Source organism: Shinella sp. AETb1-6 (assembly GCF_009826875.1).
Classification (GTDB): Bacteria; Pseudomonadota; Alphaproteobacteria; order Rhizobiales; family Rhizobiaceae; genus Shinella; species Shinella sumterensis.
The window spans coordinates 114,419-228,201 of record NZ_WUMM01000007.1 but is presented as its reverse complement, the minus strand read 5'-3'; the positions used below and the strand labels follow the sequence as shown (position 1 = coordinate 228,201).

Genomic DNA, 113,783 nt, shown 5'->3' with positions numbered 1-113,783 from the left:
GGCGCCGACGACTACATGACCAAGCCGTTCCACAAGGACGAACTGGTCGCCCGCATTCACGCCATCGTGCGCCGCTCCAAGGGCCATGCCCAGTCGGTCATCTCCACGGGCGAGCTCATCGTCAACCTCGACGCCAAGACCGTCGAAGTCGGCGGCCAGCGCGTGCACCTGACGGGCAAGGAATACCAGATGCTCGAGCTGCTCTCGCTGCGCAAGGGCACGACGCTCACCAAGGAAATGTTCCTGAACCACCTCTACGGCGGCATGGACGAGCCGGAACTGAAGATCATCGACGTCTTCATCTGCAAGCTGCGCAAGAAGCTCGCAAACGCTGCCGGCGGCGCCAATTACATCGAGACGGTCTGGGGCCGCGGCTATGTGCTGCGCGAACCGGACGGCGACTACGCCGAGAGCGCCTGATCCCCCTCCCCGCTCACGTATTTCGAAACCCGCCGCTTGCCGGCGGGTTTTCTTTTGGCCGCGGTTCCCGCCTGCCTTCTGTGTCGCGAAAAGCAGAACGCGGCCGGCTCCGGGGAGCGGCCGCGTCGCGACATTTCTGAACGGGACGTCTGGTCAGGCAGCGATCGAGAGGCTGCCGAAGACCTGCGTCAGGATCTTGCGATCGAAGGGCTTGAGCAGGAAGTCGTCGGCGCCGGCGCGCTTGCCCATCATCATCTTCTTCAGGTCGGCCTCGACCACGCAATAGAAGATGCGGACGGACTTGCCCTGCGGCAGGTTGCGGACATTGCCGATCAGCTCGAGCGCGCCGTCCATGGTGGCATCGACGATGAGGATATTGGGCAATTCCGCCTCACAGCGCACCAGCGCTTCAAGGGCACTGGACGCTTCGAGAACGAGGAAATCCAAACCGGAAAGAATACGCTTGCCGACCTTCCGGACGACATCGGAACCGTCGGCGATCATCAACCGCTGCATTATCTGCTCCTAGGTCTCCCGCCATCCGGCAGGAACGATACAGATGCAGCTTACCGTCGGCTGGCAAACAAAGCGTTAGCGGCCATGGTTAACGCCACAGCCGCCGACGCGGATCATTCAGAAGCAACAATCGAGCGGGCCGAGAACACGATCTCGTCGTCGCCCGGCTCCACGGCGAGCTCCATGCCGGCTTCATCGGCCAGCAGCACGGTATAATAGGGCTGGATCGAATGGGCATCGACCGCCTCTTCCGGCGTGCCGGAAAGCAGTTCCGTGAACTTCGGCGGAACGCGCAGCATGCGGCCCTTGGCGGCGAGCTTGAAGACCGTGTCGGTCTCGGGATTCTCGAGGCTGATATCGATCGAACCGCCGCGCGGTATCGCGCTGTAGGCCACGAGGAACAGGTTGAGCAACAGCTTGACCTTGTTCTTCGGGATGATGGCGCGCGGGCCCGTCCAGGTGACTTCCGTCTTCTTTTCGGCAGCCGCGAAATCGCGCGCGGCCTTCTCCGCCTCGCCCGTATCGATCGACGCGCCGACAGAGCCGGAGGCGCCGAAGGCCAGGCGGGCGAACTTCAGCCGGACGGATGCATTGAGCGCACTGGCGCGGATGAGATCCATCGCCTCGGCATCCGCGCCGCCCTCGTCGAGCAGTTCGAGCCCGTTGTTGATCGCACCGACGGGCGAGATGACATCATGGCAGACGCGGCTGCAAAGAAGCGCTGCCAGATCGGGACCTGTCAGCGTAAGGTTCGGATTTTTCGCCATAAAATTCTCCCAGATCCACGCATTCATTCATCGCGGGACGCCTCGTCAAAGGCGCACGCGGATACATTCCGCGCGACGCATAGCACGCCTGAATTGCGCGAGGCGTGTTCCATTTAAAGACAGCCATAATGACACCACATTTGGTAAACCGATTGTTAATACCCTCGGATCAAATTGCTGCAAGGAACGGAGCCTAGAACAAAAGGAAGGCGAACGGGATATGATTGGTTCAAATCTCCTCACCGCGGCGTTCAGGATCGTGACGGCGGCGGCCATGGCAATCGTCCTCGCAGGACCGGCCGCCGCGCAGCAATCGAATCAGTACAGCATGCAGGAAATCATCGATGCCGGGCACGGCTTCTTCGGTGAGGCTTCCGGCGGGCTGGCCAAGGTGGTGGAACGCGCCTTCGAATCCTACGGCCTGCCCAATGGTTATATCCTCGGGCAGGAAGGGTCGGGTGCCTTCGTTGCCGGCCTGACCTATGGCGAAGGCACGTTGAACACCAAGAATGCCGGCCAGCATCCGGTTTTCTGGCAGGGCCCGTCCCTCGGCCTCGACTGGGGCGGTCAGGGCAGCCGCACGATGATGCTCGTCTACAATCTGCCTGACGTGAATGCGCTTTACGATCGTTTCGGCGGCGTTTCCGGCTCGGCCTATGTCATTGCCGGCGTCGGCATGCAGGTGAACGTCAACCGCGATATCGTTCTGGTGCCGATCCGCACCGGCGTCGGCGCGCGGCTCGGCATCAATGCCGGCTATCTCAAACTGACACGCCAGCCGACCTGGAACCCCTTCTGATCGAAGGAAAACCTGTCCCGGCCCGCCTGGTTAACCGAAAGTTGATTTCGCCAGGACACCCCCTCCCGCAAATCCGGGCGAGCCGCTATAATGCAGCCGCCCGGTCCCGCGCCGGGCTTCCGTCTTGGCGCTGTTAGGTAGATCCGTGATCGAGTATGCCCTTCTCTTCGCGCTCGGCTTCCTCGCCGCCACGCTGACCGGTCTCCTTGTCGCGCCGGCCATCCAGAAGCGCGTCGTCAAGTTCACCGAAGACCGCATGCGCGCCACCATGCCGCTCAGCCCGCAGGAAGTGCGTGCGCAGAAGGACATGGCCCGCGCCGCCTTTGCCGCCGAAAATGCGCGGCTGGCGCAGAGCGTGCGCCGCGAACGCGAGAAGCGCACACAGGAGATGGTCCGCAGCGAAAAGCTTCTTGCGGATGCCGCCGCCGTCGGCACGGAAAATGCCGAACTGCATGCCCAGATCGCCGATATGAACATCGAGGCTGGCGACATGCGTTCGGCGCTGCGCCGCGAGGAGATGAAGAGCGAGCAGTTGCGCGCCGCCCTCGCCAATGCCGACCGCGAGATCCGTGCACGACTGGACGAGATCGAACGCCTCAACGCCACGATCGCGCATTTCGAGGCCGACATCGACAATATGAAGATCGATATCGCCACGCGCGACACCACGATCGAAGCCCTGAAGAGCCGCATCACCAACCTGAAGGATGAGCGCGACAAGGCGCGCGAAGACCTGAAGACGGCGGGCGAGAAGGCAAAATCGCTGGAGCTTCGCGTGTCGCGCGAGGAAGGCCGCGCGCGCCAGCTGGAAACCCGGCTGACACGCGAGCTTGCCGGCAGCGCCGACAAGGACAACGCCATCGAGCGGCGTATTGCCGAAATCGATCGCCTTCGGGACAAGGTGAAGACACTGACCGCGGAAAACAAGGAAGCGGCCAAGGCCGCGCGCACCACCGGGCTTGCCCATACGATCGCCGCCAACCGGATCACGCCCCGCCGCCCGGTCAAGGCCAATTCGGTGCCGCCGATCGATATCGCCACGCTGGAAGAGGACGTCCGGAACCAGGGCACCGCGCTGACGGAACGGCTGATGGCAGCGGGCAATGGCGGCAACGACGCGGCGCTTCGCGAGGAAATGGCGGATCTCGCCAGCAAGATGATCGTGCTGACCGCGGCGCGCGAAGGCGCCAACTCGCCTGTCCATGATCTGATCGCAACGATCGACCCGTCACTCGAAGGCGACGACAGAAGCCTGGCAGGCCGGGTCCGCGAACGGCTCGGCAGCGACGAGAGCTGATCGGCTCCTCAGCCGACCCGGCCCATCGCAAGCGCGATCTGGTAAAGCGCGATTCCGCTGGCCGTCGCGACATTCAGGCTGTCGAGCCCCGGCCGTTGCGGAATGCGGGCCGTGCGGAAGGAGGACAGGATGTTCTCCGGCAACCCCTCCCCTTCGGTGCCCAGCACCAGCGCAATACGCCTCGTCGCCGGAATGGCCGACACGGAAACCGCGCCGCGCGGCGAAAGCCCCCAGATCTCGAAGCCTTCCGCCGCAAGTCGCTCCAGCATGACCTGGGCCGCAAGGCCGCGCGAGAACGGCACGCTCAGGACCGAGCCGACGGAGACGCGGATGGCCTTGCGATAGAGCGGGTCGCAGGACGTCTCGTCGAGAAACACGGCATCGGCCCCGAAGGCCGCGGCGTTGCGGAAGATCGACCCGACATTGTCGTGGTTGGAAAGGCCGCAGCCGGCGAGCACAAGGCTCGCCTCCGGCAGGCGATCCATGAGGGAGGCCGTCCGGTCCAGGGGCGGTTTGCGGCCGAGGGCAAGCACGCCGCGATGCATGTTGAAACCGGCCACGGCATCGAACACCGCCTGCGACGCGACATAAACCGGGACGGTGTTCGAAAACGACGCCAGGATATCCGCAACGCCCGAAAGGCGATTTTCCAGGAGCAGGATCGACTCGGCGGCAAAACCGTTGGCCAAAGCTGCAGGCTGGCCGAGCATGCGCAACACCACGGTGCCCTCGGCGATGAACAGGCCGTCCCGGCCGGTCAGGTCACGCTCGCGGATGGAAACGAAGCCGGCGATGCGCGGATCGGCCGGATCATCGATGCGGACCGGTGTCGCGGCCATCCGGTTCAGTTGCCCGCGACGTCGATCTCGGCGACGATGCGGCCGGCGGCGATATCGAACACAAGCGCCTTGCGCGCGCCGCCGGGCATGACACCGTAGAAGAGTATCTGCCCGCCCGACTGCGATACGGCCGACACGGCAAAGCCGTCGGGCAGCACCGCCGTCGCCTTGACCGGCGCATCGCTCGGCACGGACAGGCCGCTGGAGGTTGCCACCGCTTCCGGCTTGCCATCCCGCGTGTTGATCTTATAGACAATGGCGGCAAGCACCGCCAGGAACATCAGGAACATGATGCCGCCGGAGATCAGTTGCAGGCGCATCATCTTGCGACGGACGTTTTCCATGACCGGGTCGAGCGGCTTGTCTTCCTGATCGTCGTTTTCGATGTTGGACATGGCGGCGCCCTTCCGGCAATGAGTATGATTGAACGATGACCGACCCCTTTAAAGAAGCCGACGCCACAAGAAAAGTCCTGACCGTGCCCGAAGATGCCGAGGGACGCATGGATGCGTGGCTGGCCGCGACCCTTGCGGGCGACTTTTCGCGCAGCCGCATCAAGGCGCTGATCGAGGAAGGCGCGGCCGTCGTCAACGGCAAGGTCACGACGGAGCCGAAGCGCAAGATCCAGCCGGGCGACGTGGTGGAACTGGCGCTCCCCGCTCCCCGAGACCCCGAACCCCAGGGCGAGGATATCCCGCTTGACGTGCTCTACGAGGACGACGACCTGATCGTGCTCGTCAAGCCCGCGGGGCTCGTCGTGCATCCCGGCGCCGGCAACTGGACGGGCACGCTCGTCAACGCGCTGATCGCCCATTGTGGTACGAGCCTTTCCGGCATCGGCGGCGTGCGCCGCCCGGGCATCGTGCACCGGCTCGACAAGGAAACGAGCGGCGTCATGGTCGCCGCGAAGAACGATGCCGCCCACCGCCACCTCTCGGACCAGTTCGCAGATCACGGCCGCTCCGGCCCGCTGGAACGTGCCTACCAGGCCGTCGTCTGGGGCCGCCCCCGCCAGCTGAAGGGCACCATCGATGCGCCGCTGGGACGAGGCAATGACCGGACCAAGCGGGCCGTCAAGCGCGAAGACGCCGATGACGCCCGCGAGGCCATCACGCACTATACGGTGGTCGAGCGCTACATGGAGACGGAGGCGGCGACCAGCCTCGCCTCGCTCGTCGAATGCCGCCTGGAGACGGGCCGCACACACCAGATCCGCGTGCATATGGCCCATATCGGCCATCCGCTGATCGGCGATCCCGAATATGGCGCGGCCTTCCGCACCAAGGCCAATCTCCTGCCCGAAAAGGCCCGCGCCGTCGTCAACGGTTTCCATCGGCAGGCGCTGCACGCCTTCATGCTGCAGTTCGAGCATCCGACATCCGGTGAAACCATGCATTTCGAAGCGCCGCCGCCGGCCGACATGGAGCAGCTGATCAACGCGCTGCGCGGCATGGACGACGCCGATACCCCTTGATTTTCCGGCTTTGCGCTCCATCTCAGCACAGTGCGCAAAGCCGTCCGTCATCGCCGCCTTCACGCAGCCGTGAAGCGCGCGGCGTCTTGAACCATTGTTTCGCCATACCTATCTTTAGGATCGTGGGGACGCCATGTCCCACAGGGAGCGTGGTTGCTGACGGGGAGCCTGTTTCAGGATCAAGCTCCATACCAAGGCTTGCCTCGATGGAAGCCGTCTCAGAAAGGGGTGCTGAATGGCCCGCAATACACTGCCGTCTATTACGTCTGGAGAAGGTGGTCTCAACCGCTATCTCGACGAAATCCGTAAATTTCCGATGCTTGAGCCGCAGCAGGAATACATGCTCGCCAAGCGCTACCAGGAACACGACGACCGCAACGCCGCCCATCAACTCGTGACGAGCCACCTTCGTCTCGTGGCGAAGATCGCCATGGGCTATCGCGGCTACGGCCTGCCGATCGGCGAAGTCGTCTCCGAGGGCAATGTCGGCCTGATGCAGGCCGTCAAGAAGTTCGATCCGGAGCGTGGCTTCCGCCTGGCGACCTATGCCATGTGGTGGATCAAGGCGTCGATCCAGGAATATATCCTGCGTTCGTGGTCGCTCGTGAAGATGGGCACGACCGCCAACCAGAAGCGCCTGTTCTTCAACCTGCGCCGGATGAAGAGCAAGATCCAGGCGATCGACGATGGCGATCTGCGGCCCGATCAGGTCAAGGAAATCGCGACCAAGCTGAAGGTCTCCGAGGAAGAAGTCGTCTCGATGAACCGCCGCCTGTCCGGCGACGCATCGCTGAACGCGCCCATCAAGGCATCCGAAGGCGATTCCGGCCAGTGGCAGGATTGGCTCGTCGACGATCACGACAGCCAGGAGCAGACGCTCATCGAGCAGGACGAGCTGGAAACGCGCCGTGCGATGCTCGACCGTGCCATGCGCGTGCTGAACGATCGCGAGCGCCGCATCTTCGAGGCCCGCCGCCTTGCGGAAGATCCGGTCACGCTGGAAGAACTCTCCTCCGAGTTCGATATCAGCCGCGAGCGCGTCCGCCAGATCGAGGTCCGCGCCTTCGAGAAGGTGCAGGAGGCCGTCCAGAAATACGCGGCTGAACAGGCCAACGCCGTCCGCGTGATCGAAGACGCCTGAAACACGAGCGACATCAGGAACGAAAAGGCCCGGCAGAAATGCCGGGCCTTTTTCGTTCCAATCGGACTGCGGGCTGTTACTGGCTGGTGCCGGCCGCTGCCCAGGCGCGCATGACCTTGTCGAACGCCTCGGAGCCGGCCGTGCCCTTGTCGAGGGTCAGCAGGGCGCGACGGCCGTTGCGGTAGGTGATCGGGATATCGATCCACGGCCGCGTGCGCAGGAGTTCCGTATTCTTGGCAATTGCCTCGGGGAAGTCGTTCAGCGCGATCATGTGGAAATCGTCGGTGATCTTCGCCGGCACGGCGATGAGGGCGTCGCCGCGATCCTGCTCCGTGCGCTTCATCGCCACGCGCTGCACGCTTTCGATGCCGCCGCCCTCGAAGTTCTCCGGCAGGGAGAAGACGAGTTCGATGATATGGCTTGCCGGCAGGGAATTGTCGGCATTGCGGCGGAAGGTAACGAGCGCCGTCAGGCCCTTCGAGGGAACGTTGATCTGCGCGCGCACCACCGGTTCCGGCTTGGCGTCTCCACCCGGCGATTCCTCACCGGACGACCATGCGACCGTGCCTTCGATCGCCGTCGGCGATGTCTGGCCGAGCCGCTCCTCATAGAGGAACATCTTCTGCGTCACGCCGATGGCAGCAGCCTGCTCGCCCCCGGCTGCCGTCGTCTGCGTGTCGGTTCCGGCAGCAGCAGTCGTACCGCCTGCCGGCGTCTGCGCGGCACCCTCGGTCGCGGCCGTTGCCGTCTCGCCGCCAGCGGCGGGCGTGCCGGTTCCGGCAGCCGCGGACGCCGATTCCGTCGTCTGTGCGGCAACGGATTTGCCTTCTTCCGCCGTGCCATCGAGCGCCTGCGCGGGGCCGTTGTCCACTTCCGTGCCGTCCGCCAGGAGACGCTGCGTAAACTTGCCGCCGCTCGACGGCGTGACGGCGGCGACTTCCGTGCCGCCTGCCGTATTCTCCTGCGGCGTCTGCGCAGTCTCGGCCGGCGGCGTCTCGGCCGACAAGTCGCGCGTGCCCTCGGCCGTTTCTACAGGCTGGTCATCGCTCGCAGAGCCGGAGACCGAGGCCACGAGATCGTTGACCCAGACGTTCACCGCATCGCGGTTGAACCAGTATGCGGCGCCGGCACCGCCGACGATCGCCAGCAGCGCGACGGTTGCCGCAAGCGCGCCGAGATTGAGCCGGGACTTGCGCGGCTCGGCGCGGAACGAGCGTTGCGGTGCGCGGGCAGTATCCGCCGTCGAAATGGAGGACGTCGCAGCCGGCGAAGATGCATCCCCGGCGATATTGGCCTGCGAGGCGGCGGCTGCCGTCGCGGCGGCGGCCGGCGTGCTGCCGAGCAACATGTCGAGATCGCCCCAGCTGTCGGCTCGGGCAGGCTTGTCGGCCTGCCTCTCGGCATCGGCGCCCTTGTCCTGCGGCCATTCCCAGGCAAGCAGGTCGGGTTCCTGAGCGGCCGGCACCGACTTTTCCGCCGGCGTTTCGATGGAAGGCTGTTCGTGCCATTCCCACTGGGCATCGACATCGGGCAGGTGCGCATCGGCCACCGGCTCGGCCTCGGGCACATGCGCGTCATGCACCTCGTAGTCCTGATGCGGGACCGGATCGAAAGCCTCGGCGGTCTCGACCGCGTCCGGTGTCACCACCGAATGCGGCTCGCTCTCGGACTCCTGCCAGGACGGCACGTAATCGTCCGCGGGCGTGGCTTCCACCTGCCAGGACGGCTCGGACCGGGCCTCGACGATCTGCGGTTCCGTTTCCGGTTCGGGCTCGACATACGCGACCGGTTCGTCCACCGGTGCGGCCTCGACGAAAGCATCCTCACGATGCGCCTCTACCGACGCGTGAACCGGCTCTTCGGCCACCGGCTCATGGTGATAAGCCTCGGGCTCGTAGACATCCGCCTCGGCCTCGACGGGCTCCTCCGGCTCCGAGACGTCGGTGATCGCAGGCGGGGCGTCATAACGCTCCTCTTCGATCGTTGCCGGCTCTTCGACGGTTTCGGTGGCAGGCGCCGGATCCTCGACGACGGGTTCCGGCTCGACTACCGCAACCGGGACAATCTCCTCGACGGGCTCCGGCACGGTCTCCTCGACCGGCAGCGCCTCGGCGTGGTCGATTTCCACGCTTTCGATCGCCGCTTCCAGCTTGTCCAGCTGGCGCTTCATGAGGTCATCGGAAGGGCGCGGGTTCATGGATTCAAGCTGACGGCGAACCGCGCCGCGCGCCTTGTCATAAACCTTCTGCCGCATCTCGGCATTGTTGTCCGAGAGGCCATCAACGGCCCTTCGAATGACTGCTACAAAATCCGCCATCAGAACTTTCCATCGTGCCCGCGCTCTATCCCATTGGAATAGGCCGCGGAACTTGTTTTGATTTTGAGATTAATCCTCAAACGGGTCCGTCACAAGTATGGTGTCGTCACGTTCCGGGCTGGTCGAAAGCAGGGCGACCGGCGCGCCGATCAGCTCCTCGACCTGACGGACATACTTGATCGCCTGTGCCGGCAGGTCTGCCCAGCGGCGTGCGCCGACGGTCGATTCCTTCCAGCCTTCCAGCGTGATGTAGATGGGCTCGACGCGGGCCTGCTGCCCCTGGCTGGCCGGCAGGTAGTCGATCTCCTTGCCGTCGAGCTTGTAGCCGACGCAGATCTTCAGCTCGTCCAGACCATCGAGAACGTCGAGCTTGGTGAGCGCGATGCCGGTGATGCCGTTCGTCTTGACCGTCTGGCGCACCAGAACCGCATCGAACCAGCCGCAACGGCGCGGGCGACCGGTGTTGACGCCGACCTCGCGGCCGACCGTCGCCAGGTGCTTGCCGATCTCGTCTTCCAGCTCGCACGGGAACGGGCCTTCGCCGACGCGGGTCGTGTAGGCCTTGGTAATGCCCAAGACATAGTTGATCGCCGTAGGACCGAGGCCCGAACCGGCCGAAGCCTGCCCGGCGACCGTGTTGGACGACGTCACGAACGGGTAGGTGCCGTGGTCGTTGTCGAGCAGCGCGCCCTGGGCGCCTTCGAACAGGATGCGTGCGCCGGCCTTGCGCTGCTTGTCGAGAAGGTCCCAGACCCGGTCGACATAGGGCAGGATGTGCGCGGCGACGGCGGACAGCTCCTCTTCGATCGACTCGACGGAGATTTCCGGAAGGTCCATGCCGCGACGCAGCGCGTTGTGGTGCGTCAGCAGGCGCTCGATCTTCGGGCGCAGCGTCTCGGGCTCCACGAGATCGATGACACGGATGGCACGACGGCCGACCTTGTCTTCATAAGCCGGGCCGATGCCGCGGCGGGTCGTGCCGATCTTGGTGCCGCTGGCTGACGCCGCATCCTCGCGCAGCGCGTCGAGATCGCGGTGGAGCGACAGGATGAGCGGCGCGTTGTCGGCGATGCGCAGCACGTCCGGCGTCACGGCGACGCCCTGTGCGCGCAGTTTCTCGACTTCGGCGACGAAGTGGTGCGGATCGACAACGACGCCATTGCCGATGACGCTGAGCTTGCCGCGTACCAGACCGGAGGGCAGCAGAGCCAGCTTGTAGCTGATGCCGTTGATGACAAGGGTATGGCCGGCATTGTGACCGCCCTGGTAGCGAACGATTACCTCGGCCCGTTCCGAAAGCCAGTCGACAATCTTGCCCTTGCCTTCGTCACCCCATTGCGAACCGACAACCACCACACTTGCCATTTCATCTTTCCCGTTTTCGCGCGAAAACGCATGAACACATGCGCGGGCGCCAGACTTCAAACCCGCGCATCTATACTGTGTTGTCTTTGGGAATGCGACCCTGTTATGACGGCCGGCATCCGCTTTTTGAGTGACTTCCCGCGCTTTTTCGCCTTATCTGTGGCACCCGCCGGCGCCCGTTCGCGCGCCCTTCCTCCATCGAGACAATACAGCCGTGAACAGCAGAGCCTATTTCTACCTGTCCGTCACCGCGCTTTTCTGGGGCGCGAACTCCGTGGCGGGCAAAATAGCCGTGGGACATGTGAGCCCGATGGTTCTGACGACATACCGCTGGATCATCGCGCTCCTCATCATCCTGGCGTTCCTGCTGCCGCAGGTGAAGCGCGACTGGCCGGTCATCCGCAGGCACTGGCTCCAGCTTCTGCTTTACGGCGCCTTCGGTTTTACCGCGTTCAACGCCCTGCTCTACACGGCGCTCGGCTATACCAGCGCCATCAATGCCGTCATCGAACAGGCCGGCATTCCCATGTTGATCTTCGTCTTCAACTTCGTGCTGTTTCGCATACAGGCGTCTCTCGCACAGGTTTTGGGCTTTAGCGTGACGCTGATCGGGGTGCTCATCACCGCGTCACACGGCGATTTTTCAGCGCTTGCGGAACTGGAGTTCAACTTCGGCGACGCGCTCATGCTGGTCGCGGGCATCGTCTACGCCGCCTATACCGTTGCTCTGCGCTGGAAACCGGACCTGCAGTGGCAGGGGCTCATCGCAGCTTCCGCATTCGGCGCCCTGCTCAGCGCCATCCCCCTCTTCTTCTGGGAACTGTCGAGGGGCGCTGCGATCTTTCCGGACACCATCGGCTGGGCGGTGGTGCTCTATGCCGGCATCTTCCCATCCCTGCTCTCGCAGGTGCTGTACGTGCGCGGCGTCGAGATGATCGGCGCCAACCGCGCGGGCCTGTTCATCAACGCAATTCCCATTTTCGGCACGATCCTCTCGGTGATCCTCATCGGCGAGACGCTGCACCTGTTCCATGTGATCGCCCTGCTCTTCGTGCTGGGCGGCATCGCGATAGCCGAATGGGGCCGCCCCAAGGAAAAGGCGGCCTAAGTCACGCAAAAAGCCCGCAGAACGGATCTGCGGGCCCTGGTTTTCGTCTTGGGAGGACGATGATCAGTCGACGTTGAAGACCAGCGGCTTGATCTGGCGGATCGCCGGGTTGGCGCGCAGCTTGTTCAGCACGTCCTCGGAGACGGCAGCATCGACATAGAGCAGAGCGATCGCATCGCCGCCCTGCTTGTCACGGCCAAGCTGGAAGTTCGCGATGTTCACGCCGGCTTCGCCGAGCGTCGTGCCGATGAAGCCGATCATGCCGGGAACGTCGGTGTTGGTGATGTAGACCATGTGGTTGCCCACGTCGGCATCGAGGTTGATGCCCTTGATCTGGATGAAGCGCGGCTTGCCATCGGAGAAGACCGTGCCGGCGATCGAACGCGTCTGGTTCTCCGTCTTGACGGTCAGGCGGATATAGCCGTCGAACACGCCCGACTTGTCGCGCTTGACCTCGGACAGGATGACGCCCTTTTCCTTGATCATGACAGGGGCCGAAACCATGTTGACGTCGGCCACCTGCGGGCGGATGAGGCCGGCAAGCACCGCGCTGGTCAGCGCCTTGGTGTTCATCGACGCGGTCGCACCGTCATAGAGGATCTCGATTTCCTTGATCGCGCTTTCCGTGACCTGGCCGACGAAGGCGCCGAGCACGTCCGCAAGGCGGATGAAGGGCTTCAGGATCGGCGCTTCCTCGGCCGTGATCGACGGCATGTTGATGGCGTTGGAAACCGCACCCTTGACGAGGTAATCCGACATCTGCTCGGCAACCTGCAGGGCAACGTTTTCCTGTGCTTCCGTGGTCGACGCGCCGAGATGCGGCGTGCAGACGACGTTCGGCAGACCGAAGAGCGGGCTTTCGGTTGCGGGCTCGACCTCGAACACGTCGAAGCCGGCGCCGGCGACATGGCCGGACTTGATGGCTTCGGCGAGTGCTGCTTCATCGACGAGACCGCCGCGGGCGCAGTTGATGATGCGCACGCCCTTCTTGGTCTTGGCCAGCGCTTCCTTGCCCAGGATGCCGCGCGTCTTGTCGGTCATCGGGACGTGCAGCGTGATGAAGTCGGCGCGGGCGAGCAGGTCGTCCAGCTCGACCTTCTCGACACCCATTTCCTGGGCGCGTTCGGCCGAGAGGAAGGGATCGTAGGCAATGACATGCATGCCAAGGCCGATGGCCTTTTTGCAAACGATACCGCCGATATTGCCGGCGCCGATGACACCCAGCACCTTGCCGGTGATCTCGACGCCCATGAACTTGGACTTTTCCCACTTGCCGGCCTGCGTGGAGGTATCGGCGGCGGGCAGCTGGCGGGCGACGGCGAACATCAGCGCGATGGCGTGCTCCGCGGTCGTGATCGAGTTGCCGAAGGGCGTGTTCATCACGATGATACCGCGGCGCGAGGCGGCCGGGATATCGACATTGTCGACGCCGATGCCGGCGCGGCCGATGACCTTGAGATTGGTCGCAGCGGCGATCAGCTTTTCCGTGGCCTTGGTGGCCGAACGGATGGCAAGACCGTCATAATTGCCGATGATCTCGGCAAGCTTTTCCTTGTCCTTGCCAAGCTTCGGCTGGAAATCGACGTCTACGCCGCGATCGCGGAAAATCTGGACGGCGGTTTCCGACAGTTCGTCGGATACGAGTACGCGAGGTGCCATGAGAGGCCTCCTTCAATGAAACAGAAAAGATGAGATCAAAGGTGGCTTCGCCCAGGGGACGAAGCCGGTCGCGAGATCAGGCCGCAGCCTTGGAAAGCGTCGCCTTCTGGGTCTCGAAGGCCCAGGTCAGCCAGGGCATCAACGCCTCGAGATCGGCGGTGTCGATAGTGGCACCGGCCCAGATGCGCAGGCCCGAAGGGGCATCGCGATAGGCGCCGATGTCGTAGGCGACACCCTGCTTGTCGAGGAGGGACACGAGGCCCTTGGCGAAGGCCGCCTGTGCATCGGCGTCCAGCGCCAGCACGTCCCTGTCGGCAATCGTCAGGCACACCGAGGTGTTCGAGCGGGTCGCCGGGTCCTTGGCAAGGTTGGCGATCCAGTCGTTCTGTTCGACGAAATCGAAGATGACCTTGGCATTGGCATCCGCCCGGGCCATCAGGCCCTTGAGACCGCCGACCTGCTTGGCCCACAGCAGCGCGTCGATGTAGTCCTCGACGCACAGCATGGAGGGCGTATTGATCGTCTCGCCCTGGAAGATGCCCTCGATGAGCTTGCCGCCCTTGGTCATGCGGAAGATCTTCGGCATCGGCCAAGCCGGCGTATAGCTCTCCAGACGCTCGACGGCGCGCGGCGACAGGATGATGACGCCATGGGCGCCCTCGCCGCCGAGAACCTTCTGCCAGGAGAAGGTGACGACATCGAGCTTGGCGAAATCGAGGTTCTGCGCGAAGGCGGCCGAGGTCGCATCGCAGATCGTCAGACCCTTGCGATCGGCAGGGATGAAGTCGGCGTTCGGGACGCGCACGCCGGAGGTCGTGCCGTTCCAGGTGAAGACCACGTCACGGTCGAAATCGATCGTGGAAAGGTCGGGGAGAAGGCCATAGTCGGCCGTGATCTTGCGCGTGTCCGGAAGCTTCAGTTCCTTGACGACATCCGACACCCAGCCCGAACCGAAGCTTTCCCAGGCGACCATATCGACGCCGCGCGGGCCGAGCAGCGACCACAGCGCCATTTCGACGGCGCCGGTGTCGGAAGCGGGCACGATGCCGATGCGGTAATCCGCAGGCACTTCCAGGACGTCGCGGGTGAGATCGATGGCCTGCTTGAGCTTGGTCTTGCCGATCTTGGCGCGGTGCGAACGACCGAGCGGAGCATCGGAAAGCGCTTCGAGCGACCAGTTGGGGCGCTTCGAGCAAGGGCCAGAAGAGAAATGAGTATTGTTCGGACGTACGTCCGGCGCGGTGACGGTCTTCGTCATGATCGCTATCCTTCCAGATAGATAGCCCTTCGTTGGGGAAGGGTGTCCCGCCGCTGTGAATATGGAAAGCCTCTATTTTCGTCAAGCGGATTCTGTCGCTATCGAAAAATAATCCGGCGCAAACGAAGACGGCGCGCCGGGTACCCGACGCGCCGCAAAACAGAATGAATCGTCCGGATTTACCAGGTGGTCACGCGGATACCGGCGCGGATCTCATGTTTCTGGAAACCGTCGTCACGACCGTTGACGGCGTCGATGGAGGTTCCCAGGCCACGCCCGCTGAAGGCCTTTCCGCCGGCCGTGTCGGAGAATCGATAGCCGAAGTCGAGCTTCACGCGCTCGGTCAGATCGACGGATGCGCCGGCCATCAGGGCGTAGGTGAAGCGCCAGCTATCCTCGCCCTGGAGGCCGATCGCACCATTGCTCGCGCCCGCGCAGTTCCCGGCGCCATCGAGGCAGACCGGCAGAACGCTGGTGTCGCTCCACTTCACGTAGGTCGCGCCGGCACCGATGCCGACATAGGGCGTGATGCCCGCGACGGTGCCGAGATCGACATAACCGTTGGCCATGACGTTCACGGCCGAATAGTCGCCCTTGTAATCGAAGCGGCAGTTCGTACCGCCTGGCGCGCCCGCCCCGCAGCCGCCGCCGAGGGCCGAGGTGCCGGACATGTCGCCGCTGAAGAAGTCCGTCGTCAGGTCCGCACGGCTGAAATCGCTGAACTGGTAGCCCACACCGACGCCATAGGAGACCGGCTTGGAGAAGCGCGCACTGTCGAACGGCTGCGAGAAGGTTCCGCCGCCTGCCCGCTCCGCCGTGTAATCCGGCCTGTCGGTGCTGCCCCAGCCGGAATAGCCGAGGTCGCCGCGAATGTACCAGCCCCGCGCCAGCGTCGCCTGGGAGACGTCGATCTCCGGCGCATTGATGATATCGAGGTCGCTGGCAAGGGCGCCCGTGGCAAACAGGCCGGCGAAGGCCGCGATGACGGGCAATGCAATGCGACGGACCATGATCTCTATCCTTGCAGCCGAAAGCCGGCGGTTGAGCCATCGGCGCAGGCCGAATCCGACACGCTACACCGTTGATTAACCATATTCGTTAACCGGTGAAAAAACGGTTAAACGCAAGAAGGCCGCCCTTTCGGGCGGCCTTCGGATTTCAGATGGCTGATTCGCTTACTTGTAGACGGGCTGCTCGATCGGGATCTCGGCCGGCGGAATGTAGGTCGCCGTTTCGCAGCCGTTGAAGGAGTAGCGAAGACCCGCACGCGCTTCGTGGCTGTAGAAGCCCTTGTCGTAACCCGGGCCGCCATTGTCGACGTAACCGAACATGTCGCCCTTGGTGACATGGCGGAACCGATAGCCCACGTCGGCCTTCAGGTTGCAGGTCAGGTCGATCGCCGTACCGGCCATCAGCGCGTAGGTAAAGCGCCAGCTCTTCTTGCCGCCATGTTCGGTGGTGCTGCAACCCGGATTGCCCGGATCGTCGCAGATGGTGTTCCGCAGCTTGTTCCACTTGACGTAGGAGCCGCCGATACCGCCACCGACATACGGCGTGAAGACGCCGTACTTGCCGATATCGACATAGGCGTTGGCAAGGAGGGTCAGGGCCGTCAGCGAGGACTCGTCGCTCGACGTGCAGGGGAAGCCGCCGCACACGCCGCTGGTGCTGCCGCGGAACTTGGACTTGAACATATAGTCGAGCGTCACGTCCGTACGGAAGTGATCGGTGATCTGATAACCGACACCACCGCCGATGATGAAGCCGCTCTTCAGCTTGGTCGTGTCGAAATCACGATCCAGGCTGTTGGAGCCCTGGAAGTAGTGCGCACCGCGCAGCTTGTTGTAGGACCAGCCTGCGTCACCACGCAGATACCAGCCGCCCGTCTCGACGATAGCGGCCTCCTGGACCGGCGCCTCGATAACCTGCGGCTGATAGACATCGGCCGCATAGGCCGACGTGCCTGTCAGCAGGACGGCCGCGACGCCACTCAAAACTTTCCTCATCGCCTGACTCCAATAGGCTTGCGCTTGGCACGCCCGGCACCCCGGTCCCCAAGCCCTTCGATCCGGCATGGATAATGAAGAAGAAAGGTTAAGCGGCGATTAACTACAAAGATTTACCCTGTTCATTAACAGTCGTTCACCCATTCGGTAAACTTTTAAATAAAACGCCTGGATCCACTTCCTCGGAAAAGAAAAGGCCGAAGCATCCGCTCCGGCCTTCGAGAACATTCGATAGGAGACGACTCAGGCGGCGTTGCGCACCGCGCCGATCACGCTGATCAGTTCATCCACGATGCGCTCGACCTGGGCGCGGTCATCGCCTTCGGCCATGACGCGGATGAGCGGCTCGGTGCCCGACGGACGGATCAGCAGGCGGCCGTTCTTTGCAAGTTCGCTTTCGGCATCGGCAATGGCCTGCAGGACGGAGGCGTCTTCGAGCGGTGCACCCGCCTTCACCCGGACGTTCTTCAGAACCTGCGGCACCGGCTCGAAACGGTTGCACACGTCGCTGACCGTTTTGCCGCTGCGCTTGACGCAGGCGAGGATTTGCAGGGCGGCGACGAGGCCGTCGCCCGTCGTGCCGAAATCGGAAAGCACGATATGGCCCGATTGCTCGCCGCCGACATTGTAATCGTTCTGGCGCATATGCTCCACGACGTAGCGGTCACCGACCTTGGTGCGCTCGAGGCCGAGCCCCCTGCCCTTGAGGAAGCGTTCGAGGCCGAGATTGGACATGACGGTCGCGACGATGCCGTTGCCGCGCAGCATGCCGTCCGCCGCCCAGCTTTCGGCGATCACGGCCATCAGCTGGTCGCCGTCGATGATCTTGCCGTTCTCGTCGATGATCTGCACGCGGTCGGCGTCGCCATCGAGCGCGATGCCGATGTCGGCGCGCACTTCGTGCACCTTGCGCTGGAGCGTTTCGGGATGAGTCGAGCCACATTCGAGATTGATGTTGCGTCCATCCGGCTCCGCGCCGATCGTCACCACGTCGGCACCGAGTTCCCACAGCGCGAGCGGTGCGACCTTGTAGGCCGCACCATTGGCACAGTCGACGGCGATCCGCAGCCCCTGCAACGTGACATCGCGCGGCAGCGTTCGCTTGGCCTGTTCGATGTAGCGATAGATGTCGCCCTCGACGCGCTTGGCCCGGCCGATATCGGCTGGCTTTGCCAGCTGCGTGGAAAGGTCGCTGTCGAGCAGTTCCTCGATCTGCATTTCGATGGCGTCGGAGAGCTTGTAGCCATCCGGACCGAACAGCTTGATGCCGTTGTCCTGATAGGGATTGTGCGACGCCGAGATCATCACGCCGATATCCGCGCGCAGCGAACGGGTCAGCATGGCGACCGCAGGCGTGGGGATCGGGCCGAGCAGGAAGACATCGAGGCCGGCGGCGGTGAAGCCCGCCACCATGGCGTTTTCCAGCATATAGCCGGAAAGGCGCGTGTCCTTGCCGATGACCACACGGTGGCGGTGGTCGCCGTTGCGGAAAATCGTACCCACGGCAATGCCGACCCGCATGGCGAGATCCGGCGTCATCGGGAAGATGTTGGACTGTCCCCGGATACCATCCGTGCCGAAATAACGACGTTTCATGTTCGCTCCTGAAAATAGCGCAGGCCGGTGCGGCGCTCTCCACCCGCAAAAGGCTCCACCTGCAGTTGTCGCTATGCCATATATCAAGGCAGGCGCGACGGAAACCGTTCAGGCGCGCAACATCATATTATCCTTAAATGCGCGCGGCCATCGCGCTTCTTTGCCACAAATGCGGGCAAAGCACATCCACCTGTGCATCAGAATTCATTACAGCCCGTTACCAAAAGAAAACGGCCGGGAACTGCTCCCCGGCCGTGTGGCATGCGGTATCGAGACGAGCCGTCCTATTGCGGCTGGGGCTCCAGGCCGCCTTCCGGCTCGCCGCCCTTCTTGTGGCCGGCCTTCGGAACGGCGGAGCCGCGGCTTGGCGGCGTATCGTCGCCAAGGTCGCGGGCGGGCTTTTCGCCGCGGATCAGCGCCTTGATCTCGTCACCCGTCAGCGTCTCGTATTCGAGCAGGCCTTCGGCAAGCGCCACGAACTCATGGTGCTGCTCGGTGATGATGCGCTTGGCCTCGGTATAGGCCTCGTCGATCAGGCGGCGCACTTCATTGTCGATCTTCTGCGCGGTGGCTTCGGATACGTTCTTCTGCTGCGACACCGAATGCCCGAGGAAGACTTCCTGCTGGTTTTCGCCGTAAGCGACGAGGCCAAGCTGGTCGGAGAAGCCCCACTGGGTCACCATCGCACGCGCAAGCTTGGTCGCCTGCTCGATATCGGAGGAGGCGCCGGAGGTGATGTTGTCCTTGCCGAAGGTCACTTCCTCGGCAACGCGGCCGCCCATCATGATGGCAAGACGCGAGACCATCCACTTGTAGCTCATCGAATAGCGGTCGCCCTCGGGCAGCTGCATGACCATGCCGAGCGCACGGCCGCGCGGAATGATCGTCGCCTTGTGCAGCGGATCGGCGAGCGGAACGTTGAGCGCAACGATGGCGTGGCCGGCTTCGTGATAGGCGGTGAGCTTCTTTTCCGCCTCGGTCATGGCCGTGGAGCGGCGCTCCGCGCCCATCATGATCTTGTCCTTCGCGTCCTCGAACTCCTGCATGGTGACGAGGCGCTTGTTGCGGCGCGCAGCCATGAGGGCGGCTTCGTTGACGAGGTTCATGAGGTCAGCACCGGAAAAGCCGGGCGTGCCGCGGGCGAGAACCTTGAGATCGACATTCGGCGCCAGAGGCACGTTGCGGACGTGGACCTTGAGGATACGTTCGCGGCCGACGATGTCCGGGTTCGGCACCACGACCTGGCGGTCGAAGCGGCCCGGACGCAGAAGTGCGGGGTCGAGAACGTCAGGACGGTTGGTCGCGGCGATCAAGATGATGCCTTCGTTGGCCTCGAAGCCGTCCATCTCGACGAGGAGCTGGTTCAGCGTCTGCTCGCGCTCGTCGTTGCCGCCGCCGAGGCCGGCGCCGCGGTGGCGACCCACGGCATCGATTTCGTCGATGAAGATGATGCAGGGCGCGTTCTTCTTGGCCTGCTCGAACATGTCGCGCACACGGCTGGCACCGACACCGACGAACATTTCGACGAAGTCCGAACCGGAAATGGTGAAGAAGGGCACATTGGCTTCACCGGCGACGGAGCGCGCAAGCAGCGTCTTACCCGTACCGGGCGGGCCGACGAGCAGCACGCCGCGCGGGATACGGCCGCCAAGGCGCTGGAACTTCTGCGGATCGCGCAGGAATTCGACGATTTCCTCCAAGTCCTGCTTGGCTTCATCCACACCCGCGACGTCCGCGAAGGTCACGCGGCCATGCGCTTCGGTCAGAAGCTTGGCCTTGGACTTGCCGAAACCCATCGCGCCACGCGAACCACCCTGCATCTGGCGCATGAAGAAGAGCCAGACGCCGAGGATGAGCAGCATGGGCAACAAGGTGCCGATATAGCTGAGGAAGCCCGACGAGCCATCCGTTTCAGGCCGCGCGCTCACCACGACGTTCTTCGCTTCCAGGCGCTGGACGAGCGAGTTGTCGCCGTTCGGCGCATAGGTCTGGAAGGTGGCGCCCGTCTCGACATAGCTGCCGACGATCTTCTCGCCGGTGATGACGACTTCCTTCACCCGGCTCGCATCGACTTCCTTGAGGAACTGCGAATAGGGGATGTCCCGCGACCCCGTCTGTGTCGGGCTCGTCTGGAACATGCTGAACAGCGCGATCAGCAGGAGGGCGATGATCGCCCAGAGGGCGAAGTTTCGGAAATTGGGATTCATCGAATGGTCCGGGTACTTTCCCGGCCGGGCTGTCCCGGCCGCTTCTCTGGTCTCTAACATAGGGTCGCGACGCCGCCTTGCCAAGGCAAAGAGCACGGCAAGCGGGCATTTCTCGAACTATCGTCAACAAGCGCGCGATAGCGGCTGTCTTGCCTTGCGCCCGCATCGCTGCATTCCGGTACGACGCGTGACGCAGGGCCTTCATTCGTTGGGCGGCGCGGGAAACGGCAGCCGGCCGCACAACGCCGCCAGCGTCTGCGCCAGCGGCAAGTCGAACCGCGGCAGGAAATGCGTGTAGGGCGCTATCACCCGCTCCAGACGTACGGCGCCGTCAGGCACGCGAGCGCCATCCTCGAAAATGAGGCTTGGCGCGGCACTTGCCGCCCGCAAGGCCGGACCGTGCAGCCCCTGCTCGGCCCCCTCCCCGGAGGCCGTGACGACAATCGCGCGGTCCTTGCGGTTGGCAAGCCGATACCGGCCATCCCAGAGCGCGACGCTTGCCGCCGGAACGGCCAACACGGGAACGTCACGGCATTCGCGATAGAGATGAAGACCGTCACGGCGACGATCGAACACCACGCGGCCCGCCGTCAGCCGCGACAGCGTGTCGCTGGCAAGAAAAGCACGCAGCCGGCCGGCCGCACGCGCCTCGATGATATGGGGACGCCCGCCCGCCGTCGCGGCCAGCAGCAGAAGCGCCCGCCACGCAGCCGGATCGCCCAGCGCCGCGCGAACGCCGTTCGGCGAGAGCGTGAAGGTCTCATGCGTGGCTTGCACATGGTCGCGCAGGAAATCCGCCCCGCGCACGGCAAGGGAAAACCGCCGGCCTGGCTCGGTGGCGGAAAGCCGCGGGTCGTCGCCAGAGCGTACCCGCACGCGCTCGAATTTCGGATTGCTGTTGCTGGGATCGTCGATCCAGCCCTGTTCGCGCGCGCCAAGAAACGAGCGGATTTCAGCGCGGCCGATGCCGAGGAACGGCCGAAGCAGCCAGACGGCCCCCTCCAGCAGCACAGCGTCCGCCATGCCGGAAAGCCCGATCCCTTCCTTTGACCGCGAGGCGCGCATGGCGACGGTCTCGCGCTGGTCATCCAGGGTATGGGCGGACAGGATGGCATCGGCGCCCGTCTCGCCCGCGGCATCGACGAGCAGCGCGTAGCGGCTGGCGCGGGCGGCGGCCTGCAGGCCCGCCTGAGGCTTCGGACCGCTCCAGCGGCGGGTGACATGCGCCACGCCAAGACGCGCACAGATTTGGGCGACCCCTTGCGCCTCTTCGGCAGAGCCGGCGCGCAGATCATGGTCGACGGTGCAGGCGCGAAGGCGGATGCCCGGATAATCCCCGGTTGCGCAAAGCTCCGCGAGCGAGAGGAGGAGCCCCAGCGAATCGCTGCCGCCGGAAACGGCGACCAGCAGTGTCGCGGGGCGCTTGAAACTTTTGAGAAGGCGGTCGGCTGCCTCGATGACGCTATCGTCCGCGCGGGCCACGACCTTTACACGCCCCGCAATCAGCAGGACAGCCGGCTCTGTTCGGAAGAGACCTTGCTTTTCACGGCCTTGGACGCGTCCGGATAGCGCTTGTTCACCTCGCGCAGCGTGGCGCAAGCGGTTTCACGATTATCGAGGGCAGCGAGCGACATGCCGAGCTTCAACAGCATTTCCGGCGCCTTCTTCGACTTGCCGAACGTCTGGTGCGCGTTGAGGAAGGTCTTGGCCGCGTCGTTGAAATTGCCCTGCGAATACTGGGCTTCGCCAAGCCAGAAATTGGCGTCCGCGGCCTTTTCCGTATTGGGGTAGATGTCGAGATAATCGCGGAATTCCCGCTCGGCGAGCTGGTAATCGCCCGAAAGCACATGCCCGTAGGCGACCTTGTAGAGATCGTCGGGGTTGTCGAGCGAAGCGGTCGAGGACTGCGTCGCCTGCGACTGGCCGCTATCGACGCCCGGCAGCGCATTGTCGTTGCCGATCGAAGCGCTCTGGTTATTGAGATCGGGATTGGTCTCAGCACCGATCGGATTGCCGTTCTCGTCGAACTTGATGGAGCCGAGCTCCTGCGGCAGCGCGCCGCCGCCGGTATTGGTACGGGTGTTCGCACCGGCGGTATCATCCGCCGGCACGTTGTTCGTTGCGATCTGGTTGTCGGCCGTTCCGCCATTGACCGGCCTGTCGAGCGAGCCGCTCTTTCCGCTGGCGCCGGATTTTCCGCCTTCCAGTTCCTGGAAGCGGTATTCGTTGTCTTCCTGCGCCTTGCGGATCTGTTCCTGCATCTGGAGAAGCTGGTAGCTCATCTCCTCGATGCGGCCGTTGAGGGTGCGGATCTGCTCTTCAAGCTGGCCGACCCGGGGGTCCATGGCCTGTGCGAGAATGACATTGCCGGTCCCTGCCCGCTCGCCCTTGGCCGGAAAGAGGCCGCTTGCCAGCGTGGAAAGCGGCGATGCGCCGGTCGGGCCGACAATGCCCACAACCGCTGCCAGACTGAGAACGCCTGCCGCGACAAGTTTCTTCATCTATCGTCGTCCTGTTGATCGAAAAATGCGCCGAAGCACAGGCGCAAGAGTTTTCCAAATGCTCTTAAAAAGCAACGGAGTTCGGCCAAAGTGTGTTGAAAAAAGAAAGGCGGCCTCGCGGCCGCCTCTCCGTTTCGTCCCCTTGGCGGGAGATTACATGCCTGCGCCACCCAGAACGGTGACGGCGCGGCGGTTCTGCGACCAGCAGGAAATGTCGTCGCAAACCGCGACCGGCTTTTCCTTGCCGTAGGAGATCGTCTTGATGCGGTTGGCCGGGATGCCGCGCGAGGCCAGGTACTGGCGGGTCGCAGCCGCACGGCGTGCACCGAGCGCGAGGTTGTATTCACGCGTACCGCGTTCGTCGGCATGGCCTTCGACCGTGATGGCGTAGTTCGGATAGCGCTGCAGCCACTGGGCCTGACGATCGAGCGTCGCGGCGGCATCTGCACGAACCGACGAGGAGTCGGTGTCGAAGAAGATGCGGTCGCCGACATTGACCGTGAAGTCCTGCTGCGAGCCCGGCGTGGCCGAGCCGCCGGCGCCGCCGTTCAGGCCGAGATCGCCAGCGCTGTTGGGCAGGTTCTTCTTGGAAGCGCAGCCGGCGAGAGCCAGCGTCATGAACAGGGCGATAACGGCCGGGTTACGGGCGATGGTCTGCATACGGCCAGCGGCCGGGGTATCAATGCGGCTCATGAGCCGGTCTCCTTGCATCAGGTCTAGCGTCAAGTTCGTTGAAGCGTCGGTTTCAATCAGAGTTGCCAGACTGTAACCGCGAGCGGTTAATCCGCATTCAACAATTATGGTTAATGATTGCTTGCAAGACCGTCCCCGGCCCCTCGCATTCCAGTGGATACGGGCCTGCCGCATCTCGCCTCGTCACTGCCTTGCAGGACTTTGCGGCAAGAACGCGGCAGGCCCGTCTCATAAACGTCACTATTCCAGAAGTGGTGACCAGGCCGGGTCGGACGCAAAGCCCTTCGTCTGGACCAACTGTTCATTATAGCCCGAAAGGTCGATCGAATAGATCTGCGGACCGCCGGCGCCGGCCGCCTGGCGGAAGAACATCAGCACACGGCCGTTCGGCGCCCAGGTCGGACCTTCGTTATGGAAGCCCGTCGTCAGGATGCGCTCGCCCGAACCATCCGGCTTCATCACGCCGATCGAGAACTTGCCGCCCGACTGCTTGGTGAAGGCGATGAGGTCGCCGCGCGGCGACCAGACCGGCGTGGAGTAGGAACCGTCACCGAAGGAGATGCGGCGCTGGTTGGAACCGTCGGCACCCATGACGTAGAGCTGCGGGCGACCGCCGCGGTCGCTTTCGAACACGACCTGCGCCCCGTCAGGCGCATAGGACGGCGAGGTATCGATCGCCGCCGTCGAGGTCAGGCGCGTCGTCGTCCGCGACCGCAGGTCCATCGTGTAGATGTTGGAGTTGCCTTCCTGTTGCAGGCTCATGATGACCTTCTGTCCATCCGGCGAAAAGCGCGGCGAGAAGGTCATGCCCGGGAAGTTGCCCACCACTTCGCGCTGCCCGGTCTCCAGCTGGAGCAGGTAGACGCGCGGCTGGTTGCCCTCGAAGGACATGTAGGTGATTTCCTGACGGTTCGGCGAAAAGCGCGGCGTCAGCACGATATCGTTGCCATTGGTCAGCGCGCGGGCGTTGAAACCGTCCTGGTCCATGATGGCAAGCTGGCGCTTGCGGGCGGTCTTCGGACCGCTTTCGGCGACATAGACGATGCGCGTATCGAAATAGCCCTTCTCGCCGGTCAGGTTCTCATAGATCGCATCGGCGATGATATGGGCGACACGGCGCCAGTTTTCCGGCTGCGTGAAGAACTGCTGGCCCGTGAGCTGCTGTCCGCCGAACGTATCCCACAGGCGGAACTCGGCGCGCAGACGGCCGTCACCCTCCTGCGTCACGCGGCCCGTCACAAGCGCCTGCGCATTGATGACCTTCCAGTCTTCGAAGCGCGGCGGCTGGTCGGGATTGGAGATCTTCTCGATGAAAGCCTGCTTGTTGACAGGCGCGAAAAGGCCGGAACGCTTCAGGTCGGCCGCGATCACATCGGTAATGCGCTGGCCGAGATCACCACTGGCGATGAAGTCGGTCACGGCGATCGGCAGAGGCTCGACATTGCCCTTGTTGATGTTGATTTCAACTCTTGCCGACGCGATCGGCATGGACGCCGCAAGACCGGTCAGCACGATCAGAAATCGAATGAGGTTACGTCTCAGCATGTATCTAGGCCTTCCCTAGTTCTTACATCATCTGGCTGGGGTCGAAGTTCACGACGACTTCGCTCCAGGCATCATATTTTTCCGGCGGCAGTCCCTTGAACGGCCGCGATTTCATGATGGCGCGGCGCGCGCCGCCGGCAAGGGCGCGGCGCGCGGAGTCCGTGCCGCCGGTCGCCACGACTTCGGGTTCGCCGATAATGTCGCCGTTCTGGTCGAGCTGCATCGTCACCTTGATGCGCACATCCTCGGCGCCCGACATGCCGGGCGTGATCGACCAGTTGTTCTGGATCTGGCCGCGCAGGGCGTCCATCTCGCTCATGGACAGCTTGGTGCCGCTGGTCGTCTTCTTGCCACCCAGCGCCGCCTGCTCCTGAGAACGCTTGGCGCCGCCACCGGCTGCCTTTTCCTTGTTGAGAAGCGCCGCGATCTCATCGGAGTTGAAGTCGCTGTCGTTCTGCGACGTCGCCTTCTCCTGCTTCTTCTTCTCGTCCTTCTTGCGATCGGGCGTCTTGGCGGTCTCGGCCTTGGCCGTCTCCGTCTTCTTCTCGGCAGGCTTTTCGGCCGTCTCGGCCTTCTTCGTCTCGACCTTCGGCTTCATTTCCGGCAGCGGAATCTTGTCCGGCAACGCTTCTGCTTCGGGGTCTGCGGCGGGCTTGTCCTCGGAAGGCGTGGCCTCCGGCTTCGGGTCGGGCTTGACCTCCTGCTTGGGCTCGGCAATGGCCGCGACCTCGGTCGAAGGCTCGCTGGCCTTCTGCTCGTCCTGCACCTGTTCGACGGGCTTGGAATCGGGCGTCTGAACGACCTTCTCCGCCTTTTCCGGTGCCGCCGCGGTCTCGATATCACGCGGCTTTTCACCCGGCGTCGGCAGGTTCTTCAGGTCGACCTCGTTGTCGCCGACATTTTCCGCGTTTTCGACCGGCGTTTCCTTCTTCGTCGGAACCGGCGCGGCCTTTTCCTTCATTTCGGCTTTCTTGTCGCCCTGCTGGATCTGCGTCAGCTCCTCGATCGACACGATGTCGACCGGCATCGCCTCGACGTTGGCCACGTCGAAGCTTTCGGGAGAGCCGAGCGAGACCAGCGCCCAGGTCAGAACCAGGGAATGGAGCACGGCGGATGTGGCAAGGCTGCCCTTCATGGCGTGCTGTTACCTGTCCGGTTTCTGCTCGGTGACGAGGCCGATATTGGTGAAGCCACCGGCCTGGATGCGCGACATGACGTCGGCGACCACGCCATAGGGCGCATTGCCATCGCCGCGCACGAAGACGCGCTCGGTATAGCCCGTCGTCGCGACGGCTTGCAGCTTGGCGGCGATCTCGTCGATCGGGATTGCCGTTTCCTGCAGGTAGACCTGCCCGTCCGACTTGACCGAAACGGTGATCGGCTGCGTATCGGCATTGAGGGCCGCGGCCTGCGTCTTCGGCAGGTCGATCGGCACGCCGACCGTCATGAGGGGTGCTGCGACCATGAAGATGATGAGCAGCACGAGCATGACGTCCACGAAGGGCGTCACGTTGATTTCACTCATCGGGGCTCGTCTGCCACCGCCGCGACGGCGGCGGCCGCCACCCGAATTCTTTGCACCGACTGACATGCCCATGGCGTCGTCTCCGTTTCAATCTGCCGTCACTGCGCTGCGGCGCGCGGCTGGAGCTTTTCGTCGATCTGGCGCGAAAGGATGGCCGAAAACTCGTCGGCGAAACCTTCCATGCGCGAGGTCAGCTTGCCTGCATCTGCGGAGAACTTGTTGTAGGCGATAACCGCCGGAATTGCGGCGAGGAGGCCGATCGCCGTCGCCAGAAGCGCTTCCGCAATACCCGGCGCCACGACGGCAAGGCTCGTCTGCTTGGAACCGGCGATGGCCTGGAACGACGTCATGATACCGACGACCGTACCGAAAAGGCCGACGAACGGGGCTGCCGAACCGATGGTGGCGAGCGACCCGAGGCGCGCTTCCAGCGTTTCGGATTCACGCGACAGCGTCACGTCCATTGCCCGGTCGATACGCATCTGAAGGCCGATGGGCGAACGCGCACCGCGCTCGAAACTCTTCTTCCACTCGCGCATCGCCGCCACGAAGATGGCGCTCATGCCCGACGTCTGACGGTCGGACAGCGTGCGATAAAGCTCCTCGAGCGATTGGCCGGACCAGAAGACCTGCTCGAAATTGTCGAGCTGACGACGGGCGCGCCCATATGTCACCGTCTTGTCGACGACGATCGCCCACGTCCAGACGGACGCGGCGATCAGGCCGAGCATGACGAGCTTTACGACGAAACCGGCCTGCATGAAGAGACCCCAGAGGGTCACACTGTGCGCGGCATCCAAACCCACTTGTTCCATAGACCTATGTCCCCGAATCCAAATACCCGGCACGGGCACATCGCAGCCCGACCGGGTAACATTCCGCCGTCGCGACCGCCTGGGAGGTGGGACCGCTAGGGCATTCACAAACGCACGTCGCAGCCAGGATCTCGATCCGCACCCGCTTCGCAGCCCGTCAAGAATGTCCGGTTGATGCTGCCGGCCGCCATGCCGGTCAAACGCTTACAACCTGCCTTCTTCACGGCAAATTTGGTTAAAGGATGACGTGCAGTGCACAAAATCCTCACCAACCGAGTAAGACATCATTATGGTTAAGGGAGCGTTACCGCTAAACGACACCAGTCAATTCTTGCGCTCTGGCAAGAAAACGGGTGGCGAGCGCCTCCGGCAGGCGACGCGGCCGGCCCTGCGCATTGATGACGGCGATGATGACGCGCGCGGCAATCAGAAGCTGTTCGCCGCGACGAATCTCCTGCGTCAGGATCATCTTGGCGCCGCCGGCCTTTTCGGTGGAGGTGAGGATCGTCAGGATATCGTCCATGCGCGCCGGCGCCTTGAAGTCGATCTCCATGCGATGCACGACGAAGACGAGACCCTCGCGGTCCTCCTCCAGCACGAGACTGCCCTGCTCGACGCCGAGCAGGCGAAGATAGTCCGTGCGTCCGCGCTCCAGGAAATGCAGATAGCGCGCGTGATAGACCACGCCGGAGAAATCCGTGTCCTCGTAATAGACACGTTGCACGAGCCGATGGCCCGTTTCGGTCAATTCACCCGAAAGGTGGTGATACATGTCCGTCAAGCTGCGGTCTCCTTTGCGGCCTGCCGCGACAATCCTTCCCGAAGAATGACATGTTCGACCGCGGCCGGCAGCCGGTCCAGGCGATCGGCAATGAATTGCGGTTTCAGCACATGATCGCCCCGTGCCGCGTGGTTGGCGCGCAACCAGCGGAACTCGACCTCGAGACCATCGACGATGCGGTGCACAATGTCGGTCTCGTGGAAGGGAAAGTCGTCGTCCATGGATAGCAGATAATAGAAACCGAGTTCGTGCGCGGCGTAACCTTCATAGGTGAAGAAGCTCTCGACCGTCCACAGAAGGCGCTCGATGCGCACATCCTTATGAAGTTCTTCGCGCATTTCCCGCAGGATCGTCTCCTGCGAGCTTTCGCCAATCTCGGCGCGCCCACCGGGCAACGCCCAGTAATCGTCCTTCACCGCGCGCTGCGCGAGAATGTAACCGTCGCGAAAAATCAGGCCCGCCACACGAAAACTGAAGAGCTGCGGCTTGCGGTCGATGCGGATCATGTGGCGATCCCGCTCACTCATCCTCCAGCCCCAGCCGGAACTGCGTGGCTTCCAGATCCTTCGGCGGCGTGAGGCCCATATGCTTCCAGGCATTCGCCGTCAGAACCCGCCCGCGCGGCGTGCGCTGAATGAAGCCCTGCTGGATCATATAGGGCTCGATGATGTCCTCGATGGCGTCGCGCGGCTCGGAAAGCCCTGCCGCGATCGTCTCGATGCCGACAGGTCCGCCGCCGAAATTATGCGCGATCATCGACAGATAACGCCGGTCGAGCTGGTCGAGGCCCATATTGTCGACCAGAAGTCGCGTCAGCGCCTCGTCGGCAATCGTCTGCGTGACGGCTTCCGCCCGTGCGACCTCGGCGAAATCGCGCACGCGCCGCAGAAGCCGGCCTGCGATACGCGGGGTCCCGCGGGCACGGCGCGCGATTTCGCGCGCGCCTTCATCCGTCATGCCGAGCCCCATCAGCCGGGCGCCGCGGCGCACGATCGATTCCAGTTCCTCGACCGTATAGAAATTCAGCCGCACCGGAATGCCGAAACGGTCACGCAGCGGCGTCGTCAGGAGGCCGAGGCGCGTGGTCGCAGCCACGAGGGTGAACTTCGACAGGTCGATCTTCACCGAGCGCGCCGCCGGGCCCTCGCCGATGATGAGGTCGAGCTGGAAATCCTCCATGGCCGGATAGAGGATTTCCTCGACGGCCGGATTGAGGCGGTGGATTTCATCGATGAAGAGCACGTCGCGCTCTTCGAGATTGGTGAGCAGCGCCGCAAGGTCGCCGGCCTTGGCGATGACAGGGCCGGAGGTCGAGCGGAAATTGACGCCGAGTTCCTTCGCCATGATCTGGGCAAGCGTGGTCTTGCCGAGCCCGGGCGGGCCGACGAACAGCACATGGTCGAGTGCTTCGCCGCGGTTCTTCGCCGCCTCGATGAAAATCTTGAGGTTGGCGCGCGCCTCCGCCTGGCCGGTGAAGTCGTCCAGCGTTTGCGGCCTCAGGGCCGTGTCGATGTCCTCGCCGCGCTTGTCCGGCGAAAGCAGTCTGTTTTCGTCGCTCATCGCGCCCTAATCCCATTGTCCACGGCGGAAGGCAACCGCATCACCGCGACAATTCCTTCAGGCCGAGACGGATGAGCTTGGCGCTGTCGGCGCCCTCCCCGCCGTTCTTCAGCGCGGCCGCGATGGCATTGGCGGCCTGGTCGCGCGAGTAGCCGAGATTGGTGAGCGCCGAGACGGCATCGGAGACGGGCGCCGAGGCGACGCCCTCGCCGAGCTCCTGCTTGAGCCCGATTGCAGCGCCGGCCTCGCCGGAAAAGGCCGGCGCCTTGTTGCGCAGTTCCGTCATGATGCGCACGGCCACCTTCGGCCCGACACCCGGCGCGCGCGACACCGCCGTCTTGTCCTGCAGCGCGATGGCATTGGCCAGTTCGCCCGGCGTGAGCGTCGAGAGCACGGCGAGCGCGACCTTGGAGCCGACGCCCTGCACGCTCTGCAACAGGCGGAACCATTCCCGCTCCAGCGCCGTCAGGAAGCCGAAAAGCCGGAACTGATCCTCGCGCACATAGGTCTCGATGAACAGGACAGCCGCCTCGCCGGCCGAACCGAGCTTGCCGAGCGTGCGCGCCGAGCAATGGGCGACATAGCCCACCCCGTGCACGTCGAGAACCACGTGATCCTCTCCGATCTCGTCGATGGTGCCTTTGAGTTTGCCGATCATGGAAGGATCCGTCAGGGATGGATTTCGGGAGAGATGATGTCGAGGGCCGGGAAATAGCTGCGGTAACGGGCGGCATCGCGGGTGAGAAGCCGATGGGCCCGCACCGCGGCGTGCGCACCGATCAGAAAGTCCGGTAGCGTGCGCTCGCGCAGTCCGCCGGCCCGCTTATAGCGTTGATGCGCCAGCCCCGCCTGGTAGGCGGCGGAAAACGGCAAGGCCTCGCGCACCGGGTTGAGCCGTGAAAGCGTCTGCGCAAGGGCGTCCTCGCTCGCCATCATCCCGGCAAGCTCCGCCCAGACGATGGGGGAGAGGACGAACTGGACATCCGGCTTGAGCGCGAGAATGGTGCGCGACGACCAGTCCTTGAACGGCGTTTCCAGCCCGAAGACATCGATGATGATGTTCGTATCAATCAGAACCGAGGTCATCGCGGGGTCCACGGAGCCATTCCATATATTCGTCGGTCGTCATGCCGCCGGTGTCGAAGATACCGCTTCGGCTCTTCAGCCAGGCCTCGAAATCGTCCGGCTCCGCACTCTTGCCACCCGCGACGACGATCAGCCGCGCGCCCTTGTCGTCCGCCACGAAATCCACTTCCGATCCCGGACCGATATTCAATCGATCGCGGATCTCCTTGGGGATGGTCACCTGACCTTTTTCCGTCACACGCATGGTAATACCTCTGCGGTATTACTTACCCGCCAAACAGGAACAAGTCAAGAACAAATCAACCGACGAGCTTGGCGAGGCGGCCGGAAAGGCCCTGGCGATTGTGCGCGTGGCAGATGGCGATGGCCAACGCGTCGGCGGCATCATTGCCCACGAAGGTTGCCTTGGGCATCAGGACCTTCAGCATCATGTGGATCTGCTGTTTCTCGCCATGACCGACTCCGATCACCGCCTTCTTGACCGCATTGGGGGCGTATTCGGCGACGCGCAGGCCGGCACGGGCCGGCACCAGCATGGCGATGCCGCGGGCCTGGCCGAGTTTCAGCGTTGCCACCGCATCCTTGTTGACGAAGGTCTGCTCGACGGCGGCTTCGTGCGGCTGGTGACTGTGTATGATGTCGGAAAGCCCGTCATGCAGCTGGCACAGGCGCGAGGCAAGATCCATGTCGCCATCGGAAGTCACGGTTCCGGACGCAACGAAGCGCAGCGAATTGCCGAGTGTCTCGATGACGCCCCACCCGGTGCGGCGAAGCCCCGGATCGATGCCGATGATGCGAATCGTTTCCTGCATGGGTGAACCCTAATCCTCTCGGAGGAACCCTGCCAGCCAAATGTGAACAAAACAAAAACATTGACGCCATTCCCATAAACTCGGAAAGCGTCGCTTGGATTTCAGGAAACTGAACCTACATGGGAGGACGATCAAATTCCCTTACATGAGGCTGCATCATGGTGCCCTTCTCCATCCTCGACCTTTCACCGGTCATCGAAGGCGGCACCGTCGCCCAATCGCTGGCCAGTTCCCGACGCCTCGCCCAGGAAGCCGAAGCGCAGGGTTACAAGCGCTTCTGGCTTGCCGAACATCACGGCATGCGCGGCATTGCCAGCGCGGCCACCGCGCTCGTCATCCAGCATGTCGCCACCGGCACGCAGAAAATCCGCGTCGGCTCCGGCGGCATCATGCTGCCGAACCATTCGCCGCTGGTCATCGCCGAACAGTTCGGCACGCTTGCAGCCCTCTTCCCCGACCGTATCGACCTCGGCCTCGGCCGCGCGCCGGGAACCGACATGCGCACCGCGCAGGCGCTGCGGCGCAATCTCGAAACCAGTTCCAACAATTTTCCGCAGGACGTCGTGGAGCTGATGCAGCTCATGGGGCCGATCAGCCCGGAGCAGAAAGTCATCGCCATTCCCGGTGCGGGCAGCAACGTGCCCGTCTGGCTGCTCGGCTCCAGCCATTATTCGGCGCATCTCGCCGGCATGCTCGGTCTGCCCTTCGCCTTCGCCTCGCATTTCGCACCCGACATGCTGCTCTCGGCGCTGGAAATCTACCGCGAGCGTTTCGAGCCGTCGCAGTATCTCGACAAGCCTCACGCCATGGTGGGCGTGATGGGGGCCGCTGCCGATACGGATGCGGAAGCCGACTACCTCTTCACGTCCATGCAGCAATCCTTCGTGCGCCTGCGCCGCGGCACGCCCGGCGCCTTCCCGGCACCGGTGGACAGCATGGACGGCTTCTGGAGCGAGCAGGAGCACATCAATGTCGAGCACACGCTGCAATATGCCGTCGTCGGCGGCCCGGAAAAAATCCGCCGGCGCATCGCCGATTTCCTGGATCTGACCAAGGCGGACGAACTGATCATCTCCATGCCGATCTACGACATGGACGCGCGGCTGAAATCGGTGCGGCTGTTTGCGCAGGCGCAGCGGGAATTGGCCGAGGCGGCATAACAAAAGGCCGGGGGACAACGTCACCCGGCCTTTTTGCTGTGTGCTCCCTGCGTCATCCTCAGGCCCGGCCCGGGGCGACGGAAGAGATCGAAAATCCGATCAGGCCGAAAGCTTGGCCATGACTTCGTCGGAGACTTCGAAGTTCGAATAGACGTTCTGCACGTCGTCATCGTCTTCCAGCGTGTCGATGAGCTTCATCAGCGACTGCGCCTTTTCCTCGTCGACCGGCACCGTGTTCTGCGGCTTCCAGATCGCCTTGACGGTCTCGGCTTCGCCGAGCTTGTCTTCCAGCGCCTTGGAGACGTCGCCGATATCCTCGAAACCGCAGATGATCGTGTGGCCGTCCTCGTCCGTCGTCACGTCCTCGGCGCCGGCCTCGATGGCGGCTTCCATGACGGCGTCGGCATCACCGACGGAAAGCTTGTAGGTGATTTCGCCGACGCGGTCGAAGGAGAAGGAAACCGAACCGGTTTCACCCAGCGCGCCGCCAGCCTTGGAGAAGGTCGAGCGAACGGAGGAAGCCGTGCGGTTGCGGTTGTCCGTCAGCGCCTCGACGATGACGGCGACGCCGCCCGGGCCATAACCTTCGTAGCGGACTTCTTCGTAGTTCTCGCTGTCGGCGCCCGAGGCCTTCTTGATGGCGCGCTCGATATTGTCCTTCGGCATGGACTGCGCCTTGGCGTTCTGGATCGCCAGACGCAGGCGGGCGTTCATCGCCGGGTCGGGCAGGCCCGTCTTGGCCGCAACCGTGATTTCGCGGGCAAGCTTGGAAAACATTTTCGACCGCACGGCGTCCTGCCGACCCTTGCGGTGCATGATATTCTTGAACTGTGAATGGCCAGCCATGGCACCCCTGTCTCGTTTGGCGCCCGTCGTTTCGGTCGCCGGTCTGTACGCTGGAGCACAAGGGCGCTGTATCGCGCCGGCCTGCCGCCCCGATTTTCGGAATGCCGCCTTATAATTTCATTGCCGCCGCACGTCCAGCAGGGCCACGGAACAAAGCGAGGGCGGTTCAGTCGGCGCGCACATGGGCCCGGCTGAGCAGGAAGGAATGCCCATCGTTGCGCTCGCAGGTCAGCCCCGTGCGCTCCGAATAGCAGGTGAACGGGCCGCCACGCCAAACTTCGCCATAGGCGATGGTGCGGTCCGCGCTGCAGCAGCCCTGGTCGCCGACATCGGACGAGACGATCGCCTTGCCGCTGCGCCCGAGGGTCGCACGCAGATATTTCGGCTCGATACGATCGCAGGAGAGTTCCGGCCCGCCGTCGGGCGGCTGATAGACATCGGTCCCGCCCTCGGGAATGTAGGTGCAACCGATATTGCCCGAGGGCATGACGAAATGTTCCGCCACGCCCAAGGCGCGCGTCGGCAGCCTTTCCACCGGTTTCGTTTCCGTCTGGCGCGGCTTGCCGGCATCACCCGCGGGGCCGACGGGTGTCGGCGCACCGCTTGCGAAGGCGAGGGCCGACGAAAGCAGCAGTGCAGGCAGGGCAAGAACAAGACGCATGCGGGTCGACTCCGGCATCAGACGCCGGAGAGAATATGAATCGTCGGCCGCTTCGGCAAGCTGCGGATGGAGACCGTGACGGTGGCGTCATCGTCGGTCACGGCATCGAAGCCGCTGCCGAACATCGAGAGGAACTGGCTGATCGGCGGCCCGCGGCGGTGCATGGGCAAAATGAGCGCGGAGCGAAGACGCTGCACGACGCGGCTCATGCTTTCCGCGCCCATGGTCAAGCCGCCATCGACCGGCACCATGAGGACGTCGAGCCGGCCGATCTCGGCATACTGCTTTTCCGTCAGTTCATGATGCAGGTGGCCGAGATGGCCGATGCACAGGCCCGCGACCTCGAAGATGAAGATGGAATTGCCGTTCGGCTCCATCGCGCCGCCCCAGCCCCGGATATCGGTGGGCACATTGCGGATATAGGCATCGCCGACGACGACATCGTGGTCGGCACCATTCTCCGACGTCTCGTCCCAGCCGTGCAGGACGTGGTCGATCCCGGGATCAGGGTTCAGCGTGTAGTGGCTGGAATGCGCCTTGTTCATCGTCACCACATCCGGCAACGCCGGCGGCGCATACCAGCCGTTATAATCGGTGGCGATCCGCACGCCCGCGGGCGTCTCGATGAAGAAGGTCGAATGGCCGACATAGGTAATGCGCACCTCCTCATCCGCCTTGGCCTGCACCTTCAGCACCGGATCGGCGGAGAAGCTGGCGAAGGTGACGGACGGCAAGGCGCGCGCGATCATCTGGCACTGGCTGACCGGTGGCGTCTCTGTCTGGGCGAGGGATGGGCGCGGCGCCAGCAGATACACGGCGGCCACGATCAACGGAATGAGCAGGAGATGCGGCATGAGCGGCTCCGTTCATTGGTCGGCGCGACTATGCGCCCGACGCTTCCGCAGGTCGAGGCCGCGATGGCGGGAGCGCGATCACAATCCGTTGAGCGGAACCTTCGAAGGGGACCTCACGTTTTCTGCGGGAACAGACCAACGATTGCGAGGAACACCATGTCCAACATCACCCGTGCGCGCGAAAATCCGAAAGAACAGCTCTTCGACGAGATCGACAAGATCCATGCAGGCATGCTCGGCATCGAAGGCGCGCACATGCACATGCAGCCGATGTCGCCGCAGCTCGATCGCCAGACGGCGACGATCTGGTTCTTCACCCGGACGGACGCCGAGATCGTCAAGGCGCTGACACCCGGCGCCCATGCGCATTTCTGCGTCGTCGGCAAGGATCACGATTATCATGCCTGCATCGCCGGCCGCCTGAGCGTGCGCAAGGACCCGGTGAAGATCGACGAATACTGGAGCTCCATCGTCGAGGCATGGTTCGACCACGGCAAGAGCGACCCGAAGCTGACCATGCTCGCGCTGGAAATGGACGATGCCGAGATCTGGGCTTCGACCGGCAGCAAGCTGAAATTCGGCTGGGAGATCGCCAAGGCGAACTTCAATCCGGAGGAAGAGCCGGATGTCGGCGTGAAGGCGCATCTGCGCTTCAACGAAGGTTCAGCCGATCAGCTGCGCCGCATGATCTGACGTTACCAGAAGCTCGGCACCGTTTCGCTGAGGCGCGGCCCCAGGCGAAGCGGTGCGATCTTCTCGGCAAGGCCGGTGCGATCAGAGATTTCGACGGCGAGGCCACAGATCGTGGCAGGGCCGGACGCGGCCTCGAACCGTCCCTTCGGCATCTTCGAAATGAACCGGTTCAACGGTTCTTCCTTTTCCATGCCGAGCGACGAATCGTAATCGCCGCACATGCCGGCATCCGACAGGTAACCCGTGCCGCCGTTCAGGATCTGGCAGTCGGCGGTCGGCACATGCGTATGCGTACCGACGACGACGCTGGCGCGGCCATCGACGAAATGGCCGAAGCACTGCTTCTCGCTTGTCGCTTCCGCATGGAAATCGAAAATGATGGCATCCGCCTGCTCGCCGAGCGGGCAGGATGCGAGGATGGCCTCACCCGCCGTGAAGGGATCGTCCAGCTCGGGATGCATGAAGACGCGTCCCATGATGTTGGCGACGAGCACCCGCGCCCCGTTGCGGGCGATGAAGAGGTTCGCGCCGCGGCCGGGCGTGCCGGCGGGATAATTGGCGGGGCGCAGGAACTGGTCGTGCCGGCCCGCAAAGCCCACCGCCTCCTTCTGGTCCCAGACGTGGTTGCCGGTCGTCACCACATCGGCACCGGCATCGATGGTGCTGAGGAAGATATCCTCGGTGATGCCGAAGCCGCCGGCCGCGTTCTCCCCGTTGACGACGACGAAATCCAGCTTGAAATCGCTGATCAATCCCGGCAGGCGCTCCCAGACGGCCGTCCGCCCGGTCTTGCCCACCATGTCGCCCAGAAAGAGAAAACGCATCGAACTGCCTTAAGAAACCTGTTGGACCGTGCGGAGACCGCTTTCCGTGAGAATGGCGTCGAGAGGGACGTCGTGCGGTTCCGCTGGTACTGATGCCACTTCCTGGCAGTCGAACGCAATGCCGATCAGTTTCGGCGTCCGTCCTTTCGCCTTCAGCCGGTCGATGGCGCGGTCATAGTGACCGGCGCCGTAGCCGATGCGGTTGCCCGCCCTGTCGAACGCCGAAAGCGGCACGAGGAGAATATCGGGTTCGAGCACAGCGGCTTCCGGCCCCGGCCCGGTCGTGCCGAAGCCCGTCTTGACCACGGGGGCATCCGGTTCCCACGCGCGAAACACGATTGTCTCCCGGTCGAGCACGACCGGCAGGCAAAGCCTGGCGCCCCGCGCGCGCAACTGCGCCATGAGCGGCCGGATATCCGCTTCCGAGCGAATCGGCCAGAAACCCGAAATGACGGCGCCCGGCGCAAAGAGGATACGTTCGCCGGCATGGTCGGTCATTGCCTGTCCCGCTTCGAGACGCGCCTGCGGCGTCATCGCGTCGCGCAAGGCCAGCCGTTCGTTGCGGATCGCCGCCTTCAGTTCCTTCGCCGTCATGGAAGATGTCACGGGTATCTCCAGCATTTTGCCGTGCCTTATCAGGTGGAAGTGCGCAAAGGCAAATCCCTCATCCAGCCAAACGTGGCAGCGACGTCGAGTCCCGGAATGGCACAAACGTGCACGGGATCGAGGAGAGGCGTTAAGCATTGCGACAGTTTGAACTTTCCGCAGGCAGGCCAAGTCTCTAACCGGGCCTCATGCCTGCGCAGAACGACCGCCCCCCTTTCCCCGAACTGACGGAAATCGAGAAGAGATGTCTCGAGCTCGCCGCCCTCGGCAGGAGCCCGAGTGATATCGTGCTGGAAACCGACCTGTCGTCGCAGCGCGTGGCGGAAGCGATGCGCAGCGCCACCGACAAGCTCGGCGCCCGCAACATAACGGGCGCTATCACCCGCGCGCTGCGTCTCAACCTGATTTGATATCGGCGGCCGCCGCGTCTTCGGCCAGTTGCAGCATGGCGAGCGCCGCACCCTCGTCGGTAATGAGCGTATTGCAGCCGACGCGCCGGATCGTCGCCCGGATGGCCGGAGCCCTGTGCGCGCCGCCCGAGACGAGCACGATATGGCGCGCCTTCTTCACCGTATCGAGATCGATCGACATGACCCGGTCGCGGATCGGATGATCGATCGTGCGCCCCTCCGCATCGAGGAAATTGCACATCGTGTCGCAGACGCACCCTGCCGCGACCAGTTCCTCCAGCTCATGCCGGGCGATGAAGTCGCGCGACAGCGAGCTGGAGCGCGGGCCGATATCGCCGCAGCTGACGACGGCGATGTCCATGTTCTCCGCCAGGTCGAAGAGGGTCTTCAGGCCGCATTTCTCGATGAGGCTGCGTTTGGTCTCGCGTGAATCCACGAGCAGCGGCGCGAGGAACAGGTAGCATTCCGCTCCGAGCTGGCTCGCAAGCTGCCAGGTGTATTCGATCGGGTTGATGTGGTGCGCCTCCACCACGCCGCCGAGCAGCGAGACGACCTTGACGCGCTCGCGTCGCGCCGGGCGGAAACTGGCGAGCGACGCCGTCAGCGTCCGTCCCCAGCCGACGCCGACCGTACAGTCGTCGGGGATCGCCTCGGTCAGGAATTGCCCGAGCGCCAGCCCCACGCTCTTGGCCGTCGCCTCCGCGCTATCGGCCGCCGGCACCACCACGGCCTCGTCGAGCCCGTAGGCCTTTTCGAGCCGCACGGCCAGTTCCACGCAGTCGGCGATGCCCTCGTTGATCCAGATCTGAACTTCCGAGCGCTTCAGCGCCTCGTCCAGCATGCGGATGACCGTCGAGCGGCTGACGCCGATCTTTTCGGCAACATCCTTCTGGGTAAGGCCTTGATTGTAATAAAGCCACGCGGCGCGCAGCCGAAGGGCCGCCGATTCCGAATAGGCCGTATGTGTGTCGCGCCGAAGCCTTGCCACGTCGCCTCCCGTTTCCGCCATTACATATGCTGCCTGGCAACTTGCGGGCACCATAACACGTCCCGTACAAAATGCGACATATGTTCAAAACAATCAGCAAAAGTACTTGCTTTTTTGCCCGCAACGGATGATAGTCCGCTCATATCGGCTGGCGGCACTCCGTCGGCGGATTGGTTGTGCGGGCACGCGCGGCGACGGAAAAGGAAGCACTGTCGCCGCACGCGTTTGCCGACGAGGAACATGGAGGAGGGTTTGGCGTTCCGCTGGAACGCCACCCAGCAACAACCATTTCGGGATTTCGGATATGACGTCCAAGCTTGAACAACTCCGCGCGATGACGACCGTCGTGGCAGACACCGGCGACATCGAAGCCGTGCGCCGCCTGAAGCCGGTCGATTGCACCACCAATCCCACGATCGTCCTCAAGGCGCTCGGCACGCCGATGTTTGCCGACACGGTCGCAGAAGCGATCCGCTGGGGCCAGTCCCAGGGCGGAAATCGTGAAGGCGTCGTGGCGGCAGTTGCCGACCGCCTCGCCATTTCCGTCGGCGCGGCACTGGCCGAGCTCGTCCCGGGCCGTGTTTCGACCGAGGTCGATGCAGACCTTTCCTTCGACACCGAAGCCTCGATTGCCAAGGGTCGCGACATCATCAAGGCCTATGAAGCGCGCGGCATCACCCGCGACCGCATCCTCATCAAGCTCGCCTCCACCTGGGAAGGCATCCGCGCCGCGGAAGTTCTCCAGAAGGACGGCATCGACTGCAACCTGACGCTGCTCTTCAACAAGGCCCAGGCGATCGCCTGCGCCGATGCCGGCGCCTTCCTCATCTCGCCCTTCGTCGGCCGCATCCTCGACTGGCACGTCAAGGCATCGGGCAAGACCTTCACGGCCGAAGAAGATCCGGGCGTGCTGTCGGTCCGCTCGATCTACGACTATTACAAGTCCAACGGCATCAACACGATCGTCATGGGCGCCTCCTTCCGCAACACCGGCGAAATCGAGGCGCTGGCCGGCTGCGATCGCCTGACGATCAGCCCGGCCCTGCTCGAGGAGCTGGACGCCGCCGAAGGCACGCTGGAGCGCAAGCTTTCGCCGGAAAAGGCCGCCAAGGTCTCGCCGATCAAGATCGACGAGAAGACCTTCCGCTGGATGCTGAACGAAGACGCCATGGCGACCGACAAGCTCTCCGAAGGCATCCGCGCCTTTGCAAAGGACCTCGGCGGACTGCGCGCCATGATCGACAAGGAACTGAAGGCAGCCGCGTAAGCGAGAACCTTCAAGCCGATGCTACCAAAAGGCCGCCGAACGGGCGGCCTTTTTCATGTGCGGGGCCAGGCTGTCTCGGCTTTGACTTTGGCGGCCCGTGCCATAGGTGGGGACTGACCAGCCATGGCATGAAGGGGTTTTCATGAAACCGACGACACCGTCTCCTTGCGTACTCGCCCTTGCTCTTACCCTTTGCGGGCCATCGGCAGCCCATGCCGACACGGTATTCAAGCCCGGGCTTTTTGTGCGGCAGACCCAGCACTGGGACTCCAAGACGAACGGCTTCCTGCCCGGCGCGGAAGAGGGCGAAGGAGACGGATGCTGGCAGGTGGAAAGCGTCAGCGCGAGTGAGGTTAAAATGAAGCTGATCAGCGGCGTCTTCAAGCCGTGGTGGGCGGACAGCGCCATCGAGATCGGCACATCCGACACCTGGTTCGACAACGAGGTTTACCGGGAAACCAATCCCGGCGCCGCGCCGCTTTCCCAGCTGCGCAAGATCTTCACGCCGGTTGCTTCCTGCGGCTGAACGAGCGCCGGCCGCGCATTGCATGCCGACAAAACAGAGAGGTGCGATCCGCGGCGACCGATGGAGATTTACGATCCTGGGTGCCTACAAACGTAGGTGGGCGCCATATGTCCAGGCCCACGAGCCTGGTCAGGGACAGCTCCCGTTGGATCGAGTATGGCCCCAGGGATTGTGGTTCCTGTCGGGAAGCGCAGATCGCTCATGACATATAGGCCGAAAGCAGCGTCTTCGCCAGTGGCAATCGACCAGGCGTTGGCCGGCTGAAACGAAAAACTGCGTCCGGATCAGTTGACCTGCGGCTTGCCGTTGAGCTTTGCCGCCATGCCCTGGATCTGGTTGGTGAGTTCGCCGAGCGCCTGGGCGATCGCCTCTTCGCTGCGCGAGACCTCGACCAGCACGCCTTCGCGGCCGCTGCGCAGTTGCTCGGTTTCTTTCTCGATCGTTTCAAGCCGGCGGGTCACGTCGTTCAGTTCATCCATGACCATGATGCCGGCCATGACGGTGATGCGCAGATCGCCGATCTCGCCGAACTGCGCCTTGAGGTGCCCGACATAGCGATCGAACCCGGCGGCGAGGTCTTCCAGGTGGGACTCCTGCCCCTCCTCGCATGCCATGCGATAGGCCTTGCCATCGATCTGAACGGTTACCTGAGCCATGCGGATTCTTTCTGTTGCGCCTAACGGTCGAGCACGGCGCGGATGGTCTCCATCGCCGTGACGAGACGGCGGGAGACCTCGCGGTTGACCTCTTCCAGCCGGTTGGCGCGGAATTCGGACTGGTCCAGCTCCTGGGCAAGCCGCGAACGGTCGGCATTGACACGCCGCACCTCGCCCTCCACCTCGCCGTGTTCCCGTTCACGGTCAAAGCGCATGTCGAGCGCATTCTCGAGACTGCCAAGCGCCTTGCGAAGCTCCTCGATTGCAGCCCTGACTGTTTCCCCGTGTGTCATAAAGCCTTCACCGGCACTCTCAAAAAACACGAATCGCCGCCGCCGGCGCCGGTTCCCACGCATTGACAGTATTCAACTGCGGGGCAGAGCGTCAACAGCGCGGGCGCACCCGCCGGAAAGCCGCTGTGGATCAGCTTCGCGACCTATGGTGCATGGTGGCGTTCCACCTCGCCCGAAAACGCCAAAAAACCCGGCGGATTCGGCGCTCAAAGGCCGCAGGAACCGCCGAATTCGTTGACTTAGACGGTGCACCTGCTATGTGTCAGCCGCTTCCAACCGGCGCCCCTCAGGGACACCGGCCCTGACACCCCGAAGAATACGGAACAGTCATGATCTCTCGCGAAAAACACGACCGGATGGCGAACGCAATTCGCTTCCTTTCCATGGATGCCGTGGAAAAGGCGAACTCCGGCCACCCCGGCCTTCCCATGGGCGCAGCAGACATCGCAACGGTTCTTTTCACCCGCTTTCTCTCCTTCGATCCGAAGACCCCGCACTGGCCGAACCGCGACCGTTTCGTCCTGTCGGCCGGCCACGGCTCGATGCTCCTCTATTCGCTGCTCTATCTGACGGGCTACGAGGACATCACGATCGACGAGATCAAGAACTTCCGCCAGCTCGGCGCCAAGACCGCCGGCCACCCGGAATACGGCCACGCCGCCGGCATCGAAACGACGACCGGCCCACTCGGCCAGGGCATCGCCAATGCCGTCGGCATGGCGATCGCCGAGCGCAAGCTGCGCGACGAGTTCGGCTCGGACCTGATGGAGCACTACACCTACGCGCTCGTCGGTGACGGCTGCCTCATGGAAGGTATCAGCCAGGAAGCAATCTCCCTCGCAGGCCACCTGAAGCTCAACAAGCTGATCGTGTTCTGGGATGACAACAACATCTCGATCGACGGCCCGATCTCCATGGCCGATTCGACCGACCAGCACGCCCGCTTCCGTGCGAGCCAATGGCACACGATCGCGGTCGACGGCCATGATCCGGACGCGATTGCCGCCGCCATCGAGGAAGCCCACAAGTCCGACAAGCCCACGATGATCGCCTGCAAGACGACCATCGGCTTCGGCGCGCCCAACAAGGCCGGCACGCACAAGGTGCACGGTTCGCCGCTCGGCGCGGAAGAAATCGCCGCCACCCGCAAGGCGCTGAACTGGGAAGCGGAAGCCTTCGTGGTTCCCTCCGACGTGCTCGATGCCTGGCGTCTCGCCGGCCTCCGCTCCGCCAAGGCGCACAAGGAGTGGGAAGCCCGTCTGGAAAAGACGGATACCGAAAAGAAGGCCCAGTTCGTCCGCCGCTTTGCCGGCGAGCTTGAAGGCAGCCTCGATTCCGCAATCGCCGCCTACAAGAAGAAGCTTGCCGAAACGAAGCCGAACCCGGCGACCCGCAAGGCTTCGGAAGATGCGCTCGAAGTCATCAACGGCGTTCTCCCGGAAACGATCGGCGGCTCGGCCGACCTGACCGGCTCGAACAACACCAAGACGAGCCAGACCAAGTCGATCACCCCGACCGATTTCTCGGGCCGTTACATCCACTACGGCATCCGCGAGCACGGCATGGCCGCGGCGATGAACGGTATCGCGCTGCATGGCGGCCTGATCCCTTATTCCGGCGGCTTCCTGATCTTCTCGGACTATTGCCGTCCGTCGATCCGCCTCGCCGCGCTGATGGGCATCCGCGTCATCCACGTCCTGACCCACGATTCCATCGGCCTGGGCGAAGACGGCCCGACCCACCAGCCGGTCGAGCAGATGGCTGCACTGCGCGCCATTCCGAACCTGCTGATGTTCCGTCCGGCCGATGCCACGGAAACGGCGGAGTGCTGGCAGCTGGCGCTTGAAAGCCACAACCGCCCGTCGGGTCTGGCGCTGACCCGCCAGAACCTGATGCCGGTCCGTCTGGAATACGAAGAGGAAAACCTCTGCGCGCGCGGCGCCTATGACCTCGTGTCGGCCAGCGACGCCCAGGTGACGATCTTCGCATCCGGCTCGGAAGTTGAGATCGCGGTGAAGGCCGAGCAGGCGCTCACGGCCAAGGGCATCTCGACCCGCGTCGTCTCCGTCCCCTGCTTCGAGCTCTTCGCCGAGCAGCCGGAGGCCTACCAGAAGGCCGTTATCGGCAACTCGCCGGTCAAGATCGCCGTCGAAGCCGGCATCCGCCAGGGCTGGGATTACTTCATCGGTTCGGATGGCACCTTCATCGGCATGTCCTCCTTCGGCGCATCGGGCCCCTACAAGGAGCTCTACAAGCATTTCGGCATCACGCCGGAAGCTGTCGTCGCCGCCGCGGAAGCCAAGCTCGGTTGAGTGCACGAGGGCGCGGCCCCGCCGCGCCTCTCACCGCCAAAACGTTTATCCATAGGGAGAGACCCCAAATGACTGTGAAAGTTGCCATCAACGGCTTCGGCCGCATCGGCCGCAACATCCTGCGCGCCATCGTCGAATCCGGCCGCACCGACATCGAGGTCGTGGCGATCAACGATCTGGGCCCGGTCGAGACCAACGCGCACCTCCTGCGCTACGATTCCATCCACGGCCGTTTCCCGGCTGAAGTGAAGGTCGACGGCGACACGATCACCGTCGGCGGCGGCAAGCCGATCAAGGTGACCGCCATCAAGGATCCGGCGACGCTGCCGCACGGCGCCATGGGCGTCGACATCGCCATGGAATGCACGGGCATCTTCACCGCCCGCGACAAGGCCGCCGCTCACCTGACGGCCGGCGCCAAGCGCGTCATCGTCTCGGCTCCGGCCGACGGCGCCGACCTGACCGTCGTCTACGGCGTCAACGATGACCAGCTGACGAAGGATCACCTCGTCATCTCCAACGCCTCGTGCACGACGAACTGCCTCGTGCCCGTCGTGAAGGTCATCGACGACCTCGTCGGCATCGACCACGGCTTCATGACGACTATCCACTCCTACACCAACGACCAGCCGTCGCTCGACCAGATGCACAAGGATCTGTACCGCGCCCGCGCTGCCGCCCTTTCGATGATCCCGACTTCGACGGGCGCTGCAAAGGCTGTCGGCCTCGTCCTGCCGCACCTCAAAGGCAAGCTCGACGGCACCTCGATCCGCGTTCCCACGCCGAACGTCTCCGTCGTCGACTTCAAGTTCGTCGCCAAGCGCGACACGACGGCCGCCGAGATCAACGAAGCCATCAAGGCTGCCTCCAACGGCAAGCTGAAGGGCATTCTCGGCTACACCGACGAGCCGCTCGTCTCGAAGGACTTCAACCACGACAGCCACTCGTCGATCTTCGCGACGGACCAGACGAAGGTCCTCGAAGGCAAGTTCGTTCGTATCCTGGCGTGGTACGACAACGAATGGGGCTTCTCGAACCGCATGTCCGACACGGCTGTCGCCTTCGCGAAGCTGATCTAAGGACGCTCATCATGTTTCCGCCCCTCACCTTGAAGACGGTCCGCTGGCGTCCGTTGGAGGGCGAGGGGCTGGAACATCTGACCGTGCGTGCCGTCGAAGGCGGCATCCGCGCCGAAAGTGCCGTTATCGGCGACCGCGGCGACGGGCGTCTTTATGGCGTGCACTATCGTATCGATCTCGACGCTGGCTGGCGCGTGCGTTCCTTTCGCGTGGAGGAGACGGACGGCAGCGGCGTTGCGATGACTTCTGACGGCGAAGGCCGGTGGCGAAGCGAAAGCGGCGAACCGCTTGCGGCCTTCGACGGCTGCATCGATATCGATCTGGCGGGAACGCCCTTCACCAACACCCTGCCGATCCGCCGGCTGGGGCTTGCCCCCGAAGCCGGAACAGTGCGGCTGAAAATGGTCTATGTGCCGTTCGACACGTTTTCTCCGTTTCCGGACGGGCAGAACTATACGTGCCTCGACCCGGCACGACGTTACCTCTACCAGGCCGATGACCGGACCTTCCAAGCGGAATTGCCCGTCGATGCAGACGGCTTCGTGACCGACTATCCCACCCTATTCGCAAGACTCTGACGGGAGCCCTCCCATGACCTTCAAGACCCTCGACAACCTCACCGACATCGCCGGCAAGCGCGTGCTCGTCCGCGTCGATCTCAACGTGCCGGTCAAGGACGGCAAGGTCACCGATGCCACCCGCATCGAGCGCGTCGCGCCCACCATCCTCGAACTGTCGAAGAAGGGCGCGAAGGTTATCCTGCTGGCGCATTTCGGCCGCCCGAAGGGCGAGGTGGTCGCCGACATGTCGCTGAAGCAGATCCTGCCGGCGGTGAACGAGGTTCTCGGCACGACCGTCGCCTTCGCATCCGACTGCATCGGCGATGCCGCTGCATCCGCCATCGCAGCGCTCGACAACGGCGACATCCTGCTTCTGGAAAACACCCGCTTCCACAAGGGCGAGGAGAAGAACAACCCGGACTTCACCGCCGCCCTCGCCGCCAATGGCGACATCTACGTCAACGACGCCTTCTCCGCCGCGCATCGCGCCCATTCCTCGACCGAGGGCCTCGCCCATCTTCTGCCCGCCTATGCCGGCCGCACGATGCAGGCCGAACTGGAAGCGCTCGAAAAGGGTCTCGGCAATCCGAACCGGCCCGTCGTCGCCATCGTCGGCGGCGCGAAGGTCTCCACCAAGATCGACCTGCTCATGAACCTCGTGAAGAAGGTCGACGCGCTGGTCATCGGCGGCGGCATGGCGAACACCTTCCTCGCCGCCCGCGGCACGGATGTCGGCAAGTCGCTCTGCGAACATGACCTCGCTGACACCGCCAAGCAGATCATGATCGAGGCTGCGGGCGCCGGCTGCGCCATCGTGCTGCCCGAAGACGGCGTCGTCGCCCGCGAATTCAAGGCCAATGCCGAAAACGAGGTCGTCGATGTCAGCGCGATCCCGGCGGACGCGATGATGCTCGACGTCGGTCCAAAGACCATCGAAGCCGTCAATGCCTGGATTTCGCGCGCCTCGACGCTGGTCTGGAACGGTCCGCTCGGCGCCTTCGAGATCGCCCCCTTCGACACCGCCACGGTGGCTGCCGCCAAACATGCCGCCGCCCGTACCCGGGAAGGCAAGCTCGTTTCCGTCGCCGGTGGCGGCGATACCGTGGCTGCCCTCAACCATGCCGGCGTCGCCGACGACTTCACCTATGTCTCGACGGCCGGCGGGGCGTTCCTGGAATGGATGGAAGGCAAGCCGCTTCCTGGCGTCGACGTGCTCAATCAGCAGAAATAACCAGAAGGGCTTGTGTAGCGCGCCGGATCACCTACATTGCTGTTATCGTCAACGAACAGAAAGGAAGGTGATCCAATGTCTAATGAGATTTCGGTCTTGGCTTCGGGCATGGGAATTGTGGTGAACGAAACGAGGCAGCCCTCGTTCTGATCCCGCCTTCCTTCGAGCCGCAAGGCTCGGGTCCGCACCGGACCAAACCTCATGGGGGCCACCTTCGGGTGGCCCTTTTGCGTTTCAGGGGCGGATGAGAACTGTCAGCATCATCAGGGCGATGGCGCCCACCGCGATCTTCCAGAAATCCGCACGCCGACGCAGCCCCGGCAGGCCGAGCGGCCGGATGACATGAAGCAGCATGACGGCGAGAAGAAGTGCTGGCAGGATTTTCGACATGGCGGCCTTTCTTGTCTCTTCCTGTCACACCTCAGACACTTTTCCAAGCGATCAGCCGGTAGGGTCAAATTCGCCCCGCCGCCGTCTTTGCATCTGGCAATCAGCAACAGGTGCGCTATTGCTTTGCTATCGATGAATTTGTGAAGAGCTCATGCGAAAAAACCTCATATCCGTCTTCTCGCTTCTGATGGGCACCCTGTTCCTCTTCCTCGGCAACGGCCTGCACGGCCTGCTCCTGCCGATGCGTGGTGCTTTCGAGGGATATGAGACGACCATGCTCGGCCTTCTGGGTACGTCTTGGGCAACGGGCTTCGTGCTGGGCTGCCTGCTGGCGCCGACGGTGGTGAAACGCATCGGCCATGTCCGTGCTTTTTCGGGCTTCGCCTCGCTCATCGCCATCATCGCGCTGCTGACCGGCATGCTCGTCGACCCCGTCTGGTGGATCGCGCTGCGCGCCGTCACCGGCTTTTCGATTGCCGGCACGTCGATGATCATCGAGAGCTGGCTGAACGAGCGCGCCACGAACGAGAGCCGCGGCCTCATCTTCTCCCTCTACATCGCCATCACCCTGGTCGGCACCGTCGGCGGCCAGATGACCGTCGCGCTCGGCGACGTGACGACGCCGATGCTCTTCATGTTCGCCGGCATCCTCTACTGCCTGGCCATGCTGCCGACGACGCTCTCCACCGCGGCATCGCCGCAGCCGCTGAAGCAGGTCAGGCTCGATATCCCCGCCCTGTACCGCACATCGCCCATCGCCTGCGTCGGTATCGTGCTGATCGGCATCGCCAACGGGGCCTTCGGCACGCTCGGCGCGGTCTTCGGCGCCAATGCGGGCCTGACGTCCGGCACCATCGCCATCATGATGAGCGTCGCCATCTTCGCCGGCGCGATCATGCAGCTGCCGGCCGGCCGCATTTCCGATCGCGTCGACCGCCGCATCGTGCTCGCCGTGCTCTCGGCGATCGCCGCCGGCGCCGGGTTTGCCATCTTCGTCTTCCAGCCGGCCTCCGTCACGCTCCTGCTCGTGCTGACGGCACTTTACGGCGCCATGGCGAACGCGCTCTATCCCATCGCGGTCTCGCACGCCAACGACTTTGCCAGCGCCGAGGATTTCGTGAAGGTCTCCGGCGGTCTGCTCCTGCTCTATGGCGTCGGCACGATCATCGGCCCGACCATCGGCGGCCCGATCATGTCGGCCGTCGGCCCCTATGCCCTTTTCGCCGTCACCTGCTGCGCCCACATCCTGATCACCGCCTATGCGATCCTGCGCAGCCGTCGCCGCGCCGCCCTGCCGGCCGACATGCGCGACGCCTACACCACCATCAACCCCGGCACGATGACCACGCCGGAAAGCCTGCAGTTGTCGCCACGCGCCCTGCCGCCCGTGCAGGCCGGCACCGACGCGCCCCAGGAGGAGCAGACCGCATGAGCCTCTTCGACGACGACCGCCCCAAGAAAAAGATCGCGCACGAGATCGGCAGCGACCTGTCGCTGCTTTCGGTGGATGAACTGACGGTGCGAATCGACCTGCTGAAGCAGGAAATCACCCGGCTGGAAGCGGAGCGGCAGAAGAAGGATGCCAGCCGTTCGGCGGCCGAAAACCTGTTCCGATAGGCAGCAATCGTCGCACCCTGGCCGAAAAGGCACAGTTATCGGCAAAGCTGGAACAAAGTTAACCGGACATTAAGCCTTACAGCCTATTACTTGCCCATCCGGTCCTTCCGGGTTCAGACATTTTCACCGCTTGGCGAATCGGTCTGATTTTCTCCCTGTTTTACCTTGAGAGCCGCTTTTCGCGGCTCTTTTTTTGTTTGCCGCAAAGCCGCCGCAAAGTGTCCGGAAACAATTGTGGAGATTAACCCTTTCTTAAGAATACCCTTGCGCGAAGTAGGCTAAGAGATCATCCTTACGCCATGGAACGAAGAGCTGGAACACCAGCGTCCGACCTGCCGTTACCTGCAAGTGATGCGTTCAACAGGGAAAGAACCATGTCCGAAAGAGGATTGAATACCGTCAGCTTCGCTGGCCATGTTGCGTCGTCCGCACAGTTCAAGTCCATCTATGCCGAGGGCATGGGTCTTGTCGAGGAAACCGCGAGCTATCTTGACGGTGTCGGTCGCCAGGCTTCCAAGGTCCTGCCGCGGATGGCTTCGGTGCTATACGCAGCGGAATCGATGCGCCTCACGACACGCCTGATGCAGATGGCCTCCTGGCTGCTGCTCCAGCGTGCGGTCAACAATGGCGAGATGAGCCGCGACCAGATCCTGTCGGAGAAGAGCAAGGTCCGCCTCGACAGCTTCAACGTCGACAAGACCGCCCCCGGCTGGAACGACCTGCCCGAAGCCTTCCGCGACCTGATCGAGCGCTCGCTTCGCCTGCAGAACCGCATCGCCCTGCTCGACCGCGAAATCTACCGTCCTGAAGATGTCCAGACCTTCCAGCCGGACAACCAGAACAGCGTCCAGGCCCAGCTCAACCTGCTGCAGACGGCCTTCGGCAACAGCTGAAGACGGCGCAGGTGAACGCATGATAACCCGGCTTCGGCCGGGTTTTTTTGTCTGTATTGCGTGTTGCAGCCCCTCATCCCCTGCCGGGACCTTCTCCCCGCAAGCGGGGAGAAGGGGATGTTGCACCGTTCTCCTCCAGCCTGAGAATGCAGGAAAACGGTGCGCCCTGCCCTCCTCGCCCCGCTTGCGGGGAGAGGATGCCGGCAGGCAGGTGAGGGGCAGCGCCGAACAGCAGACAACAAAAAACCCGGCCGAAGCCGGGTTCTTCAAAACCGTCCGCGAAGGGCAGATTAGAGGCCGAGGCCTTCGAAGCGCTTCTTGAACTTGGAAACGCGGCCGCCACGGTCCAGCATCTGCTGGTTGCCGCCGGTCCAGGCCGGGTGCGACTTCGGATCGATTTCGAGGTTCATCGTGGCGCCTTCCGAACCCCAGGTCGAGCGGGTTTCGTACTCGGTGCCATCGGTCATGACGACCTTGATGACGTGGTAGTCGGGATGGATATCAGCCTTCATGACACTCTTCCTGCTTGTTCCGGGGGCCATTTGTCGCAACGCATTGCGACAGCGGAGCCAAAGACGTAAATGAAGCCGCAGTCGGCTAGACCTACGGCTTCCCAATTCGATGGCGAGCCTATACATGAAGGCCGTCTGGATAACAAGAGCCGAAAGAGAATTCGTGCCGCCAGGCACTGGAAACGGGGGTATGGTGTCCACAGACAGAGAGACAAACGCGGCACAGAAAACCGCGCGTCGCAATATTCGTCCGCTGGGCAGGCTTGCTCCCTATATCGGTCGTTATCGTGGCCTCGTCGGCGGCGCGCTGGTCGCCCTCGTGCTGGCGGCCGTCACGACGCTGGTCTTGCCGATCGCCGTGCGCCGCATGATCGACAACGGTTTTTCGGGCGCCGATGCCGGGTTCATCAACACCTACTTCTCGATGCTCTTCGTGCTGGCCGGCCTGCTGGCCTTGGCCAGCGGCCTGCGATACTACTTCGTCATCACGCTTGGCGAACGCATCGTCGCCGACTTGCGCCGCGACGTCTTCGCCCATGTGACGAAGCTTTCCCCGGCCTTCTTCGACGTCAACCAATCCGGCGAGATCGTTTCGCGGCTGACGGCCGACACCACGCAGATCAAGTCCGCCGTCGGCGCCACCGCATCCGTCGCCCTGCGCAACCTTATCCTCTGTCTCGGGGCCGTCGCCATGATGGTCTATACCAGCCCGAAGCTGTCGAGCCTGGTCATCGCGGCCATTCCGGTCATCGTCTTTCCGCTCGTAGCCTTCGGCCGCTCGGTGCGCCGCCGCTCGCGCGAGGCGCAGGATACGCTTGCCAGCGCATCCGCCTATGCCGGCGAGGCGATCGGTGCGACGCGCACGCTCCAGGCCTTCAATGCAGAGAATGCGGCCCGCGCCCGCTTCTTCGGCGAGGTGGAAAGCGCCTATGAAGCGGCCCGCAGCGCCATCCGCGCCCGCTCGCTTCTGACCGGCTTCGCCATCGCCATGATCTTCGGTTCGGTCGTCGCCGTGCTGTGGTTCGGCGCGCGCGATGTGCTGGCGGGCACGCTGTCGGCCGGCACGCTCGGCCAGTTCCTGCTTTATGCCGTCTTCGCCGCCGGCAGCCTCGGCGCGCTCTCGGAAGTCTGGGGTGAACTCTCGCAGGCCGCCGGTGCGGCCGAACGCCTGACCGAATTGCTGGAGGAACAGCCGGCCATCACGGCACCCGCCAATCCGGTTGCACTGCCGGTGCCCGCACGCGGCGAACTGGCCTTCCGGGATGTGCACTTCTCCTATCCGGCCCGGCCGGGCTACCGCAGCCTGAACGGCCTTTCCTTCGCGGTGAAGCCGGGTGAGACCGTCGCGGTCGTCGGCCCTTCGGGTGCCGGCAAGAGCACGATCCTGTCGCTGGTCGAGCGCTTCTACGATCCCGATTTCGGCAGCGTCCTGCTCGATGGCGTGGACCTGCGCGCCGCCGATCCGGAAGAAATCCGCCGCCGCATGGCGCTCGTGCCGCAGGATGTCACGATCTTTGCCGCATCGATCCGCGACAACATCGCATTCGGCATGCCTGATGTCAGCGACGACGCGATCCATGCCGCCGCCCGCGCCGCTCAGGCCGAGGAGTTCATTGCGCGCCTCGACAGGGGTTACGATACCATGGTCGGCGAACGCGGCGTGACGCTCTCCGGCGGCCAGCGCCAGCGTATCGCCATCGCCCGCGCCATCCTCAAGGACGCACCGCTCCTGCTGCTCGACGAAGCCACCTCCGCCCTTGACGCGGAAAGCGAGACGTTGGTGCAGCGCGCCCTGGACGGGCAGATGGGCAAGCGCACCACCATTGTCATCGCGCATCGTCTCGCCACCGTGCTGAAGGCCGACCGTATCCTCGTCATGGATGGCGGCCGCCTGGTGGAAGAGGGAACGCACCAGTCGCTGATCCAGCAGGGCGGACTTTACGCCCGTCTCGCCCGGCTGCAGTTCGACCACGGCGGCCAGGCCTTCCTGGGCGAAGCGCGCGCCGCGAGCTGACCGCGACGGCCTGAACCATCGGGTCGGCACCCAAAGATGCCGGCCGCTACTTCTCCGTCAGCTTGAGTTCGATGCGCCGGTTGGTGGCGCGCGCGGTGGTATCGTCGCCCTCGGCGATCGGCTGGAACTCGCCGAAGCCCGCGGCCACCAGCCGGTTGGCCGGCACGCCGTTGGCAATGAGGAACTTCACCACCGACGTGGCGCGGGCAGACGACAGTTCCCAATTGTCGCGATACCGTCCCGTCCCGGAAAGCGGCACATTGTCCGTGTGGCCGTCGACCCGCAGCACCCAGTTGATCTCCGGCGGGATCTCCCGCGCGAGATCGAGCAGGGCGGCGGCCAGCTTGCGCATCTCCACCTGCCCCTCCTCGTTGAGATCGCTGCCGCCCGAAGGGAACAACACCTCGGACTGGAACACGAAACGGTCGCCGACGATGCGGATGTTCTCGCGGTCCGACAGGATTTCCCGCAGCCGGCCGAAGAAGTCCGAACGGTAGCGGTTGAGTTCCTGCACGCGCTGCGCCAGCGCCACGTTCAGGCGACGGCCGAGATCGGCGATCTTTGCCTGCGATGACTGATCCTTCGCTTCCGACGCCTGCAACGCCTCCTCGACGGCGGCGATCTGGCTGCGCAGGGCGGCGATCTGCTGGTTGAGCAGTTCGATCTGGCTCATCGCACGGGCGGACACCTGCTTTTCCGCATCCAGCTCGCCTTCGAGCGTCGTCGCACGGGCGCTCGCCGCATCGGAGGCGCCGGCGCCGCTGTCGAGCAGCTGCTGAAGGCGCGTGCGGTCGCTTTCCGATTGGGCAAGGGAGACCTGGAGATTGGCCAGCGCATCCTCGAGGTCCTGCTTGCCGCTCTTCTCCAGCGCCAGAAGCTGTGTCAGCTCGTTGATCTGGCTCGTCAGCCGGTTGAGCACGTCGTCCTTGCCGGAAATCTCGCGGCTGAGAAAGAACTGCGCCAGCACGAAAACGGTGAGCAGGAACATGATGGCGAGCAGCAGCGTCGACAGGGCATCGACGAAGCCCGGCCAGTAATCCACCGTGCGTTGGCTGCGCCTGTTTCGGGCGAGCGCCATGTCTATTCGCCCCCTGGAATCTTGGCTTTTTCAGCCTTCTCGGCCGTGCGCGCGACGAGGCGGTCGAGCGTGCGGCGCAGCGCCTTCGATTCCTCCTGCTGCGCCTCGATCCAGTCCCGCAGCATCTGCTGCTCGCTGCGCATGTTCTTCACGAGGCCCTGAATGCCCTCGGCGAGACTTGCCATCGCCGCCGTCGAACGGCTGCCGCCGCCATCCTGCGCGAGCTTGAGGATCTGTTCGGCCAGCGCCTGCACGTCGGCCGAGGATGAGGCTTCGAGCGCGCCGGCAATCGGCTGATGTTCGGAGCCGACATCGGTCACGGACGAGAGCCAGTTTTCCAGCTCCGTGTAGAAGCGGTTCTGCGCGCGGCCGGCCTGAAGGTCGAGGAAGCCGAGCACCAGCGAGGAGGACAGGCCGAACAGCGACGTGGAGAAGGCGGTGCCCATGCCCTGGAGCGGCGCGGACAGCCCCTCCTTCAAGGCATTGAGAATGTCGTTCGCCGTACCGCCGCCGGCATCGAGCGACTGGATCACCGAGCTGATCGAGCCGATCGTGCCGAGAAGGCCCCAGAACGTGCCGAGAAGACCGAGGAAGACGAGCAGGCCGATGAGGTAGCGCGAGGTATCGCGGGATTCATCGAGGCGCGTGGCGATGGAATCGAGAATGGAGCGCAGGGTCGTGGTCGACAGCGTCATCGAATGACGGCGGCCGATCAGTGCGCGCATCGGCGCCAGCAGCACCGGATCGCGCCCGACCTTCTCCGCGCTGCCGGCCGCACGGAAGGAGTTGAACCAGCGCACCTCCGGCCGCAGCGCCAGCACATGATTGAACACCAGCAGGATACCGATCAGCAGGACGCCGAGGATAAGGCCGTTGAGACCGGGATTGCTGAGGAACGCCGTCTGCGCCTGCCGGAAGAGGATGGCGGCCACGAAACCGACGATGATGAGGAAGATCACCATCGTCCAGAAGAAGGCCATGGGGCTTGAGAGTTTGTGCGGGTCGTCGTGCCCGGTCTCGTCGCTTCCGCCCCAGCCCGACAGCGCCAGCTTAGCCATATAGTCGCATCTCCGCTTCCTCGTCGGGGCGGAGACTAGTGGAAGATTGAGCCGAATTGAAGGGCTTGGCGGCAACAGCGGTGCATTCCTGCACCGCGTGTTTCACCCGTCAGCGTGCCGGTACGGGCCGCTGCACGACCTCGCGCAGCGCCTTGTGGATATATTCGTTGCCCGCGACGACAGTGCCGCTCGCCAGCACGGCGTTGCTGCCGTCGAGATCGGTTGCATAACCGCCGGCTTCGCGAATCAGGAGAACGCTGGCGGCGATGTCCCACGGCATGAGGTCGCGCTCCCAGAAACCGTCGAAACGCCCGGCCGCCACATAGGCGAGATCGAGCGAGGCAGAGCCAAGGCGGCGCACGCCGGCGACTTCGCCCATCACATGGCGCAGCTCGATGAGGAACTTGCCGTGGTTGACGTCGCCCAGATGCGGGATGCCGCAGCCGATGACGGCATCCGACAGGTTCTTGCGGGCCGCAACGCGCAGGCGGCGATCGTTGAGGAAGGCGCCGCCGCCGCGCTCGGCGGTGAAGAGCTCGTCCGTGCCGGGGTTCAGCACGACGCCCGCGACGATCTCGCCGTTGCGCTCGAGCGCGATCGAAATCGCGAAGAAGGGAATGCCGTGCAGGAAGTTCGTCGTGCCGTCGAGCGGATCGACGATCCAGCGATGCGCGCCGTCCGTGCCGATGATCTCCTCGGATTCCTCACCGAGGAAACCGTAGGTCGGGCGGGCCTTCATCAGCTCCTCGCGGATGAGCTTTTCAGCCTTGCGGTCGGCCTGCGAGACGTAGTCGCCCGGCCCTTTCAGCGAAACCTGCAGGTTCTGCACCTCACCGAAATCGCGTGCGAGCGACTTGCCGGCCTTGAAGGCGGCCTGAACCATGACGTTGAGAAGAGCGGAACGTGCCATGAAATGAATGTCCTTCGGGAATGTCCGGCGCATCGGGCGGCAAAAGCCGCAGCGCGAAAATGTACCGGGACCGGATGTGGGGCCTCAAGACCACAAATCCCCCGAAGTTTCAAGCCTCCAGCCTCTGCACGGCACGCAAAGCAGGGGAACCGATCGTGCAACAGGGTAAACGGGACCGCTCAGGACCCGGTGCGGAACTTGTTGGCGGCCGTAATCGCCGCCTTCTGCTGCGACTCTTCAAGACCCAGATAGAAGTCCTCCAGGGAGGGGTCGCTCAGCCCCGCGCGGCGCGCCAAAACGAACCACTTCGCCGCCTCGACGGGATCGGATTTCGTACCGATGGCGTGGATATAGAGCTGGGCGAGCTTGCTCTGGGCAACGGCGTTGCCGCCTTCGGCGGCCCGCTTCAGCCAGTTGAAACCGGCCTCGTAATCCCGCTCGCCGGCCGTGCCGTTCACCAGCCACATGCCGAGGTCGAGCTGCGCGGTATCGTAACCGGCGCGCGCGGCCCGCAACAGCCATTCGCGGGCACGCCTGGTCTTTTCTTCCGGCAGGTCCTTCAGGCTGATATAAATCTGCGACAGCGCATATTGTGCGTCCGCGATGCCCTGCTCGGCCGATTTCTCATAATAGGGCATAGCCTCGCGCAGACCCTTCTCGCCCGGACTGTCGGCCACGAGGACCTGCGCGTAGTTGAATTGCGCCGACGCATTGCCGAGATCGGCCGCCTTCTTCATCAGCTCGTCGGCCTTCTTGCGATCCTCCTTCGAGCGCGAGCGCTCCATCAGGAGCACCGCATATTTGAACATGCCGGTCGGGTCGCCGCCATTGGCGGCCTGCTCATACCAGAACATCGCCTGATCGCGGTTGCGCTTCACGCCAAGACCGCGGTCGAGGATTTCGGCGACCAGCGTTTGCGCGGCCGGGTCTCCCAGCTGCGCACGCGGCAGAGCCAGTTCCATCGCCGTCAGGTATCGGCCACGCTGGAAGGCGCCATAGGCCTCGTCGACTTTTCCGGTGAAAGGCTTTTCCGCTGGCAGGTCGGGAAGTTCCGCGCCCATGCGGTCCAGAACGCCCAGGCCGCCGGAAGGACCATCAGCCTGACCGCCCTTCTCGGCGGGCGTTGTGGACTGCGTCCCCGCCGCCGGCTGGTCTTCCTTTCCGGTATCGCCGGCAGTAACCGCAGGCCCTTTCTTCGCGACCTGCGCAATGGCCGGCGCGCACGTGAAAACGCCCGCGGCAAGAAGCGCCACCGGCACGATACGGCAAGCTTGCGAAAGGACGACCCTGATCATGAGCGGCTACTATTCCCCAAACCGTGGCGCTTTTTCGTCAAGCAGTGCATTTACGGCGGCAACGATGTGGGGCGCCTGTGCCGGCTCGGCAAAAACGGCCTTGTCGAGCGCCACGAACTCCGCGCCGCTTTCGGCGACAGCCAGCGCGGACTGCGGGTCCGTTCCGCCCAGCACGATGCAGGGGATTTCCACCATGGACGCCCACCATTCGGCGAGCGCCACATTCTTGGGATGCGCCTCCGGCTTGATGTCGCCGCCGATCTTGCCGAAGAAGATGTAGTCCGGCTGGATTTCGCCGATTTCCAGCGCCTTGTGGCGATCCGTGGCATTGCCGCCGCCGACGATCAGCTTGGGCGTGAATTTCTCGACGGCTTCGGCCAATGCCTCAAGTCCGCCGGTCACATGGATGCCGTCGGCTTTCGCACGGCCCGCGACGCGCGTGTCGCCGGCAACGAGTGCGGCCGCGCCCGCGTCCTGCACGATCTTCACCAGCACTTCCGCGTGCTTCTGGAACGCGCTATCGTCGAGGCCGTATTGCGGCAGGATGACCGACGCCACGTCACCGCCCTTCAGCGCGCCCTCCAGCATTGCCGCCCGCGCGGAAAGGTCATCGCCTTCCGGAAGGATCAGCACCAGGCGGCAGCGGTTTTCGACATCGGACATGAAAGGCACTTTCCTAGGATTTGCGATAGCCAGGCTCGTCATAACAGAACAAAGCGGATAGACGGAAGGACGAACAGGATCAACCGTCCGCAATGTCCATAGACCCTACCATCTATTACGCCGCCATTCCCGCTGTGCTTCTCGTCGGCCTCACCAAGGGCGGCATGGGCGAGGCGCTTGCCCTCATGGGCGTGCCGCTGCTCGCCATGGCCGTGCCGCCGGTCCAGGCCGCGGCGATCCTCCTGCCCATTCTCGTGGTGATGGATTGGGTGTCGCTCTGGATATGGCGCAAGCACAACAACCGCCAGCTCCTGAAGATGATGCTGCCGGGCGCCCTGCTCGGCATCGCCATCGGCTGGGCCACCTCGGCCTATGTGCCGCGCGATGCGCTACGCCTCATCATCGGCCTCATCACCGTGCTGTTCGTGCTGCGCTACTTCTACAACAGCTGGCGCGTCCGCCACGGCCACATCATCGAACCGAAGCCGCATCGCCTGCTGCCCGCGGCCTTCTTCGGCACACTTTCCGGCTATGGCAGCTTCGTCGCCCATGCCGGCGGGGCGCCCTTCCAGGTTTATGGCCTGCCGCTCAAACTGCCGCCGCGCGATTACACGGGTGCAGCCGTGCGGTTCTTCGCCATTCTCAACTTCATCAAGCTCGGCCCCTATTTCGCGCTCGGCCAGCTCGACACGACGAACCTGACCATCTCCGCGACCCTGGTACCGCTTGCAATTGCCGCCACGGCCTTTGGGGGCTTCATGGTCAAGCGCATGAAGCCCGAAGTGTTCTATCCCTTCATGTATTCCATGGCGCTGATCGCGGGCACGAAGCTCGTCTATGACGGCATCCTCGCCTTCACCTGAGAATTGCCGCGGCGCACAAAATACTTGCCGGAAATGCTGCTTTGCCATAGCGTTCGGCCATGGCGAACCCTGATCCCTTTGCGGCGATTGCCGATCCCAACCGCAGGTTCCTGCTGGAGGAATTGCGCCGGGCGCCACGCACCGTCAATGAATTGTCCGAGGGGTTGCCGATCAGCCGGCCGGCGGTGTCGCAGCATCTGAGGGCGCTGCTGGATTGCAATCTCGTCAGCGTGACGTCCGAGGGCACGAAGCGCATCTACGCGATCAATGCGAAGGGCTTCGACAGGCTCAACCTCTGGCTCGACCAGTTCTGGTCCTGAAACAGAACGCCCCAGCACGGAAATCCGGGTGCCAGGGCGTCACGACATCGATGATTTCTATTGCTGTATTTCCATTGTGGGAAGCGGTTTCGCGGAACGGGCTCCTACCCTGATCTTCCCATACAGACCGTCTGTTCCGCGACGTGCTCCCGAATATTCTCCGTGGAATTCCTGTCTTCAGTGTGCCGAGCGAAGCCGCTCGATCTCATCCTTGATGCGCAGCTTGCGACGCTTGATCTCCGCGATCGTCTGATCCTCCGAGGAGGGACGCGTGACCGCAGCATGCAGCTCTTCCTCCAGAGCGAAATGCTTCTTTTCCAGCGTAGCCAGGTGAGCCTCAATCGTCATGTGACAGTTCCTTCCTTTTGTTTTCACCCGGTCCAGCACGGACCGGATGGTCCAGGTTGCAACAAAGTCAGTGTGCCATTTCATTTTTCATTTGTCGAAGGCGAAAACGTGGCAAGGGATAACTTCCCGTTACCACGGGTTTCGTGATAGGAGCACGATTGATTGAGAATGGAGGCAAGCGGGCCAACCGCTGTTTCCAACGACGGGGAAAAGCAGCATGGCAGATCAGGACCAGGCGGAATTGCGGCTTGCGGTCGCACGGCTTCGCCAGGAGCATGAAGATTATGACGCAGCCATCAACGCCATGATCCAGACCGGCTGCGAAGCCCTGAGAATCCAGCGCATGAAGAAGAAGAAACTGGTCCTGAAGGACAAGATTTCCAAGCTGGAAGACCAGATCATTCCCGATATCATCGCCTGAACCGGACAAGACGCCTTGGACACCACAGAAACGCCCCCCGTCGCCATCATCATGGGTAGCCAGTCCGACTGGGAGACGATGAAGAATGCCGCCGACACGCTCGATGCGCTCGGCGTGGATTACGAGGCTCGTATCATTTCGGCGCATCGCACGCCCGAGCGGCTCTACAGCTTCGCGCGCGGCGCCAAGGCCGAGGGTTTCAAGATCATTATTGCCGGTGCCGGCGGCGCAGCGCACCTTCCCGGCATGGCCGCGGCCATGACGCCGCTGCCGGTGTTCGGCGTGCCGGTCCAGTCCAAGGCGCTTTCCGGCCAGGACAGCCTGCTGTCGATCGTCCAGATGCCGGCCGGCATTCCCGTCGGCACGCTCGCCATCGGCCGCGCCGGCGCCGTCAATGCTGCGCTGCTGTCGGCTGCGGTCCTGGCGCTCAACGACCCGGAACTCGCCCATCGCCTCGACGAATGGCGCGAGGCACAGACGAACACGGTGGCGGAATATCCCGTGGACGGCCCGCTATGACCGCGCGCACGATCGGCATCATCGGCGGCGGCCAGCTCGGCCGCATGCTCGCCATGGCGGCTGCACGTCTCAACCTGCGCACCGTGATCCTTGAGCCGCAGGCCGATTGTCCGGCAGCACAGGTGGCGAACGGCCAGATCGTCGCGGCCTATGACGACGCCGACGCGCTCGCCGAGCTCGCCCGCATCTGCGACGTCGTCACCTACGAATTCGAGAACGTGCCCGTCGCCGCCGCCCAGGCGCTGGCCGCCGCCGTTCCGGTCTATCCGCCGCCGCGCGCACTGGAAGTCTCGCAGGACCGGCTGGTCGAGAAAAGCTTCATCCGCGACTGCGGCATCCTCACCGCCGATTTCGCTGCCGTCGACAGCCAGGGCGACCTCGAGGCCGCCCTCGATCGCTTCGGCGGCGTCGGCGTGCTCAAGACGCGACGGCTCGGCTATGACGGCAAGGGGCAGCGCGTCTTCCGCTCGCCGGCCGAAAACCGCGATGGCGCTTTCGAGGCGCTGGGCGGCGTACCGCTGATTCTCGAAAGCCTCGTGCCCTTCGAGCGCGAGATCTCGATCATCGCCGCGCGCGATCGTGACGGCACCATCGCCTGCTACGATCCGGCGGAGAACGTTCATACCAACGGTATTCTCCACACCTCCACCCTGCCCGCCCGGGTGAGCGAGGCGACGGCGGATCTCGCCCGCAAGGCCGCCCGCGCCATTCTCGACAATCTCGGCTATGTCGGCGTTATCGGCGTCGAGTTTTTCGTGCTGCCGGATGGCGGGCTCGTGGCCAACGAAATCGCGCCGCGCGTGCACAATTCCGGCCACTGGACGGAAGCGGCCTGCGTGGTATCGCAGTTCGAGCAGCATATCCGCGCCATCGCCGGCCACCCGCTCGGCGACCCGCGCCGCCATTCGGATTGCGTGATGCAGAATCTCATCGGCGACGATATCGACGACGTTCCCGCCTGGCTCGCCCGCCCCGGCGTGCTCGTGCATCTCTACGGCAAGACGGAAGCCCGTCCGGGCCGCAAGATGGGGCATGTCACCCAGATTTTCGATTGAGAGAGGCTGGAAAACCGGCCATCGTCGCGGAAAACCCGGCGCCTGTGGTTGACAGCGGAAATGTCACGGGTTACATGCCTGCCCAACCTGAAAGCGCGCCCGAAACGGCGCGTTTTTGATTGAGGAAATCCGGCGAGTCCATCGCCCTGCAATACGCGGATCAGAAAAATGAAGATCAAGAATTCGCTCAAGTCGCTCAAGGCTCGCCACCGCGAGAACCGCCTTGTTCGCCGCAAGGGCCGCATCTACATCATCAACAAGCAGAACCCGCGCTTCAAGGCTCGTCAGGGCTGATCGCGTCTGCCTGTCCCCTCGTGCGGACAGTGATGATCGAAAAACTGTTTGAAGTTGCGCGCTGGCGGTTTACCATAACCGCCATGCGCTTTTTCTCGTTTCCCGTATTGCTCCTTTCGTTCGCCGTTGCCGGCACGGCTCCGGCCGCGGCATGGGCACAGCAGCCCGACAAGGTCTCCGTCGATCCATCGTCCGGCGGTGCCTTCACGACCCAGGCACAGCGCGTGGACAAGCTTTTCGGCGAGTTGAAGCGCGAGGGCGATCCCGACAAGGCGAAAGGCATCGCCAACCAGATCCGCCGCGAATGGCAGGATTCCGGCAGCGCCACCATCAACTTCCTCATCCAGCAGTCGGACAAGGCCGTCGAAGAAAACCGGAACGCCGCCGCGCTCGATTTCCTCGATGAGGCGATTCGCCTGCGGCCCGACTATGCGGAGGGCTGGAACCGGCGCGCCACGCTGCATTTCAAGATGGGCAACTATCGCAAGTCGATGTCCGACATCAACCAGGTCCTGCGGCTTGAGCCCCGCCACTTCGGCGCGCTCGCCGGCATGGCGGGCATCATGACCCAGACCGGGCGGGACGAGCTGGCGCTCAAGGCCTGGGAGCGTTTCCTCCTTGTCTATCCGACCGAGCGGCAGGCGCAGAAGGCGCTGGGTGAACTCGCCGAAAAGCTGACCGGACAGAGGACCTGACCCGCGGGTAATCCGCCATCGCTCCGTCCTCGTAGAATCGCTGTAGACCAGACAGCGTTATCCCCTTCTCCATGCAGCGCCGCGCCTCCATGCTGACAGCCCTCCTCGCCGTCCCCTTTGCCCTGGCGCTTGCCGGTTTTCTCTTCAGCGCATGGCAGACGCAGTCTCTCGAGCGGCGTTACGGCAATGTCGGCGAACGGATCGATATCGGCGGCATGCGCATGAACAGCGTGCTCGTGCCCGCCGGCGGAGAGGCCGACCTGCCGCCGATCGTTTTCATCCATGGCGCAAGCGGCAATCTGCGCGACCCCATGCACGCCTTCCGTCCGGCGCTGGAGGGCCGGGCCGACCTGCTATTTCTCGACCGGCCCGGCCACGGCTATTCCGACCGTGGCGGCCCTGAAAACGCTCGGCCCGACGGGCAGGCCCGCGCCATCGCCCGCCTGATGGAGGCACGCGGCATGGAGCGGGCGATCATCGTCGGCCACTCCTTCGGCGGCGCCATCGCTGCGAGCTTCGCACTGGAACATCCGGAGAAGACCGCCGGCCTGCTTTTCCTCGCCCCCGCGACCCATCCCTGGCCGGGCGGTGTCGACTGGTACTATGACATCGCGAAGCTGCCGGTGGTCGGCTGGCTGTTCAGCCATATCGTGGCGATGCCGGCCGGCCTTACGCGCATCGAAAGCGGATCGCTTTCCGTCTTCGATCCGAATCCGCGGCCGCTGGATTATGTCGATGCGACGGGCCCCGCCCTGGTGTTGCGTCCGGCGACGTTCCGCAACAATGCGATCGACGTTGCGAGCCTGCTTGACTATGTCCGCCGCGTGCAACCCCGCTATCGGGAAATCCGTACGCCCACGGTTATCGTCACGGGCGATTCGGACGGGATCGTCTACGAGGAAATCCATTCCCGCGGGTTGGCCCGCGACATTGCCGGATCGGAACTCGTCTGGATCCGCGACCTCGGTCACAAGCCGGATTACATCGTGACCGACCTCGCGATCGAGGCCATCGAAAAGATCGCCGGTCGCGATCGCGACCTCCAGGAATCAGCAAGGCGGGCCGAAGCCCGCCTTGCCAAGGACGTCACGGATAGCCTACGGCTCAGACGCCGCTGACGCCGTCGGCTCCGATATAGGCGATGCGCAGCATGTTCGTGGCGCCCGGTGTGCGCAGGGGAACGCCGGCCGAGATGATGATACGGTCGCCCGGCTTGCCGAACTCCTCGGCCACGACGATGCGGCAGGCGCGGTTGACCATGTCGTCGAGGTCCTCGGCATCGCCCGTGACGACGCAGTGCAGACCCCACACGACCGAAAGACGGCGGGCCGTCTCGATGACCGGCGACAGCGCCAGGACCGGAACCTCGGGCCGCTCGCGGGCAGCGCGCAGTCCCGTCGTGCCCGACGAGGTGTAGCAGACGATGGCCGACAGCTGCAGCGTCTCGGCGATCTGGCGTGCGGCAAGCGAGATGGCGTCGGCACCCGTGGCTTCCGGCGTCGAACGCTGCGCGTAGATGATGCCGGGATAATGCGGATCGCGCTCGACCGTGCTGGCGATGGACGCCATGGTGGAGACAGCCTCGATCGGATAGGCACCGGACGCGGACTCGGCCGAAAGCATCACGGCGTCGGCGCCTTCGAACACCGCGGTCGCGACGTCGGAAACCTCGGCGCGGGTGGGCACCGGCGCGGAGATCATCGATTCCAGCATCTGGGTCGCAACGACGACCGGCTTGCCGGCGCGGCGGCAGGCACGGATGAGCTGCTTCTGGATGCCCGGCACGGCTTCGAGCGGCATTTCCACGCCGAGGTCGCCACGCGCCACCATCAGCGCATCGGAAAGCTCGATGATTTCATCGATGCGCTCGACGGCCTGCGGCTTTTCGATCTTGGACATCAGGCCGACGCGGCCGCGCGCGATCTTGCGCACTTCCACGAGGTCTTCCGGGCGCTGGATGAAGGAAAGCGCGACCCAGTCGACGCTGCCGGTCGCCAGCACGGCGTCGAGGTCGACGCGGTCCTTCTCCGTGAGTGCGCCGACGCCGAGCAACGTATCGGGCAGGCTTACGCCCTTGCGGTCGGAAATCTTGGTGCCCGAAACGACGGTACAGACAATCGCCTTGCCGTCGGCGCTTTCGGCGCGAAGATGCAGCTTGCCGTCGTCGATGAGGAGCCGGTCGCCGGCCTTGACGGATTCCAGGATTTCCGGATGCGGCAGGAAAACGCGGGTGTTGTCGCCGGGCTCGTCGCGATTGTCGAGCGTGAAGGTCTGTCCGGGCGTGAGTTCTTCCGATCCCTTGGCGAACTTGCCGACACGCAGCTTCGGGCCCTGAAGGTCGGCGAGAATGCCGATCGGGCGGCCGCAGCGGGCTTCGACAGCGCGGATGCGGCTGATCAGCGTGCGCATGAGGTCATGGCTGGCATGGCTCATGTTGATGCGGAACAGGTCTGCTCCCGCCTCGTGCAGCTTCTGGATCATCTGCTCTTCAGCCGATGCGGGTCCGAGCGTGGCGAGGATTTTGACTTTTCTGTTCCGTCTCATCAGTTCTGGCTTTCCTGCGTGCCGGGCGTATCGGAAAGCTGTACCATCCAGCTTCCCTGCCGCCCCGTGTCATATTCCTTGAAGCCCATGCGCTGGAACCCGCGTGCGAAGCAGTCTTCGACACCGGTGACCTTGAACTCGTTTTCGGCGACGCACATGTTGACGTCACCGGTCCAGCGGCCGCCGCGGGCGGCGTCTTCGGCATAGAGATAATAGTAGCGCGATTGCAGCTCGCCCTCGATCAGCGTCGCGCAGGTCGTGGCGGGCACCTGCCACCAGCCTTCGCTGATCCAGCCCTCCTTGGCGCGATAGCCGATGGCGACGCCCACCAGGTTCTGGGTTCCGTTGCACACACGGAACTCCGCCTTTGCGGCATCGGGAACGGAAAGGGCGAAAAAAGCCGATGCGAGAAAAAGACCGGCCTGCAGAAGGCCGCTGGCTTTCGGGAAAAACGGGCGTTTGCTCTTGGTTCTCACGGCTTCCAATGGAACTCCGTTGATTTGAATATGCGCTTTCTTGCGACGGCGGGGCATGAATGTCAACGCAACACTAATCGATTACATTTTAACGACAACGCAGTGAATCCTTCCGGCGGGCGAGGCCACACTTCTTGCGGGCAACACCACCCCGTGCGATCAATCGGCTTGTGTGACACGCAGACGGCAAGAGACATGCTGGACCATCCTCCTTTCGAAATCATCGATGGCGACCTTTCACTCGGGCTCGTCATCCTGGCGGACCATGCCACCAATCTCCTGCCCGCGCGCTACGGCCGCCTCGGCCTGCCGGAAAGCGCCTTTGAGCGCCACATCGCCTACGACATCGGCGTCGAGGGCGTCGTCCGGGACCTCAACCGGCGTCTGAACGCGCCTGTGGTCATGAGCCGCTTTTCCCGCCTGCTGATCGATCCCAATCGCGGCGAGGACGACCCGACGCTCGTCATGCGCATTTCCGACGGCGCGATCGTTCCAGGCAATCACCCGATCACGCCGGAAGAATGGCAATATCGCCTCGATACCTATCATCGCCCCTATCACGATGCGGTGTCCCGCACGATCGCCGCCGTCACCGAGAAGACCGGCAAGGCACCGCTCGTCCTGTCCATGCACTCCTTCACACCCGCCTGGAAAGGTGTTGCGCGTCCCTGGCAGGTCACGGTGCTGTGGGATAGTGACCATCGTGCCGTACGCCCGCTGCTTGCGGCACTGGAGGCACCGGGCGACGTGGTGGTCGGCGACAACGAACCCTATGACGGCGCGTTGCGCGGCGACACCATGTTCCGCCACTGCATGAAGCCGGGGATCGCGCACGCGCTCATCGAGATCCGCCAGGACGAGATCGGCGATGCCGCGGGGATCGCGCGATGGGCCGATCGCCTGGCACCGATATTCGCGCGGTTGAATGCAGACGAAAGCCTGCACACATACGAGATATTCCCGTCCCGCACGGGACCTTACTGAGGCCGAGACCATGACCGAACTGAGCAAAGAGCAGCAGACCGAATTCGAGGCGGCCTCCTTCCGCCGGCTGGTGAAGCACCTGCGCGAGCGCACCGACGTGCAGAACATCGACCTGATGAACCTCGCCGGCTTCTGCCGCAACTGCCTGTCGAACTGGTATCGCGATGCGGCGAACGAAGCCGGCGTGCCGCTCGACAAGGAAAGCTCCCGGGAGATCGTCTACGGCATGCCCTATGAGGAATGGCGCGACCGCTATCAGCGCGACGCCTCCGACGCGCAGAAGACCGCCTTCGAGGCCAACCGCCCGAAGGAATAGGCGACACCGTTGCGAAAATCCTGAAGGACTGCGCGATAGGTCTTGATCTTGCCGGAAGTTCACGGCAAGTCACGGCGCTCACGAATTTCTAGCCCACCCAAGGAGAACATCATGTCGGATGCCCACGGCGTCGCACGCGACCAGCTTCGCGCTTTCATCGAACGCATCGAGCGTCTCGAAGAAGAAAAGAAAACCATCGCCGACGACATCAAGGACGTCTATGGCGAAGCCAAGGGTACCGGCTTCGACACCAAGATCCTGCGCAAGGTCATTCAGATCCGCAAGCAGGACAAGGACGAGCGCATGGAGCAGGAAGCCATCCTCGACACCTACCTGCAGGCCCTCGGCATGATCGAGCTGCCGCCGAACGCCGAATAAGCCGAAACATCAGTGCCAAGAAAAAACCCCGCGGATCGCTCCAGCGGGGTTTTTCTTTGAGGCGTGGGACGGGCCTAGTTTTCAGCCCGATCGAACTTGCGAACTTCCATGAAGTTCACCGCCGTTCCGCTGAAACGGCCCGAATCCACGGACCTGCCCTCCGGCTGGAAGCCGGCGAGATAGACCGTCGTCGGCGCGGCGCGCAACGTACGGCTGACGAAACGGGGCGCCTTGACCGGCTTGGCATTCGTCGAGACGCTGTCCTGGGCCAGCGCCCATTGCGACAGGATCTTCTGCGTTGCCTTCGGCTCCGTGCGGATGGCGCCGCGGTTTGCGGCTTCGGCATCCTTCTTCTTCGGACGTCCGCCCTTCGTGGGGATTTCCTCGGCCGCGGCATTGTTTTCGAAGGCATTGACGCCGGAAAGCGAGCGGGTCGCACTACGATCGGATGCAAGTGCTGCCATCTCGACCGGATCGCCCTCCACACCGGTGGCTGGCGAACCGAGCGCGGCAAGGCCGGAACGGTCGGCGGACGTCGGCAGCGCGACATCCGCTTCCGCGGCGGCCATCAGCGCCGTCTGCGACTTGTCGAGCTCGACCTGCGGACGCAGGCCCGGTACGGGCACCATCGCCAGTTCCTCCGCATCCTCCGTCGTCGCCTCGGCGGTCATGACGGTTTCAGGCTGGGCGTCCCCCGCCTGGCCGCGGGCACCGAGCGATACGGGAAGCGGAATCTTGTAGGCGGCGAGATCTTCGAATTCGGGCTTCTGGCCTTCCGTCGTCGCGGCTTCGAGGGCTGCCACGGCGCCGCTCGTCGTCGGCGCGACGAGGGCAAGCTCGCTTGCGGTCTCGTTCGACTTGAAGGCGGGACGGCTGCCCGGGACCGGCGCGGTGAAGGCGACTTCCGTTTCGGCCGCGACGGCGACAGGCTGCTCGGCCTGCTGTGTCGACTTCCGGCCAGATGCCGCGCCTTCGTCGAAGTCGTCGGCGATCGCCGTGGTGCTTGCGATCATTTCGGGTTCTTCATCCTCGTCGCCGCCTCCGCCGAACAGAGCGGCAAGGAAGCCGCCCTTGCGCTTGGACGCCGTCGGCGACGAACCGCCGCCCGCCACCTGGATGGCGTTCGAACCGACGCGGCGCTTGTAATCGGCCACGGCCTGCTCATAGCCCGGCAGAGGCCGCCCGTCCGTGGGCACGTGCATGGTCTTGCCATCGGGGAACAGCTGGACGAGTTCCTGGCGGCTCATGCGCGGCCATGCCCGCACGCTGCCGACATCGAGATGCACGAAGGGCGAGCCGGATGTCGGGTAGTAACCGACCCCGCCCACCTGGAATTTCATGGCGGTGGCGCGCAGCGTCGAGAGCTTCACGCCGGGAATGTAGAAGTCCATCGCCTTGCCGAGCATGTGCTGGCTCTTCTTGGCGACGCCCTTCGAGCGCGTGCGCAGCATCGAATTGGTCGCGGGCGAACGATAGGCGGAAACGACGTTGATATAACCCGTCGCGCCGGTCTTGCGGTAGACCTCCCAGACGAGGTCGAAGAGGCGCGGGTCCATCTTCGTCGGCTCGTTGCGGCGCCAGTCACGCAGGAAGTTGTTGAGCTGCTTGAGGCCGCGCTGATCGTAGCGCCCGTTGCGCTTGAAGGTGATCTCGGCCTTTTCCTTCGTATGGATGTAATAGAGCTTGAGCGTGCGGTTGCCGCTTTCGGCCTGGACCGTCGCAGGAATGGCCGCCGGCAGGACGAGCGCAGCCGAGAGCACAGCCGTGGTCACGACCTTGGGCAGCTTATGCAATACGGTCCTGCACAGGCTGCTCAGGGAGGTCCCCGTGCGCTTCATCGATGCGAACAAATTTGCCAACTCTTTCCCCGTCCGAAGGACAACGAGCGTCCGTTGCCTCAGATGAATGCCAAATGCGGTGAGAGCATGGCAAATCGGCCACACTCATCCTCGCGCACCCGTTATAGTGAACAATCCACTAACAGGGAATAAACGGCAATCAGGAAATCTCAAGTAACGGGGATTCCAGCAGTTTTTACGCAGCTTCCTTCATCGGATCGTCAGGATCGATGCCATAGTCCTTCAGTTTCCGGTAGAGAGTCGAACGCCCGATGCCCAATTTGCGGGCAACCTGACTCATCTGGCCATGATAGAACTTCAGGGCAAAGCGGATCAGTTCCTCCTCCACATCGGCCAGCTTGCGCACATGGCCGCCCCTGTCGACGCTCGCAATGGCGTTGTCGGGCGTCGTTTCCACGGGCTCGGCGGCGCGGAAATCCGGATAGACGCCGGGCAGGCGGCTGTCCATGGAATGCTCCGGCGCACGGGCCGCCACGGCTTCGAAATTCACCCCGCCGTTTTCCGCAAGGCCGTAGCCGGGAACCTGCGCCGCGATCTGCGGGAAGTCCGCGGCCGTCAGCTCATCGCCTTCCGCCAGAACCACGGCGCGGAAGATGGCATTTTCCAGCTGGCGGATATTGCCCGGCCAGTCATAGGCCGTCAAAAGCGCCATCGCGCCGGCCGATACGCCGAGCGGCCGGGCAAGCTTCTGTTCGCCTGCGAAGCGCTGGACGAAGGCACGCACCAGGACCGGGATGTCCTCCTTGCGGCGATGCAGCGCGGGGATCGTGATCGGGAAGACGTTCAGGCGATAGTAGAGGTCCTCGCGGAAGCGACCCTCGCGCACCTCGTTGATGAGGTCACGGTTGGTCGCCGAGATCAGACGCACATTGACCTTTTGCGGGAAACGCGCGCCGATCGTCTCGATCTCGCCCTGCTGCACGGCGCGCAGCAGCTTCACCTGCACTTCGAGCGGCAGGTCGCCGATCTCGTCGAGGAACAGCGTGCCGCCGTCGGCCTCCATGAACTTGCCGGTATGGCGCTCCGTCGCGCCCGTGAAAGCGCCCTTCTCGTGGCCGAACAGGATGCTCTCGACCAGATTGTGCGGAATGGCGCCGCAATTGACGGTGACGAAGGGCTTGTTGGCCCGGTCGCTCGCGGCCTGGATGGCGCGCGCCACCATTTCCTTGCCGACGCCCGACTCGCCTTCCAGCACGACCGGAATATTGGATTGCGCGGCGCGGCGGCCAAGCTCGATGACCCGCAGCATTTCCGGGCTCGCCGAGATGATGTCCTCGAAATGGATCGTCTCGGCCCGGTTGCGGCGCCCGGAGCGGCTGCGGCCTTCGCGCTGGTCCATCTTGAGCGCATTGCCGACGGCAACGCCCAGACGCTCCGGCGATACCGGCTTCACGACGAAATCGAAGGCGCCGGCGCGCATGGCCATGACGACCGTCTCGATGCCGCCCTGCCCCGTCTGCACGATGACGGGAATGGTGTTCTCGCGCTCGGCGAGCACTTCGAGAAACGCCGTACCGTTCATCTCCGGCATCATCAGGTCGAGCAGGATCACATTGATCAGGCCGCCCTTGCGATCGAGCAGATCGAGGCCCGCGCGGCCGTTTTCCGCCATATGGGCGACATGGCCGGAACGCTCGATCATGTTCTTGAGAAGCCGGCGCTGGACAGGATCGTCATCGATGACAAGAATATGGGCCGTCACTGGAACCTCCTTGCCTAAGGCATGCGTCATGCGTGCCCCGGGAAACTGAATACCGGTGGACCTTGGCAGAAAGGGTTGAACATGCCGTTTTGAGAAAGGCTTGCATTTTAACCATTGCCGACGCAAGCAGGACGCCGATCTGCCCATTCTGGAAGAGAGATAGAGATGACCCGCAATTTCCCCGAGCCCCGGATCACCTTCGCCCCGGCCGAAGCCGCCGCAAGCGCCGAACTGGGCGACCTTCCCGGCTGGAACCTCACCGATCTCTATCCTTCGCAGACTTCACCCGAATTCCAGGCCGACATGAAGAAGGCCGAAACCGATACGCTCGCCTTCGAGGCCAGATGGAAGGGCAAGCTCGACGCCGCCACCGAAAAGACCGGTGACGAGGGCATCGGCGCGGCGGTGCGCGAATTCGAGGCACTGGAAGACGTGATGGGCCGCCTCATCTCCTTTGCCGGCCTCACCTATTTCACCAATACGACCGAGCCGGCCAACGGCAAGTTCTACGGCGACATCCAGGCGAAGCTGACCGACCTCGGCGCGCATCTCCTGTTTTTCTCCCTTGAACTCAACAGGATAGCCGACGACCGCATAGAGGCCGCGCTGAAAAACGATGCGCTGGCAGCGCACTATCGCCCGTGGATAGAGGACCTGCGCAAGGACAAGCCCTACCAGCTCGACGACAAGACGGAACAGCTCTTCCTCGAGAAGTCCATGACGGGCGCGGCCGCCTGGAACCGCTTGTTCGACGAGACGATGGCATCGCTGCGCTATACGATCGACGGGGAAGAACTGCCGCTCGAAATCGCCCTCAACCAGTTGCAGTCACCTGACCGCGACGCCCGCCGCAAGGCAGCCGAGGCGCTGGCCAAGACGTTCAAGGACAACATCCGCACCTTCACGCTGATCACCAACACGCTCGCCAAGGACAAGGAAATCTCCGACCGCTGGCGCGGTTTCGCCGACATCGCCGACAGCCGCCATCTCGCCAATCGGGTCGAGCCCGAAGTCGTCGCGGCGCTGGCGGAAGCCGTGCGCAACGCATATCCGCGCCTGTCCCATCGCTACTATGCGATGAAGGCGAAGTGGCTCGGAATGGAGCAGATGGAGTTCTGGGACCGCAACGCGCCGCTGCCGGAAACGCCCGACGCGGTCATTCCGTGGAACGAAGCCCGCGACACCGTTCTTGCCGCCTACGGCGCCTTCGCGCCTGAAATGGCCGATATCGCCCGGGAATTCTTCGACAAGGGCTGGATCGACGCGCCGGTTCGCCCCGGCAAGGCTCCGGGCGCCTTCGCCCATCCCACCGTTCCGTCGGCGCATCCCTATGTGCTCGTCAACTACATGGGCAAGCCGCGCGACGTGATGACGCTCGCCCATGAACTCGGGCACGGCGTGCATCAGGTTCTGGCCGGCGGCCAGGGCGCGCTGATGGCGTCCACGCCGTTGACGCTGGCCGAAACCGCTTCGGTCTTCGGCGAGATGCTGACCTTCCGCAGCCTGCTCGACAAGACCAAGGACAAGCGCGAACGCAAGGCCATGCTCGCCCAGAAGGTCGAGGACATGATCAACACGGTCGTGCGCCAGATCGCCTTCTACGAATTCGAGCGCAAGGTGCACACCGCCCGCAAGGAAGGCGAGCTCACGTCCGATCAGATCGGCGAACTCTGGCTCTCCGTGCAGGAAGAGAGCCTCGGCCCGGCGATCCGCATTTCCGAGGGCTACGAGACCTATTGGGCCTATATCCCGCACTTCATTCACTCGCCGTTCTACGTCTATGCCTATGCCTTCGGTGATTGCCTCGTGAACTCGCTCTACGCCGTCTACAGCCAGGCCGAGGCGGGCTTCCAGGCGAAATATTTCGACCTGCTGAAGGCCGGTGGAACCAAGCATCACACGGAGCTTCTCAAGCCCTTCGGTCTCGATGCGAGCGATCCGTCGTTCTGGAGCAAGGGACTGTCGATGATCGAGGGGCTGATCGACGAACTGGAAGCGCTTGATAAGGCGTAATCGAAACGGAAGCCGGACGCCGCCCGCATGACCGACCGCGAACGCTTTGTGCTCCTCAGGGACGACCGCGAGGACCGGACGGTGGTTTTCGCCGATCCGCTGGCAGTCGTTACCGTGCGGGACCGCGCCGGGTTCGAGCCGGCCTTCGCGGCGCTTCAGGCTGCGCAGGCGAAAGGCCACTGGATCGCCGGCTTCATGAGCTATGAGGCCGGCCATCTCTTCGAGGAGAAGCTCGCCCCCTTTGCCGAGGAACACCGCCCGACGCCGCTGATGAGCTTCGGCATCTTCGAAAAACCAGCGGCGGATGGCCACCCACTGGCAAGACCACGCCAGCGCACCGAAAACGAGCCGTTCCTGACAGAGCCGAAGGCGGACTGGAATTTCGAGAGCTACCGCAGCCGCTTCGACCGCCTGCACCAGCATCTGCGGCAGGGCGACTGCTATCAGGCCAACCTCACCATGCCGATCCGCGCGCGCTGGAACGGCGATCCGCTTGCCGCCTTCTGGTCGCTGATCGAACGCCAGCCGGTGCGCTACGGCGCCTTCGTCTCTCTCGACGGCCCGCAACTGCTGTCCCGTTCGCCGGAACTCTTCTTCGACATCGACAACGACGGCTGGATCGAGACGCATCCCATGAAGGGCACGGCCGCGCGTGGCGCGAGTGCGGCCGAAGACGCCAGCATCATCGCCGCCATGCAGGCCGATCCGAAGTCGCAGGCGGAAAACCGCATGATCGTCGATCTGCTGCGCAACGATATCTCGCGCATCACCGAGGTCGGCACCCTGCATGTGCCGAAACTCTTTGCCGTCGAGACCTATCCGACGGTGCACCAGATGGTGAGCCATGTGCGGGCGAAGCTCACGCCCGGCACCACCATTCGCGAGATTTTCGCCGCGCTCTTTCCCTGCGGCTCGATCACGGGCGCGCCGAAGATGCGCGCAATGGAGATCCTGCACGACCTGGAGGACGGCCCGCGAGACGCCTATTGCGGCGCAATCGGCTTCATCGCTCCCGATGGAACCATGCGCTTCAACGTCGCCATCCGGACGGTCTCGCTGTTCGAGGACGGCAACGCGGTCTTCAACGTCGGCGGCGGCATCGTCTTCGATTCCACCGCTGAAGCGGAATATGAGGAATGCCTGCTCAAGGCACGCTTCGCCGTGGGGGACCAATGGATATCTCGCTGATCGAGACCCTGCGCTTCGAACCCGGCACCGGTTTCGTGCGGCTGGAAAGGCATCTGGCGCGCTTGGAGCGGTCGGCGAAGGCGCTCGGCCTGCCGGGAGCGGGAAAGGCGCACGACGCCCTGTTTGCCGCGCTACCCCCCTCTGCCCTGCCGGGTATCTCCCCCACAGGGGGGGAGGCACAGCAACCGCCGTATCTCCGCATCCGCCTCGAACTCTTCGCCGACGGCCGGATCGACGTGCAGACCGCAGCCTTCGTACCTCTTGCGGCGGATGCCGTCTGGCGCGTCAAGCTCGCGACCACTCGCCTGGCCTCCGACGACCCGCTACTGCGCCACAAGACCTCCCGCCGTGGCCTCTACACTGCGGCCCGCGCCGAATTTCCCGCAAGCGAGGCGGACGAGGTCATCCTGCTCAACGAGCGCGGCGAGCTTTGCGAGGGCACCATCACCTCGCTCTTCCTCGATGACGGCTCCGGCATCCTGAAAACGCCTCCGCTGGCATCGGGCCTGCTTGCGGGGGTGCTGCGGGAAGAGCTGCTGGAGAGCGGCCGGGCCGTCGAAGCTGTGCTGCACCCCGATGACATCGAAAAGAGCGACGTCCTGGTGGGCAATTCGCTGCGCGGCCTCATCCGGGCACGCCTCGCCTGAGGCTGGAATTACCGGTGCTTCCAACCGGTTAAGAATATCGCCAAGGAATTCCGTAGCAATCTTTATTGTGACAGAAAACTGTGCTCTAGCGCTGACATATTATGCTATGGGGGCCTTCGAGGCCCTTTTTTCGAGCGCAAAGCGGCCGCCCCGCAGGAGAACCAAATGGCAGACAGCACCTACCCGGTACATGGCGAAATTACCGGTCCGATCGTGATGATCGGTTTCGGCTCCATCGGTCGCGGCACGCTGCCGCTCATCGAGCGCCATTTCAAGTATGACCGGAACCGGCTGATCGTCATCGAGCCGCGTGAAGATGCCGCCGATGCGGAAATCTATGCGCGCCACGGCGTCCGTCACATCAAGGCGCATGTCACGAAGGACAATTACAAGACCCTCCTGAAGCCGCTGCTGACGGAAGGCGAAGGCCAGGGCTTCTGCGTCAACCTCTCGGTGGATACGGGCTCCGTCGACCTCATCAAGCTCTGCCGCAAGCTCGACGTGCTCTATATCGACACGGTGGTCGAGCCTTGGCTCGGCTTCTACTTCGACAAGGGCATGAAGAATGCCGACCGCACGAACTACGCCCTGCGCGAGACGCTGCGCAAGGAGAAGGACAAGAACCCCGGCGGCACCACAGCCATCTCCACCTGCGGCGCCAATCCGGGCATGGTCTCCTGGTTCGTCAAGCAGGCCCTCCTGAACCTCGCCAAGGACCTCGACATCAAGTTCGAAGAGCCCGCGCAGCATGACCGCGAAGGCTGGGCCAAGCTGATGAAGAAGGTCGGCGTCAAGGGCGTCCACATCGCCGAGCGCGACACCCAGCGCACGAAGAACCCGAAGCCCCTCAATACGTTCTGGAACACCTGGTCGGTCGAAGGCTTCATTTCCGAAGGCCTGCAGCCGTCCGAACTCGGCTGGGGCACCCACGAAAAGTGGATGCCCAAGAACGCCAAGAAGCACAAGAAGGGCTGCAAGGCAGCGATCTATCTGGAGCAGCCCGGCGCGAACACCCGCGTGCGCACCTGGTGCCCGACGCCCGGCCCGCAATACGGCTTCCTGGTGACGCACAACGAGTCCATTTCGATTGCCGATTACTTCACGGTGCGCGACAAGGACGGTGACGTGACCTACCGGCCGACCTGCCACTACGCCTATCATCCCTGCAACGACGCCGTGCTTTCGCTGCACGAGATGTTCGGCAACGGCGGCAACCAGCAGCCCGTCCTGCACGTTCTCGACGAGAACGAACTGGTGGACGGCGTCGACGAACTCGGCGTCCTGCTCTACGGCCACGACAAGAATGCCTACTGGTACGGCTCGCGCCTCTCGCTGGAGGAAACCCGCCGCATCGCTCCTTACCAGAACGCCACCGGCCTGCAGGTGACGTCGGCCGTGCTGGCCGGCATGGTATGGGCGGTCGAGAACCCGAAGGCCGGCATCGTCGAGGCCGACGAGATCGACTACAAGCGCTGCCTGGAAGTGCAGACGCCCTATCTCGGCCCGGTCGAAGGCCATTACACCGACTGGACCCCGCTCGACGGCCGCCCGGGCCTCTTCCCGGAAGACCTCGACACGAAGGACCCCTGGCAGTTCAAGAACATTCTCGTTCGCTGATCCGCTACCCGTCACCCGCTTCAAAGACGCCCGCGGCCTGCCGCGGGCGTCTTCGCTTTCAATGGGATAATGCCGATCCGCCGGGCTGCGCGTCTTGCTTTCAAAGTCTCTTCGCGGCATGTTCGGGCGAAATGGACGGGTGCTTCGCGCCGGCCACGACCTCGGGAGACTTCAGATGAAACCAATCGCTGTCCTGGGCCTGCTTGCCGCCGCAGCAGCACTCGCTTCCTGCCAGACGGAACGCGCACCGCGCGAGATGCCGACGGCGCACCGCCCGGCTCCGACCGGCGTCGAAGGCGCATGGGTGGATCCGAACGGTATCGTATCGACCTTCGCGGCCGGCACGTTCACGACCCGCACGACCGATACCAACCAGCTCCTGGCATCCGGCACCTACATCAATACCTCGCCGACGCTCGTCGAGATCAACATGACCTCGCTCGTGCGCAACACGCAGTCGAAGGTCAATTGCGCGCTGGTCAGCCAGCAGCAGCTGAACTGCACCACCTCCGCCGGTGCACAGTTCTCGCTCGCACGCCGCGCCTGAGACGCGCTGTCCTGGTTACGATCGAGGGGCCGAAAGGCCCCTTTTTCGTTGGCACACCGATCCGGCATAGCCGCACGCGCCCGGTTTTTTCTTGAAGTTGCCGCTGACCGGTGAAAACATTCACCGGCTGGCTGTCATGTTCGCGGTCTATTGGGATCGGCCGGCGTTCCATGCTGACAGGCACGGCAAACAAGGAGAAGAGGACCATGACGATTTTCCGCTCCGGCCTTCTGGCCGCCTCCCTCATCGCGCTTTCCAGCGGCTCGGCTCTCGCCGACTACGAGCTGAACATCCTGCATATCAACGATCTGCATTCGCGCATCGAGGCCATCAACAAGTACGATTCCACCTGCACGGTGGAGGAAGATGGCAAGAACGAATGCTTCGGCGGCATCGCCCGCGTGAAGACGGCCATCGACAATGCGCGCAAGGCGCTGACCGATGCGAAGGCGAACGTGCTGGTGCTGGATGCCGGCGACCAGTTCCAGGGATCCCTCTTCTACACCACCTACAAGAGCCAGGCCGTCGCCGAATTCATGAACGGTATCGGCTTCGACGCGATGGCGGTCGGCAACCACGAATTCGACGACGGCCCGGAGGAGCTTGCGAAGTTCCTCGACCAGGTGAAGTTCCCGGTCATCTCGGGCAACACGGTCGCCGGCGCCGACACGCCTATCGCCAACCGGATCAAGGGCTATGTCGTCAAGGAAATCGGCGGCGAGAAGGTCGCCGTCGTCTCCGTTCTGGCGACGGACACCGGCGAGACCTCGTCGCCCGGCAAGGGCGTGTTCTTCGAGGACGAGATCACCTACCTCAAGAGCGTCATTCCGACGATCGAAGCCGAGGGCGTCAACAAGATCATCCTGCTTTCCCATGTCGGCTACAAGCGTGACCAGGAAATCGCCGCCGCCGTCGACGGCATCGACGTGATCGTCGGGGGCCATAGCCATACGTTGCTTTCCAGCACCGACGACAAGGCGGCCGGCCCCTATCCCACGCTCGTGAAGAACCCGGCCGGCGTCGAGGTTCCCATCGTGCAGGCCTATGCCTATTCGAAATATCTCGGTGAACTGAAGGTCGTCTTCGACGACGCCGGCAAGGTGAAGGCGGCAAGCGGGGCGCCCCTCCTGCTCGACGCCGCAGTAAAACCGCATACGGGCTTTGCCGCACGCGTGAAGGAACTGGGCGCGCCGATCGAGGAACTGAAGAAGAAGGAGGTCGCCGAGACGGCCGACACCATCGACGGTTCACGCGAGACCTGCCGCGCGCAGGAATGCACCATGGGCAACCTGGTCGCCGATGCCATCCTCGATCGCGTCAAGGCGCAGGGCATATCGATCGCCATCCAGAACGGCGGCGGCCTGCGTGCGTCGATCGACAAGGGCATCGTCACCATGGGTGAGGTGCTGACCGTGCTGCCCTTCCAGAATTCGCTTGCGACGTTCCAGCTCAAGGGATCCGACGTGATCCTGGCGCTGGAGAACGGGCTCAGCGAGATCGAGGAGGGCGCGGGCCGGTTCCCGCAGGTCTCCGGCCTGAAATACACCTTCGACCGGTCGAAGCCGGCCGGCAGCCGCGTCGTTTCCGCCGAGGTGAAGGAAGGCGAGACCTTCGTCCCGCTCGATCCGGCGAAGACCTATGGCGTCGTCTCCAACAACTATATGCGTGCCGGAGGCGACGGCTATTCGGTCTTCGCGACCGCAGGGCAGAACGCCTACGACTTCGGCCCGAACCTCGAACTGGTCGTTGCCGATTATCTTGCCGCGCACCGCCCCTACAAGCCCTATACCGACGGCCGCATCGCCGAGGTCGCCGCGGCGACAGCGGCGCAACCCGCGTCGGAGGGGGCGAAGACCGCCACTGATGAGACGACAGCCGGGTCGACGCCCGCCGAGGGCGCGTCCGGCACCGCCACCGCCGGCGGCAAACATATCATCGCGCGAGGCGATACGCTGTGGGACATCGCCAAGGCGGCCTATGGCGATGGAACGTTGTGGCACCGTATCGCGGACGCCAACGGCAATCCGCGACCGCGCGCCCTACATATCGGGACGGAACTTTCCATTCCCGGAAAATAAGGACAATTTGTCTCCACATTTTCTGCCGGTCCGGTCTTTTCCGGGCCGGCATTTCTTTTTAGAACCATTCCGAACCGAACGGCCCACCGCCGCGTAGAAGAACAACGACCGAAACCCCGCACGCACAGGACCGAACCATGCAGGACAGCGCTACCGCCAAGCCCACCAGTCATCCGCCCGTCAAGCACGGCAAGGTGGGCGTTCTGCTTGTCAACCTGGGCACGCCCGACGGCACCGACTACACGTCCATGCGCCGCTACCTGAAGGAGTTCCTGACGGACAAGCGCGTCATCGAGTGGCCAAAGATCGCGTGGTATCCGATCCTCTTCGGCATCGTGCTCAACACGCGCCCCGGCAAGGTCGGCAAGGCCTATGAGATGATCTGGAACAAGGACAAGAACGAGAGCTACCTGCGCACCTACACGCGCAGCCAGGCCGAGCTGATGGCCGCCTCGCTCGCCGAACATTCCAACGTCATCGTCGACTGGGCGATGCGCTATGGACAGCCGTCCATCGCGTCGCGCATGGAGGCCCTCCAGAAGCAGGGCTGCGAACGCATCCTGCTCTTCCCGCTCTATCCGCAATATGCAGCCGCGACGACCGCGACGGTCAACGACAAGGCCTTCGAGTTCCTGCTCAAGCAGCGCTGGCAGCCGGCGCTGCGCACCGTACCGCCCTATCACGACGACCCGGCTTATATCGACGCGCTCGCCGTCTCGATCGAAAAGCATCTCGCCACGCTCGATTGGGAGCCGGAACGCGTGCTGACCTCCTTCCACGGCATTCCGCAAAGCTATTTCGACAAGGGCGACCCCTATTACTGCCAGTGCCAGAAGACCGCGCGCCTGCTGCGCGAACGGCTCGGCTGGTCGAAGGAAAAGCTGGTGGTCACCTTCCAGTCGCGCTTCGGGCCGGAAGAATGGCTGCAGCCCTATACGGACAAGACGGTCGAGAAACTGGCGCAGGAGGGCATCAAGCGAATCGCCGTGCTCAATCCGGGCTTCGTTTCCGACTGCCTGGAAACGCTGGAGGAGATTGCCGAGCAGGCCGCTGAAAGCTTCCTGCACAATGGCGGCGAGAAGTTCGCGCATATTCCCTGTCTCAATGACAGTCGCGAAGGCATGGCCGTGCTGGAAACGGTCGTGCGCCGCGAGCTTTCCGGCTGGGTCTGAGCCAGGATAAATCTTCGCCCTGAGCAAATAGACTGGTATCGCGGCACGTATTGCTTACAGTGCGCCGCGATACATGGCTGTCAGGAGAAGAAGAATGAATTTTGCAGGACTGGATATTGTCGTCATCGCCCTCGTGGTGCTGGTGGTCCTCATCCTCTTCGCCGGGATCAAGACGATCCCGCAGGGTTACCAGTACACGGTCGAGCGCTTCGGCCGCTACACCCGCACCCTGCAGCCCGGCCTCAACCTCATCATCCCCTTCATCGATCGCATCGGCGCGAAGATGAACGTGATGGAACAGGTGCTGGATATCCCCACGCAGGAAGTCATCACCCGTGACAATGCCAGCGTCTCGGCCGATGGCGTCGCGTTCTACCAGATTCTCAATCCGGCCCAGGCGGCCTATCAGGTCGCCAACCTGGAAAACGCCATCCTCAACCTCACCATGACCAACATCCGCTCGGTCATGGGCTCGATGGATCTGGACGAGCTTTTGTCCAATCGTGACGTTATCAACGACAAGCTGCTGCGCGTCGTCGATGAAGCGGCCAATCCGTGGGGTATCAAGATCACCCGCGTCGAGATCAAGGACATCGCGCCGCCGAAGGATCTGGTCGATTCGATGGGCCGGCAGATGAAGGCCGAGCGCGAAAAGCGCGCGCAGGTTCTGGAAGCCGAAGGCGCCCGCAACGCGCAGATCCTGCGCGCGGAAGGCGCCAAGCAGTCCGCCATCCTCGAGGCCGAAGGCCAGCGCGAAGCCGCCTTCCGTGACGCTGAAGCACGCGAACGCCTTGCCGAAGCCGAAGCGAAGGCGACGAAGATGGTATCGGAAGCCATTGCCGCCGGCGACGTGCAGGCGATCAACTACTTCGTCGCGCAGAAATACACCGAAGCCATGGCCGCAATCGGCAAGGCGCCGAACTCGAAGATCGTGCTGATGCCGATGGAGGCATCGTCGCTCATCGGCTCGCTCGGCGGCATCGGCGCCATCGCCAAGGAAGTGTTCGGAAACGGCCCCGCTGCGGCCGGCGGCAATCCGCAGCGTGCACGCCAGACGACTCCTGCGACGACCACGACCGCCGCTACACCCGCCTTCCGTAACCCCTTCGACACGCCGCAGGGAAGCTGAGCATGATCCAGCGCATCGTCACCGAGCTTGGCCCCTGGGCGTGGTGGGTGCTCGGCATCGTCCTCCTGATCCTCGAAGTGCTGCTGCCCGGCGTCTTCCTCGTCTGGATCGGCATTGCCGCCATCATAACGGGCGCGCTGTCGCTTCTCCTGTGGGGTGAGGCTTTCTGGGTCTGGCAGGTGCAATGGCTGGTCTTTGCCGTTCTGTCGCTGGTCGCGGCCGTCCTTGGCCGGCGAATCGTCAGCCGTAGCGACACGGCGAGCGACCAGCCCTACCTGAACCAGCGGGGCCAGAGCCTCGTCGGCCGCACCGCCACGCTCGAGCACCCCATCGCCGAAGGACGCGGCCGCATCCGGCTGGACGATACGATGTGGAGTGTGCAGGGACCGGACCTGCCGATCGGCACGCGCGTGCGCGTCACGGCCAGCAATGGCCGTGACCTCACCGTCGAGCCGGCCTGAGCGTCAAACGACGCCGATCCGCAGGAGATCGTGGAAATGCACGATGCCGACGGGGCGAAACGCCTCGTCGGTCACGATCAGCGCCGAGATATTGTGCTGGTTGAGAAGCGCCAGCGCCGATGTCGCAAGCGTGCCCGGCTTCACGGTCTTCGGACTGCGCGTCATCACCTCGTCGACGATGAGTTCGGAGAGATTGCGCGACAGGTTGCGGGCAATGTCGCCATCCGTGACGATCCCCACGAGAAGGCCTTCGTCATTGACGACGCCGACACAGCCGTAGCGCTTCTGCGCCAGCATCAGCACCGCATCCGGCATCGACGTGCCGAGCCCCACCAGCGGGATGTTTTCGCCGCTGTGCATGATATCGCCCACGTAAGAGAGGCTCGCGCCCAGCTTGCCGCCGGGATGGAACGTCTTGAAATCGACGGCCGTGAAGCCGCGCGCCTCCAGAAGCGCCACAGCGATCGCATCGCCCAGCGACAGCTGCATGAGCGTCGATGTCGTCGGCGCGAGCCCATGCGGGCAGGCTTCCTGGACCTTGGGCAGCAGCAAAACCGTATCGGCCTCGCGCGCCAGCGCCGAGCGCTCGCCTGACGTCATGGCGATCAGCGGGATCGAGAAGCGGCGCGAATAGGAAACGATGCCCTGAAGCTCTGCCGTCTCACCACTCCAGGAGAGCGCCAGGATGACATCGTCACGGCCGATCATGCCGAGGTCGCCATGGTTGGCTTCGACGGGATGGACGAAGAAGGACGGCGTACCGGTGGAGGCCAGGGTTGCGGCGATCTTCACGCCGATATGCCCGGACTTGCCGATGCCGGTGACGATGACCCGGCCCGCAATGCTGCCGATCAGCCGTACGGCCTCGCAGAACGCATCGTGCAGATCGCCCTGCAACGCCGTTGAAAGGGCAAGCAGCCCCGCCTTTTCCGTTTCGACGGTCCTCAGCGCAGAGGCAATAGCGCCCTCGCCATCAACATTTGCCTGTCTCTTGATCATGGCGCCTCGTTAGCGTTTTTGTCCGAACCTGTCCATGCAGAACCTTGCAGCGCCTGAGCCGCCACGGAAACCAAGCGTTAACCATGGTGATTTACGTTCGCTTAGGAATTCGAGAATCGCAGGGCCGATCATGGCGAAGGCACAGCTACAGGCACGCGGGACCCCGTGGTCACGCCCGACACGGCGTCTGGCCGCGTTGCTGCTTGCCGGCACCGTGCTTGCAACCATGCCGGCGATGGCCCAGCAAAAGGTCGTCCCCGCGTCGAGTGCCTTTCAGGACCCGCTGGCCTCGACTGACACGGAAACCGATACGGACACGAGCGCGACGGGCAGCACGTCCGGTACGCCTGGGACCACCGGTGCGATACCGGCGCGCGCGCCCATGTCCGACGAGGATGCGGCCCGACTGGTGGAGACGACACCTGGCGAAAACGGCGCGTTCCTGCCGGCCGAACGTCGCACCGAGCGGCTGAACCAGCGCGAGGCCGACCTCGACAATGTGCGCAGCAATTTCGGCAATCCCTATGACCCGATCGGTATCCGCCTCGGCACCTTCATCCTGAAGCCTTCGCTTTCGCAGGGCATCAACTACGAGAAGACCAAGACCGGCTCCGTCTCGACAAGCCGTTCCTTCTGGCAGACGGGCCTGAAGGGGTCGCTTACCTCCGATTGGTCGCGCCATCAGCTGACGATCGATGCCGAGGGTATCCACCAGCGCAATATCAGCGGCACCGGCGAAACCGAGCCCAAGGTCAATGTCAATGCCGACCTGCGGCTCGACCTCAGCAACGACACGATCGCCAACCTGACCGCCGGCTACGCGTTCGAGCGCGAAAGCTCCAGCGATCCCAACGCGATCAACGGCGCCACGACCCAGTCCGGCGTGCATAAATTCGCCGCCGGCGCGAGCCTGAAGCGCGATTTCGGCCTTATCCGCGGCACGATCAGCGCGGATTTCGACCGCGAGGTCTACGGCGACGCAGCACTTCAGGACGGCAGCAAGTTGGATCTCTCGGACCGCAACTTCTCGGCGGGAACGCTGACCGGTCGTGTCGGCTATGCGCTGTCGCCTGCCCTGATCCCCTATCTCGAAGCCTCGGTCGGTCGGTCGTTCTATGATCAGAAGCGGGATTCGCTCGGCTACGAACGCTCTGCCCTCACCCTCGGCGGCCGCGCAGGCGTGGAAGTCGATCTCGGCGAAAAGCTGCGCGGCGACCTCGGCCTCGGCTACAAGCGCGCGTCGTTCGATGACAGTCGCCTTGCCGCACTCCAGGGCATCGCGCTGGACGGCGCCGTGTTCTGGTCGCCGCAACGCGGTACCGATCTGCGGCTTGGCCTGCGCACGGAGCTGGAACCGTCGACCGCCCCCGGACAGAGCGGCTATGTCGAATACACGACCGATGCGACCCTGACCCACGAACTGCGGGATAACCTCGTGGCGCGGCTGACCGGCGCCTATACGTGGCGCGACTTCAAGTCCGCGACGGCCATCCCCAACCAGAGCGTCTACCTTGCGGGTGCGGGCCTGACATGGAACCTCAACCGCTGGCTCGCGCTCACGGGCGACGTCTCCTACGAACTCACCCGCCAGCGTGGTGCGGACGATACCGGCATCACGCGTGCCGGCATCGGTCTCGTCTTGCGTCGCTGAGCCTTATTTCAGACCCGCGACGAGCTCCTTCAGGGGGCCCTCGACCGAAGGACGAATATCGGCGCGCGCCAGCGCAAACGCGATATTGGCCAGGATGAAGCCATCCTTGGCACCACAGTCATAGGTCTCGCCGCGGAAATGGTAGGCGGCGAACTTCTGTTCGGTCGCAAGCTTCACCATGGCGTCGGTCAGCTGTATCTCGTTGCCCGCGCCGCGCTCCTGCGTCGACAGGATCGGGAAGATTTCCGGCTGAAGAATGTAGCGGCCGTTGATGAAGAAGTTGGAGGGCGCGGTGCCCTTCGGCGGCTTCTCGACCATCTCGGTGATGGCAAAGCCCTCGCCGACCTTCTCGCCGACGCCGACGATACCGTATTTGTGCGCCTGGTCTGGCGCGCATTCCTCGACGGCGATGACATTGGCACCGCTGTGTTCGAACAGCTCGACCATGCCCTTCATGCAGCCCTTTTCGGCCTTCATGATCATATCGGGGAGAAGCAGCGCGAAAGGCTCGTTGCCGACCAGTTCGCGCGCGCACCACACCGCATGGCCAAGGCCGAGCGGCTCCTGTTGGCGCGTGAAGCTCGTCGAGCCCGCAACCGGCAGGATGCTTTCCAGAAGCGTGAGCTCGGCGGTCTTGTTGCGCTGGCGCAGCGTCTGCTCCAGCTCGACCTGGATATCGAAATAATCCTCGATGACGGCCTTGGAGCGGCCCGTCACGAAAATGAGGTGCTCGATGCCGGCGTCCAGCGCTTCATCCACCACGTATTGGATCACCGGCTTGTCCACCACGGTCAACATTTCCTTCGGCACGGCCTTGGTGGCCGGAAGGAAGCGGGTGCCAAGACCGGCCACCGGGAAGACTGCTTTGCGAACCTTGCGTGTCTGCGACATTTTTCACCTCGTTGAGCCAGTTGCCCTCATGGCTAGCCATCACTGTGCCGGAATAGTGTCCAATTGCTATTTTTTTGCAAAGAGAGACGGAGCAAAAGTTTGATGGTAAAGAATTTGTTGACTTCGTTTTTATAAGTTTGCGTCCTCGCCGGTGGTTCCCGGCCACCGAACCGAAATTTGAAAACGGAAACAGCTGATGACACAGAATCTCAAAACCGTTCTGCGCCGATCCGCGCTCACCCTCCTCCTCTCGGCCGGCCTTTTTGCCCAGACCGCGGTCGCACATGCGGATGCGCGCTTCCAGAAGTGGATCGCCGATTTCTATCAGACGGCAGCAGAGGCGGGCATCAGCAAATCGACCTACCAGCAGGCCTTTGCCGGCATCAAGACGCCCGATCCGGACGTGCTGGAGAAGGCCGCGTACCAGCCGGAATTCAAGCACCAGATCTGGGATTACCTCGATTCCCGCGTCAATCCCTACACGGTGCGCATCGGCCGTGAAATGGCCAAGAAGCATGCCCGCACGCTCGCGGCGGTCGAACGTCATTTCGGTGTGGACCGCAACATCCTGCTTGCCATCTGGTCGATGGAATCGAACTATGGCGCTGTGCTGGCCAAGGACGACCGGCTGCACTACGTGCCGCGCGCGCTCGCAACGCTCGCCTACGCAGACAAGAAGCGGGCGAAATATGCGCGCACGCAGCTGATCGCCGCCCTCAAGATCATCCAGCGCGGCGACATTGCCGCACGGGACATGACCGGCTCCTGGGCCGGTGCGATGGGCCACACGCAGTTCATCCCGACGAGCTATATGCTCTATGCGGTGGATGCCGACGGCAACGGCCATCGCGACATCTGGAACTCCATCCCCGACGCGCTCGCGACCGCCGCCAACCTTCTGGCCAAGAACGGCTGGCAATCGGGCAAGACCTGGGGCTACGAGATCGTCGTGCCGCCGGGTGGCGGCAAATATTCCGGCCAGACCAAGACGCTCGCACAGTGGGCGAAGCTCGGTTTCACGCGGCCGGGCGGCAGCGGCTTCAAGAACGGCTCGGACCGGGCGGAACTGAAGATGCCGGCCAATGGCGGGCCAGGCTTCCTGATGACCAAGAACTTCTTCGTCATCAAGCGCTACAACGCCTCGGATTCCTACGCGATGGGCGTCGGCATGCTCGCCGACCAGATCGCCGGCTACGGTGGCGTCAAGCAGCGTTGGCCGCGGCCCGACGGCACGCTCGACATCACCGAGAAGTTCGAACTCCAGACGCGCCTGAAGGAACTCGGCTATTACGACGGCGAGGTCGACGGCAACTTCGGCTCCGGCTCGAAGGCCGCCATCCAGGCCTTCCAGAACCGCATGGGCCTGCCCGCCGATGGCGAGCCGAGCCAGAAGGTCCTGCGCGCACTCCAGCGTTGAAAATGGCTACGATCCCGCATGAGGGGCGCTTCGGCGCCCCTTTTTGCTTTCCCTCGCCACCGGCATTTGCCATCATGCCGCCATCGACCGCCGGCAGAATGCGTAGAAATCGCGGAGCCCTGCAATGAGCATGACGATCCGGATCATCCGCCTCGGGCTTGCCCTCGCCGTCTCCGCAAGCCTCGCAGCCCCCATGGCGACGCCGGCAGGCGCGCAGGAACGTGTCGAGCGCAGGTCGATCCTCGAATTCCTCTTCGGCAAAAAGAAGCCCAGGGAAGTCGCGCCCGAACCGACCATTCGCAAACCCCGCGCCGCCGTCAGGAAAAAGCGCCCGGCAACGACGGTGGCGAAGAGCCCGGAACCCGCACCGGTGGAAAAGCTGGCGGACGCGAAGGTCGTGCTCGTCGTCGGCGACTTCATTGCCGGCAGCCTCGGTGACGGCCTGATCGAGGCCTTCAAGACAACACCCGGCATCATCGTCGATAAGCGCACGAACGGCTCCTCCGGTCTCGTGCGAGACGATTATTACGACTGGCCGGCCTCGCTGCCCGGCCTGATCGCGGAAACGAAACCGGCGCTCGTCGTGATCAGCCTGGGCGCAAACGACCGGCAGCAAATGACGATTGCAGGCGAGAAGGAGAAATTCCGCTCCGACGCCTGGACGAAGGAATACGAAAGCCGGGTCGAGCGGATCGCCGCCATCGCGCATGAGGGCAACAAGCCGACGCTCTGGATGGGCATGCCGGCCTTCCAGTCCTCCGCGCTCACCGCCGACATGACGACACTGAACGGCATCTATCGCGCCAGTGCCGAAAAGACTGGCGGAACCTTCGTCGATATATGGGACGGCTTCGTCGACGAGGCCGGCAAGTTCGTGACCTCGGGCTCCGATATCAACGGCCAGCAGGTTCGCCTGCGCGGCTCCGACGGCATCAATTTCACACCCGCCGGCAAGCGCAAGCTCGCCTTCTATGTGGAAAAGGAAATCCGCCGTATCCTGGGCGATGCGGCGGCCGACGGCCCGAGCCTGCAGAACGATCTGAAAGACCTCGTCGTCGCCACGCCGCCGGTCGATGCCGAGATCACCAAGACTCAGCCGATCAGCCTCTCCGACCCGTCGCTCGACGGTGGTACCGCGCTTCTGGGCGGGGCGGCCATCAAGGGGAACGGCAAGAGCCTGAGGGAGAAGCTGGTCGACAAGGGCGAAACCGCCGATGCCCCACTCGGCCGTGTGGACGATTTCCGCCTCAACAAGACCGCGACGCCCTGAACCAGGAAATGGCCGCGGTCATCTTGTCATGACCGCAGCGGGATCCGTGGATACCCTTATCTCGAATAGTCGGGAGCGCGGCTTTCTTGCGCGCTCCCGTTTGCCTTAACGCGGCAGCGTGGTCGTGCCCATCAGCGCCTCGTCGATCGCGCGTGCGGCCTGACGGCCTTCGCGGATCGCCCAGACGACGAGCGACTGGCCGCGGCGCACGTCGCCGGCCGTCCAGAGCTTGTCGACCGAGGTCTTGTAGTCGCGATCATTGGCGATGACGTTCGACGAGCCGCGCTTGTCGGTGTTGATCGCAAGCTTGTCGCCGAGATCCTTCAGCACGCTGTCGGTGAAGGGGCCGCGGAAACCGATGGCGATGAAGGCGAGATCCGCCTTGATGATGAACTCCGTGCCGGCGATCGGCTTGCGGCGATCGTCCACCTGGCAGCACTTCACGCCCGTCAGCACGCCATCTTCATCGCCGACGAATTCGAGCGTGCCGACCTGGAACTCACGCACGGCACCTTCCGCCTGCGAGGAGGAGGTGCGCATCTTCGTCGCCCAGAAAGGCCAGACGGCAAGCTTGTCTTCCTTTTCCGGCGGCTGCGGACGGATGTCGAGCTGCGTGACCTTCACCGCTCCCTGGCGGAACGCCGTGCCGACGCAGTCCGATGCGGTGTCGCCGCCGCCGACGACGACGACATGCTTGCCGCCCGCCAGGATAGGCTCGGACGGCCAGCCGACGCTGTCGACGTTCTCCCGCCCGACGCGGCGGTTCTGCTGCACCAGATAGGGCATGGCATCGTGCACCCCGGCGAAATCGACGCCGGGAATGCCGGCATCGCGCGGGGTCTCGGAGCCGCCGCAATAGAGCACGGCATCATGCTCGGCGAACATCTCGTCCATCGGCTTGTCGACACCGACATTGACGCCGTAGTGGAACGTCACGCCCTCACCCCGCATCTGGTCGACGCGGCGGTCGATGAAGTTCTTCTCCATCTTGAAGTCCGGGATGCCGTAGCGCAGCAGGCCGCCGGCCTTGGATTCGCGCTCGTAGACGTGCACCTCGTGGCCGGCGCGGGCGAGCTGCTGGGCAGCGGCCATGCCGGCAGGACCGGAACCGATGACGGCGACCTTCTTGCCCGTCTTCACCGTGGCCGGCTGCGGCACGATATAGCCCATCTCATAGGCCTTGTCGGCAATCGCCTGCTCGACGGTCTTGATGGAAACCGGCGCATCCTCAAGGTTCAGCGTGCAGGCCTCCTCGCAGGGTGCGGGGCAGACGCGGCCGGTGAATTCCGGGAAGTTGTTGGTCGAATGCAGGTTACGGATCGCCTCTTCCCAGTTGCCGTTATAGACGAGGTCGTTCCAGTCCGGGATCTGGTTGTGCACCGGACACCCGGTCGGACCGTGGCAATAGGGAATGCCGCAGTCCATGCAGCGCGCGGCCTGCTTCTGCACCTCGGCATCCGACATCGGAATGGTGAATTCGCGGAAATGGCGGATGCGGTCGGAGGCCGGCTGATACTTCATCACCTGCCGGTCGATTTCCATGAAACCAGTTACCTTGCCCACTTCAATAATCCTTGCTCAGAGCGGAGCGCCCGCAGGCCCCCAGTACCAGTAGGCGGCTCCAACCACCAAACCCAGTACGATGAATTCGATCCTGATCTCGCCGTTCACGAGGGTCGCGATCCCCGGGACCGCGACTGCCAAGCCCAGCGAAATCAGCCGGTGAAGGTTGGTGAACCGCTGCCTCACTCGGCAGCGACCCCCATCCTCATGCGCTCCATCTCTTCGAGCGCGCGGCGATACTCGACCGGCATCACCTTGCGGAATTTCGGACGATAGTCGGCCCAGTGGTCGAGGATCTCCTTGGCCCGCGGCGAACCCGTATAGTGCAGGTGGTTCGAGACGAGCTGATAAAGCCGCTCCTCGTCATGGCGCGTCATGTCATCGGACACGTCGACCATGCCCTTGTGCATGAGGTCGCCGCCATGGTGGTGCAGCTTCTCCAGCATGTCGTCTTCTTCCGGCACAGGCTCGAGTTCGACCATCGCCATGTTGCAGCGACGCGCGAAATCGCCGGCCTCGTCAAGCACATAGGCGACACCACCCGACATGCCGGCCGCGAAGTTGCGCCCCGTCTGGCCGATGACGACGACGACACCGCCCGTCATGTACTCGCAACCGTGGTCACCCACGCCCTCGACGACGGCGACTGCACCGGAGTTGCGCACAGCGAAACGCTCGCCGGCCACGCCGTTGAAATAGCACTCGCCTGCAATCGCGCCGTAGAGCACGGTATTGCCGACGATGATCGATTCATGCGGCACCGCGCGGTTGTTTTCCGGCGGACGCACGACGATGCGGCCGCCCGACAGGCCCTTGCCGACATAGTCGTTGCCGGCACCGACCAGATCGAAGGTGATGCCGCGGGCAAGGAACGCTGCGAAGGACTGGCCGGCCGTGCCGTGCAGCTTCACGGAGATCGTATCGTCCTTCAGGCCCTTGAAGCCATAGCGCTTGGCCACTTCACCCGAGAGCATCGCGCCGGCCGAACGGTCGACGTTCTTGATGTCGACCTCGAAGGCGACGGGCGTCTTGGATTCAAGCGCCGGCTTCGCCTGCTCGATGAGCTTGCGGTCGAGGATGTCGTGGATCGGATGGTTCTGCCGCTCGGTCCAGTAGGTCGCCTCCTTCGGCGCGTCCACCTTGTGGAAGATGCGCGAGAAGTCGAGACCGTTGGCCTTCCAGTGCGAAATCATCTTCTCCTTCTCGAGCAGTTCCGAGGCGCCGATGATCTCGTTCAGCGAGCGAACGCCGAGCGAGGCCAGGATTTCGCGCACCTCTTCGGCCACGAAGAAGAAGTAGTTGATGACGTGTTCGGGCGTGCCCTTGAAACGCTTGCGCAGAACCGGGTCCTGCGTGGCGACCCCTACCGGACAGGTGTTGAGGTGGCACTTGCGCATCATGATGCAGCCGGCCGCAATCAGCGGCGCGGTGGCAAAACCGAATTCATCGGCGCCCAGCAGCGCGCCGATGACCACGTCACGGCCGGTCTTCAGGCCGCCATCGACCTGCAAGGCGATGCGCGAACGCAGCTTGTTGAGCACCAGCGTCTGGTGCGTCTCGGCAAGGCCGATCTCCCAGGGAGAGCCGGCATGCTTCAACGAGGTGAGCGGCGAAGCACCGGTGCCGCCGTCGAAGCCCGCGACCGTGATATGGTCCGCGCGCGCCTTGGCGACCCCGGCAGCGACCGTGCCGACGCCGACCTCCGAGACGAGCTTCACCGAGATATCGGCCTCGGGATTGACGTTCTTCAGGTCGTAGATGAGCTGGGCCAGGTCTTCGATCGAGTAGATGTCATGGTGCGGCGGCGGCGAGATGAGGCCGACGCCCGGCGTGGAGTGACGGGTCTTGGCGACCGTCGCATCCACCTTATGGCCGGGCAGCTGACCGCCTTCACCGGGCTTGGCTCCCTGCGCGACCTTGATCTGGAGCATGTCGGCGTTGACGAGATATTCCGTCGTCACGCCGAAGCGGCCCGATGCGATCTGCTTGATCGCCGAACGCTCGGGATTGGACGAACCATCCGGCAGCGGCAGGTAGCGATCGCTCTCCTCGCCGCCCTCGCCGGTGTTCGACTTGCCGCCGATCCGGTTCATGGCCACCGCCAGCGTCGTATGCGCCTCGCGCGAGATTGAACCGAAGGACATGGCGCCCGTCGAGAAGCGCTTGACGATATCGGCCGCGGACTCGACCTCATCGATGGAGATGGGCTTGCGACCCGCCGCTTCCGCGCTCTTGATAGAGAACAGGCCGCGGATCGTGTTCATGCGCAACGACGAGGCATTCACCAGTTCGGCGAATTCCTTGTAGCGATCGGCGGCATTGCCGCGCACCGCATGCTGCAGCGAGGCGATGACGTCGGGCGTCCAGGCATGTTCCTCGCCGCGCATGCGATAGGCGTATTCACCGCCGATATCGAGTGTGTTGGCGAGCAGCGGATCGCGCCCGAAGGCCGCCTTGTGCCGGTTGAAGGTCTCCCGGGCGATCTGCTCCAGGCCGACGCCCTCGATGGTGGTCGCCGTACCGAAGAAGAACTTGTCGACCAGTTCGGACGACAGCCCGATGGCGTCGAAGATCTGCGCGCCGCAATAGGACTGGTAGGTCGAAATGCCCATCTTGGACATGACCTTGAGGATGCCCTTGCCGATCGCCTTGATGTAGCGGTAGACGACTTCCTCGGCATCCACTTCCTTCGGGAACTCGCCGCGCTTGTGCATGTCGGTGAGCGTGTCGAAGGCGAGGTAAGGGTTGATCGCTTCCGCGCCATAGCCGGCGAGCAGGCAGAAATGGTGCACCTCACGCGGCTCGCCCGTCTCGACGACGAGACCGACCGAGGTGCGAAGGCCCTTGCGGATCAGGTGATGGTGCACGGCCGCCGTTGCGAGCAGCGCGGGGATCGCCACGCGGTCCGGACCGATCTGCCGGTCGGACAGAACGATGATGTTGTAGCCGCTAGTAACGGCCTGCTCGGCGCGCTCGCACAGCCGCTCCAGCATTTCCGGCATGCCGTCGGCGCCACGCGCCACGTCATAGGTGAAGTCCAGCGTCTTGGTGTCGAAGAGATCCTCGACATGGCCGATGGAGCGGATCTTTTCGAGATCGCCATTGGTAAGGATCGGCTGACGCACTTCCATGCGCTTGGCCTTGGCCGCACCGCCATGATCGAGGATGTTCGGCCGCGGACCGATGAAGGAAACGAGGCTCATGACCAATTCCTCGCGGATCGGGTCGATGGGCGGGTTCGTCACCTGCGCGAAGTTCTGCTTGAAGTAGGTGTAGAGCAGCTTGGTCTTGTCGGACATCGCCGAGATCGGCGTATCCGTGCCCATGGAGCCGATCGCCTCCTGCCCCGTCGTCGCCATGGGCGACATCAGGAGCTTGGTGTCTTCCTGGGTATAGCCGAAAGCCTGCTGGCGGTCGCGCAGCGACACGTCGCGGCGCAGCGCCCGCGGCTCGACCGGGCCGAGATCCTCGAGGATGATCTGGGTGTTGTCCAGCCAGTCGCGATAGGGGTGCTTGGCGGCGAGCGAGGACTTCACCTCCTCGTCGGAGATGATGCGGCCTTCTTCCATGTCGATGAGCAGCATCTTGCCCGGCTGGAGGCGCCACTTCTTGATGATGCTCTCTTCCTTGACCGGCAGCGTGCCGGCTTCGGAGGCGAGGATGACGCGGTCGTCATCCGTCACGAGATAGCGGGCCGGACGCAGGCCGTTGCGGTCGAGCGTCGCGCCGATCTGCTTGCCATCGGTGAAGGCGACGGCGGCCGGGCCGTCCCACGGCTCCATCAGGGCGGCGTGGTACTCGTAGAACGCCTTGCGCTCGGGGCTCATCAGCTGGTTGCCGGCCCAGGCCTCGGGGATGAGCATCATCACCGCATGGGCCATGGAATAGCCGCCGCGCACGAGGAATTCGAGCGCGTTGTCGAAACAGGCGGTATCCGACTGCCCCTCGTAGGAGATCGGCCAGAGCTTGGTGATGTCTTCACCGAAGAGCGGCGAGGAAACGGAGGCCTGGCGGGCCGCCATCCAGTTGACGTTGCCGCGCAGCGTGTTGATCTCGCCGTTATGCGCGACCATGCGATAGGGATGCGCAAGCTTCCACGACGGGAAGGTGTTGGTCGAGAAGCGCTGGTGCACGAGGGCGACGGCCGATTCGAAGCGCGGATCGGCGAGGTCCTTGTAATAGGCACCGACCTGATAGGCCAGGAACATGCCCTTGTAGACGATGGTCGTCGCGGAGAGCGAGACCGGATAGAAGTTGCTCTCCTCGCCTTCATATTCGTCGTAGATGCGGTTGGAGATCACCTTGCGCAGCGTGAAGAGACGGCGCTCGAACTCGTCGCTCGTCGCGGCTTCACGGCCGGCGCCGATGAAGACCTGAACGTGGCGCGGTTCGGTGGCGGCGATCTCGGGCGCCTTGGAGAGCGAGGCGTTGTCGACCGGCACGTCACGGAAGCCGAGAAGAACCTGCCCCTCCTCCGCGACGACGTCCCCGATGACCTTCTTGAAATAGTCGACCAGCTTCTCGTCCTGCGGCATAAAAATGTGGCCGACGGCGTATTCGCCTGCCTTGGGCAGCGTGACGCCCTGCTTGGCCATCTCCTCGCGGAAGAAGCGGTCCGGAATCTGTACGAGAATGCCCGCACCGTCGCCCATCAACGGGTCGGCGCCGACGGCACCGCGATGCGTCAGGTTCTCGAGCATGAAGAGCCCGTCCTGGACGATCTGGTGCGACTTCTTGCCTTTCAGATGCGCAACGAAACCGACGCCGCAGGCATCGTGCTCATTGCGCGGATCGTAGAGTCCTTGTTTCTTTGGCAGGCCCAGGGCGGAAGCGCGCGTTTTGGCGCCCGTCGCAGTCTTCGTCTGCGCCCGGGTCTGCCGATAAGCATGTGCTTGGGTCTTCACCATGTCTCTCTCCTGTCGCCTGCATTTCGCCGGCTTCTGCTTCCACCCACATGGCCGCGGCCTGCGTTGCGGCAAGCCTCGGCCATGACTGTCTGTTCCTGAGCGTGACGCGGTCAAACAAGACGACCGATCAGCTTGTGATCATCGGACCGTCCTGGGCGGCGGGGCGTTCTGGAGAGTGGCTCTCCCTTCCCGTTGCCTCTGCCCCGGCCTCGTGGGAGGGGCGTCGCTCGGTCTCTTGACCGAAATAGGACAGCAACCCTGTCCTATTTCATGTGCTCTATGCCAGAAACGCCCTTGGGCTGCAAGGCCATCATGCCAAATAAACACGACCTTATGAAGAAAAATTGCCGCCTTCCGCGAAAGGCCGAAATTAAATTACGGCATGGCGTCACATTGTTTCCGTTCGTTTCATTTTCCAGGGATGGCGTGTCGCCGGATCAAGGCGACGATTGATCACCCTCGTTTCTGCATTATGGTCTCCGTAGCTTCCAATCGCACAGAGATTCCAATGTTTTTCGCTTCCGACAACTGGGCCGGCGCCCATCCCGACATCGCACAGAGCCTGGTGGACGCGGCCCAAGGCTTCGCCCCGGCCTATGGCACCAGCGACCTCGACAAGCATGTGGAAAAGACCTTCTCCGAGATTTTCGAGCACGAGGTCGCCGTGTTCTTCGTCGGCACCGGTACGGCAGCGAACTCGCTTGCCCTGGCGAGCTTCAACAGGCCGGGCGGCCAGGTGTTCTGCCACCGCGAGGCCCATATAAATGTCGATGAATGCAACGCGCCCGAATTCTTCGCGACCGGCGCCAAGCTCGTGCCCGTCGATGGCCCGGCAGGCAAGATCGCGCCGGAGGCGCTCGCCGCCGCCATCGGCCGCTTCCCACCAAATTTCGTGCATGGCGGCCAGCCTTTGGCGGTCAGCATGACGCAGGCGACCGAAGCCGGCACGGCCTACACGCTGGACGAGATCGCGGCCCTGTCCGATATCGCCAGGAAAGCCGGGCTCCCGCTCCATATGGACGGCGCCCGCTTTGCCAACGCGCTCGTGCATCTGGGGGCGAGCCCTGCGGAGATGACCTGGAAACGCGGCGTCGATATCCTCTCCTTCGGCGGCACGAAGAACGGCTGCTGGTGTGCGGAGGCTCTGGTCCTCTTCGACACATCGAAGGCCCAGCAGATGCATTTCCTGCGCAAGCGCTCCGCCCAGCTCTTTTCCAAGTCGCGCTTCATCGCCGCGCAATTCGACGCCTATTTCCGGAATGATTTGTGGCTGACCCTCGCCCGCCATTCCAACGGCATGGCGAACCGCCTCGCCGACGGCTTTGCCGCCTCCGACAAGGCCCGCCTTGCCTGGCCGACCGGATCGAACGAGCTCTTCGCCATCGTCAGCAACGATGCCCTGAAGACGCTGCGGGAGAAAGGCGCGGCCTTTTACGACTGGCCCGCCGGCCCAGCCGTGAAAGCCACCATGCGCGACGACGAGACCCTGGTCCGCCTCGTCACGAGCTTCGTGACCCGCGAGGCCGATGTAGACGCCTTCCTCTCGGCTCTCTGATACGAAAAAAGGCGGCGCCTTGCGGCACCGCCCTCTTCATTCCGATAAATCCGGCCGATAAAACCCGGCTTAGTTGCTCTGGGCTTCGATCTGCTTGGTTTCGCGGTTGACGGCCGCAATCTCGATCCGGCGCGGCTTGGCGGCTTCCGGAATCTCGCGAAGGAGATCGATGTGGAGAAGGCCGTTCTTCAGCGAAGCGGCGCGCACTTCCACATGATCGGCGAGCTGGAAGCGGCGCTCGAAGGCGCGCTTGGCAATGCCGCGATAGAGATACTGGCTGTCATCGGCCGTTTCGTCTTTCTTTTCGCCCTTGACGGTCAGCGCATGTTCGCGCGCTTCGATCGAAAGCTCGCTTTCATCGAAGCCGGCAACGGCCATGGTGATGCGGTAGGTATCTTCGCCGGTGCGCTCGATATTGTAGGGCGGGTAGGTCTGGGCCTGGTCAGGCTGGCCGAGACTGTCGAGCATGGTGAAGAGACGGTCGAAACCGACGGTGGAACGGTAGAGGGGGGAGAAATCGACGTGACGCATGGTGTCCTCCTTCAGAGCAACGGTTGCGATCTTTCTGAAGGCTGCCCCTGACTTCCGAAGGGTCAGCCCGGTTCATCCGGTCCGCGCCCCATTCTGGCGACGAAGACCTCGACGGGCCCTTTCGGCGCCCGTGACGATGAGATGGGAACGGTTTTTGGCCCGTTCAAGAGGTTGCCGCGGCCTCGAAGGCCGCCATCCGAATTTTTTCCGGCATGAACGGCGGATGAACGCGCACTTCGGATATCGTTCAGCTTGGCCCTGCTAGAAACGCAACATCGGAAGCGAAAGCTTTCGAAGACCGGGGTGCAACGTCCCTTCCGCCCTGGTTAAATTGTGCCGGCTGCATGTGTGCCACCCCCGTTGCCACATGCATCCGGCTTTTTTCTTTGACGGCTCAAGACCAAGCGCCTATCCATCCCGTAGCAACCTCGAGACTGCCTGCCCGATGGATTCGATCCTCCACGCCAGCACCGACAATCCCGTTCCCGAGAACCATTTTGCCGGTTTCCTCGAAGGGCGCGGCGGCGTGAAGATCCGTTACGCCGTGTTTCGCTCCAGCACGCGGGAGGCGAAAGGCACGGTCGTTCTGTTGCAGGGCCGCAGCGAATGCATCGAGAAATATTTTGAGACGATCAACGACCTCACCGCCCGCGGCCTGTGGGTCGCAACATTCGACTGGCGCGGCCAGGGCGGCTCGGACCGCCTGATCGCAGGCAACCGGGCCGGGCATGTCGCCCGCTTCTCCGACTATGAGGCGGATCTCTCGCTCTTTCTTGAAAAGATCGTGCTGCCGGACGCCCGCCTGCCCTTCTTCATCGTCGCCCATTCGACGGGCGCGCTGGTCGCGCTCTCGCAGGCGCCGAGCCTGGAAAACCGCATCGAACGCATGGTGCTGGCCTCGCCCTTCATCGCGCTCGACGGACAGACGATGAGCCAGCGCAAGATTTCCATCATCGCGCGGCTCGCCTCCTGGTCCGGGCTTGGCAAGCGCACCTTCCGCAAGGGCGATCCCGGGCTCGATTTTCCGCGCAATATCGTCACATCGGACGAGCGTCGCTTCCAGCGCAATCTCGCCATCGTCGCGGAACATCCGGAATTGTCGATCAGCTGGCCGACCGCGCGCTGGCTCAACCAGGCGCTGGCGACGATGGCGAAGGTGACGCGGCAGGATCACCTCACCCGCATCCGCATCCCCACGCTTTTGCTCTGCGCGACCTCCGATGCGCTCGTGCCCCGCGCGGCTGTCGGACATCTTGCCCGCGTCTTCCGCGCCGGACGCCTGATCGAGATCGACGGCGCACGGCATGAACTGTTTCAGGAGGCCGACCGCTATCGCGCCCAGGTGCTGGCGGCCATCGAGGCATTCATTCCTGGCAGCGACGCCGAGGATACCAGCCTCGGCGCCTGAACCGATCAGCCGCGAAGCAGCGCGATCGCCTCGTCATAGACCGCGCGGCTTCCGGCGGCGATGATCTCTCCGCCGCGCTCCGCCGGCCCGCCATCCCAGGCCGTGATGATGCCGCCCGCCTGCTCGATGACGGGGATGAGGCCGCCGACATCGTAGGGCTTCAGCCCGCATTCCACGACGAGGTCGACATGGCCGGCCGCCAGCAGCGCATAGGCGTAGCAGTCCACGCCGTAGCGGAAGAGGCGGACCTTGTCCTGGACGGCCTCGAAACGGGCCCGCCTGTCGCCGGTAAAGAGATGCGGCGAGGTCGTGAACATGATCGCATCGGCAAGGCTGGCGCACGGACGGGTGGAGAGGGTCTTGCTGCCATCGGGGCCGGCATAATGCGCCGCCTTGCCATCCGCGAAATAGCGCTCGCCCGTAAAGGGCTGGTCAACCAGCCCCATCACGGCATCGCCGTTGCGGTAGAGGCCGATCAGCGTACCCCAGACCGGCACGCCGGAAATGAAGGCGCGGGTGCCGTCGATGGGATCGATCACCCAGACATATTCGCGGTCGAGCCCGACGGAGCCGTGCTCCTCGCCGAGAATGCCGTGCTCGGGAAAATGCTGCTCGATCAGTGCGCGGATTGCGGTTTCGGCGGCGCGGTCGCCTTCCGTCACCGGATCGAAGCCGCCGGCTTCCTTGTTGACCACATCGGCGCCGACACGGAAACGCGGAAGGGTTTCCTTCTTGGCCGCTTCGGCGAGAAGGTCGAAAAAGGCACGGTCAGGTAGCATGGAATTCTCTCAAGCGAAGGAAACTCTCTCCCCATAAAACATCGGGAGGCAAAACGAAACCGGGGAGAATCTCGGCTGGTCGATTCGATTGTTCGAAGCGCTGAATTCTTCGCAACTGCACTTGACATTTGTGCAGCGCAATATTAGGGTCTTCTGGCAGTCACTTGTGGCTGTAATACCCTCCTTGGGTGTTTCCTCCCTAGACTTGAACCGCGCCGCAAGCGCGGTTTTTTTTGAGAGGAAACAGGGCCTATTCCGCGGCGAGCGACCGATCGGCTGCATATTCCTCGACGTAATCCGAAAAGTCCTGAAGGAAGGCGGAGATGGCCGTCTGCAGCACCGGGAAGTCGGGTTTCTTCTCCAGCGTCGTCTCGTCGATATAGAGCCCGCGGTTTACCTCGATCTGCAAGGCATGCAGCCCTTTGGCCGGCCGGCCGTAATGCTCGGTGATGAAGCCGCCGGCATAGGGCTTGTTGCGCACGACGGAAAATCCCATGTCATCGAGCAGCCGCATGGCGACGCGCGACAGGTCGCCGGAGGCGCTGGTGCCATACCGGTCGCCGATGATGAAGTCCGGCCGCAGGCCCGAGCCCGAAACGCGGATATTGCCGGGCATGGAATGGCAATCGATCAGCACGGCAAAGCCGAAGGCGACATGCGTTCGCACCACGAGGCGGCGCAGGCAGGCATGGTACGGCTTGTAGACGGTTTCCACCCGCTCGAGCGCTTCTTCCAGCGGCAGACGGCCTTTGTAGATCTCCATGTTCTCCGCCACGACCCGCGGCACCGTGCCAAGCCCGCCCGCGACGCGGATGGAGCTGATATTGGCATAGGAGGGCAACGGCCCGTCGAACATGCGTGGATCGAGCTCATAGGGCTCGCGGTTCACATCGAGCCAGGCGCGCGGAAAGTGCGCCACGAGCATGGGAGCCCCCAGTGCGGGGGCGACGGAAAAGAGCTGGTCGACATAATGGTCTTCCGACCGGCGGATGCCGAGGGCATCGAGACGCGAGCGGGCAAGGAAGTCCTGTGGATAACGTCGTCCGCTATGCGGCGAGTTGAAAACGAGGGGCACGCTCTGCGAAACCGGCTCCAGCACTTCGAAGTGGCTGATTTCGCTGAAAGCCTCCGCCATTGCCGTCCTTTACCATGCCTGAAAGTCATTGCGTCGCCCATGTTGCCAGCGGGCTTGGGCCGTGTCCATACTCGATGGCATCTGGATGGGGCTTGTCCTGGCCCATTCACCGGATATTTACCGGAATACGATCTTGTAGCAACAGCGCCCGTCCGCGGGCAGATAACCTCAGCAATGGTTCCCGAATTCCCATGACACCAAAGATTCTCCTCGCAGAAGACGACAACGACATGCGCCGCTTCCTCGTGAAGGCGCTCGAAAAGGCGGGCTATCAGGTGCTGTCCTATGACAACGGCGCCAGCGCTTATGACCGGCTTCGCGAAGAACCCTTTTCGCTTCTCCTGACCGATATCGTGATGCCGGAAATGGACGGTATCGAACTGGCGCGCCGCGCGACCGAGCTCGATCCCGACCTGAAGGTCATGTTCATCACCGGCTTTGCGGCTGTTGCCCTGAACCCGGACTCCAAGGCTCCGAAGGACGCCAAGGTGCTCTCCAAGCCCTTCCACCTGCGTGATCTCGTGGAAGAGGTCAACAAGATGCTGGCGGCCTAAGCCACGGAAAAGACCACGAAAACGGCACGTAAAAAAAGCTTCAAAAAGCCTATTGACGCCGCCGGATGTTTTGTGGTCTATGCGCCTCATCGAACGGGCGTGTAGCTCAGCGGGAGAGCACTACGTTGACATCGTAGGGGTCACAGGTTCAATCCCTGTCACGCCCACCATTCGATCCAAAAGGCCCTGTTTTCACAGGGCTTTTTTGTTTTTGCGGGTTTGAAGACAGCGGAGCCCACAACCCCCGTTTCCCAGAGACCGGCAACGCGTAACGGAGCTCGCATGCGGATTTCCCTCTGGCTCATCGCGGTCATCGCCGCCACCCTCTTCCTGGCCATGCTGACGATCGATTTCGGGCCGACTGTTGGAGAGCGCGCGCAGGGTGGATATGCTCGGCGTACCGCCGAGGAACAGGCGGATGCGGAAGCGCGCGCGGCCGCAAGCAAGGCCGAGGCGATCGACGCCGCCGACGAGGCGCTGAAAGCTGCGCAGCCATCCGGCGACATGAAGGCCGGAGACATGAAGGAATGACGCATTGAACGCTCGTCGCCACCACCGATGTTCCACCGGACAACGAGGATGACATGACGACACGTTTCATTCTTGCGGCCTTCGCCGCAGCGGCCATTTCGCTTTCTCCTCCCGCCTTCGCACAGGATACAAATTCGCAACGCCCCGCTCCCAGCGACAAGGAGGACTGGACGCAAGCGGTCGGCGCGAAGATCAAGCGCCAGAGCGCGCTCGCCGTGATAAAAGCCCGCGAGCTCGGACTGGACGGTGATTTCCAGGTCAGCGTCGGATTTACGATTTCACCCGATGGCAAGGTCTCCGGTGCCCGCATCGTCACGTCGTCAGGTCATCCCGAACTGGATGCGATGGCCATTGACATGGCCAATCGCGCCGCGCCCTTCCCAACCTTTACGCCCGACATGGGAGACGGGCCGGTATCGCTGCTCGCGCCGATCATTCTGAAGCTGAAGAAGCCGGAAACGGCCAACACGCTGTCCGAACCTGCCCCGCCCGCCGCGGCCGAGTAATGTTCGGCAAGACAGTTGTGCAGTGCAGGAAAAAGTTGACGGCACGCGATCTTTGACGTTCAAATAGCGTCACATACGGCTTGCGCGACGGTCTTGACCGGTACGCAAGCACTTGAAGCAAAAATGGAATTTAAGCAGTGCATCGTGTTTCCGGTGGATCCGCCCGTGCGGGATTACCCCGGAAATCCGTAAAGTGTTTATCGCCCGCCTATACTTGCAGCCCGCACCGCGGCTCCCAAAGATGCCCCCTCCCGTTGGAGGACGGGACGTGAGGGGTCGACGTGATAGGAGGAGTATCCATGAGCGACGCATCCAGCATACATCCCGTGGATGAGAGGTTGCCCACGGGCAGGCTCGCCACCCTCGGCATCCAGCATGTGCTCGTCATGTATGGCGGCGCGGTCGCGGTGCCGCTGATCGTCGGACGCGCCTTGCAGCTCAGCCCGCAGGACGTCGCCTTCCTCATCTCCGCCGATCTCTTCGTCTGCGGCATCGTCACCATCATCCAGTCTCTCGGCTTCGGGCGTCATGTCGGCATCCGCCTGCCGGTCATGATGGGCGTGACCTTCGCCTCCGTCGGGCCCATGGTCTCCATGGCCAATGCCGTCCCGGGCATCGAGGGCGCGCGCATGATCTTCGGCGCCATCATCGGTGCCGGCTTCATCGCTCTGCTGCTTGCCCCGGTCATGGGCCGGCTGCTGCGCTTCTTTCCGCCCATCGTGACGGGCACGATCATTCTCGTCATCGGCGTTTCGCTGATGCGCGTGGGCATCAACTGGATCTTCGGCAATCCCTTCGGACCCACCGCCCCCAAGCTGGTGGACCCGGCCCATAGCGAATGGCTTGCCCATATGAAGACGCTCGCCGAAACCGGCGGCCCGGCCGTGCCGGATGGCCTGGCGCTCGCGCCGAGCGTTCCAAACCCGATCTATGCCGAGCCCGGCCATATCGCGCTTTCGGCGCTGGTGCTCGTCTCCATCCTGCTGATCGCCCGTTTCGGCCGCGGCCTCATCAGCAATATCGCGGTGCTCTGCGGGGTGATCATCGGCTGTCTCGCCGCGTCCATCCTCGGCATGATGCATTTCGATCGCGTGTCGGATGCCGGCTGGTTTGCGGTCGTCACCCCGCTGCATTTCGGCATGCCGATCTTCGATCCCGTGCTGATCGCCACCATGACGCTCGTGATGATCGTGGTCATGATCGAATCGACCGGCATGTTCCTGGCGCTTGGCGAAATCACCGGCAGGCAGGTTTCGCAGCAACAGCTGACGGCGGGCCTGCGCGTCGACGGCATCGGCACCATGATCGGCGGCCTGTTCAACACCTTCCCCTATACGAGCTTCTCGCAGAATGTCGGCCTCGTCGGCGTCACCGGCGTGAAGAGCCGCCATGTCTGCGTGGCCGGCGGCGTCATCATGATCGTGCTCGGCCTCATCCCGAAGATGGGCGCGCTGGTGGAAGCCGTGCCCACATTCGTTCTGGGCGGCGCAGGACTGGTGATGTTCGGCATGGTCGCGGCAACGGGCGTGCGCATCCTCTCGACGGTGGACTTCAAGTCCTCGCGCAACAACCTGTTCATCGTCGCGGTGTCCGTCGGCTTCGGCCTGATCCCGCTTCTGGCGCCGAACTACCTGATGTGGATGCCGCATGCGATCCACCCGATCATCGAATCGGGCATCGTGCTCGCTTCCATCGCCGCCGTGGTTCTCAACGCCTTCTTCAACGGTGTGCGCTTCGAGCAGGCCTCGGCGATCGATGCCGCGAGGCTCGCCGACAGCCACTGAACCATGAGCCGAAAAAGAAAGCCGGCCCGTTCATCGCGGGCCGGCTTTTCTATTGTCGTGATCGAATGATCAGTTCAGCGGAACCCGCACGCCACCGTCGGAAACCGGCGGGCGTGCATAGGTGGTGTTGTCGGCCGACGACGTCGTGTTGCAACCCGCAAGCGACAGAACGGCAAAAGCGGCGGCGATGACGCCGATGATGGGACGCATGGACCTCTCCTTCTGGTGTACGCAAAACACATAGGCGTTCGGGCGCCATTCGTCCACCGGCGCGGCACAGCGAAAAGCGGCCGGCCGGCCGATACTCCACACACCGTCGCGACGGGCGGCCGGCAATATTGACTTTTGCCGGCAAAGTGCATAATGCGCAGACGCAACAGAGGAACTGCGATGATTGCCGACCTTCCCGCCGTGCTCGTACTCAACGCGAAAGACAATGTCGGCGTCGTGCCGGCCAATGTCGATGCCGGCCGGGCGCTGGTGAACGGCGTGGTCGCCGCCGAGCGTATTCCGCGCGGCCACAAGGTGGCGATCTCACATATCGCCGAAGGCGCGCCGGTGCTGAAATACGGCCAGATCATCGGCTATGCGACGAAGGCCATCCAGCCCGGCGAACATGTGCATCTCCAGAACCTCGCCATCCTCGACCTGGCGCTGAAACATGAATTCTGCGTGGACAACGCACCTGCTGTCATGGTGCCGGAGGAGCGGCGGCGCACCTTCGATGGCTTCGATCGCGGCAACGGCCGCATCGGCACGCGCAACTATATCGGCATCCTCTCGACGGTGAACTGTTCCGCCACGGTCTCGCGCTACGTGGCGGAGCATTATGCCCGCCGGTTCCGCGAGGCCGGCCACGACAATATCGATGGCGTCGTGGCGCTCACCTATGGCGGCGGCTGCGCGCTGAACCTCAAATCCGAGGGCGGGCGCATTCTCACCCGCACCTTCAAGGGTTATGCGCGCAATCCGAATTTCGGCGGCATCCTGATGATCGGTCTCGGTTGCGAGACCTTTCAATACGGCCCGCTCGTGGAAGAGGCTGGCCTAGAGGAAGGCAAGACCTTCCGCACAATGATGATCCAGAACCAGGGCGGCACGCGCAAGACCATCGACGCCGCCTGCGAGATGATCGATGACATGTTGCCGGATGTCGGCCGTATCCGCCGAACGCCGCAACCGCTGTCGGGCATCAAGCTGGCGCTCGAATGCGGTGGATCGGACGGTTACTCGGGCATCTCCGCCAACCCCGCGCTCGGCGTCGCCTCGGATCTGCTCGTAAAGGAGGGCGCGACGACGGTGCTTTCCGAAACACCCGAAATCTACGGCGCAGAGCACCTGCTGACCCGCCGCGCCGCCCGGCCGGAGGTTGCGGAAAAGCTCCTGTCGCGCATCGACTGGTGGCGCGACTACACGGCGCGCAACGATGCCGAACTCAACAACAACCCCTCTTTCGGCAACAAGGCCGGCGGCCTGACGACCATTCTCGAAAAATCGCTCGGCGCGGTCGCCAAGGGCGGCTCCATGCCGCTCAACGCCGTCTATGAATATGCCGAGGAGGTGACGGAGCCGGGCTTCGTCTTCATGGATACGCCCGGTTACGATCCGGCAGCCGTGACCGGGCAGATCGCCGGTGGCTGCAATCTCGTCGCCTTCACCACGGGTCGCGGCTCGGTCTCCGGCTACAAGCCGGCGCCCTGCATCAAGATCGCCACGAACACGCCCATGTACGAGCACATCAAGGACGACATGGATATCAACTGCGGCACGATCGTCGATGGCAGCGAGACGATCGAAGAGGCTGGCCGCCGTATTTTCGAATTCGTCATCGAAACCGCGTCCGGACGCAAGACCGCGAGCGAGGCCTTCGATTACGGCGACAACGAATTCGTGCCCTGGCAGGTCGGCGCGATTACCTGATCATCGTTTGTGCATGACGATATTGACCAGCGTGCCGGCGGGATCGCGCACGAAGAAGCGACGCACGCCCCAGGGCTCGTCAACCGGCCCGTACTCGATGTCATGACCGCCCGCGCAAGCAGCCAGATACGCGGCTTCCACGTCGTCCACCTCGACCGAAAGCGCCGGCACCGGCGTGCCGGCACCGCCCTCGGAGGCGAAACTCACCTGCGGCGATGTCGGGCTTTCGTTGCCATAGGTGACGATCCAGCCGTGGTCCATCAGCAGGTCCAGCCCCAGCACATCCTTGTAGAAGCCGACCACCAATGCGGGATCGGTCGTCGCGATATTGGCGACGATGCGCTTCACCTTCATGCGGGTTCTCCGGCGCGCGCCACCGGCGTCGCATAGGCCGGCATGTCCGGCCGGTGCACCCCGCGCAATTCCGCAACCCGCCCAATTACCTTGGGCAGTGAGACCACGATATGATGGCGCAGCGTCTCGGCCGCCCGGGCGAAATCCTCGACGTCGAGCGCACGGAACACCGCGAGGTGCTCGGCGATGAAGGGCTCGTCTTCGGGCATGCGGTGTGAGACGCCGATAACGTGCTTGCTGACATTCAGCATGAAATGGGCACGGCGTAACGCGATCAGCAGTTCACGGTTCGGGCAATAGCCGAGGCAGGTGATGTGCAGGTCCGTTTCCAGATCGTCCATCGCCTCGACGGACAGGGCGGGATAGACGGCCAGCGCCTCCTCCAGCCGCTCCGTCATCGCCTTCCGGTCAGCGGGCGGAATGAACGGCGCCGCCTGGAGCAATGCGACAGGCTCCAGCGCGACACGGATGGCATGCAGGTCGCGCATGCGCTGTTCGTCGAGCGGAACCAGCGTCCAGCGCATGCGCTCGTCCTTCTCGACGATACCGAGCGCTTCCAGCCGCATGAGCGCATCACGCGCCACCTGTCTGCCCACACCCCGGGCACGCGCAAGCTCTACCTCGTTGATGCGGTAGCGGCCGAAGACGGAGAGGTGCACCATCTCCCGTTCCAGACTCTCGTAGATCGCCTCCCAGCCCGGCGCCTTGCGCAACGCCGGCGCCTCCTCGTCGAGGCCCAGCATGTCCGCCGTCAGCGTTACCCGTTTCGGGCCGGTGCGGCCCTGTCCGACCAGGAACCCGCGCCCGTCGAACCGGCGCACCATTCCCCCCTCTTCGAGAAGGGCGAGCGCCTGGCGCACCGGTGTACGGGTGGAGGCAAAGAGCGTTGCGACCGGCCCCTCCAGCAGGAGCGCGCCTTTCGGCAGGCGGCCGCCGGAGATCGCATCGGCCAGCACATCGCGAATACGCAGGTAGAGCGGGCTCTTGTCGAGCGCCGCCTCCATGCCTTCTCCGCCGGCCTCGGCCAAACCCTGACTGCTGTCGTTCATGGCGCGGACCATGCCACGAATGCACCATGCCGACAACGGTCAGCACCGAGCCCGCCACCAGCAAGGAAATTGCGCCGCGCCGTCAAAAAATCATCATTCCTTTCGTGACGCGCGGGGTGTTTTGCGCTAGGGAACCCTCTCAAGGCTCGCAATGCGGCCGCCAAGGCCCCATATGCCAGCCGCGTCCATCTCCGAGGAACTGACCATGCCCGCATATCGCTCCCGAACCACCACCCACGGCCGCAACATGGCCGGTGCCCGCGGCCTCTGGCGCGCGACGGGCATGAAGGACTCGGATTTCGGCAAGCCGATCATTGCGGTGGTGAATTCCTTCACCCAGTTCGTGCCCGGCCATGTGCATCTCAAGGACCTCGGCCAGCTCGTCGCCCGCGAGATCGAGAAGGCCGGCGGTGTCGCCAAGGAATTCAACACGATCGCCGTGGACGACGGCATCGCCATGGGTCATGACGGCATGCTCTATTCGCTGCCGTCGCGCGAAATCATCGCCGACAGCGTCGAGTACATGGTCAATGCGCACTGCGCCGACGCGATGGTCTGCATCTCCAACTGCGACAAGATCACGCCCGGCATGCTGAATGCCGCCATGCGCCTCAACATCCCCGCGGTCTTCGTATCCGGCGGCCCGATGGAAGCCGGCAAGGTCGTGCTGCACGGCAAGACCCACGCGCTCGACCTCGTCGACGCCATGGTCGCGGCCGCCGACGACAAGGTTTCGGACGAGGACGTCAAGGTCATCGAGCGCTCCGCCTGCCCGACCTGCGGCTCGTGCTCGGGCATGTTCACGGCCAACTCGATGAACTGTCTGACCGAGGCACTCGGCCTTTCGCTGCCGGGCAACGGCTCGACGCTGGCGACCCACGCCGACCGCAAGCGCCTCTTCGTCGAGGCCGGCCACCTGATCGTCGATCTCGCCCGCCGTTACTACGAGCAGGAGGACGAGAGCATCCTGCCGCGCAACGTCGCCAACAAGAAGGCTTTCGAGAACGCCATGTCGCTCGATATCGCCATGGGCGGTTCGACCAACACGGTTCTGCATATCCTCGCCGCCGCTTATGAAGGCGGCATCGACTTCGATCTCGACGATATCGACGCCCTGTCGCGCCGCGTTCCCTGCCTTTCCAAGGTGGCGCCCGCCAAGCAGGACGTGCACATGGAAGACGTGCACCGCGCCGGCGGCATCATGCGCATTCTCGGTGAACTGGAACGCGGCGGCCTCATCCACCGCGATACGCCGACCGTGCATGCCGAAACGCTGGGCGACGCCATCGACCGCTGGGATATCACCCGCACCTCCAGCGAGACCGTGCGCACCTTCTTCCGCGCCGCACCGGGCGGCATCCCGACCCAGGTCGCCTTCAGCCAGGAAGCCCGTTGGGATGAGCTGGATACGGACGGCGAAAAGGGCGTCATCCGCTCCGTCGAGCACCCGTTCTCCAAGGATGGCGGCCTCGCCGTCCTCTCCGGCAACATCGCGCTCGACGGCTGCATCGTGAAGACCGCCGGCGTCGACGAATCGATCCTGAAATTCTCCGGCCCGGCCGTCGTCTATGAAAGCCAGGACGCGGCGGTGAAGGGCATTCTCGGCAACGAGGTGAAGGCCGGCGATGTCGTTGTCATCCGCTACGAAGGCCCGAAGGGCGGCCCGGGCATGCAGGAAATGCTCTATCCGACGAGCTACCTGAAATCGAAGGGCCTCGGCAAGGCCTGCGCGCTGATCACCGACGGCCGCTTCTCCGGCGGCACGTCCGGCCTGTCGATCGGCCATGCCTCGCCCGAGGCAGCCCAGGGCGGCGCCATCGGCCTCGTGCGCCAGGGCGACCTGATCGAGATCGACATCCCCAACCGCACGATCAACCTCGCGGTTCCGGAAGACGAGCTCGCCGCCCGCCGCGCCGAACAGGACAAGCTCGGCTGGAAGCCGGCGGCTCCGCGCAAGCGCAATGTCACGACCGCGCTGAAGGCCTATGCCGCCTTCGCCGCGAGCGCCGACAAGGGCGCGGTGCGCATCTTGCCGGAATAAGATTTTTCCCGGGCGCGCAGCTTTTGCTCCGCGCCCGGCTTGCCTCCGGCGCGACATACAAACACGGGGCTTACCGCCAAGCTGCTCCGGACCGTCACGCAACCGTCATGTCCAGCGGTTAGAATGCGACGGTCAGAACCGGATACGCCTCCGGACGCAGGATGCATCTTCTGACAGCCGCCTTGCCGGCATGCTCTGTAGCTGCGTATTTTCAGAAATCATCTCCATGCGTCTTTCCCTGAAGCTTTCGCTGGCAGCGCTGCTGCTGGCCGTTGTCGCCATTTCGGCAACCAGTGTCGCGAGTCTGTATCTGAGCGCCAGCCAGGCGACGGCGGCGGCGATGACGAAACTGGAGACGCTGGCGGATGGTCGCCGCAACGAGCTGGTGCAATATCTTCAGTCCATCGTCGAGAAAACGCGCGATCTTGCCGGCGAGAAGGTCGTCACCAAGGCGCTCGACGATCTGTCGGGTGCCTTTGGCTCGGCGGAGGGCGACAAGGCAGCTGAATTGCGGAGGCGTTACGGCGGCAAAGCCGATCTCAAATCCGCGGGAGACGCCGAATACGACCGGATGCACAGCCGCTATCACGGTTTTTTCCAGCGCAATGCCGAGGCTGTCGGCTTCGAGGACATGCTGCTGGTCAACCTGAGCGGCGATGTCGTCTATTCGCTGCGAAAGCGGCGTGATTTCGGTGGCAACGTCATCCGCGATCCGGCCTTGAAGGACACCGGCCTCGGGCGGGTCTTCGCCCAGGCAGCACCGGGGACCGATACCGCGATCGTCGCCTTCGGCGGCTTTGAGAGCTATGCGCCGGGGGGAGGCGTATCGGCCTTCCTGGTCGTTCCCGTTTCGTCGGTCGCCGGCAAGATCGGCGTCCTCGTCGTCGCCCTGCCGATCGAACGTATCGCTGCCAAGCTGAACAATCACGTCGGGCTCGGCGAAACCGGCGAGGCCATGCTGCTCGACGCCGACGGGTATCTTCTTAGCCACACCTCCCATGGCGAGAGCGACGATGTGCTTTCGATGCGCATCGCACCGGAACTGCTGACAAGCACCGATGGTGCAGCCATTTCACAGGCCACGCTGTCCGTGCATCGCGGCGCCGAAGCAAGGCTCGCGGCCGCCAGCTTCGATTTCCTCGGCCGCACCTTCACCGTGGCCGCCGTCATGGCATCAAGCGAAGTGTTTTCCGGCCTCACACGCCTCATCAACTGGACCCTGCTCGTCTCGCTCTGCGTCCTCGTGATGACGGCGGCCATCGGCCTTGTGTTCGCCGGCCGCCTTTCACGCCCGATCACCGCCCTCGTCGCCGACATGAACCGGCTCGCCGCCGGAGATACGACGATCGCCTGCGAGGGCCGGGAGCGCCGCGACGAGATCGGCGACATGGCTCGCTCCGTCGTCGTTTTCCGCGACGCAGCCGTCGAAAAAGAACGCCTCCAGCAGGAAACCGCCACCATGCGGGCGGAAGCTGAACACGAACGCGCGGCCCGGGATGCAGCCAAGGAAGCGGAGGACGCGGCGACGGAAACCGCCGTCCAGCATCTGGCCGAGGCACTCCAGCATCTCGCCCGGGGCGATCTCACGCAACGCATCGACACGCCTTTCATCGCAGCGCTCGACCGTATCCGCACCGACTACAACGCGTCCGTCGAACGGCTGGCGGAAGCCATGACGACGGTGCGTACGAATACCCACCGCATCCGGGACGATTCCAGCGAAATGCACGAGGCGCTCGTCCAGCTTTCCGAACGCACCGAGCGGCAGGCCGCCTCGCTCGGAGAGGCCGCGACGGCGCTCACCGAAATGACTCAGGCCGTGCAGTCAGCTGCCGAGCGCACGACGGTCGCCGAGCGGCTGGCCTCGGACACCAAGAAGAGTTCGACCGCGTCGGAGGTGGTGGTGGACAACGTGGTTCAAGCGATCGGCAAGATCGAGACGTCCTCGCACGAGATCGAGAATATTATCGGCGTCATCGACGATATCGCCTTCCAGACCAACCTTCTGGCGTTGAATGCCGGCGTCGAGGCGGCCCGAGCCGGCGAGGCCGGCAAGGGCTTTGCCGTCGTGGCCCAGGAGGTGCGCGAGCTGGCGCAGCGCACCGCAGGGGCAGCACGCGAGGTGAAGGCGCTCATCACGAAATCCGCCGGCGAAGTCACGCGCGGCGTCGGCCTCGTGCGCGAGACGGGAACAGTGCTGCGCGCCATCACTGGCAAGGTCCATGCGATCGATGCGGAGGTCAAGGAGATCGCCCGCGCCGCCCGCGACCAGTCGGTAGCTATACGCGAGATCAACGCGACGATCCGCCAGCTCGATGCCGTGACACAACAGAATGCCGCCATGGTGGAGGAAAGCAGCGCCGTAACGCACCGCCTCTCCGGCGAATCCGCGGCCCTCGCCCGGCTCGTCGGCCAGTTCGAGGTTCCCGGCGCGACCATAGCCGCGCACCCGGCCCTGTACCGCCGCGCATGATCGGGGAAGCGGACTGCGATCCCGCTTGCAATCTTTCTTCGCAGCGCACAAAATCCTCTCGATGGCGGCATGAGACCGCCCGAGGGGAACAAGAGCGCGCATGTCGATCAAGGCCGGTATCTACCACCTGACCCATTACATCTACGATAAACCGGTCCGCCTCGGACCCCAGATCATCCGGCTGAAGCCGGCGGCGCATTCCAAGACCAAGGTCATCAGTCACGCGCTGAAGGTCTCGCCCGAAAACCACTTCGTAAACCTGCAGCAGGACCCGTACGGCAATTACCTTGCCCGCTACGTCTTTCCCGATCCGGTCACCGAACTGAAGATCGAGGTCGACCTCGTCGCCGACATGACCGTCTACAATCCCTTCGACTTCTTCGTCGAGGAGCAGGCGGAGCACTGGCCGTTCCACTATCCGGAAGACCTGCGCGAAGATCTCGAGATCTACCGGACCCCGGAGCCCATGGGCCCGGCGCTCGAAGCCTTCATGGCGACGGTCGACCGCACGCCCGGACAGCGCACGGTGGACATGGTCGTCGGCCTGAACGCGCGCCTCCAGCAGACGATCGGCTATGTCATCCGCATGGAACCGGGCGTGCAGACGCCGGAGGAGACGTTGCAGGTCGGCCTGGGCTCGTGCCGCGATTCGAGCTGGCTGCTGGTGCAGATCCTGCGCAATCTCGGCTTTGCGGCGCGCTTCGTCTCCGGCTATCTCATCCAGCTGACGCCGGACCTGAAGGCGCTTGACGGCCCCTCCGGCACCGAAGTCGATTTCACGGACCTGCATGCCTGGTGCGAAGTCTATCTGCCCGGCGCGGGCTGGATCGGCCTGGACCCGACATCCGGCCTGCTGACCGGCGAGAGCCACATACCGCTTGCCGCCACGCCGCACTACCGCAATGCAGCCCCGATCAGCGGCGGCTATTTCGGCGAGGCGAACACCACATTCGATTTCGCCATGACGGTGGACCGCGTGGCCGAGCATCCGCGCATCACCAAGCCTTTCTCCGAAGAAAGCTGGGAAGCGCTGAATGCGCTTGGCCGCGATGTGGACGGCGTGCTGGCGGCAAACGATGTGCGGCTCACCATGGGCGGCGAGCCGACCTTCGTTTCCATCGACGATTTCGAATCCGGCGAATGGAATACCGATGCCGTCGGCCCCACCAAGCGCGAAAAGGCCGACCAGCTGATCCGGCGCCTGCGCCAGCGCTTCGCGCCGGGCGGCTTCCTGCATTACGGCCAGGGCAAATGGTATCCCGGCGAAAGCCTGCCGCGCTGGACATTCTCGCTGTACTGGCGACGCGACGGCAAGCCGATCTGGCACAATCCGGACCTGATTGCCGAGGAAGGCAGCGATGCCGGCGTAGGTGAAGCCGACGCGGCGGCCCTTCTGGGCGCCATCGCACAGGAACTCGGTCTTGCGCCCGATCTGGTGCAGCCTGCCTACGAGGATCCTGCCGAGTGGATCATCAAGGAAGGCAACCTGCCCGACAATGTCGATCCGTCGAACTCGAAACTCGAAGATCCCGAGGAGCGTAACCGCATCGCGCGCGTCTTCGAACGCGGCCTGACCAAGCCGACAGGCCACATCCTGCCGGTGCAGGCGTGGAACGCCAAGGCGAGCGGCAAGCGCTGGATCAGCGAGCGCTGGCAGACGCGCCGCGGCAAGATCTTCCTCGTGCCAGGCGACAGCCCCGTCGGCTATCGCCTGCCGCTCGGCGCGCTGCCCTACCTCGCGCCGTCCGACTATCCCTACATCAACCCCGCCGATCCCTCAGAGGCGAAGCCGCCGCTGCCGGACTTTGCCCAGGCCGGCAAGGTGATGGCGGAAGGCGGCCGCGCAATGGCCGAGGCGTCGTTTCAGGCGAGCGATGCCGGGCAGGCCCGCGTCGAGCAGGTGCGCAGCGATATCGTCGGCGCCGTGCGCACGGCCATGAGCGTCGAGGCCCGCGATGGCAGGCTGTGCGTCTTCATGCCGCCCGTCGAGCGCGTGGAAGATTATCTCGAACTGGTGACGGCCGCCGAACAGGCGGCGACCCGTCTCGGGCTCGCCGTCCACATCGAAGGCTATGCGCCGCCGCAGGACGAGCGCCTCAACGTCATTCGTGTCGCGCCGGACCCCGGCGTCATCGAAGTCAATATCCACCCTGCCTCCGACTGGCAGGACTGCGTCGACATCACCACCGCGGTCTACGAGGAGGCGCGGCTTTCACGCCTTGGCGCCGACAAGTTCATGATCGATGGCCGCCATACCGGCACCGGCGGCGGAAACCATGTGGTCGTGGGCGGCAGGAACCCGAACGACAGCCCGTTCCTGCGCCGGCCGGACCTGCTGAAGAGCCTCGTGCTGCACTGGCAGCGCCACCCCTCGCTTTCCTATCTCTTCTCGGGTCTCTTCATCGGCCCGACGAGCCAGGCGCCGCGCATGGACGAGGCGCGCCATGATTCGCTGTATGAACTGGAGATCGCGCTCGCGCAGGTCCCGCCGCCCGGCCAGGGCGCGCCGCCCCTGCCGTGGCTCGTCGACAGGCTCTTCCGCAACCTGCTCACCGATGTCACGGGCAACACGCATCGCTCGGAAATCTGCATCGACAAGCTCTTCTCGCCGGACGGGCCGACCGGACGACTGGGCCTTGTGGAGTTTCGCGGTTTCGAAATGCCGCCCAATGCCCGCATGAGCCTTGCCCAGCAATTGCTGATCCGCGCGTTGATCGCGCGTTTCTGGCTGAACCCGGCCGAAGGCGGCTTCGTGCGCTGGGGCACGACGCTGCACGACCGTTTCATGCTGCCGCATTATGTCTGGCAGGATTTTCTCGACGTGCTGGCCGACCTGCGCGCCAACGGCTTCGACCTGAGGCCCGAATGGTTCGCCGCCCAGCTCGAGTTCCGCTTCCCGTTCTGCGGCGAGGTGGAATATGAGGGTGTCGGCCTGGAGGTGCGCCAGGCGCTGGAGCCATGGCACGTCATGGGCGAACAGGGCGCGATCGGCGGCACCGTCCGCTATGTCGATTCCTCTGTCGAGCGCCTCCAGGTAAAGCTCGAAACAACGAACCCGGCGCGCTACACCGTCGCCTGCAACGGTCGCCCCGTCCCGCTGAAACCGGCGGGCACGCAAGGGGTTTCGGTCGCCGGCGTGCGCTACAAGGCCTGGCAGCCCGCCTCCGGCCTGCACCCGGTGCTGCCCGTCAACGCACCGCTGACATTTGACATTTATGATACATGGTCACGCCGGGCGATCGGGGGCTGCATTTATCACGTTGCCCATCCCGGCGGACGCAACTATGACACCTTCCCTGTAAACGGAAACGAGGCCGAGGCGCGCCGGCTGGCGCGATTCGAACCGTGGGGTCATC

At 63.7% G+C, this 113,783-nt stretch carries 108 protein-coding genes, 1 tRNA gene and 1 other RNA gene (2 of these 110 running past the window's edge); 53 read left to right on the top strand and 57 right to left on the bottom strand.

Annotated elements, in window-relative coordinates:
* On the top strand, positions 1–420 hold the 3' portion of the coding sequence (ctrA, locus tag GR158_RS14890) for a response regulator transcription factor CtrA (protein WP_018327818.1). It extends 279 nt beyond the left edge of the window; only the last 420 of its 699 coding nucleotides appear in the window; its start codon lies off the left edge, out of view; the stop codon is at positions 418–420.
* Between the two features lie 153 nt (positions 421–573).
* Here the strand turns inward: ctrA and GR158_RS14885 are convergent, their stop codons facing one another.
* A complete protein-coding gene (locus GR158_RS14885) occupies positions 574–936 on the bottom strand; it encodes a PleD family two-component system response regulator (protein WP_134645729.1) in 363 nt (120 codons plus the stop codon).
* A gap of 113 nt (positions 937–1,049) precedes the next feature.
* The gene (chpT, locus tag GR158_RS14880) at positions 1,050–1,703 is read right to left on the bottom strand and encodes a histidine phosphotransferase ChpT (RefSeq protein WP_160871603.1); all 654 of its coding nucleotides are present in this window, start codon (positions 1,701–1,703) and stop codon (positions 1,050–1,052) included.
* Between the two features lie 274 nt (positions 1,704–1,977).
* Between chpT and GR158_RS14875 the strand changes: the two genes are divergently transcribed.
* Positions 1,978–2,502, top strand: a complete 525-nt coding sequence (locus tag GR158_RS14875) for a DUF1134 domain-containing protein (RefSeq protein WP_370340519.1) — start codon at positions 1,978–1,980, stop codon at positions 2,500–2,502.
* A gap of 145 nt (positions 2,503–2,647) precedes the next feature.
* Positions 2,648–3,799, top strand: a complete 1,152-nt coding sequence (locus tag GR158_RS14870; RefSeq protein ID WP_134645735.1) for a hypothetical protein — start codon at positions 2,648–2,650, stop codon at positions 3,797–3,799.
* An 8-nt stretch (positions 3,800–3,807) separates the two neighbouring features.
* On the opposite strand, the gene GR158_RS14865 is transcribed toward GR158_RS14870, so the two are convergent.
* Positions 3,808–4,638: an RNA methyltransferase gene (locus GR158_RS14865; RefSeq protein WP_160871602.1), complete on the bottom strand. Its 831-nt coding sequence runs from the start codon at positions 4,636–4,638 to the stop codon at positions 3,808–3,810.
* A gap of 5 nt (positions 4,639–4,643) precedes the next feature.
* Positions 4,644–5,033 carry a hypothetical protein gene (locus GR158_RS14860; RefSeq protein WP_160871601.1) on the bottom strand — a complete coding sequence of 130 codons (390 nt, stop codon included), beginning with the start codon at positions 5,031–5,033 and terminating at the stop codon, positions 4,644–4,646.
* 35 nt (positions 5,034–5,068) lie between these two features.
* Here GR158_RS14860 and GR158_RS14855 point away from each other — a divergent pair, with 35 nt between their 5' ends.
* Together GR158_RS14855 and rpoH are read left to right on the top strand one after the other, a co-directional pair.
* A complete protein-coding gene (locus GR158_RS14855; RefSeq protein ID WP_160871600.1) occupies positions 5,069–6,112 on the top strand; it encodes an RluA family pseudouridine synthase in 1,044 nt (347 codons plus the stop codon).
* Positions 6,113–6,347: 235 nt separating this feature from the next.
* A complete protein-coding gene (rpoH, locus tag GR158_RS14850) occupies positions 6,348–7,253 on the top strand; it encodes an RNA polymerase sigma factor RpoH (protein ID WP_134645743.1) in 906 nt (301 codons plus the stop codon).
* A 76-nt stretch (positions 7,254–7,329) separates the two neighbouring features.
* Here the strand turns inward: rpoH and GR158_RS14845 are convergent, their stop codons facing one another.
* Complete coding sequence (locus tag GR158_RS14845) at positions 7,330–9,570, bottom strand: hypothetical protein (protein WP_160871599.1); 2,241 nt, start codon at positions 9,568–9,570, stop codon at positions 7,330–7,332.
* 69 nt (positions 9,571–9,639) lie between these two features.
* A complete protein-coding gene (locus GR158_RS14840; RefSeq protein ID WP_134645747.1) occupies positions 9,640–10,935 on the bottom strand; it encodes an adenylosuccinate synthase in 1,296 nt (431 codons plus the stop codon).
* Positions 10,936–11,149: 214 nt separating this feature from the next.
* On the opposite strand from GR158_RS14840, the gene GR158_RS14835 reads away from it, so the two are divergent.
* The gene (locus GR158_RS14835; protein ID WP_160871598.1) at positions 11,150–12,043 is read left to right on the top strand and encodes a DMT family transporter; all 894 of its coding nucleotides are present in this window, start codon (positions 11,150–11,152) and stop codon (positions 12,041–12,043) included.
* Positions 12,044–12,106: 63 nt separating this feature from the next.
* Here the strand turns inward: GR158_RS14835 and serA are convergent, their stop codons facing one another.
* The 20 genes from serA to ruvC form a co-directional block, all read right to left on the bottom strand.
* The gene (gene serA / locus GR158_RS14830; RefSeq protein ID WP_134645751.1) at positions 12,107–13,702 is read right to left on the bottom strand and encodes a phosphoglycerate dehydrogenase; all 1,596 of its coding nucleotides are present in this window, start codon (positions 13,700–13,702) and stop codon (positions 12,107–12,109) included.
* Positions 13,703–13,778: 76 nt separating this feature from the next.
* On the bottom strand, positions 13,779–14,960 hold the full coding sequence (locus GR158_RS14825) for a phosphoserine transaminase (RefSeq protein ID WP_134645753.1): 1,182 nt from the start codon (positions 14,958–14,960) through the stop codon (positions 13,779–13,781).
* Between the two features lie 179 nt (positions 14,961–15,139).
* Complete coding sequence (locus GR158_RS14820; RefSeq protein ID WP_160871597.1) at positions 15,140–15,970, bottom strand: outer membrane protein; 831 nt, start codon at positions 15,968–15,970, stop codon at positions 15,140–15,142.
* Between the two features lie 165 nt (positions 15,971–16,135).
* The gene (locus tag GR158_RS14815; protein ID WP_134645758.1) at positions 16,136–16,966 is read right to left on the bottom strand and encodes an outer membrane protein; all 831 of its coding nucleotides are present in this window, start codon (positions 16,964–16,966) and stop codon (positions 16,136–16,138) included.
* A gap of 243 nt (positions 16,967–17,209) precedes the next feature.
* Positions 17,210–18,562: a phosphoglucosamine mutase gene (gene glmM / locus GR158_RS14810; protein WP_134645760.1), complete on the bottom strand. Its 1,353-nt coding sequence runs from the start codon at positions 18,560–18,562 to the stop codon at positions 17,210–17,212.
* Between the two features lie 284 nt (positions 18,563–18,846).
* The gene (gene ftsH / locus GR158_RS14805; protein WP_134645762.1) at positions 18,847–20,769 is read right to left on the bottom strand and encodes an ATP-dependent zinc metalloprotease FtsH; all 1,923 of its coding nucleotides are present in this window, start codon (positions 20,767–20,769) and stop codon (positions 18,847–18,849) included.
* A gap of 201 nt (positions 20,770–20,970) precedes the next feature.
* Positions 20,971–22,251, bottom strand: coding sequence for a tRNA lysidine(34) synthetase TilS (gene tilS / locus GR158_RS14800; RefSeq protein WP_160871596.1), 1,281 nt, complete (start codon positions 22,249–22,251; stop codon positions 20,971–20,973).
* 20 nt (positions 22,252–22,271) lie between these two features.
* Entirely contained in the window at positions 22,272–23,270 is a 999-nt protein-coding gene (gene ybgF, locus GR158_RS14795; RefSeq protein ID WP_134645766.1) for a tol-pal system protein YbgF, read from the bottom strand.
* Positions 23,271–23,423: 153 nt separating this feature from the next.
* Entirely contained in the window at positions 23,424–23,963 is a 540-nt protein-coding gene (pal, locus tag GR158_RS14790; RefSeq protein WP_134645768.1) for a peptidoglycan-associated lipoprotein Pal, read from the bottom strand.
* Between the two features lie 240 nt (positions 23,964–24,203).
* Positions 24,204–25,508, bottom strand: coding sequence for a Tol-Pal system beta propeller repeat protein TolB (tolB, locus tag GR158_RS14785; RefSeq protein ID WP_160871595.1), 1,305 nt, complete (start codon positions 25,506–25,508; stop codon positions 24,204–24,206).
* A gap of 22 nt (positions 25,509–25,530) precedes the next feature.
* Positions 25,531–26,643, bottom strand: a complete 1,113-nt coding sequence (locus GR158_RS14780; RefSeq protein ID WP_134645772.1) for a hypothetical protein — start codon at positions 26,641–26,643, stop codon at positions 25,531–25,533.
* A 9-nt stretch (positions 26,644–26,652) separates the two neighbouring features.
* Complete coding sequence (gene tolR, locus GR158_RS14775) at positions 26,653–27,105, bottom strand: protein TolR (RefSeq protein WP_134645774.1); 453 nt, start codon at positions 27,103–27,105, stop codon at positions 26,653–26,655.
* 26 nt (positions 27,106–27,131) lie between these two features.
* A complete protein-coding gene (tolQ, locus tag GR158_RS14770) occupies positions 27,132–27,848 on the bottom strand; it encodes a protein TolQ (protein WP_134645776.1) in 717 nt (238 codons plus the stop codon).
* A 310-nt stretch (positions 27,849–28,158) separates the two neighbouring features.
* A complete protein-coding gene (gene ybgC / locus GR158_RS14765) occupies positions 28,159–28,620 on the bottom strand; it encodes a tol-pal system-associated acyl-CoA thioesterase (RefSeq protein ID WP_134646223.1) in 462 nt (153 codons plus the stop codon).
* 5 nt (positions 28,621–28,625) lie between these two features.
* Entirely contained in the window at positions 28,626–29,135 is a 510-nt protein-coding gene (locus GR158_RS14760; RefSeq protein ID WP_160871594.1) for an NUDIX hydrolase, read from the bottom strand.
* 13 nt (positions 29,136–29,148) lie between these two features.
* A complete protein-coding gene (ruvB, locus tag GR158_RS14755; protein ID WP_134645780.1) occupies positions 29,149–30,189 on the bottom strand; it encodes a Holliday junction branch migration DNA helicase RuvB in 1,041 nt (346 codons plus the stop codon).
* Between the two features lie 40 nt (positions 30,190–30,229).
* Positions 30,230–30,847 (bottom strand): Holliday junction branch migration protein RuvA, encoded by a 618-nt coding sequence (ruvA, locus tag GR158_RS14750; protein ID WP_160871593.1) that lies wholly within the window; start codon positions 30,845–30,847, stop codon positions 30,230–30,232.
* 11 nt (positions 30,848–30,858) lie between these two features.
* Positions 30,859–31,275, bottom strand: a complete 417-nt coding sequence (locus tag GR158_RS14745) for a type II toxin-antitoxin system VapC family toxin (protein WP_160871592.1) — start codon at positions 31,273–31,275, stop codon at positions 30,859–30,861.
* Positions 31,256–31,519: an AbrB/MazE/SpoVT family DNA-binding domain-containing protein gene (locus GR158_RS14740; protein ID WP_134645786.1), complete on the bottom strand. Its 264-nt coding sequence runs from the start codon at positions 31,517–31,519 to the stop codon at positions 31,256–31,258. The genes GR158_RS14745 and GR158_RS14740 overlap by 20 nt, the downstream gene beginning before the upstream one ends.
* A 55-nt stretch (positions 31,520–31,574) precedes the next feature.
* Positions 31,575–32,087, bottom strand: coding sequence for a crossover junction endodeoxyribonuclease RuvC (gene ruvC / locus GR158_RS14735; protein ID WP_160871591.1), 513 nt, complete (start codon positions 32,085–32,087; stop codon positions 31,575–31,577).
* 158 nt (positions 32,088–32,245) lie between these two features.
* Here ruvC and GR158_RS14730 point away from each other — a divergent pair, with 158 nt between their 5' ends.
* Complete coding sequence (locus tag GR158_RS14730; protein ID WP_160871590.1) at positions 32,246–33,247, top strand: LLM class flavin-dependent oxidoreductase; 1,002 nt, start codon at positions 32,246–32,248, stop codon at positions 33,245–33,247.
* A gap of 99 nt (positions 33,248–33,346) precedes the next feature.
* On the opposite strand, the gene GR158_RS14725 is transcribed toward GR158_RS14730, so the two are convergent.
* The 3 genes from GR158_RS14725 to GR158_RS14715 all read right to left on the bottom strand — a co-directional run bounded on the left by GR158_RS14725 (position 33,347) and on the right by GR158_RS14715 (position 35,608).
* Entirely contained in the window at positions 33,347–34,093 is a 747-nt protein-coding gene (locus tag GR158_RS14725; RefSeq protein ID WP_134645793.1) for a YebC/PmpR family DNA-binding transcriptional regulator, read from the bottom strand.
* Between the two features lie 166 nt (positions 34,094–34,259).
* The gene (locus GR158_RS14720) at positions 34,260–34,754 is read right to left on the bottom strand and encodes a hypothetical protein (protein ID WP_160871589.1); all 495 of its coding nucleotides are present in this window, start codon (positions 34,752–34,754) and stop codon (positions 34,260–34,262) included.
* 17 nt (positions 34,755–34,771) lie between these two features.
* Complete coding sequence (locus tag GR158_RS14715) at positions 34,772–35,608, bottom strand: MBL fold metallo-hydrolase (protein WP_160871588.1); 837 nt, start codon at positions 35,606–35,608, stop codon at positions 34,772–34,774.
* 156 nt (positions 35,609–35,764) lie between these two features.
* On the opposite strand from GR158_RS14715, the gene GR158_RS14710 reads away from it, so the two are divergent.
* Complete coding sequence (locus GR158_RS14710) at positions 35,765–36,301, top strand: pyridoxamine 5'-phosphate oxidase family protein (protein ID WP_134645800.1); 537 nt, start codon at positions 35,765–35,767, stop codon at positions 36,299–36,301.
* A gap of 2 nt (positions 36,302–36,303) precedes the next feature.
* On the opposite strand, the gene GR158_RS14705 is transcribed toward GR158_RS14710, so the two are convergent.
* Both GR158_RS14705 and GR158_RS14700 read right to left on the bottom strand, forming a co-directional pair.
* Complete coding sequence (locus GR158_RS14705) at positions 36,304–37,125, bottom strand: YmdB family metallophosphoesterase (protein WP_160871587.1); 822 nt, start codon at positions 37,123–37,125, stop codon at positions 36,304–36,306.
* 9 nt (positions 37,126–37,134) lie between these two features.
* On the bottom strand, positions 37,135–37,719 hold the full coding sequence (locus tag GR158_RS14700) for a 5-formyltetrahydrofolate cyclo-ligase (RefSeq protein WP_160871658.1): 585 nt from the start codon (positions 37,717–37,719) through the stop codon (positions 37,135–37,137).
* A gap of 200 nt (positions 37,720–37,919) precedes the next feature.
* Here GR158_RS14700 and GR158_RS14695 point away from each other — a divergent pair, with 200 nt between their 5' ends.
* Positions 37,920–38,141, top strand: a complete 222-nt coding sequence (locus GR158_RS14695; protein ID WP_160871586.1) for a hypothetical protein — start codon at positions 37,920–37,922, stop codon at positions 38,139–38,141.
* Here the strand turns inward: GR158_RS14695 and GR158_RS14690 are convergent.
* Positions 38,128–39,129 (bottom strand): sugar-binding transcriptional regulator, encoded by a 1,002-nt coding sequence (locus tag GR158_RS14690; RefSeq protein WP_160871585.1) that lies wholly within the window; start codon positions 39,127–39,129, stop codon positions 38,128–38,130. The two genes, GR158_RS14695 and GR158_RS14690, sit on opposite strands and share 14 nt — an antisense overlap.
* A 304-nt stretch (positions 39,130–39,433) precedes the next feature.
* On the opposite strand from GR158_RS14690, the gene tal reads away from it, so the two are divergent.
* Both tal and GR158_RS14680 read left to right on the top strand, forming a co-directional pair.
* Positions 39,434–40,396: a transaldolase gene (tal, locus tag GR158_RS14685; RefSeq protein ID WP_160871584.1), complete on the top strand. Its 963-nt coding sequence runs from the start codon at positions 39,434–39,436 to the stop codon at positions 40,394–40,396.
* A 142-nt stretch (positions 40,397–40,538) separates the two neighbouring features.
* Complete coding sequence (locus tag GR158_RS14680; protein WP_160871583.1) at positions 40,539–40,922, top strand: hypothetical protein; 384 nt, start codon at positions 40,539–40,541, stop codon at positions 40,920–40,922.
* Between the two features lie 41 nt (positions 40,923–40,963).
* On the opposite strand, the gene ssrS is transcribed toward GR158_RS14680, so the two are convergent.
* The 3 genes from ssrS to GR158_RS14665 form a co-directional block, all read right to left on the bottom strand.
* A non-coding RNA gene (gene ssrS, locus GR158_RS14675) (6S RNA) lies at positions 40,964–41,122 on the bottom strand.
* A gap of 84 nt (positions 41,123–41,206) precedes the next feature.
* The gene (locus tag GR158_RS14670; RefSeq protein WP_160871582.1) at positions 41,207–41,578 is read right to left on the bottom strand and encodes a cell division protein ZapA; all 372 of its coding nucleotides are present in this window, start codon (positions 41,576–41,578) and stop codon (positions 41,207–41,209) included.
* A gap of 20 nt (positions 41,579–41,598) precedes the next feature.
* A complete protein-coding gene (locus GR158_RS14665) occupies positions 41,599–41,871 on the bottom strand; it encodes a DUF4164 domain-containing protein (RefSeq protein ID WP_134645812.1) in 273 nt (90 codons plus the stop codon).
* Between the two features lie 329 nt (positions 41,872–42,200).
* Between GR158_RS14665 and tkt the strand changes: the two genes are divergently transcribed.
* The 4 genes from tkt to pgk all read left to right on the top strand — a co-directional run bounded on the left by tkt (position 42,201) and on the right by pgk (position 47,053).
* On the top strand, positions 42,201–44,183 hold the full coding sequence (gene tkt, locus GR158_RS14660; RefSeq protein ID WP_160871581.1) for a transketolase: 1,983 nt from the start codon (positions 42,201–42,203) through the stop codon (positions 44,181–44,183).
* 68 nt (positions 44,184–44,251) lie between these two features.
* Positions 44,252–45,262 (top strand): type I glyceraldehyde-3-phosphate dehydrogenase, encoded by a 1,011-nt coding sequence (gene gap / locus GR158_RS14655; RefSeq protein WP_134645816.1) that lies wholly within the window; start codon positions 44,252–44,254, stop codon positions 45,260–45,262.
* Between the two features lie 11 nt (positions 45,263–45,273).
* Entirely contained in the window at positions 45,274–45,840 is a 567-nt protein-coding gene (locus GR158_RS14650) for a putative glycolipid-binding domain-containing protein (RefSeq protein ID WP_160871580.1), read from the top strand.
* 13 nt (positions 45,841–45,853) lie between these two features.
* Positions 45,854–47,053 carry a phosphoglycerate kinase gene (pgk, locus tag GR158_RS14645; protein WP_160871579.1) on the top strand — a complete coding sequence of 400 codons (1,200 nt, stop codon included), beginning with the start codon at positions 45,854–45,856 and terminating at the stop codon, positions 47,051–47,053.
* A 234-nt stretch (positions 47,054–47,287) separates the two neighbouring features.
* Here pgk and GR158_RS25155 read toward each other — a convergent pair whose 3' ends face one another.
* Positions 47,288–47,443, bottom strand: coding sequence for a hypothetical protein (locus GR158_RS25155; RefSeq protein ID WP_167718723.1), 156 nt, complete (start codon positions 47,441–47,443; stop codon positions 47,288–47,290).
* A gap of 151 nt (positions 47,444–47,594) precedes the next feature.
* Between GR158_RS25155 and GR158_RS14640 the strand changes: the two genes are divergently transcribed.
* The 3 genes from GR158_RS14640 (at position 47,595) to GR158_RS14630 (ending at position 49,953) form a co-directional block, all read left to right on the top strand.
* Positions 47,595–48,875, top strand: coding sequence for an MFS transporter (locus GR158_RS14640; protein WP_160871578.1), 1,281 nt, complete (start codon positions 47,595–47,597; stop codon positions 48,873–48,875).
* Positions 48,872–49,060 carry a DUF1192 domain-containing protein gene (locus GR158_RS14635; RefSeq protein ID WP_160871577.1) on the top strand — a complete coding sequence of 63 codons (189 nt, stop codon included), beginning with the start codon at positions 48,872–48,874 and terminating at the stop codon, positions 49,058–49,060. The genes GR158_RS14640 and GR158_RS14635 overlap by 4 nt, the downstream gene beginning before the upstream one ends.
* A gap of 374 nt (positions 49,061–49,434) precedes the next feature.
* Positions 49,435–49,953, top strand: coding sequence for a DUF1465 family protein (locus GR158_RS14630; RefSeq protein WP_134645826.1), 519 nt, complete (start codon positions 49,435–49,437; stop codon positions 49,951–49,953).
* Positions 49,954–50,243: 290 nt separating this feature from the next.
* Here GR158_RS14630 and rpmE read toward each other — a convergent pair whose 3' ends face one another.
* On the bottom strand, positions 50,244–50,465 hold the full coding sequence (gene rpmE / locus GR158_RS14625) for a 50S ribosomal protein L31 (RefSeq protein WP_117370525.1): 222 nt from the start codon (positions 50,463–50,465) through the stop codon (positions 50,244–50,246).
* A gap of 190 nt (positions 50,466–50,655) precedes the next feature.
* On the opposite strand from rpmE, the gene GR158_RS14620 reads away from it, so the two are divergent.
* Positions 50,656–52,479: an ABC transporter transmembrane domain-containing protein gene (locus GR158_RS14620; RefSeq protein ID WP_160871576.1), complete on the top strand. Its 1,824-nt coding sequence runs from the start codon at positions 50,656–50,658 to the stop codon at positions 52,477–52,479.
* Between the two features lie 46 nt (positions 52,480–52,525).
* Here the strand turns inward: GR158_RS14620 and GR158_RS14615 are convergent, their stop codons facing one another.
* From GR158_RS14615 to GR158_RS14595, 5 genes are all read right to left on the bottom strand, one after another.
* On the bottom strand, positions 52,526–53,557 hold the full coding sequence (locus GR158_RS14615) for a peptidoglycan -binding protein (protein WP_134645830.1): 1,032 nt from the start codon (positions 53,555–53,557) through the stop codon (positions 52,526–52,528).
* 2 nt (positions 53,558–53,559) lie between these two features.
* Positions 53,560–54,615: a MotA/TolQ/ExbB proton channel family protein gene (locus GR158_RS14610; protein WP_134645832.1), complete on the bottom strand. Its 1,056-nt coding sequence runs from the start codon at positions 54,613–54,615 to the stop codon at positions 53,560–53,562.
* A gap of 109 nt (positions 54,616–54,724) precedes the next feature.
* A complete protein-coding gene (locus GR158_RS14605) occupies positions 54,725–55,525 on the bottom strand; it encodes an inositol monophosphatase family protein (RefSeq protein ID WP_134645834.1) in 801 nt (266 codons plus the stop codon).
* A 179-nt stretch (positions 55,526–55,704) separates the two neighbouring features.
* A complete protein-coding gene (locus GR158_RS14600) occupies positions 55,705–56,820 on the bottom strand; it encodes a tetratricopeptide repeat protein (RefSeq protein WP_160871575.1) in 1,116 nt (371 codons plus the stop codon).
* Positions 56,821–56,829: 9 nt separating this feature from the next.
* Positions 56,830–57,483, bottom strand: a complete 654-nt coding sequence (locus tag GR158_RS14595) for a thiamine phosphate synthase (RefSeq protein ID WP_134645838.1) — start codon at positions 57,481–57,483, stop codon at positions 56,830–56,832.
* Between the two features lie 92 nt (positions 57,484–57,575).
* Here GR158_RS14595 and GR158_RS14590 point away from each other — a divergent pair, with 92 nt between their 5' ends.
* Together GR158_RS14590 and GR158_RS14585 are read left to right on the top strand one after the other, a co-directional pair.
* Complete coding sequence (locus GR158_RS14590; RefSeq protein WP_134645840.1) at positions 57,576–58,346, top strand: sulfite exporter TauE/SafE family protein; 771 nt, start codon at positions 57,576–57,578, stop codon at positions 58,344–58,346.
* Positions 58,347–58,405: 59 nt separating this feature from the next.
* Positions 58,406–58,666, top strand: a complete 261-nt coding sequence (locus GR158_RS14585) for a helix-turn-helix transcriptional regulator (protein ID WP_134645842.1) — start codon at positions 58,406–58,408, stop codon at positions 58,664–58,666.
* Positions 58,667–58,843: 177 nt separating this feature from the next.
* On the opposite strand, the gene GR158_RS14580 is transcribed toward GR158_RS14585, so the two are convergent.
* Entirely contained in the window at positions 58,844–59,014 is a 171-nt protein-coding gene (locus tag GR158_RS14580; protein WP_134645844.1) for a YdcH family protein, read from the bottom strand.
* 217 nt (positions 59,015–59,231) lie between these two features.
* Here GR158_RS14580 and GR158_RS14575 point away from each other — a divergent pair, with 217 nt between their 5' ends.
* From GR158_RS14575 to GR158_RS14550, 6 genes are all read left to right on the top strand, one after another.
* A complete protein-coding gene (locus tag GR158_RS14575) occupies positions 59,232–59,435 on the top strand; it encodes a YdcH family protein (protein WP_134645846.1) in 204 nt (67 codons plus the stop codon).
* 51 nt (positions 59,436–59,486) lie between these two features.
* On the top strand, positions 59,487–59,954 hold the full coding sequence (purE, locus tag GR158_RS14570; protein ID WP_134646227.1) for a 5-(carboxyamino)imidazole ribonucleotide mutase: 468 nt from the start codon (positions 59,487–59,489) through the stop codon (positions 59,952–59,954).
* Positions 59,951–61,009: a 5-(carboxyamino)imidazole ribonucleotide synthase gene (locus GR158_RS14565; protein ID WP_160871574.1), complete on the top strand. Its 1,059-nt coding sequence runs from the start codon at positions 59,951–59,953 to the stop codon at positions 61,007–61,009. The genes purE and GR158_RS14565 overlap by 4 nt, the downstream gene beginning before the upstream one ends.
* 168 nt (positions 61,010–61,177) lie before the next feature.
* Positions 61,178–61,303, top strand: a complete 126-nt coding sequence (gene ykgO / locus GR158_RS14560) for a type B 50S ribosomal protein L36 (RefSeq protein ID WP_024271182.1) — start codon at positions 61,178–61,180, stop codon at positions 61,301–61,303.
* Positions 61,304–61,377: 74 nt separating this feature from the next.
* The gene (locus GR158_RS14555; RefSeq protein WP_160871657.1) at positions 61,378–61,998 is read left to right on the top strand and encodes a tetratricopeptide repeat protein; all 621 of its coding nucleotides are present in this window, start codon (positions 61,378–61,380) and stop codon (positions 61,996–61,998) included.
* A gap of 89 nt (positions 61,999–62,087) precedes the next feature.
* Positions 62,088–63,116 (top strand): alpha/beta fold hydrolase, encoded by a 1,029-nt coding sequence (locus GR158_RS14550; protein WP_160871573.1) that lies wholly within the window; start codon positions 62,088–62,090, stop codon positions 63,114–63,116.
* Here the strand turns inward: GR158_RS14550 and pyk are convergent.
* Positions 63,103–64,542: a pyruvate kinase gene (gene pyk, locus GR158_RS14545; protein ID WP_134645855.1), complete on the bottom strand. Its 1,440-nt coding sequence runs from the start codon at positions 64,540–64,542 to the stop codon at positions 63,103–63,105. The genes GR158_RS14550 and pyk overlap by 14 nt on opposite strands.
* Entirely contained in the window at positions 64,542–64,970 is a 429-nt protein-coding gene (locus GR158_RS14540; RefSeq protein WP_134646229.1) for a DUF1036 domain-containing protein, read from the bottom strand. Before GR158_RS14540 ends, pyk begins: the two co-directional genes overlap by 1 nt.
* Positions 64,971–65,213: 243 nt before the next feature.
* Here GR158_RS14540 and GR158_RS14535 point away from each other — a divergent pair, with 243 nt between their 5' ends.
* From GR158_RS14535 to GR158_RS14525, 3 genes are all read left to right on the top strand, one after another.
* Positions 65,214–66,002: an N-formylglutamate amidohydrolase gene (locus GR158_RS14535; protein ID WP_160871572.1), complete on the top strand. Its 789-nt coding sequence runs from the start codon at positions 65,214–65,216 to the stop codon at positions 66,000–66,002.
* Between the two features lie 10 nt (positions 66,003–66,012).
* Positions 66,013–66,318 (top strand): DUF1244 domain-containing protein, encoded by a 306-nt coding sequence (locus GR158_RS14530; protein ID WP_160871571.1) that lies wholly within the window; start codon positions 66,013–66,015, stop codon positions 66,316–66,318.
* Between the two features lie 111 nt (positions 66,319–66,429).
* Complete coding sequence (locus tag GR158_RS14525; RefSeq protein WP_134645861.1) at positions 66,430–66,696, top strand: DUF2312 domain-containing protein; 267 nt, start codon at positions 66,430–66,432, stop codon at positions 66,694–66,696.
* A 74-nt stretch (positions 66,697–66,770) separates the two neighbouring features.
* Here the strand turns inward: GR158_RS14525 and GR158_RS14520 are convergent, their stop codons facing one another.
* Both GR158_RS14520 and GR158_RS14515 read right to left on the bottom strand, forming a co-directional pair.
* On the bottom strand, positions 66,771–68,534 hold the full coding sequence (locus tag GR158_RS14520; RefSeq protein ID WP_160871656.1) for a DUF882 domain-containing protein: 1,764 nt from the start codon (positions 68,532–68,534) through the stop codon (positions 66,771–66,773).
* A 196-nt stretch (positions 68,535–68,730) separates the two neighbouring features.
* Positions 68,731–70,257: a sigma-54 dependent transcriptional regulator gene (locus tag GR158_RS14515; RefSeq protein WP_160871570.1), complete on the bottom strand. Its 1,527-nt coding sequence runs from the start codon at positions 70,255–70,257 to the stop codon at positions 68,731–68,733.
* 165 nt (positions 70,258–70,422) lie between these two features.
* On the opposite strand from GR158_RS14515, the gene GR158_RS14510 reads away from it, so the two are divergent.
* The 9 genes from GR158_RS14510 (at position 70,423) to GR158_RS14470 (ending at position 81,109) form a co-directional block, all read left to right on the top strand.
* Positions 70,423–72,270 carry a M3 family oligoendopeptidase gene (locus tag GR158_RS14510; RefSeq protein WP_134645865.1) on the top strand — a complete coding sequence of 616 codons (1,848 nt, stop codon included), beginning with the start codon at positions 70,423–70,425 and terminating at the stop codon, positions 72,268–72,270.
* Between the two features lie 27 nt (positions 72,271–72,297).
* Positions 72,298–73,458, top strand: a complete 1,161-nt coding sequence (locus GR158_RS14505; RefSeq protein WP_160871569.1) for an aminodeoxychorismate synthase component I — start codon at positions 72,298–72,300, stop codon at positions 73,456–73,458.
* Positions 73,443–74,105, top strand: coding sequence for an aminotransferase class IV family protein (locus tag GR158_RS14500; RefSeq protein ID WP_246665656.1), 663 nt, complete (start codon positions 73,443–73,445; stop codon positions 74,103–74,105). The genes GR158_RS14505 and GR158_RS14500 overlap by 16 nt, the downstream gene beginning before the upstream one ends.
* A 165-nt stretch (positions 74,106–74,270) precedes the next feature.
* Positions 74,271–75,722: a homospermidine synthase gene (locus tag GR158_RS14495; RefSeq protein ID WP_134645871.1), complete on the top strand. Its 1,452-nt coding sequence runs from the start codon at positions 74,271–74,273 to the stop codon at positions 75,720–75,722.
* Between the two features lie 175 nt (positions 75,723–75,897).
* A complete protein-coding gene (gene omp10, locus GR158_RS14490; RefSeq protein WP_134645873.1) occupies positions 75,898–76,269 on the top strand; it encodes an outer membrane lipoprotein Omp10 in 372 nt (123 codons plus the stop codon).
* Between the two features lie 206 nt (positions 76,270–76,475).
* On the top strand, positions 76,476–78,347 hold the full coding sequence (locus GR158_RS14485; RefSeq protein ID WP_160871567.1) for a 5'-nucleotidase C-terminal domain-containing protein: 1,872 nt from the start codon (positions 76,476–76,478) through the stop codon (positions 78,345–78,347).
* Positions 78,348–78,484: 137 nt separating this feature from the next.
* A complete protein-coding gene (hemH, locus tag GR158_RS14480) occupies positions 78,485–79,519 on the top strand; it encodes a ferrochelatase (protein WP_134645877.1) in 1,035 nt (344 codons plus the stop codon).
* 94 nt (positions 79,520–79,613) lie between these two features.
* A complete protein-coding gene (locus GR158_RS14475; protein ID WP_134645880.1) occupies positions 79,614–80,648 on the top strand; it encodes an SPFH domain-containing protein in 1,035 nt (344 codons plus the stop codon).
* A gap of 2 nt (positions 80,649–80,650) precedes the next feature.
* Positions 80,651–81,109, top strand: coding sequence for an NfeD family protein (locus GR158_RS14470; protein WP_160871566.1), 459 nt, complete (start codon positions 80,651–80,653; stop codon positions 81,107–81,109).
* 3 nt (positions 81,110–81,112) lie between these two features.
* Here the strand turns inward: GR158_RS14470 and GR158_RS14465 are convergent, their stop codons facing one another.
* The gene (locus GR158_RS14465) at positions 81,113–82,108 is read right to left on the bottom strand and encodes an SIS domain-containing protein (RefSeq protein ID WP_160871565.1); all 996 of its coding nucleotides are present in this window, start codon (positions 82,106–82,108) and stop codon (positions 81,113–81,115) included.
* A 130-nt stretch (positions 82,109–82,238) separates the two neighbouring features.
* On the opposite strand from GR158_RS14465, the gene GR158_RS14460 reads away from it, so the two are divergent.
* On the top strand, positions 82,239–83,759 hold the full coding sequence (locus GR158_RS14460) for an outer membrane beta-barrel protein (RefSeq protein WP_160871564.1): 1,521 nt from the start codon (positions 82,239–82,241) through the stop codon (positions 83,757–83,759).
* 3 nt (positions 83,760–83,762) lie between these two features.
* On the opposite strand, the gene galU is transcribed toward GR158_RS14460, so the two are convergent.
* A complete protein-coding gene (gene galU / locus GR158_RS14455) occupies positions 83,763–84,650 on the bottom strand; it encodes a UTP--glucose-1-phosphate uridylyltransferase GalU (RefSeq protein ID WP_134645888.1) in 888 nt (295 codons plus the stop codon).
* A 196-nt stretch (positions 84,651–84,846) separates the two neighbouring features.
* Here galU and GR158_RS14450 point away from each other — a divergent pair, with 196 nt between their 5' ends.
* Together GR158_RS14450 and GR158_RS14445 are read left to right on the top strand one after the other, a co-directional pair.
* The gene (locus tag GR158_RS14450) at positions 84,847–86,067 is read left to right on the top strand and encodes a lytic murein transglycosylase (protein WP_134645890.1); all 1,221 of its coding nucleotides are present in this window, start codon (positions 84,847–84,849) and stop codon (positions 86,065–86,067) included.
* A 124-nt stretch (positions 86,068–86,191) separates the two neighbouring features.
* Entirely contained in the window at positions 86,192–87,337 is a 1,146-nt protein-coding gene (locus GR158_RS14445) for a DUF459 domain-containing protein (protein ID WP_160871563.1), read from the top strand.
* A gap of 105 nt (positions 87,338–87,442) precedes the next feature.
* On the opposite strand, the gene GR158_RS14440 is transcribed toward GR158_RS14445, so the two are convergent.
* Both GR158_RS14440 and gltB read right to left on the bottom strand, forming a co-directional pair.
* Positions 87,443–88,900, bottom strand: a complete 1,458-nt coding sequence (locus tag GR158_RS14440) for a glutamate synthase subunit beta (protein ID WP_160871562.1) — start codon at positions 88,898–88,900, stop codon at positions 87,443–87,445.
* A gap of 182 nt (positions 88,901–89,082) precedes the next feature.
* Complete coding sequence (gene gltB / locus GR158_RS14435; RefSeq protein WP_160871561.1) at positions 89,083–93,807, bottom strand: glutamate synthase large subunit; 4,725 nt, start codon at positions 93,805–93,807, stop codon at positions 89,083–89,085.
* Positions 93,808–94,315: 508 nt separating this feature from the next.
* On the opposite strand from gltB, the gene GR158_RS14430 reads away from it, so the two are divergent.
* Positions 94,316–95,362: a low specificity L-threonine aldolase gene (locus GR158_RS14430; RefSeq protein ID WP_160871560.1), complete on the top strand. Its 1,047-nt coding sequence runs from the start codon at positions 94,316–94,318 to the stop codon at positions 95,360–95,362.
* A gap of 69 nt (positions 95,363–95,431) precedes the next feature.
* On the opposite strand, the gene GR158_RS14425 is transcribed toward GR158_RS14430, so the two are convergent.
* A complete protein-coding gene (locus GR158_RS14425; protein WP_134645899.1) occupies positions 95,432–95,893 on the bottom strand; it encodes an Hsp20 family protein in 462 nt (153 codons plus the stop codon).
* 445 nt (positions 95,894–96,338) lie between these two features.
* Here GR158_RS14425 and GR158_RS14420 point away from each other — a divergent pair, with 445 nt between their 5' ends.
* Positions 96,339–97,301 carry an alpha/beta fold hydrolase gene (locus GR158_RS14420; protein ID WP_134645901.1) on the top strand — a complete coding sequence of 321 codons (963 nt, stop codon included), beginning with the start codon at positions 96,339–96,341 and terminating at the stop codon, positions 97,299–97,301.
* Positions 97,302–97,306: 5 nt separating this feature from the next.
* On the opposite strand, the gene hisN is transcribed toward GR158_RS14420, so the two are convergent.
* Together hisN and GR158_RS14410 are read right to left on the bottom strand one after the other, a co-directional pair.
* Positions 97,307–98,080: a histidinol-phosphatase gene (gene hisN / locus GR158_RS14415; RefSeq protein ID WP_134645903.1), complete on the bottom strand. Its 774-nt coding sequence runs from the start codon at positions 98,078–98,080 to the stop codon at positions 97,307–97,309.
* Between the two features lie 250 nt (positions 98,081–98,330).
* Complete coding sequence (locus tag GR158_RS14410) at positions 98,331–99,215, bottom strand: N-formylglutamate amidohydrolase (RefSeq protein ID WP_160871559.1); 885 nt, start codon at positions 99,213–99,215, stop codon at positions 98,331–98,333.
* A gap of 191 nt (positions 99,216–99,406) precedes the next feature.
* On the opposite strand from GR158_RS14410, the gene cpdR1 reads away from it, so the two are divergent.
* From cpdR1 to GR158_RS14385, 5 genes are all read left to right on the top strand, one after another.
* Positions 99,407–99,769: a response regulator CpdR1 gene (cpdR1, locus tag GR158_RS14405; protein WP_023512679.1), complete on the top strand. Its 363-nt coding sequence runs from the start codon at positions 99,407–99,409 to the stop codon at positions 99,767–99,769.
* Between the two features lie 95 nt (positions 99,770–99,864).
* Positions 99,865–99,939 (top strand) — tRNA-Val (locus GR158_RS14400).
* Positions 99,940–100,051: 112 nt separating this feature from the next.
* Positions 100,052–100,300 carry a hypothetical protein gene (locus tag GR158_RS14395; protein ID WP_160871558.1) on the top strand — a complete coding sequence of 83 codons (249 nt, stop codon included), beginning with the start codon at positions 100,052–100,054 and terminating at the stop codon, positions 100,298–100,300.
* Between the two features lie 53 nt (positions 100,301–100,353).
* On the top strand, positions 100,354–100,806 hold the full coding sequence (locus GR158_RS14390; RefSeq protein WP_160871557.1) for an energy transducer TonB: 453 nt from the start codon (positions 100,354–100,356) through the stop codon (positions 100,804–100,806).
* Positions 100,807–101,105: 299 nt separating this feature from the next.
* Entirely contained in the window at positions 101,106–102,590 is a 1,485-nt protein-coding gene (locus GR158_RS14385; protein WP_160871556.1) for a nucleobase:cation symporter-2 family protein, read from the top strand.
* A 69-nt stretch (positions 102,591–102,659) separates the two neighbouring features.
* Here the strand turns inward: GR158_RS14385 and GR158_RS14380 are convergent, their stop codons facing one another.
* A complete protein-coding gene (locus GR158_RS14380) occupies positions 102,660–102,800 on the bottom strand; it encodes a hypothetical protein (RefSeq protein WP_160871555.1) in 141 nt (46 codons plus the stop codon).
* Positions 102,801–102,980: 180 nt separating this feature from the next.
* On the opposite strand from GR158_RS14380, the gene GR158_RS14375 reads away from it, so the two are divergent.
* On the top strand, positions 102,981–104,510 hold the full coding sequence (locus GR158_RS14375; RefSeq protein ID WP_160871554.1) for a UxaA family hydrolase: 1,530 nt from the start codon (positions 102,981–102,983) through the stop codon (positions 104,508–104,510).
* Here GR158_RS14375 and GR158_RS14370 read toward each other — a convergent pair whose 3' ends face one another.
* Positions 104,511–104,864 (bottom strand): VOC family protein, encoded by a 354-nt coding sequence (locus GR158_RS14370; protein ID WP_160871553.1) that lies wholly within the window; start codon positions 104,862–104,864, stop codon positions 104,511–104,513.
* Positions 104,861–105,913 carry a GntR family transcriptional regulator gene (locus GR158_RS14365; protein WP_160871552.1) on the bottom strand — a complete coding sequence of 351 codons (1,053 nt, stop codon included), beginning with the start codon at positions 105,911–105,913 and terminating at the stop codon, positions 104,861–104,863. Before GR158_RS14365 ends, GR158_RS14370 begins: the two co-directional genes overlap by 4 nt.
* A gap of 205 nt (positions 105,914–106,118) precedes the next feature.
* On the opposite strand from GR158_RS14365, the gene ilvD reads away from it, so the two are divergent.
* The 3 genes from ilvD to GR158_RS14350 all read left to right on the top strand — a co-directional run.
* On the top strand, positions 106,119–107,954 hold the full coding sequence (ilvD, locus tag GR158_RS14360) for a dihydroxy-acid dehydratase (protein ID WP_134645919.1): 1,836 nt from the start codon (positions 106,119–106,121) through the stop codon (positions 107,952–107,954).
* 226 nt (positions 107,955–108,180) lie between these two features.
* Positions 108,181–110,427 (top strand): methyl-accepting chemotaxis protein, encoded by a 2,247-nt coding sequence (locus GR158_RS14355; protein WP_160871551.1) that lies wholly within the window; start codon positions 108,181–108,183, stop codon positions 110,425–110,427.
* Between the two features lie 100 nt (positions 110,428–110,527).
* On the top strand, positions 110,528–113,783 hold the 5' portion of the coding sequence (locus GR158_RS14350) for a DUF2126 domain-containing protein (RefSeq protein ID WP_160871550.1). 86 nt of this gene lie beyond the right edge of the window; the window shows 3,256 of its 3,342 coding nt (coding positions 1–3,256); its start codon is at positions 110,528–110,530; the stop codon falls past the right edge of the window.

Coding starts and splice junctions, on each gene's coding strand:
- GR158_RS14885 (WP_134645729.1), bottom strand. CDS start 936: ATGCAGCGGTTGATGATCGCCGACGGTTCCGATGTCGTCCGGAAGGTC.
- chpT (WP_160871603.1), bottom strand. CDS start 1,703: ATGGCGAAAAATCCGAACCTTACGCTGACAGGTCCCGATCTGGCAGCG.
- GR158_RS14875 (WP_370340519.1), top strand. CDS start 1,978: ATGGCAATCGTCCTCGCAGGACCGGCCGCCGCGCAGCAATCGAATCAG.
- GR158_RS14865 (WP_160871602.1), bottom strand. CDS start 4,638: ATGGCCGCGACACCGGTCCGCATCGATGATCCGGCCGATCCGCGCATC.
- GR158_RS14860 (WP_160871601.1), bottom strand. CDS start 5,033: ATGTCCAACATCGAAAACGACGATCAGGAAGACAAGCCGCTCGACCCG.
- GR158_RS14855 (WP_160871600.1), top strand. CDS start 5,069: ATGACCGACCCCTTTAAAGAAGCCGACGCCACAAGAAAAGTCCTGACC.
- rpoH (WP_134645743.1), top strand. CDS start 6,348: ATGGCCCGCAATACACTGCCGTCTATTACGTCTGGAGAAGGTGGTCTC.
- GR158_RS14845 (WP_160871599.1), bottom strand. CDS start 9,570: ATGGCGGATTTTGTAGCAGTCATTCGAAGGGCCGTTGATGGCCTCTCG.
- GR158_RS14840 (WP_134645747.1), bottom strand. CDS start 10,935: ATGGCAAGTGTGGTGGTTGTCGGTTCGCAATGGGGTGACGAAGGCAAG.
- serA (WP_134645751.1), bottom strand. CDS start 13,702: ATGGCACCTCGCGTACTCGTATCCGACGAACTGTCGGAAACCGCCGTC.
- GR158_RS14825 (WP_134645753.1), bottom strand. CDS start 14,960: ATGACGAAGACCGTCACCGCGCCGGACGTACGTCCGAACAATACTCAT.
- GR158_RS14820 (WP_160871597.1), bottom strand. CDS start 15,970: ATGGTCCGTCGCATTGCATTGCCCGTCATCGCGGCCTTCGCCGGCCTG.
- GR158_RS14815 (WP_134645758.1), bottom strand. CDS start 16,966: ATGAGGAAAGTTTTGAGTGGCGTCGCGGCCGTCCTGCTGACAGGCACG.
- glmM (WP_134645760.1), bottom strand. CDS start 18,562: ATGAAACGTCGTTATTTCGGCACGGATGGTATCCGGGGACAGTCCAAC.
- ftsH (WP_134645762.1), bottom strand. CDS start 20,769: ATGAATCCCAATTTCCGAAACTTCGCCCTCTGGGCGATCATCGCCCTC.
- ybgF (WP_134645766.1), bottom strand. CDS start 23,270: ATGAAGAAACTTGTCGCGGCAGGCGTTCTCAGTCTGGCAGCGGTTGTG.
- pal (WP_134645768.1), bottom strand. CDS start 23,963: ATGAGCCGCATTGATACCCCGGCCGCTGGCCGTATGCAGACCATCGCC.
- tolB (WP_160871595.1), bottom strand. CDS start 25,508: ATGCTGAGACGTAACCTCATTCGATTTCTGATCGTGCTGACCGGTCTT.
- GR158_RS14780 (WP_134645772.1), bottom strand. CDS start 26,643: ATGAAGGGCAGCCTTGCCACATCCGCCGTGCTCCATTCCCTGGTTCTG.
- tolR (WP_134645774.1), bottom strand. CDS start 27,105: ATGGGCATGTCAGTCGGTGCAAAGAATTCGGGTGGCGGCCGCCGCCGT.
- tolQ (WP_134645776.1), bottom strand. CDS start 27,848: ATGGAACAAGTGGGTTTGGATGCCGCGCACAGTGTGACCCTCTGGGGT.
- ybgC (WP_134646223.1), bottom strand. CDS start 28,620: ATGTATCACCACCTTTCGGGTGAATTGACCGAAACGGGCCATCGGCTC.
- GR158_RS14760 (WP_160871594.1), bottom strand. CDS start 29,135: ATGATCCGCATCGACCGCAAGCCGCAGCTCTTCAGTTTTCGTGTGGCG.
- ruvB (WP_134645780.1), bottom strand. CDS start 30,189: ATGAGCGACGAAAACAGACTGCTTTCGCCGGACAAGCGCGGCGAGGAC.
- ruvA (WP_160871593.1), bottom strand. CDS start 30,847: ATGATCGGCAAACTCAAAGGCACCATCGACGAGATCGGAGAGGATCAC.
- GR158_RS14745 (WP_160871592.1), bottom strand. CDS start 31,275: ATGACCTCGGTTCTGATTGATACGAACATCATCATCGATGTCTTCGGG.
- GR158_RS14740 (WP_134645786.1), bottom strand. CDS start 31,519: ATGCGTGTGACGGAAAAAGGTCAGGTGACCATCCCCAAGGAGATCCGC.
- ruvC (WP_160871591.1), bottom strand. CDS start 32,087: ATGCAGGAAACGATTCGCATCATCGGCATCGATCCGGGGCTTCGCCGC.
- GR158_RS14730 (WP_160871590.1), top strand. CDS start 32,246: ATGGTGCCCTTCTCCATCCTCGACCTTTCACCGGTCATCGAAGGCGGC.
- GR158_RS14725 (WP_134645793.1), bottom strand. CDS start 34,093: ATGGCTGGCCATTCACAGTTCAAGAATATCATGCACCGCAAGGGTCGG.
- GR158_RS14720 (WP_160871589.1), bottom strand. CDS start 34,754: ATGCGTCTTGTTCTTGCCCTGCCTGCACTGCTGCTTTCGTCGGCCCTC.
- GR158_RS14715 (WP_160871588.1), bottom strand. CDS start 35,608: ATGCCGCATCTCCTGCTCATTCCGTTGATCGTGGCCGCCGTGTATCTG.
- GR158_RS14710 (WP_134645800.1), top strand. CDS start 35,765: ATGTCCAACATCACCCGTGCGCGCGAAAATCCGAAAGAACAGCTCTTC.
- GR158_RS14705 (WP_160871587.1), bottom strand. CDS start 37,125: ATGCGTTTTCTCTTTCTGGGCGACATGGTGGGCAAGACCGGGCGGACG.
- GR158_RS14700 (WP_160871658.1), bottom strand. CDS start 37,719: ATGACGGCGAAGGAACTGAAGGCGGCGATCCGCAACGAACGGCTGGCC.
- GR158_RS14695 (WP_160871586.1), top strand. CDS start 37,920: ATGCCTGCGCAGAACGACCGCCCCCCTTTCCCCGAACTGACGGAAATC.
- tal (WP_160871584.1), top strand. CDS start 39,434: ATGACGTCCAAGCTTGAACAACTCCGCGCGATGACGACCGTCGTGGCA.
- GR158_RS14680 (WP_160871583.1), top strand. CDS start 40,539: ATGAAACCGACGACACCGTCTCCTTGCGTACTCGCCCTTGCTCTTACC.
- GR158_RS14670 (WP_160871582.1), bottom strand. CDS start 41,578: ATGGCTCAGGTAACCGTTCAGATCGATGGCAAGGCCTATCGCATGGCA.
- GR158_RS14665 (WP_134645812.1), bottom strand. CDS start 41,871: ATGACACACGGGGAAACAGTCAGGGCTGCAATCGAGGAGCTTCGCAAG.
- tkt (WP_160871581.1), top strand. CDS start 42,201: ATGATCTCTCGCGAAAAACACGACCGGATGGCGAACGCAATTCGCTTC.
- gap (WP_134645816.1), top strand. CDS start 44,252: ATGACTGTGAAAGTTGCCATCAACGGCTTCGGCCGCATCGGCCGCAAC.
- GR158_RS14650 (WP_160871580.1), top strand. CDS start 45,274: ATGTTTCCGCCCCTCACCTTGAAGACGGTCCGCTGGCGTCCGTTGGAG.
- pgk (WP_160871579.1), top strand. CDS start 45,854: ATGACCTTCAAGACCCTCGACAACCTCACCGACATCGCCGGCAAGCGC.
- GR158_RS25155 (WP_167718723.1), bottom strand. CDS start 47,443: ATGTCGAAAATCCTGCCAGCACTTCTTCTCGCCGTCATGCTGCTTCAT.
- GR158_RS14640 (WP_160871578.1), top strand. CDS start 47,595: ATGCGAAAAAACCTCATATCCGTCTTCTCGCTTCTGATGGGCACCCTG.
- GR158_RS14635 (WP_160871577.1), top strand. CDS start 48,872: ATGAGCCTCTTCGACGACGACCGCCCCAAGAAAAAGATCGCGCACGAG.
- GR158_RS14630 (WP_134645826.1), top strand. CDS start 49,435: ATGTCCGAAAGAGGATTGAATACCGTCAGCTTCGCTGGCCATGTTGCG.
- rpmE (WP_117370525.1), bottom strand. CDS start 50,465: ATGAAGGCTGATATCCATCCCGACTACCACGTCATCAAGGTCGTCATG.
- GR158_RS14620 (WP_160871576.1), top strand. CDS start 50,656: ATGGTGTCCACAGACAGAGAGACAAACGCGGCACAGAAAACCGCGCGT.
- GR158_RS14615 (WP_134645830.1), bottom strand. CDS start 53,557: ATGGCGCTCGCCCGAAACAGGCGCAGCCAACGCACGGTGGATTACTGG.
- GR158_RS14610 (WP_134645832.1), bottom strand. CDS start 54,615: ATGGCTAAGCTGGCGCTGTCGGGCTGGGGCGGAAGCGACGAGACCGGG.
- GR158_RS14605 (WP_134645834.1), bottom strand. CDS start 55,525: ATGGCACGTTCCGCTCTTCTCAACGTCATGGTTCAGGCCGCCTTCAAG.
- GR158_RS14600 (WP_160871575.1), bottom strand. CDS start 56,820: ATGATCAGGGTCGTCCTTTCGCAAGCTTGCCGTATCGTGCCGGTGGCG.
- GR158_RS14595 (WP_134645838.1), bottom strand. CDS start 57,483: ATGTCCGATGTCGAAAACCGCTGCCGCCTGGTGCTGATCCTTCCGGAA.
- GR158_RS14590 (WP_134645840.1), top strand. CDS start 57,576: ATGTCCATAGACCCTACCATCTATTACGCCGCCATTCCCGCTGTGCTT.
- GR158_RS14585 (WP_134645842.1), top strand. CDS start 58,406: ATGGCGAACCCTGATCCCTTTGCGGCGATTGCCGATCCCAACCGCAGG.
- GR158_RS14580 (WP_134645844.1), bottom strand. CDS start 59,014: ATGACGATTGAGGCTCACCTGGCTACGCTGGAAAAGAAGCATTTCGCT.
- GR158_RS14575 (WP_134645846.1), top strand. CDS start 59,232: ATGGCAGATCAGGACCAGGCGGAATTGCGGCTTGCGGTCGCACGGCTT.
- purE (WP_134646227.1), top strand. CDS start 59,487: ATGGGTAGCCAGTCCGACTGGGAGACGATGAAGAATGCCGCCGACACG.
- GR158_RS14565 (WP_160871574.1), top strand. CDS start 59,951: ATGACCGCGCGCACGATCGGCATCATCGGCGGCGGCCAGCTCGGCCGC.
- ykgO (WP_024271182.1), top strand. CDS start 61,178: ATGAAGATCAAGAATTCGCTCAAGTCGCTCAAGGCTCGCCACCGCGAG.
- GR158_RS14550 (WP_160871573.1), top strand. CDS start 62,088: ATGCTGACAGCCCTCCTCGCCGTCCCCTTTGCCCTGGCGCTTGCCGGT.
- pyk (WP_134645855.1), bottom strand. CDS start 64,542: ATGAGACGGAACAGAAAAGTCAAAATCCTCGCCACGCTCGGACCCGCA.
- GR158_RS14535 (WP_160871572.1), top strand. CDS start 65,214: ATGCTGGACCATCCTCCTTTCGAAATCATCGATGGCGACCTTTCACTC.
- GR158_RS14530 (WP_160871571.1), top strand. CDS start 66,013: ATGACCGAACTGAGCAAAGAGCAGCAGACCGAATTCGAGGCGGCCTCC.
- GR158_RS14525 (WP_134645861.1), top strand. CDS start 66,430: ATGTCGGATGCCCACGGCGTCGCACGCGACCAGCTTCGCGCTTTCATC.
- GR158_RS14520 (WP_160871656.1), bottom strand. CDS start 68,534: ATGAAGCGCACGGGGACCTCCCTGAGCAGCCTGTGCAGGACCGTATTG.
- GR158_RS14510 (WP_134645865.1), top strand. CDS start 70,423: ATGACCCGCAATTTCCCCGAGCCCCGGATCACCTTCGCCCCGGCCGAA.
- GR158_RS14505 (WP_160871569.1), top strand. CDS start 72,298: ATGACCGACCGCGAACGCTTTGTGCTCCTCAGGGACGACCGCGAGGAC.
- GR158_RS14500 (WP_246665656.1), top strand. CDS start 73,443: ATGGATATCTCGCTGATCGAGACCCTGCGCTTCGAACCCGGCACCGGT.
- GR158_RS14495 (WP_134645871.1), top strand. CDS start 74,271: ATGGCAGACAGCACCTACCCGGTACATGGCGAAATTACCGGTCCGATC.
- omp10 (WP_134645873.1), top strand. CDS start 75,898: ATGAAACCAATCGCTGTCCTGGGCCTGCTTGCCGCCGCAGCAGCACTC.
- GR158_RS14485 (WP_160871567.1), top strand. CDS start 76,476: ATGACGATTTTCCGCTCCGGCCTTCTGGCCGCCTCCCTCATCGCGCTT.
- hemH (WP_134645877.1), top strand. CDS start 78,485: ATGCAGGACAGCGCTACCGCCAAGCCCACCAGTCATCCGCCCGTCAAG.
- GR158_RS14475 (WP_134645880.1), top strand. CDS start 79,614: ATGAATTTTGCAGGACTGGATATTGTCGTCATCGCCCTCGTGGTGCTG.
- GR158_RS14470 (WP_160871566.1), top strand. CDS start 80,651: ATGATCCAGCGCATCGTCACCGAGCTTGGCCCCTGGGCGTGGTGGGTG.
- GR158_RS14465 (WP_160871565.1), bottom strand. CDS start 82,108: ATGATCAAGAGACAGGCAAATGTTGATGGCGAGGGCGCTATTGCCTCT.
- GR158_RS14460 (WP_160871564.1), top strand. CDS start 82,239: ATGGCGAAGGCACAGCTACAGGCACGCGGGACCCCGTGGTCACGCCCG.
- galU (WP_134645888.1), bottom strand. CDS start 84,650: ATGTCGCAGACACGCAAGGTTCGCAAAGCAGTCTTCCCGGTGGCCGGT.
- GR158_RS14450 (WP_134645890.1), top strand. CDS start 84,847: ATGACACAGAATCTCAAAACCGTTCTGCGCCGATCCGCGCTCACCCTC.
- GR158_RS14445 (WP_160871563.1), top strand. CDS start 86,192: ATGAGCATGACGATCCGGATCATCCGCCTCGGGCTTGCCCTCGCCGTC.
- gltB (WP_160871561.1), bottom strand. CDS start 93,807: ATGGTGAAGACCCAAGCACATGCTTATCGGCAGACCCGGGCGCAGACG.
- GR158_RS14430 (WP_160871560.1), top strand. CDS start 94,316: ATGTTTTTCGCTTCCGACAACTGGGCCGGCGCCCATCCCGACATCGCA.
- GR158_RS14425 (WP_134645899.1), bottom strand. CDS start 95,893: ATGCGTCACGTCGATTTCTCCCCCCTCTACCGTTCCACCGTCGGTTTC.
- GR158_RS14420 (WP_134645901.1), top strand. CDS start 96,339: ATGGATTCGATCCTCCACGCCAGCACCGACAATCCCGTTCCCGAGAAC.
- hisN (WP_134645903.1), bottom strand. CDS start 98,080: ATGCTACCTGACCGTGCCTTTTTCGACCTTCTCGCCGAAGCGGCCAAG.
- GR158_RS14410 (WP_160871559.1), bottom strand. CDS start 99,215: ATGGCGGAGGCTTTCAGCGAAATCAGCCACTTCGAAGTGCTGGAGCCG.
- cpdR1 (WP_023512679.1), top strand. CDS start 99,407: ATGACACCAAAGATTCTCCTCGCAGAAGACGACAACGACATGCGCCGC.
- GR158_RS14395 (WP_160871558.1), top strand. CDS start 100,052: ATGCGGATTTCCCTCTGGCTCATCGCGGTCATCGCCGCCACCCTCTTC.
- GR158_RS14390 (WP_160871557.1), top strand. CDS start 100,354: ATGACGACACGTTTCATTCTTGCGGCCTTCGCCGCAGCGGCCATTTCG.
- GR158_RS14385 (WP_160871556.1), top strand. CDS start 101,106: ATGAGCGACGCATCCAGCATACATCCCGTGGATGAGAGGTTGCCCACG.
- GR158_RS14380 (WP_160871555.1), bottom strand. CDS start 102,800: ATGCGTCCCATCATCGGCGTCATCGCCGCCGCTTTTGCCGTTCTGTCG.
- GR158_RS14375 (WP_160871554.1), top strand. CDS start 102,981: ATGATTGCCGACCTTCCCGCCGTGCTCGTACTCAACGCGAAAGACAAT.
- GR158_RS14370 (WP_160871553.1), bottom strand. CDS start 104,864: ATGAAGGTGAAGCGCATCGTCGCCAATATCGCGACGACCGATCCCGCA.
- GR158_RS14365 (WP_160871552.1), bottom strand. CDS start 105,913: ATGAACGACAGCAGTCAGGGTTTGGCCGAGGCCGGCGGAGAAGGCATG.
- ilvD (WP_134645919.1), top strand. CDS start 106,119: ATGCCCGCATATCGCTCCCGAACCACCACCCACGGCCGCAACATGGCC.
- GR158_RS14355 (WP_160871551.1), top strand. CDS start 108,181: ATGCGTCTTTCCCTGAAGCTTTCGCTGGCAGCGCTGCTGCTGGCCGTT.